The following is a 115,343-nucleotide window of genomic DNA, read 5'->3' on the forward strand; positions in this document are numbered from 1 at the left end:
TCCCTTTTGAAAGTTATCTTCTTTAAAGGAAGGAATGGTGTATGTATCGATGATTCGTTTGACAGTGACATCAGGCGGGGGTGGTAGCGGGGGCAGCTACTAAGGCGAAAGCCTAAATGGAAAAATCTTTTACCATTACAACTGTTAGACATAAACTAGAAAACCGTTAGAATCGTTGGAAAATCCTTTCCAAAACGTTTTTAACGGTAAAAGTTCACTTTTTGGACAAACTAATGAAAATTAGTTGTCCGCATGTCAAGTTCGAACCCATATTATCATTTCCGAATATTATTTGGAAAATATGTTAAAATGGCTTCCTGTTATGCGAAAAAAACTAACCCTATTCTCCTTTTTATTGATTTCCTATTCTCATTGTATTGGAATTCTTTCCGGCGGTGGCAACCAAACAGACTTTAGTCCCTTTGCTTTTCTATTTGGCCTTGTTGGCGGATCACCTGCCTCTGCCCAAAATCTAACCCCAGGAACCACCGTAGATCTGTCAGGTGATGGAAAACCAGATGGAACCCTAGTCGATTCGGATGGAGATGGTGTTTCCGATGGAATCAATCTTACCGGTGGAACCACTCCCAATCTAATCCTCATCGATACCAATGGGGATGGAACGCCGAATGACACCTCTATTGTTACCATCCTTAGTGATACCACTCCGCCAACCATCACCAGTTCCTTGTTAACCGGAACTTTCTCCACCACACAGACCACAACTCTCACATGTTCGGACAACAAAGCACCTGGATCCATTGTTTATACCTTGGATGCCTCGACTCCTAGTTTCTCACCAAAACAAGGAACCATCATTGCAAAGTCTTCCCAAGCTGTTTCTTTATCCACAGAAGGATCCCATACCCTCCAAGCCCTCTGTCGCGACTTAGCAGGAAATCTTTCAGCACCCATTAGCATTGTCTATACGATTGATACCAAAATTCCTGCGTTGACACTTGTGAGTCAATCTTCGGCAGCCATCAGTGCGAGTGCTGGTGCAATCTCCAGTTCCACAGCTACTTGGAGGTCGGACAGGTCAGGTTCTTTTACAGTCCGCGAAGGAAGCTCTTGTGATTCAGGAACCATTGCCACTACCGGATCAGTTACGGCAAATGTAGACCAAGGTTTTGTTCGTTCTCATACTCACTTTACTGGTGAAGGTACAAAGACTTACCGCATTTGTGTCACTGCTTCCAATGGACTGACTGGATTTGTTTCTGTGAGTTTACAAAGAGATGATACTGCACCAGTGGTCACAGCATCTCCTGGTGCGGGAAGTTATGGGGTAGCCACTTCGGTTTCTCTATCTTGTACGGACACTGGTGGTTCTGGATGTGATCAGATTGCCTATGCCGTCCAAGCTGGCTCAGCACCAACAAATCCAGCCATCCAAGGGACAACGGGAACCGTTAGTAGTGGAACTTTATACACGGCAGCCCTTGCCATGACCGATGGTGCCGTCACCTATACGAAGTTTGTGGCTCGTGACAAAGCAGGAAATGTTTCTAGTGTGAGTTCACAAAACTATACCGTGGACACACAAGTGGCCACCATCACTGTAAATTCCCACACGGCGGCCATCAATGGATCATCCAATGTATCATTCAGTTGGCAGAGTTCCAAAGTCGGAACTTACCAAATCCGTTTGGGTGGAAGTAGTTGTTCTACTGGAACGGCTCTTACCAATACAGGAAGTAATGCAAATGTATCTGGAAATGCAGCCTCCACAACAGACATCAGTTCGACGATAGCCAACTCACATTTTGTAGAAGGGGACAATACCATCCGCATTTGTGTGACAAACCTTGTAGGTAGTTTTGGATCCACCACTCGTACCACAAGTAAAGACACAACGGCTCCCATCGTTACAATGGCCTCTCCTTCTGGATCAGGACCATTTGCTTCCGGAACCCAACTCCAACTTAGTTGTTCTGACACTGGTGGATCTGGTTGTGATAAAATCATTTATACATTGAACGGCACAGAACCCACGTTTGATGGAAATGGTGCTGTGACCAATGGAACGGTTTATTCTTCTCCTGTGGCCCTTTCCAATGGTAGCAACCAAGTGAAATACTTGGCTCGTGACTTGGCAGGAAACTTAAGCAACGCTGGGAACCAAAGTTTCCAGGTAGGTCCACCCAATGCTCCTGCTTTTATAGAAGCACAAGCAGGCGGAACCACTGCCGTTGTGCAGTGGTGGCCGGTAACAGGCGCTACATCGTACACTGTGTACTATAGTACAAGTCCAGGGGTGACAACTTCATCGAATAGTTTTGGACCAGTAACAGATCCTTATGCAACGATTACAGGGCTTAACAGTGGGACTTTGTATTACTTTCGAGTGGTGGTGAACAATGCGTTGGGTAGTAGTGCTGTCTCGATGTTTGAAGCGATGGCTATAACAACGACTACACCTCCTGGGACGAGTATCTCAGAGACTTACTTTGATTTATCGGCCGGCCAGGCAACCAATTCAGGTTTATCCCCTTCCGCGGTAGTTGATACTCGCAATGGCAAGTTATTAGCGGTGACTCAAAATGGTGCTATTAATAATATATCTAGCCTATTCCGATGCAATCTAGATGGATCTAATTGTTCCCATACTGATATTTCAGCGGGACAAGGAACTAATTCAGGTCTTTCCCCTTCCGCAGCAGTCGATACTATCAATGGAAAGTTATTAGTAATTACTCAAAATGGCACTAATAATGGTAAACCAAGCCTATTTCGATGCAATCTAGATGGATCTAATTGTTCCTATACTGATATTTCGACGGGACAAGGGACTAATTCAGGCAATACTCCTTCTACAGCTATTGACACTATCAATGCCAAATTATTAGTAATAACTCAAAATGGCGCTAATAATGGTAAACCAAGCCTATTTCGATGCAATCTAGATGGATCCAATTGTTCCCATACTGATATTTCAGCGGGACAAGGAACTAATTCAGGTGTAAATCCTTCCGCAGTCATTGATCCACTCAATGGAAAATTATTGATTGCGACCCAGAACTCTAACAAGCTTGCTCTCTTTGTCCGATAGCCTCCCCGCGCCAGGGATCCGAAGGGCTTGGTCTCACCCACTTTGGGTGAGACGGGAGCGTGAGCGCACCCCGGAGGAGGCCCGGTCGTTTTAAAATCGAATCTTGGTCACCTAACCAATTCGAGGCGCCCGAAAGAAATATGACCCAAAGGCAATTTCAAGGATCACCTTCCAGCGTTGCAAAAACAAATATAGTATTTATCCCTACTAAAAAAACTCCCTCTTTTCCTAAACCAAACATACATTCGCCTATTCGATTTTGATACCAATTTAGAAAATGGCGATATGTACAGTTTGTTTACCGCAGGAACCAAACGACCGTTTGTCTCTATAAAACAAAATTTATCGATATTGGTCTTTTTTCTTTTGTTTAGCCCGTCCATTTGGGCCAATGAAAATGAGGCTCCTCTTACCATTCATGATAAAAAAGGACGGTGGAATATCCAATGGGGGTATAACAGAGATTATTACACCCAAAGTGATATCAATTTTCGTGGCCCTGGTTACAACTATACATTGAAAGCTGTGGATGCCAGGGACAAACCGGAATCCTTTCGAGCAGATGTTTATCTAAACCCATCTAAGTTTGAAATCCCTCAGTACAATCTAAAATTTAGTTATTTTTTTACCGACCGATTCTTCTTATCCTTTGGTGAGGACCATATGAAATATGTGGTAACACCAGGACAACCGGTCAAATATTCCGGTTACATTGATCCAGGTGTGATTGCAAAAAACCAAATGGCATTGTCTACCGAAGCCGCTCTCTTTATCTACCTCTTTCCTGAGCACGTACAAGAAATGGCCGGGTATCATGGTGGAGAACAAACCGTTACGTTAACACCCGATATACTAAAGTATGAACATACCGATGGATTAAACTATCTCTTTTTAGATTTTGGATGGATCACTCCCCTTTATACTTCATCTGATGGATTGAGTGGACTTAGTTTGGTGTCTTCCATCGGTGGTGGCCCTGTGGTTTGCCGAAGCGACGTACGCGTGTTAGGTAAGGGACAAAACAATAACTTTCATGTTTCTGGATATGGGGTTTCGGGTTACGTTGCCACTCGGTATGAATTTTCACGCACCTACTTTTTGGAATTCGGCGGTAAAGGTGGGTACATAGATCTTACAGATGTTTTGACAAGTGGTGGATCCAACCGTGCTTCTCAAAATTTTGGATTTTTAGAACTCATCGTTTCTGGTGGAATTGCGATTTAGAATTTTGCAAATAAAACTTTGGTCCTTTGTGTGGCCAAAGTGATCATTGAATCAAAAGTTTTTGATAAACTTTTTTGCCACCGCAGGAAACATTTTGATCCAGACAAAGCACGACATTTCCAGAAACAAAAGAATTTATAAAAGAGTTTGGATAGTCTGCAGAAGTGTATTTTGACGATTCTGGATGAAAACCATGATTTGGAAAATCAGCAGTCGTTTGAAAAGCCAATATACTATAGCCAACAGACTGAGAATCCAATCTACACCGGCAACCAATCGGAGTGCCTTGGGGGACAGAGGTTGTGCTTGGATCGATAAAAACATTTGTATCATAGCGATAGAAAATTGGATCTTCCGATTTTAAATAGCAAGGATATGCGTTTGCCGGATAGGCATCCGCTGCCGCCGAACAAGCACTCGACTCTGCAAGGATCGGATTGAGATACCCAGGGAATTGTTCATAAAAAGATTTTTCTTTTTCACGTTTCACACAAGAAAAGACTGTTAGGAGAAGGATGATGATGCCAAACGGATATTTCATGGGCACGCCGAAGATGGTAAAGCATTAGTGACGGCAAAAGGCCAATTGGAAAAACTAATACAAAACGTTTTCATAAAACTATACTATATTAGAAGTAAAATATATTAGAAAATTCAATGACTATTTTTTGGCAAATACCAATATAACGATCCTTTTCAAATCCAATATCTTCATTAAATTAGAATATTTGTAGTAAAATAAAAATAGAAACAATAAGCTATGTTATATGTATTAATCTTACAGATACATAATGAAACCCAATTACATAATCCTTATCCTTTTTACTTCCTTTACCGTCAGTTGTACAAAAAAAACGGACAAAACACTAGAAAATTTACTGCTTTTACAAGTAGTTTCCTCTTCCAACGAAAATTACGGCGATTCACTTCTTTGCAATGGTTATGCGGTTAATTTCCCCAAGAAAACAAATCAAAGAATTTTCTTTACAGGTAACATCTCTTATCTGACAATAAATGCTACCATAGACAAAAAAATAGTATTAACCTCTTCCACCACCCCTCTAAATAATTTTTTGGGAGTATTTCTAAATCCCATTTACTCCAACGGTCTAGAGAATTGCCAGACGCCAAGAACGGAAAATTCCTCAACAATTTTCACATCGACTGCAAACACAAATCGAATGGAGATTCAGTTTACAAGTGCCGGTTATTATGCAATTAAACTCGGTGTCATCCAATCCACCCCAAAAGACATCATGGCAAGGATCGAATGAATGGAGTAGTGAAATTGTACAATTAAATCATGATCCTAATCAAAAATAATCTAATCATCAAAATTTTCATAGATTTATTAGATTGATTCTATATCTTCCTCAATTCGAGTAGAAATATGAATCAATCCGTTATTTATGAAATCTCCGTCCAATCATTCAAAAGAGGACTTGGGAATTTAATTAAAATTTTAGAAAAAGCAGAAATCCATTCTGAAACAAAGAAGTTCCCTTTTGAAAATTTGCTAAACTCACGACTCTTTCCGGATCAATTCCAGTTAACCAAACAAATCCAAATTGCTTGCGATACCGCCAAACTTTGTGTCGCTCGTATCACAGGAAAAGAAGCTCCTGTTCATGAAGATTCAGAAAAAAATCTAAATGAACTCAAAATAAGAATCCAATCCGTGATCCAATACTTAGATACTTATAAAGAAGAAGATTTTAAATCAGTAAATGATATCAAAGTTTCGCAACCAAGATGGGAAGGAAAATATTTAACAGGGTTCGAATATTTGACTCACCATGCAATTCCCAATTTTTATTTTCATATAACAACTGCCTATGCGATTCTCAGGCATAATGGTGTGGAGATAGGGAAAAAAGATTATTTGGGTGAGATGCCATTTAAGAAATAGGAGTGAGCCCGGTCGGTTTTGGACAGGGCAACTATCACCTAACCAATTCGAGGCGCCCATAATTCTCAAAGTCCAAGCATTGTCCCTTGCTTCTACTAGCAGGAAAATACTTTACAATGAATTAAAATGAGTTTCATTGGGATTAAGTCTTATGGTGCCAACTGTTTTTGAATACAAACCTCGACTACAACTCAGTCCTTATATAGAAAGTTATCTCCTCATCCAATGTGAGGAAAGTTTTATTAAATCTATCATTCCGCACTATTCGTTTGTTTTGACCATCAAACTCAAAGGGAATCATCACTACCGAATCCATTCGGATTCTAAAAGTTTACCGATTATCTCTTTGTCGGGTTTACGTAAAACAGTAAAACATAATACACTTTCGAAAGGAGCAGAAATTTTGATTGTTAAGTTCCAACCATGGGGTGCTTTTTCTTTTTTCAATATGTCTATGAAGGAATTGAATGAGGTTGGGATTTCTGGATATGATTTATGGAATCAATCAGATTTAAATGAGATGTATTCACAATTATTGGAAACAAAGGACAATCATTCGAAGATAGATCATGTTGAGAAATTTTTATTAAAAATGATCCAAAAACAAATCATTGATAAACGTATTTTGGAAGCGATTTCGCAAATGAACCTGTCGCAAGGAAAAATCAAAATCAATGACATTGCCTCCGTTTTGAATTTAAGTATCGATACCTTTGAAAAGAAGTTTCGAGAAGTGATAGGAAGTACTCCCAAACAATTTTCTTCCATCATAAGAATGAATTCCGTAATTCAAGAAATTCGAAAATATAATTCGCTCACAAGACTTGCTTATGATTTTGGATATTTTGACCAATCACATTTCATAAGAGAATTCAAATCATTCACAGGCAAAACACCCACAGAATTTTTGACTTAAAAAAAATCACCCACCCTGATTTTTTACAATCCCTCCTTACAAAAATTCGTTATAAACATTCAATACTTATCTACCAAAGGAAGATTGTTTATGTTACAAATTTTATTCAATTTGAATTGGATTGCTATCGGATTGGCATTCCTTGTCTATTTTTTTCTAGGTTACGTTTGGTTTACTGTTCTGTTTGCAAAACCATATAGAATTTCTCTCGGAAAAGAAAACGAAACAACAGAACCTCTCACGCCAATATTTATCATTGGCCCCGGAATTTGTACTCTATTCAATCTAGTCACCACAGCAGTTTTGTTCTCCGCATTGCAAATCAACCAAATGGCCGATGCGCTCCAATGGGGATCTTTCATTGGAATTGGATATTTAGCTGCCAATACGTTTAATATCGCTATCAATCCAAACATTCCGAAACCCATTCTATATGGTATCATTTCCAGCGCCTATCACCTAGTGGGAATCAATATCGCCTCTTTTCTACTCATCCAAAACTTCTAAGGAATAAAAAAGCCGCTTCCCTTTCGGAGGAGCGGCTTTGATCCAAACCAATCTGCCAACTTAGCAAAGTAAGTTGGCGTGGTTTGTCCTTTTCTTGCTTAAAACCTTACGCTACTGGTCCGTATTGGCTGTAGTCAAATTCTTTGGAACCAGTAAGGTATTTTTTATAGTTCTCAATGAATTGTTTTGCAAGGTCAGTTGCTGTTTTGTCGTATTCTTCTTTGTTTTCCCAAGCATTACGTGGATTGAGGATATGTGCATCCACACCTTCGATGGTTTTTGGGAAAGACACTTGGAATACTGGGTGTTTTTCAAACTCGGATTTTTCAATGTTACCGTTTAGGATTTCATTGATGATTTGGCGAGTTGCAGGTAGGTTCATACGTTTTCCAACACCATACTTTCCACCAACAAGACCTGTGTTGATAAGGTATGCATTTACTTTGTGTTTTTTCATTTTTTCACCGAGTAACTTTGCATAGTATGTTGGGTGAAGAGTCATAAATGCCTGACCGAAACAAGCAGAGAAAGTTGCTTGTGGTTCTTTCACACCGCGCTCAGTTCCCGCAACCTTAGCTGTGTAACCAGAAAGGAAGTGATACATTGCTTGTTCGATCGAAAGTTTAGAAACTGCAGGAAGAACACCGTAAGCATCATAAGTAAGGAAGATCACAGTGTTTGGGTGACCTGCTTTTGATCCTGGTTGGATGTTGTCGATGTGGAAGATTGGGTAAGAAACTCGAGTGTTTTCTGTTTTCGCAGCAGAAGAGTAATCTACCTTTTTAGTTCCCGCATCAAACACTACGTTTTCAAGAAGAGCATCACGACGGATCGCAGCATAGATTTCTGGTTCTGTTTTTGGATCTAGGTTGATGGTTTTTGCATAACATCCACCTTCAATGTTGAAGATTCCGTTATCGTCCCAACCATGTTCATCATCACCGATCAGTTTGCGGTGCGGGTCAGTGGAAAGAGTTGTTTTTCCTGTTCCAGAAAGACCAAAGAAAAGAGCACTATCTCCATCCTTACCAACGTTAGCAGAACAGTGCATAGTCAGCACGTTTTTGAGTGGTAGGTAGTAGTTCATGACAGAGAAAATCCCTTTTTTCATTTCTCCACCGTATTCGGTTCCACCAATGATACAGATTTTTTTTGCTAAGTGGAAGATCACAAATACATCGGAGTTAAGGCCGTGTTCTTTGTATTTTGTGTTTTTGTAACCAGAAGCGTTGATGATGGTAAATTCTGGGTGTAGGTTTTGTAATTCTTCTTTAGTTGGGCGAAGGAACATGTTTGTGCAAAAATGGTGTTGCCAAGCTCTTTCGGTAACTACACGGAGAGAGATACGTGTGTCGTTGTTGGTTCCTGCATGACCATCAAAAACATAAAGTTTTTTGTTATCGAGGAATTTGGTTACTTCAGCGTAAAGTTCGTTAAAAATTGCTTCGGAAACCTTTGTGTTGACTGGACCCCACCAAATGTTGTTTTGGGAAGAAGGTTCATCGACAAAGTATTTGTCCTTTGGGGAACGACCCGTAAAAATCCCGGTATCCACCATCATCGTTCCGTTATCAGAAGTTACGCCTTCTTTGTTGCTCAATTCGTGCTGGTAAATTTCTTCGTAAGATAAGTTATGGAAGACTTCGGATGGTTTAAGGCCTAATTCAGCAAGGCCTTTTAGATTAGTAGATACTGACATGGATTTCTCCTCGATTTCACTTTGTGTTTTTCTAGCTTCTTATTTTGCGAGTCGGTGTCAATAACAGAAAATGAAGATTCTCCACGCATCTGCAGAATATTTTCCTTACATCAAGATGGGCGGGCTTGCCGACATGCTTGCTTCCCTCACCAAAGAACAGGCGAAGTCGGAAGAAGTTTATGTCGCATTGCCTCTCATTGGCAAATTAGGAAAGTCACCCCAATATACAGGAAAAGAGTATCCGGCCCTTCTTCCCAGAGATAGGCAAACGGACTCTCTGGTGGTTTCTGTTCTAAAGACCTCTCGGTTTTTGGAAGCAGAGGAAGGAGGAGTGAAGTTATATTTTTTCGAATCAGAATTATTCCAACCTTTGGATTCCATCTATGGACATGCCGAGGAACATTTTCGGTTTGCTATGTTTTCATACGCCTGTTATTGCTTAAGCCAAATTTTAAATGTAGATATATTCCATGCCCATGATTGGCATACGGCCCTGTCTCTTGCTTTACAAAAAGATTCCGTAAAACAAATTCCAAGCGTTTTCACCATTCATAATTTGGCTTACCAAGGAGATCATCCCTATTGGATGACTGGTTTTTTAAAAGAGGAACCATTTCGTCTGATCACAAGTCCCTTTGAACACAATGACAAATGCAATTATATGAAAGCCGGGATTTTATCTGCAGGAAAAATCACAACCGTAAGTCCTGGATACAGAGAAGAAACAATGTCGGAACCAAATGGATTTGGACTCAGTTATTGTTTGAGACAAAGAGAAAGTGACTATACTGGGATTTTGAATGGAATTGATTCGGAGGAATGGAATCCAGAAAAAGACAAAAAAATTTTCAAAACTTATTCCTCTAAAGATTGGAAGGAAGGAAAATTAAAAAACAAAGAAGGGTTATATAAAGAAATAGGAAGACCTTTTCTTCCTACAGATACCCCTTTGATTGGTCTGATTGGAAGACTCACTTATCAAAAAGGATTTCCTAACTTTTTACAAGCCTTTTTATCAAGGCGCCACCTTCCTCACCGTTATGTGGTCCTTGGTTCAGGAGACCCAGAAACAGAAAAATCTTTTTTTCATTTATCGGATACCTTTCCAGATGTATTTTATTTTTACAAAGGATACAACGAAAGTTTAGCTCATAAAATCGAAGCAGCCAGTGATTTTTTTCTAATGCCTTCTCTCTTTGAACCATGCGGTCTAAACCAAATGTACAGTCATGTTTATGGAACCATTCCCATTGTATCTCGTGTGGGTGGATTACGGGATACTGTGGAAGAATCCAACCTTTTGCCATACAAAACAGGAATTGTCTTTGAACCGAATGACGCGAGTTCGTTGGGCTATGCATTAGAACGGGCCAAAGATCTATACCAATCTACAGATCGATATATTGTAGTGGAAAATATTATGAATTTGAATTGGAGTTGGGAAAAAAGAAAAAAAGAATACCAGTCAGTCTACACAAAAGCAATTGAATTAAAAATTTAGTCAATTTCTTCTCGTCACGAGGAAGACGATTGATTTCGATTGTTATCATTATTATATGAAATTTTTCTTTTATTCTTTTTTTCTTATTTTTATACTCACTTCATCTTGCAAACTTAAGCTCAATAACCCAAGCGATCCTTCTTCCCAAGATTTTTTTCTTACCAATTTATTTAGAACTTATTTATTATCTGATCCTTGTATTGGCTTCCAAACTTGGAAAAGAACTTATGGAACAGGAACTTATAAAACGACAGGATCCGATTTAATTGTCCTTTCCAACGGGGATTATTTAGTTTCTGGAATCACAAGAGAACATATAGTTCCCGGTTCTACGACGGGAATCACAAACAATTTTGCCGGAAGTTCAGGAATCACACTTAATACTTTTTTAATGCGTGTTTCCCAGACAAATGGAGAAATCTTATGGGTAGACTACCTTGGGGAAGCTAGTAGCGAGGTAGTGTATAAACCAAAATTAAGAAAGTATTCCAATGGTGATATTTCTGTTGCATTCATTGTGAAAGGGGCCGAACAACCTGGAACCATCAACGCAAAATCAGGAATAGGAGCTGCTTCAGCACTTTTTGTAGGGAGGATCAGAGAAAATGGAACTCGTGTTTGGTTTACATATTTAGATTCTGCCAGTATCGGAGAATTTGTTGTCTCCGCTATGGATACTTCCAACCGTTTGCATGTATTTATCGAAAATTATGGCGGTACACCTGCACACTCACCTTTTGTTGATGGTCCAGCCATTAGCAATACTTCCCTTGATCCTGGATCAGACTCCGATATGATCCACTTGGTTGTAAATGAAAATGGTTCCATGATCTCCCAACGTTACTTTACCAGTGCAGGTGGTGATTTTATTTTTGGAGCAGAAGCAAACGCTTCTGGACTTTTTGTCACTGGAACGACAAGCCAAGGTGCCAATGGAACTATACACCCTAACTCTATTTACCAAATGCCATTTGTTATGAAGTTGAATGAAACCGATGGAACTACAATTTGGTATTCGTATTTAGGAACCAATGCAGAATTGAATTACGGTGCATCGCGTTTTTTTGTGAAAGACAATTTCATTTATATGATTGGCTCAGGTCGGTTCACTTATGGAAGTCCCGCAGAACCTATTGTTGCTACCGACGGTGCAGAGAAACATTATATTTTTACTAAATTGAATACCAGTGGGAATATTCTTTGGAATTCGTTTTTAGGAAGTGCGACAGATAGTGTTATGGATACAACTGAATCCGAACCTATACTTCTTTCCAATTCTCAACTTTTAGTAAGAATGCAAACCAACCCATCCAATGGCCTATTTAATTCCATTCCCGATTTCACAACAGGTACTGGCTCTGGTCCCTACACAATGGCAGATGTTTTTGTGAACCCACTTTCAGGCACATTCAATCGGTTTCATTATTCTTCCAACTTAACTTTGCCTGCAATGGAACAAACGGAAGTAATGCGAGAAGTTTGTTCCGGAAAAATGGTTCGTTTGAATTACACAAGATATACCACAACTCCACCGATTGAGGCAACACAACTCTCCATCGAAAATGTAAGTCTGCCTTAAGTTTTGTAAGTTTGGGCGCCTCGCAATTGCTAGGTGTATCTATATAAACATGATGTAAGCGACCGCGCTTTACGCTCCAATCTTTTGCATTCGCAAAAGGATTTCCGCTGCAATCGCTGGCGTATAATCTCGATTCTCTAACATATAGATAAACAAACATTAGGACTCGTCCGAATTTTATAAGACATTTTTTATTTCTACAGCCCCACAAAAGACTTGTGGAATCTTCTATTTCTGTTCCCTTATAAAACCAAAGTGGATAATTTATTTCCATTCTTCACTCTATTAACTCTTGAGTGGAATCGAAAAGGACATATGTCGATATTCAAATTCAACCAAGAAGCTCTGACAATCAAAACCTCAGTATTAATATTTATATTATCACTAACATCACTTAACAACTGTAAATTAGATTTAAACAATCCGAGCGATTCAAATTCAAAAAGTTATTTTGAAACTGCTGCAATGAATGCCTATCTTCGAACGATTTGTAGCCCTTTCGTCAGAGGAAATGTTAGAATTGGTAGTGGGAATTATTTAGTATTACCGCAATCACTCCTTTCTTTAAAAAATGGGAATTACATTATCACAGCTAGTGTTTCAGAACCAATTTTATGGTCAGGAAGAAGTGATGGAATTAATCATAGTTATACGGGAGTAATAGGAACAGACCCATTCATAGTCATCTTTCAAGTAAATGGGAGGACATTTGAAATAGATTGGTTGGATTATTTAGGGCCCGCAGCAACCACTACTGCCAATAGTTTTTTTTCCAGTCTTTCTGAATTTTCCAATGGAGAGATCGGTATATTTACCCAAGTCACTGGAACCGAACAGCCTGGAGCCATTTCAGGAAAACTAAACTCGGATTCTTTTATGGTAGCACGTTATTCCCCTTCTGGCTCGCGAGTTTGGTTCACTTATTTAGATATGTCAATAGGAACCTTTAACATAGACAAAATAGCCCATATAGTCGATTCGAAGGAGCAGATGCATCTTTTTTATACATCCATCGGCACTGCTGCCAATACACCCAACACAGTGGGTATCACTGAGTTTCCAGCTCCAACGATAGCTTCGAATGGTGTATTTGCAGGACAAAAAGAAATTGGTTGGGCCATTCTCAATGGAAATGGAAATCCACAACGACAAAGATTTTTACGTGGTGTAAGTGATTTTGAAGTTATCTCAGCGATCTATACTAAAAATGATACTATCTTGTTAGGTGGTAGTGCATTGAATCAAATCGAAAACTTCTCTGGCCATCCAGCCATCAATCAACCAAGGGGATTTTCTGCCTTTTTATCTTCCAATACGCAGGACGTAATAAAAATCAATTATCTTGGTTCCAGCGATCCAACATTTACTGTTGGAAAATTAGAAGCGATGAAATTAGGATATGACGGAATTTATGGAACAGGTGTTGCTGCTGGATCTTATGGATTTCCCATTCATGACTATCAATTTTATCCTGCTGGAAATTTCAGAAATTATTCATTCGTAAAATTTGATCTGAATGGAAACTTACTTTGGAACCAATTCTTAGGTTCTTCCACGACAAACGTGATCGATTTAGTTCCTGCATTTTCTTATATTTCCTACTTCGATGAAATTCGCGTGAAACTATTAGGAACAGAAGCTGGAACACGAATGACAGGACTCGACTCCATTAGTTATGGTTCTGGAATCAATCCTTACCAGGACGTTACTTTGCGTATCAACGGAAGAGTTGGTCGTTATGAATCTATTCGATACGAAACAAATATTTTGGTGACCAATCCTGTTTCTGGTTTGGTAGGATTAAATGTAGACATTCAGGATGCTTGTAATGGAAGAATGGTATCTTTAAAACGATTCTTATATTTTCCGGCAACAAATGGTTATTTAGAATTCTCTACCAAACCTCCGATGGAAGAACCCTAGAAGCATGGAATATTTACTACAGACCACAGGGATAAACACCAAAACCCGTTCGCATAAATTCATCTTCCATTCAATACATACAAATAATCTAATATTCTAATTTTTCAGATTAACTTCAAAACTAAAAAAATCCTGGAAATCGTTTTCAAATTGAATCTGTTTTGTTAGGGATTTCCACAAAGGACTTGAGAAAATTGTGACTTCCTCTGAAATGACTAAAAAAACAGAAAACTTTCCCAATTGACGGAAAATTTAGTTTGGCAATGAAACAATTTAGAAATTTAAAACGGAAGTTCTTTCTACTTCTGCCCTTAACTATTATCTTAATGCAGTTGAACAACTGTAAGCTGGAATTTAATAACCCAAGAGACCCACTATCTAAAAGTTATATGGAAACTTGGCTTTGGGAAGAATACCTTCGTAGTTTATGTAATCCCAACGCAAAAGCTTCTCTTCGATTGGGAACTGGAACTTATAAGACCTATCCTTATAAATTACTTAAACTCAAAAATGGGAATTTTTTAGTGACTGCTGGAGTTTTTGAAGAAGTGGTTTGGAATGGAAAAACCACTGGGAAAAATTTTTCTTTTTCTGGAACACCAGGTACAGATCTAAATGTTATCATATTTTTAGTCAACGGAAGGACCTTCCAAATCGAATGGCTGGATTATATTGGAATTGCTTTTTCTGCTTCTGATGGCAAAGAAACAGCACCTATCACCGAATTATCCAATGGTGATGTGGTAGTCGCTGCATATATCAAAAGCTCAGAACAAGGAGTCCCACTTTCACCTAAATCTAATTCCAATTCATTGGCCCTTGTTCGTTATCATACAAATGGAAGTCGTGTATGGAATACCTATTTAGATAAAACTGATAACTCGATCGTTGAAAATCGATTTGCACTAGTAACAGATGTTATGGACAACATACATTTATTTTTCAATGCGCGAGGTATTTCTTCAACGCCTGATACTTATGGATTCGGTGAGTTCCCAACGATGGAGGTAGCTTCCAATGCAGCAAATACAGGTGTAGAAGAAATTGGATGGGGGATAATTTCATCCCAAGGCCATCCCATTAGGCAAAGATATTTACCATCTTACGGTCGGGTTTTTGTCTTGAATGCTGCCTATACTCCTGATCACTCCATACTTCTTTTCGGTGCTGCTGACGACAATTTTGTTGGTTTCACTGGACATCCATTGCCATCTTATAATTACCAAAGGCCAATGGTGACAAAACTTTCCATCTCCGATTTTTCTATGACAAATAGAGCTTATCTTGGATCAATCAGTGCAAGTTATACCACTGGTGTCATCTATGGAATTGCACCAGCCCCAGATGGAGTATACACGACTGGAGTCAATGCTGGAGATTTTGGAACCTCTTTTCATTCTTATCAACTTTATCCTACATCATCTAATTTTCGAAATAATATTTTTTCCAAATTTGATTGGAACGGAAATTTGATTTGGAATCAATTTCTTGGATCAACGACAACCGATACTTTAGAAATTCCATCTATCATTGGTTATGTTTCACTAACTAATACGATAAAATCATATGGTTTTTCTTTAGAAGATGGAAGTCATTATACAGGGTTTAGTATTCCTACATCAGGAAATGGAGCCAACCCCTACCAGCAAACAACTTTAAATATTGCTGGAGACTCTGGACTGTACCAATCCATCCATTATGAAACTAGTTTTTACAATTATCCTGCAACAACAGAACCTCTGCATTATACAATTGCAGCAACGGAGGCATGTGGAGGAAGGATGGTGCGATTGAAAAATATTTTAGACCTAAATACCGAAGTGGGTGTATTGGAAGTGACAACAAGACCCATGAGTGAAGAACCATAAACATTCTCCCTTTCGTATCCTTAAAAATTATTTTGAACCGTCTGACTTTCAATGGATAAGGCAGACGGAGTTCACTTTCCTAGATAATATCTCTTTTTTTACATTTTTTTCTTCCCATTTTGTCACAAAAGGTAAGATCAATTGTCCCAATAGAAAACAGTTCTTTAGGAGAATTCGATGAAACTCACTTCCTTCATACTCACTGCATTTGTTGCGGTTGAACATGTGTTTATTTTGGTCTTGGAAATGTTCCTTTGGAAAACCGAACTAGGGATGAAAATTTTCCAGTTAACTCCAGAAACGGCAGAAATAACGGCAAAACTTGCAAAAAACCAGGGCCTTTATAATGGTTTTTTAGCAGCGGGACTTTTTTGGGCTTTGTTCTTTATCAAAGACCAAAACCAAAAATTCCAAACCATTTTGTTTTTTCTCATTTGTGTGGTAGTGGCAGGAATTTATGGTTCAGCAACTGCAAAGTTTTCTATTTTGTTTTCGCAAGGGTTGCCAGCATTCCTTGCTCTTGTGTTACACTACTTATCTAACAAAAACCAATGATAGACGATCCGCATCTTTTATTATTAGAAAATTCACTTGCTGGAAAAACAAAAGCGTTGGAAGAACTAATTCAAATCTTCCAACCAAAGTTGTTTTCTTTGGCATTGAAGTTTTTATGGAATCCAGAAGATGCGGAAGACGCCACTCAAGAAATTTTAGTCAAAGTCATTACAAACTTAAGTGGCTTTCGAAAGGAAAGTAAACTTTCCACTTGGATCTATCGAATTGCAAGCAATCATTTGATCAATCTGCAGAAATCAAAAATGGAACAAAGGAAGGTTCATTTAAGAGCCGTTCGTGAAGAATTACACCGAACACAATTCACCTACACCCCAAGTCCAGAAGAAGGGGAAAATTCTCCAAAACTTTCGGAAATGATTTTACATGTTCAAGTTGCTTGCACCTATGCTATGTTACAAGGCCTTTCAAGACCCTACAGAATGGCATATCTATTAGGAGAAGTATTCCAAACTTCTAGTGAAGAAGGGGCTTGGGTTATGGGAATTCGCTCCGAAACCTTTCGCCAAAAGTTGTCCAGATCAAGAAAACAAATGGAAACGTTTCTCGGAAAAGAATGTAGTTTAACCAAAGCAGACAACCCTTGTCACTGCAAAGATCGTGTCACTTATGCTACAAAAAGAGGTAGGATCAAATCCTATCTAAAACTTTCAGAACAAATGAAAATAGATGGAAGATGGAAAGAAACCAAACCTATGATGGCAAATACCTCCAAAATCAGAAAAGCAGCAGAAGTATTTCGCAATCATCCAGAGTTTTTACCAAAAAAAAACCAATTAGAAAATATTAAATCGTTATTAAACAACTCGTTTCCACTCACGGCTCGGTGAATTTCCATAAATTCGTTTATAAGCTTTTGAAAAAGAAAAAGCTGACGCATAACCGACATTTTGTGCAACTTCCTCCAATCCGATATTCCCTTTTTGAAATAATTCTTTTGCCTTTTCCATTCTAAGTTTTGTCAGATACTCCATTGGAGGAATACCCAAAACATCTCGAAATCGGTTGGCAAGATTTGCCCGAGAAACTCCAGTTTCTTTAGCTAAGGATTCGATTGTCCATTCTTTGCTATATCCATTGTGCAACTTTTCCAACGCATACAATACCAACGTGTCATGGAAAGCTTTGATCCATCCGACTTGTGAATTGACATGATTGTTTAACCACATTCTCAACATATAATATAACAAAATGTCGGTTAATCTTTGTACGATTAAATCAGTTCCTAAATTCAATTCTAATTCTCGAGAAAGGATTTGAATGATGTCTCCGAGTGCATGATGAGCTTGAATCGTTTCATACGGAATATGTATATACTCCGGTAGTTCCAAAAACAATGGGTGGACAGGTCCCGGTGGGACTTCGTATCTCACTGAAACAAAAGTAGTGACTGGATTTTCATTTTTTATCTGTGTTTTCTTTTCACCTAAGAAACGTTCAATGGTAACTACTTTTGCTTTCGGATCAGATAAAAGTTCGTGATTGGTTCCCCGGGTGATAAAAATCAGATCCCCTTTATGTAAAGGTATCGTCGTATTTCCCATTCTCGCATAACAACTGCCTTGTGTTACGACATGGAATCCCCCACTCTTTTCACAAGGGAAATGAAATCCAAAACTTTGGTAAATTTGGCCTTTGGAAAGTAGGTCATTTGTCCAACCGGCAGAGGAGAGAATATCCGATAGTAGATCCATTCCTCCATTTTTCTCAAATTTACCCAAAAGTCTATCATTTTATACGATTGGATATATTTTTAATATTTTACGACATAGACAGTATAAAAAATCTCCGGTATGATAGAGAAACAATAAAGGATTTAAATCCGAAATCGAGGATACGTTATGAAAGTATTTGTTTATGGTGGTTCAGGACTTGTTGGGGGCCATCTCGTTACCGAATTACAAAAACAGGGGCACGAAGTTTGGGCTGGATCCAGAAAACCCGAGTCTCAAAAAAGCAGTGCCAATTTGCATTGGGTATTTGCTGATTCATCTAACCTCACAAAAGGACTAGAAGTTTTGGAACAAGTGGATGCCGCTTATTTTTTAAGTCCTCCTGGCCAAACCAACCAATACGAAATCCTTTCTCCATGGATTGAAAAAGCAAAACAAGTTCGCCTAAAAAAATTAGTTCTTATGACCGCAATGGGTGTGGACCATGCACCACCAGAAGCTCCATTTCGCAAAACCGAGATTTTACTCGAAGGTGCAGGGATTCCATGGAATATCATTCGACCTAACTGGTTTATGCAAAACTTTCATACTTTTTGGATCGCAGGTATCAAACAAGATCAGAAAATTTATTTTCCTGGTGGGAATGCAAAAACAAGTTTTATCGATGCAAGAGATATTGCATCTGTTGCTGCCGTTCTTCTTACTACAACAAAGTATGATAACCAAGCCTTCACTTTGACTGGCCCAGAATCCATTGATCATAATGAAGTTGCCAAACACTTAACAAACGTAAGTGGAAAGAATATTGAATATGTTGATGTTGATCCAAAAGTTTTTGAATCTTCACTTGTTTCTGCTGGATTATCAAAAGATTATGCGGCATTTCTTGTGATGATCGCTGGAGCTTTGAAAGAAGGATTTTCTGCCCCAATTCTTGACACTGTCAAAACCTTAACAGGAAAAAATCCGATCTCTTTTGCAGAATACGCAAAAGATTTCGCAAGTTCTTGGAAATAAATCTGAATCAGATTTATGGAGAAACTAAGATACGGTTGGCGGCACCGCCAGCCGGGTCTTCTAAAATATTTCTCAGTAATAATTTTTGAAACGGCAAAAAAGTTGAACCACTTACATTTACATGTTTTTTATAGAATTTTTTTGTTGGGATGACTGTCTTTTGTTTTAAAGTTATGGGATCATAAATATGTAACCCAGAATTTCTTACCCAAACGAGTTCCCCATCTTTCCAAAATCCCAATTTATGACCGTGGGTACCCCATTTTGATGTTTTGATATCGGAAAGATTATCCGTATTGTACTTTCGAACTTCTCCAGTGTCAGAAGCGGCTATATACAAAAACTTTCCATCTTTTGAGAAACTAATTCCATATGGCGTGGATGGTATAGAAAGCTTCAATAAAGAGTCCGAGTTTATTTTGTATAAGTATCCCGTTGGATTTCTGTTTTGGAATGCTTCCGCATAACTTGCGATCAAAATTTGTTTTGAATCAGGATGGAATTCTGGTGTGTAGGGATAAAATTTAGATTTATATTCCTGTAATTTTGTTAAATTTTGATTTTGTATTTTATAGATAAAAGCAGTGACATCTTCTGATTCATCATCCTTTAGATCATTGTCAACGGCAAAAGTAAAATAACCAGTATTATCTTCTTGTGAATATCCAATCGCCGAACTTTGTGCAAAAGATTTTTTATCATCTTTTCCAATTTCATAAATGAATTCAACTACATCAATATTGTTAGTTGCTAAATCCCAACCCATAAAAAAATACCGTTTGGTATTTATTGATTTGTCTTTGTTTTCAATCACAAAACCTGCCCGCTTTGTTGTTTCATCATAAAACAAAAATTCATACACAGTTAAAGGTAATCTCTTACCTTTTGTTTCTATTTGGCCAAGAAATTGCGTAGGGTGATTCTGATAATAAATTTCCAGAGGAATGGGACGATAAATCCGTGTTTTAGATATTGTATCATAAAAATACAATCCTGGTTCATCAAAATCTGCAGTTTTTCCTAGATAGATCCACTTACCTGAATTGACAAAAAAAGGAGAGTTTCCCTCAACAAACGTTGGCCGTACATTAAAATCGGTAGCAAAAGAAAATTCTGATTCCACTTGTTGAGCCGATACCGAATAAACAAAAACCATCATGGAAAAATAGAATAAATACAATCGGTTCATAACCAAACTCCTTGCCGTTTTTATATGGTAGAATACACTACAAGAATGCAATTTTTTTACAACCATTGTTTACAATTTTTTTCCTAAAACCAAAACAACTACTGAAATAAATGAAAAAGTAAATCCATTTACAAAAACCAATCGTCACCTAACCCTTGCGACAATCATATGGTTATATCCTTTTTTGGTTTATCAATATGTTGCGTATCTTTTCTACTTTTACAATTTTGATTTTACTATTTTGCTGCAAATTAAACCTGAACAACCCAAATGATCCGGCTACGAATGATTTTTGGTTACGAAACCTCATCCAAACAGCTCTTTTAAACAACGGTTGTTCCAATTTTTCACAGTGGAACAGAAGTTATGGTTCAGGAGCTTATTCTACCTTTGGTTCTGACTTCCAATTTTTACCAAATGGGGACATCGTTGTAGTAGGAATTACAGAAGATCCGATCATATCGGGAGAGTCAATGGGAGTGACTGGATCTTTTGTAGGAACACCCGGTTTGACTAAAAACTTTTTTATGATGCGCCTTTCTAGAAACAATGGCGACATCCAATGGATTGATTATTTAGGGGAGGCTTATAGTTCACTGAACTTCAACCCGAGGCTACATTTATACTCTAACGGTGATTTGGCTGTCAGTTTTCTTGCCTATGGGTCTGGACATTTACTTCCATCTAATCTTTCACCAAAAGCAGACGGGGAAATGTCAGTTTATTTAGGAAGGCACAGGGGTGATGGAAGTCGGGTTTGGTATACTTATTTGGATACAGTGGCTTTAGGAATTTATTTAGTCACTACTATCGATAGTTTTGATAGGATTCATTTTTTTACGGCTGTAGAAGGATCCTTTGGCCATACGCCATTCTCAGAACTACCTCCAATACAAAATAGTTCTTTGGGTAGTTCAAGTGATACTGACATATTGTACGGAAGTGTGGATCCTTACGGGAATGGATTATTCCAAAGATACATTACAAGTTCCGGAAATGATTTTGGATTTAATGTATCTTACTCGAATGGATATATCTATTTATCAGGAACAACCGATAGAAGTGTAGAAGGAACCACTCACCCGAATCCTGGTACGCAGCTTCCGTATATAACAAAGTTTAATATCCTTAGTGGCATTAGAGAGATGTTTGTCTATACTGGTTACACAAGTGCCACTTATGGAGATACTAGACAAATTGTAGTCTCAGGTACATCAATCTTACAACTTTTAACAACAAATTTATCATGGAGTTCCGTGATAAAAGAACCAATTCAGAGTGATACTCAACATTATGCCTTTGCGCAGTACAATTTGAACGGTGGTTTGGAATGGATATCTTTTTTAGGATCTGATAGTGGTGACGTTCCTAACTTTGAGGAACCACCAACTTTACTTGATTCTAAAGGGTTTTGGCGAAACCGCTCTCGAGTCCCGAATACTTATGATCGTTATAGTTCAGGTGCCAGTGTCACAACGGGAACAGGATCTGGAACATATCAAATTGCAGATGTTTGGATACGTCCCAATGGTATCTTTGATAGAATTCGATATTCTTCTAACTTAGGTGGAACAGAATCCAAACGTACAGACCAGATGAAAGAACTATGTACTGGCAAAATTGGATTTATGGACAAAGTGTTCACTACAGCAAGTGAATCGCCATCACGATTAGGATTTCAAACTTTAGAAGAATAAAGTTTGTTCCTCTGTTTTACATAAAATGAAAATGGAGAATAATCTCCCTTCTACTATAGACAAAACTCGATTTTTTTTAATTCGGCAGATAACCAGTCTGCTGATTTGGTTTCTTTTCCATCCACAAATTTAATTTGGTAAGCAGTTCCTGAAAGAAACGATTTGGAAGCAATTTTTTCGATGAATAGTTTGGCGGTCCATTCCTTAGGGTCTGGAGCAAAAAAGGAGTTTTTCGCTTCTTTCAATTTGTAACGAAGGTGTTTCTCTGCCTCTTCCGCTGTATGTGATTCTCCATTCCGAATGAAACTCCCTTGGAGCAATCCAACTTTTTTTAAAAGTTTTTCTATTTTTTCTTCTTCAGTGAGAGGTAAACAAACATTAGATTTGCTTGTCACATTTGAAACTCCAATTACAAAAAACAAAACAATGGCCGTCAAATACCATAGGAATCCATGAAACTTCATAAACCTTCCCTCATTTGTATCACTTCAATCTTCTTTCTGACTATAAGTCAAATATAAATGACTGATGGTTGTTTTAAATTGACCTTTAGTCAATAAGACATTTTTTTCTAGCATATTTATTAGGATTCTCCTACTCTGGAGGTATGAGTCGCCTTTCGGTTGCAGAACGTTCGCCCAAAAAACGAGCCGTATTGGAAAAAGATAAACTTTCCAAACGAACATCAATTCTTCAATCAGCGGCCTTCCTTTTGCAAAAAAAAGACTGGGCTGAACTTTCAATGGATGAAGTTGCAAAACGAGCCAAAATAGCAAAAGGAACATTGTATTTATATTTCCCTACCAAAGAAGATCTCTGTCTTCGTGTCCATATCGCAGATTATGAAGCATGGTTTTTAGATATGGAATTGTTTCTTACTGAAACTAAAAACATCGATGCTGAAGGATTTTCGAAATGGTTTGTTGAATCTATGGATCGACATATTCGTTTTTTAAAACTCCTACCCATTGTTCCAACGATATTAGAAAAAAATGCAAGTGTTGAAACCATTAAGGAATTTAAACTGAGTTTAAAAGCACAAATTTTTAAAATTCTTCCATTGCTTATCAAAACTTTTCCTTTTCTCAATGAACAATCAGGTTTTTTATTTTTGATGCAATGTCATGCATTGGCAGTTGGATCTTGGTCTCACGGTTTTCCTTCCCAACAAGTTCGAGAAGCGGTAAAAGACGATGGATTGGATATATTTGTCTTAGATTTTAAAAGTTTTATTAGTACATCTATTTTGACACTTCTAAATGGAATCAAATCCCCTTAATACATTCCTGAATAAATTTGATTTTTTATTTTTTGTTTCAAACTAGAATCAGTGACAGGAACTCGTTTTTTTTCTGACCAGTCCATTTGGATTAATTGGTCTCGATCACTATGATAAATATACTTTTTATCTTTTATAACCCAAGATTTTTGAATTTCCGAATTCCAAGTTTTCAAAAATAAATTTGGTTGGTAATTGGGATGAAAAAAATCTGCTTCTAAATTGTTTTTAATTTTCCCACTATTCGTTTCTAACAAATGTAAAATGGTATCTTTAAAATCGACTGAAGTTCCGAGTTTTGGAACGTAAATTTGACCGGATTTTATAAAGTACAACAAAAACGGTACATCAGTTTCCTGATTGTACAACGAATAGTTGTGAGCATGTGCTCCTTCTTCACCAAACGATTCACCATGATCTGCCGTTAAGATCAAAACAGTTTCTCTTGATGAGTTATCTTTCCAAAACGAAATAATTGAATCGATAACTGCAAGTTCTTCTCTCAAAGATGCCTCATAACGAATCAAAGGTGAATCCCATTGACTCTGAGAATTTTCATTTGTCACAAAATATGGACTATGCGTTTGACTGAGTCCAATCAAAACAAATAAAGGTTTTTTTTCTGCCCCAAACATTTGTTTCATTGCAGAAAGGACAACTCGGTCATCCATCCCCCAACTAAATGTGGGATAAAGTTTTCCATATTTTTCTTCCAAATAAGATTTATCCCGAACTGTTTGAAAAATTTGCGGAAAAAAAAGATCCATCCCTTCAAAGTAAAGTGACTGAGTATAAATCATAAAGGTTTCATAACCGTATAAATTCTCTAATTGTTTAGGAAGATTCAATTGCAAAAGAGAATCATTAAATGTCAAACGAGTGGTTTGTAATTGTGAATCCCCAGTTAACCAAGTAAAAATACTTTTAGAAGTATGTGGCATAGGAATCCAAAAATGAGAATCTTGTAGAACCGAAAAATCAATATAATTTGATTTAGTTTTTACTAAATGTTTTCTTCCGACTCCTTCTAACATAACCAAAACAATATTGGGTCGTCCAGAGATTGACTCTAAAAAGTTTTTTCCTCTCGAAATTTGTTGGTTTGTATTTGTATTCAAATGACTCGAAGTTTTTTTCCGTTCCGAATCAAAACGAAGGACCAAAACAAAAATAAGACCAAATAACAAAATATAAGTGACTATTTTACGATTTTTGAAAAATAAAACAAAAAATCCCATCCCTAAAGTGATCCATTGCCATACTTGCCACTGGTAGAAAAAATTTTGGATATCCGAATACAAATGATTGATATGATTCAAAAAATAGAAAACAATTTCAAAGGTTAATGCAGTTTGATAAACTTCTTGGTATCCCAGAACAACCAAAAAGAGAAACCATAAGAACACTCGAATCATAATTTTTAAAAGGCGCTTATCTTTCTGATTTTGATTAAGATAAAAATCTAAACTCACAGATAAAACTGCTAATAAGGTCACACAAAGTCCGTGAAAATAAATCCAAACGCCAAAAGAAAGAATAATAGGGCCTTGGAAAAAATACAAAAGTAAGTATAAAAGGGTCATCGGTGAATTTTCACTTTGAACGAACGATTTCCAGTTTATTAATTTTTCTTTATCTAACTTCAAAATCAACTGACGCCTTTTTTTGTTCTCCATCATACAACACCAAAGATTGTTTTCCTCGTATGATTGGTAATCTTAAATCTCCATTTAAGGAAGGTTTCAATTCGGTTTTCCCATTCCAAATTAATTTTGGATCTTTTAAGGTATTAATTTCTCTTACCTTCACAGGAATACCTTGTGTTTCTTTTTCATAAGAAGGATGGTATAAATAAATCTGTCCCATCGAAGGATAAACAAATCCAACTCCGAGTACAGACACGTTTGTTTCTACCTGATGTTTATCACACAATTCCGATTGAGTAAGTTTTCTCCTTACTTTTAAGGCAATGGATGGACATTGGGACAAAGCCAATTTACCTGTTAGTCGACAGAAATTTCTTGTTTCAGTGAACTTAGATATATAATCTGTCTTTGGTCGATCTTTCATTAAATTCCTAAATATATTTTGTACAATTCTTCCAGCTCCAAATGAACCAGATACGTCCATTGTTCGTTCTCCAGAAAAATTTCCAACCCAAGCACCGACAACATAATGATCGTTAAATGCAACAGTCCAGGAGTTTCTATAGTCCTTTGAAGTGCCTGTTTTGACTGAAACAGGAAAAGGAAAATCTAAATAACTCCTGCGACCAAAGGCCCGTTGTCTAAGTTTTGGATCTTTTAAAACAAATTTAATTTCTTCAGCAGTTTCTTCAGAAAATAAACGAGTGGATGAACCAAAGTAGAGAGGTTTTTTATCAATGTTTCCTAATCGAATTTTTGGTAACATTCCTCCCAGCAGAAAAGATCCATATGCGCGCGTTAGCTGAAGGAGACTAGTTCCTCCTGCCCCAAGTGCAAGACCTGGTCCGTAGAACTGAGGAGATTCTTTTAAGTGAGTATAACCTGCTGATTGCAAAAACCGATAAAAACTGGGAACTCCCATTTGGTTGATCGCAGTCACAGCAGGTATATTTCTTGAATTTCCAAGTGCTTCCGCGAGAGTTAAATCCCCCCAATACCGAAGGTCCGCATTTCTAGGGAGATAATTTCCACCTTGCCCCAAAGAATATGAATATTTTTCATCGGAAAAAATAGAATTAACATGATAAAGGCCCTTTTCGATAGCAATTGCATATAACAGTGGTTTCAATGTACTTCCCGCATCTCTGTATGCCAAAGTACCGTTAACCATACCATTCCCGTCTTCAAAGAAATTTTTAGAACCAATCATTGCTTTTAGTTCTAATTCATCATCCTTACCTGGAACTCTTTCTAAAACGATAGCAGATGCGTTTGATACATTCCATCTTTCTAATCCTTCCAATTCAGAATTTACAATAGAGTTTAACTCAAAATTCAACTCAGACGATAAGGAAGATACAAACTCTTCCGAAGGAATCGAAATCAACGTTCGAATCCAATTGAGAAAATGTTGATTTTCACCTTTCCATTGGTCTGCATAATCCGATTTAACTTTAGAATTATAGTGAATCGTAAGTTCATTTGGGTCTTTGATGATCGGAATTTCATAGGGAATTCTTTCCCTCAAATTGAGATACCGAATTGACAGTTCTTCTAATTTAGGTTGGTTTTTTCGAATCAAAACAGTTAAATACAGTGTTTCTTCAATCGACAAAAAACGTACATGTTTACCAAATAACACAAGTGATGCGGAAGGAAATCCTACAATATTTGAGTGAATGGAAACTGAATTTAAATAAGCTTCTAAAATTTCTGATTTAGTAAGCCATAACTCATATCGAAAAGCCTCAATTAATTCAAAACCTTTTCGCAATAAAAAAGAATAATTACGAACTTCAGGATTTTGGATTCGTACGAGTTGCATCGTAAGAGTAGAAGCTCCCCCCCTTTTTCCTTTAGAAAAAAAATAAGAGTAAAGAGAATTGAATCCTGCAAAAATATCAACGCCGTGATGGGCATCAAAACGTTTGTCTTCAGCAATCTTCAATATCTCAGGTACAAAACTCGGATACTCCTTAATACTTTCCCAATCCTGTTTTGTTTGGTTTTGATTTTTTCCTCGTCCGATTAACGTTCCTTCTTTTGTTAAGATACGAACGGTTGTTTGATTTCGTAATGAATCAAAAGAAATAGGGCGCAGCAAAAAAACTGCTAGTGGAGAAATTAATCCTCCAGCTAACAGTGTATAAAGAATGAACTTTTTTTTAGAGATCAATCCACTTTCACTCGAATCGTATTGGTATTTCCGTAAAACTGCGGGTGATACATCAAAAATGTTTTTGAAGCTGGCATTATCGAATTTCCTTTAGCGACCGGTCTTAATATATAATTAAACTCAGTTTCCCCTCTTTCAATTCGGTCTTCTGAAAAAATCACGCGGTCATCACGATATTCTTTATAACCACTATAATAATTTTCAGTAACTTCAGTATCTTCTGCATCCGAATTTTTTTCTGTCAGAAAGGAGGTATTTACAATTTCTGTGTTACTAGGAATTGGATCCACGATCATTCCAAAGGCTTGGTCCGAATTACTTAACACTTTTAATTTTACAAGATAAGTAGAACCTCTTTGTAAGTTTGTTACTTCTTTTAAGATAGGATCTCCACTCGAGTCCCTTCCATCAATGCGATATAATGTCTTTCTAATTTCTAATCCATTGAACTTTTGCGTAGTAGTGTCTTTTACAGGAATGTACATCAATCGAGTTTGAAAGTATAATCTTCCCTCGGAACTTGTACGTTTGAACAGCAAAGGACGGCTGGATGGATCTTTTCCTTCAAAAAGACGATCAAAGGTAATTTCTTCTTTATAAATAGAATCTGATGAAGGAGAAAAGCTTTCATCAATCAAAGTTTTTTCACCAAAGATAGCCTGCCCTTCTGTGTCAGTTGAAGTTGCCTCAAAACGATTTCTATATTCAGAAAGTGCCAAAGCAATGGTTCCCACGCTATGACTGTCTGCCCAGAAATGGTTTTGTCGATCCATCATAATTGATTTTACTAAATCGACTATTCTAGAATTTTTCGAATCAACCCTAAGTAACAATCTCAAATAGTTACCAAGAACTGTTGGTGAACTATAGTAAGAATAGTAATAATATTCATCATTTTTTTGTTTAATCGGTTTTAGACTGAATAATTCTTTTTCGTACGAAATGTACTTGGTGTATTCAACAAACAACTTTTTAAAAACAGAATCCGATTCATAAGATTCTAGTTTGTGTGTTTCTGCATATGCTGTTAGAAAAATACCACGAGATTTTAAATTTAGTTCTTCGAAGTTATCTACCAATGTTTTCTCTAAAGAATGAACATCTTTCTTGTCTTTCGAAAGTACTGAGTATATTAAACTTAGAGTTTGATAGGAATTCGTCGATGTTTCTGTAGGATTTTTGACATAGTTTTGTAAGTATTGGATCGCAGCTTGGTATGCTTGCTGATTGGATCTTTTTCCTTTGTCTTTTGCAATCTGCATTACAGAAGCAACGTATGCGGTTAAATATGGATAACCGGTTCTTCCATGCCCTTTCCATACTTTGAAACTTCCATCAGCAGCTTGGAATTCAGACATCTCATCCAAAAACAACTTTTCGATTTGAGTAAAATCATATGAATCTTTGGTTGGTGCTTTGTATTGAAATTCTTTCAACAACTCACCAGCACTCAATGAAAGCAAATAAGCTGATGTTCTTTGTTCCATACAAAAATAAGGATTTGATTCATAAAAATCAAAAGCAGATTTTAAGGCAGTAAGGGCAGTTCCCGACAAACGGATGTCCAACGATCCTTTATTGAGTAAAATAGAATCTTTTTTTGGAAAAACAATTAAGGTTTTATGTTCCGAATCGGTATAACCCGAAAATTGAACTGAAGTTACGGGGTCAAATTCTTTGATAGGAATCGTAACTGCTAAAGCATCAGAAAGATCTGCCTTTTTCATATCGGCAAACTCGGCAGCGTTTTCCGGCTCCACTGAAATTTGATAAGACAATTGAATCTCATCTTTTGGATGATCCAGTTTTAGTTTGATGTACTGTGCTTCTGTGATTTGGAATGTTCTGAGCACTTCTTTTGTTTGACCAGCAGCAAGTTCTATCGATGACCATCCTTTCTCCTGTGAAAGGAATTTTGAATCGATTTTATATTTAAATTTTCCTTTTTTCTTCGTATTGTTTGTAATACTACCACCTAACTCCAAACTATCGCCAACACGAATGAATCTTGCAACAGTCTTTTGTAAAACTAAATTCTTTTTGACAATGAATTCTGAATTAGAAGCTCCATATTTTCCATTAGAAGAGGATGCTACCATTACTCGAAATGTTGTTAAGTTATCTGGTAAGGTAAAACTTAAATCAGCATTGCCATTACTATCTGCTGTGACAACAGGGTTCCAGTAGGCAGTGTAACGAAAATCTTTTCTTGCTCCTGATTCTGATTCAGCAGAAAATCCGCCTCCAGAATCTTCACCGTAATCTCCTCCAGGGCTATCTCCTTTGTTTTCGTATATATAATGTTTAATGATCATACTACGGAGTTCAAATGTTTTTACGATACTATACCAATATTGATAGAACATTTCTACTGGACTCTGAAAAGAATATCCAACCAAATCTAATACCCCTCGATCTGCCACTGATACTGTGAGTTCGGCACCAGGATTTGTTTGGATCGATAGTTTGACTTGTTCTCTCGGTTGGTATTCTGCTTTATCCGTTTTAATAACCACCGGTGCAGTTCGAGAGGCTAAATTTACCTTCAATGTCACATATCCTGTTTTGGCTTTTGGAGCACCTAAGTCCTGTTCATTAAATTCTTTAATATCATCCTCAGAAAGTCCTTCTGGTACAGGCAATCTTCCTGACAACATAACAACATTTACGTCTACATTGGGAAGATAAGATTCTTCAATCGGAATCTCAAGTGGAGAACTGTTTCCTTTCATTAAGAAGGATTTTTTAAAATAAACAGAATCTCTTTCTACCGTGACAATCACCCTGGCATTCTGCAAAGGAGATTTGATTAAGATTTTTGCCTTTTCTCCAATTTTATATTCATTTTTATCAGAACGTAATTCGATGGAGTCATCGCCACGAAAGTCCCAAGTGTAATAAGATTCTTTTTCATAGGCATAAAAATCTACTCGCGAAAATACTTTATCCCGATTTAAAACTAAAACAGTGTAACTTCCGGAATCTTTTGCCCTGTAATCAAATGAAACTCCTTCCGCTTTCGAAGTGAGACTTTTTACTTCTACAATTTTTTTTGTTAGTTGGTTGCTACGAAAAAAGAACTTTCCAAGACCTTTGGAAAGAACGGAAGTCCAATCATTGTAGATAATATAGGCTTTTAATTCAGCACCAGCAACTGCTTTCCCTTGTAAGTTGACAGCGATTGCACTAAATTGGAATGGTTTATCCATTGACTGGTATCGATCATTACATTTTAAACCAACATAGGTTTCAGATGGATTGTAAGGTAAACTAGAAGACTTTGTAACAGACTTCCCGTCTACATCAAAAACAGAAGATTCTACAATCAAATTATACGGATCGGCTATTTCTATGTTTTCTCCATCAGTGGCAAACTTACCTGTTAAATCACTGATGGGAATGTCCAAATTAAAAAAACCTTTTGTATCTAAAACACCTTCTGATCCAGTTACATAGTCAGAATTTCCACTCGAGTATTCGTCCTCGTAATCGTTCCAAGTATCCGAAAAATCATAATTCGGGAAAGTATCGAAAGATATATATCTTTTCCTTTTTAAAACCGAATAACTAATCTTAGCTCCTCCCATCGGAGCCCCAAACATATATTTTCCTTCGACCGAACCTTTCAAATTTTGATTTTTATTTACGGTATTGGCCAAATTTACATTCACCATAAAATTTACAGGACGGAATTCTTCTACTTGGAAGGTATCGTAGGTAACTGAGTAATCTTTTCCTGAAACATAAACCGATACAGAATAATGCCCAAGCGGAGCATCAGAAGGAATCGAGTAATTTGTAAAAACTCCACCTTGAGATGTAGAAGTTAAGTTTACATTCGAGATATCCTTTCCTCTCGAATCTCGAATTTGTACATTGACTACTTTCGAAGAATATGGAACTAAAACACCGTTTTTTCGATCAGCAAGGACTGCTTTAACCTCAACTCTATCTCCCGGTCGATATAGTTTTCGATCAAAGTATATTTTTCCTTTTACATGATTCTCAGTGTAGTAGTCACTATAACCTTCAATATGTGTTTCATTAAAATGTAAAAATGCTTTATCACCAGTAGGATCTTCTGCAATTAACACCGATTTACCGAATGCTTTATTATCACTGATTGAAGGTGTCGTACAATATCCATCTTTATCCGTTTTACAAGTTCCGCGCAGACTTCCCTTTTCATACAGACTGATATCAGTATTCGCAACTGGTTCCGCTTTAGATAAACTATGAACCCAAACATGGATTGTATTTGGATCTAACTTTGTTGTGATTCCTAAATTTGTAGATTGTAAAAAGATAGATTCTTTTTTGAACTCTTCCTTGTTATTATCACCAATGACATTGGCACCTAACTGAAATGCGACCCAAGCTTTCGTATTTGGTTTGGATCCAAAATATTGGTCAATATCCATTCCTTGATTTCCATAGGAATTTACTTTGATACCAGATTTCCAAACCGTCTTTTTCCAATTTAACTGGTTTTCAAATTCATAATACTTGTCACCCAATGTTGCCACTGCATTTACAAGAACAGGAATCGACAGTTCTGCAGAACGAATTTGGAATTCAGGTACATTCGATATTGAAATTGGAAGTACTTTGTTTAAATTGGATTCAAATATATTTTCCCTTGATAAATAGAAAGATGGTTTCCTTTGCATCACAGGAAGTTTAAAGCTAACAGGCGTTTCTAAAAAACAATCATTCTCTGCATAAAACTTTTCTATTTTGATTTCATAAACAACACCTGGATCAAAGTTCCAAGTATCAAGAGAAAACTCTCGGCTTACATAATCTGAAAATTCGGTTTTTGGATTGGAAGGTTTTGGGGAAATTTGAACTGCGGATGCAAAATCTCGTAAATTGGTATCTTCTGTTACTGTAAATCGATAGTCCCATAGATCTTCTAAATATTTTAAATCTGTTGTGTCGAGTTTTACCTCGATACGACAACTGCTTGGAAAAATACTGCGTTTGATGGAACGAAAAAAACCAGAAACGGAATGGCAAGAACTGAGAAAAAACAAAAAACCAAAAGTAAGAACCAACTTACGCATAAGGACTCCGAAATTCGAATGTTCCCTGTTCTACGACGGGTACTTCCCATTGCCAACTCTTTCCTGAATGAAATGGAATTTCTTTCTATATTTTTTTATTCAGATCGGAATTTTCGCTATGCTTTTGTCATTTTGGAATTTGATTGATGACGATGTCCCTATCTCAATTCAAAAAACAATTTTTGGAATTAAAAGCACCCAACTCCTTTCCCATCGGAAATTACCAAGCCGATTGGCTAGGCCCACGATGGTTCCAAACCGGTGCCCGCCTCAGTTTGAATTTTATGTCCTTTCGTCATTGGTGGGGCAAATCGTTCGATGGATCTGAGATTGCTTATAATCTTTTTTTACCTCCCAAAGCAACAGAGTTTCAAATGCGCCACCCCATGAAGTTGTCCATTGGAAAGTCGAAGCTTGATGGAAACCTAAGTTTGATCCTGGAATACACAAAAGAGGCACCTTTTCCTTGGCCCTATTTCGTAGATGAATTTCGGATTTTGAACGAAAAGGAGCTTTTGGGAATGAATTACAGTCGATTCACCCCTCAACTGGCCCTACCCTTTCTTATTAGAAAATCCTAATTTAGCTTGTTAAATATTTTGAAAAATTCCGTCGAATTGACGGTATGGGTCTGCCTCCACCATCTCTGGAAAAACAAATTCTCTCCGCAATGGAAGAGGTTGTTTTTTCGGCAAATTTTCCAGAATTAGAAATTCTTTATATTAACCCTTCGGCAGAAACTCTCACTGGATATCCCAGAGAATATTTTACAAATGCACGAGATAACTGGAAAAATTTAATCCTCGAGGAAGATCGTGCTATCGTTGAAACTGCTTTAACATCGCTTCATGCTGATGATAAAATTCAAGTTCGTTATCGAATCCAAACTAAAAACAAAAAAATCAAATTTATACAGTGCCAAGGTAAGCTGATTCGAAATGAAACCGGCGAAATTTTACGTTTCGACGGAATAGTTACTGATATCTCCGAGTTACTTTCCCTCCAAGATATCATCAAAAATGAATCTGGAGAAATTAAACAGTTGTTACTCGAAAATAACATTTTGTTTAATGGAAGTCAAGATTCTATGTTCCTTGTAGAAGTGATGGATGATGGAAACTTTATCATCCGTCGTATCAATTTAGCTTATGAAAGATCAACAGGTGTAACTCAATCTTCTATCCAAGGCAAAACACCGATCGAATTACTTGGAGAAGAGTTGGGGCAACCCGTCATCAGAAATTTTAAAAATGCCTTAAATGCAAAAACAACAATTACTTATGAAGAAAGTATTCCTATGCCTGCGGGAACAAAAATTTGGACAACTGCACTCACTCCCATTGAGGTAGAAGGAAAATATAAATTCATCGTTGGGGCCAGCAAAGACATTACAGAGCAAAAAAGGGCGGAAACAGCCCTAAAGGAATCTAACGAGCGCTATGCCCTAATTTTAGAAGTCAGTTCTGATGGTTGGTTTGATTGGGATCTAGTCAATGATACAGTCATCTATTCACGCAGGTGGTGGTTAGAATTCGGAAATGACGATAAGGCTGACAATGTCCCCATTGGATATTGGAAAAGTTTGATTCATCCAGATGATTTGGATTGGGTTTCAGAATTTTTAGAAAACATCATGCTCTCACAAAGAGAAACATTTGAATTCAGCTTTCAGATGAAAAAAAGAAAGGGGAATTATGCTCATGTTTTATCAAGATGTTATATCCAAAGAGATTCTTCTGGAAATAAAATTAGAATGGTTGGTTCCAATACCGATCTAACAGAAACTAAAAAAATAGAATATACACTTCGAAAAGCAAAGGAAATGGCCGAAGCAGCAAATATGGCGAAAGGAAATTTTTTGGCCAATATGAGCCACGAAATTAGAACTCCACTCAATGGAATCATTGGATTCACAGAACTTTTGTTACACTCTTCACTTACAGATGAACAAAAAGAATATTTGAGAAGTATATTTCTTTCTGGAAAAAGTTTGTTATCTTTAGTAAATCAAATTTTAGATTTTTCAAAAATTGATTCTGGGAAAATGGATCTAGAATTTATTAGTACCGATTTGATTGATCTTGTTCAGTCAACTGTTGATTTATTCCAAATTTCAGCGGCATCTAAAGCCATTCCTCTAAACCTTCAGCTGGATTCCAACTTACCAAAATTTGTTTCTTTAGATCCTTTGCGACTCAGACAAGTTCTTTCCAATCTAATTGGAAATGCAATTAAATTCACCCATGAAGGGAAGGTAGATGTTTCAGTCAAACCACTTAAACAAGTAGGTGATATCATTGATATCGAGTTTGCTGTTACTGATACGGGAATAGGAATTGATCCAAACTCACAATCAAAACTTTTTGATTCCTTTTCGCAGGCAGATACATCCATCACTCGTAAATATGGTGGAACTGGCCTTGGTCTTTCAATCACAAACCAACTCATACAAAAAATGAACTCACAACTAAAAATAGATAGTGAACTTGGAAATGGAAGTAGGTTTAGTTTTGTTTTATCCTTAGAGATGAACGCAACTGGATCTGTTTCCTCTAATCTGTTTGAAGAAAAACTAACAGCACCGGAAGAAACAGTTATTGTTGAAAATAAACAAATACGAAACGATATTTTGATAGTAGAAGACAATGATTTAAACAAAAAACTATTATCAAAAATGTTATTAAAGAGATACCCTCATATACAACTAAGATTTGCAACTGACGGAGCTGACGCCGTCAAACAGTTCCAACAAAAAACTCCTGATTTAATTTTTATGGACCTACAAATGCCGGTGATGGATGGTTATACGGCAACCATCGAAATTCGAAAACTAGAAAAAGGATCTATCAAAAAAACTCCCATCATTGCGCTGACAGCAGGAGCTTTTTTCTCTGTTAAAGATACGGCGATGGAGTCAGGAATGAATGATTTTCTCACCAAACCAATCTCCTCCGCCGATCTTTATTCTGCTCTTGAAAGATGGTTATTATCAAGCAGCGTGTAAAAGATACTCAAACGCACTAATTGCGGCTTTTGCTCCTTCACCCATTGCAATGATGATCTGTTTGTACGGAGTGTTTGTCACATCCCCACAAGCAAATATTCCATCCACATTGGTTTTACATTTTTCATCCACCAAAATTTCTCCAAAACGATTTGTTGCAACTAAATCCTTCACAAAACTACTGTTTGGTACAAGTCCTATCTGCACAAACACTCCATCTAAAGGAATGGTTTCAGATTCTTCCGAAATCCTGTTCTTATAGGTTAACCCGGTTACTTTTTCCGAATTCGTTTGGATTTCCATAGTTTGCGCTTTTACAAGGGTTTTGATATTAGGAGACTGAGCTACTTTATCTAACAAAACTTTGTCCGCATTGAGTTTATCGCCGAACTCAATCAAGGTGACTGATTTTACAATTCCACTCAAGTCTAAAGCCGCTTCTACTCCAGAATTTCCTCCGCCCACAACAGCAACATCTTTGTCTTTAAAAAATGGGCCGTCACAATGAGGGCAATATGCAACTCCTTTTCCAACGAATTCTTTTTCACCAGGGACGTTGAGTTCACGCCATTTGGCACCTGTCGAGAGTATTACAGTCTTAGTAAGAATTCGCTCGCCGGTATTCAAATGGATTGTTTTTAAATTTCCAGATTCAATCTTTAACACACGGACATTTTCTTTCTTTTTGATTTGGTTTTTATCAAGTTGTTCAGATAATACATGAGTCAACTCTGGACCAGTTGTATAAGGCAAAGATATGATGTTCTCAATGCCTAAAGTATCTTTTACTTGTCCACCTAACCTGTCTGCAATGACTAGGGTTTTTAACCCTTTCCGAGCCGAATACACTGCGGCAGTCACGCCAGAAGGGCCTCCACCAATGACAGTGACATCATAAATATCAGATGGATTCGAATGGTCTGTCGTTTCCTCTTTCGACTCAGGAACAGAATATAATTCTAATAATTTATCAAAAATAACCGATGCTTCTGCCTTGCCCGAAAGAAAACGTTTACCATTTAAAAAAACAGCAGGAACACCTTGGATATTTTTTTCTTTCACAAGTTCTGGATACATAGCTCCATCAATCATATTATGAGATATAGATGGATTGATTAGTGCAAAACTATTAAGAGTTTGAACTACTTCAGGACAGTTATGACAATCAAGTGAGATGAATGTTTCAAAATACAAATCTTCCTTTAGTTTTGATACTGCAGAAAGAATTCCTTCCTCTAATTTGATTGGATTACCACCTGATTGTAAAATCGCTAAAATCAATGAAGTAAATTCATGACCCATAGGGATACCAGAGAATTCAATTCCCGTAGGTTTATCTTCAGAAAAAATTGCAAAACGGAGACCATCATTTTTTTCCTCAGAATGTTCCAATGAAATTTTTGAAGAAAGAGAAACGATATCTTCTAAAAATGCGACTAACTCCTCTCTTTTTTCATGAGCTCCTGAATACAATCGTATCTTTACAGGATTATTGATTCTTTCAAAGTATTGTTTTACTTGTTCTTTTGTTGATTCATCTAACATAATAACCTCCCGATTTAGGCGGGCAATGCCCGCCTAATTAAGTTTAGATTTTTCCTACCAAGTCAAGACCTGGTTTCAATGTTGTGTTACCTGGTTTCCATTTTGCTGGACAAACTTCGCCATCGTTGTTTGCAACATATTGCGCAGCTTGTACTTTGCGAACGAGTTCTTCAGCAGAACGGCCAATTCCAAGATCATGGATCTCAGCAGTTTTAATCACACCTTCTGGATTCACTACAAATGTTCCTCTAAGTGCTTGGCCATCATCTTCAATCATAACTCCGAATCCTCTAGTGATCTTTCCAGAAGCATCACCTAACATGGGGAATTTGATTTTTTTAATGGTATCACTTGCTTCATGCCAAGCTTTGTGAACAAAGTGTGTGTCAGTAGAAACAGAATATACTTCGACTCCCATTTTTTGGAGTTCTTCATAATGATCTGCTACATCGCCTAGTTCAGTTGGGCAAACAAATGTAAAATCCGCAGGATAAAAAACAAAAACGGACCATTTTCCAAGTACGTCTTTTTTGCTGATTTTTTTAAAAGCTCCGTTATGGAAAGCTTCCGTAGTAAAGTCTGGAATTTGAGTGTTGATATTGGACATTGAATATCCTCCTTTGTTCTTAAGAAGAATATACTCCCAAATAAATCATTTGTAAAATAAATACTATAAATGATGAGATTTACAAAAACTATCGGATTGATTTAGTCCTGGTTGAGAGACACCCCGATGATTTTATATTTTTCTTTTGAATGGTATTCCTTTGGAATCGCATCGAGAATTAAACTGGTAAGTTTTTTCAAAATTTTAGATTTATAAAAACCTTTTTTATAAACCAAACTAATTTCACGTGCCGGTTCTGGTGATTGAAACGGAACCACTCGCTCAGATGATTTTCCGACAGCTAACTTTGGCAACAAGGTCACTCCGATTCCCATATCCACCATTCGTTTCAGAGTTTCCACACTCCCACTTTCAATTTTCGCAAGTGCATTTCGGTTACAAATTTTCAAAGACTGGTGCCTGAAACAATGCTCTTCACCCAGCACAAGCAAAGGATATTTCTCGATATGTTTCATAGAAACAGATGTAGATTTTTCTTTGGCATCTTTAGGATAATAAACAACAAACGGTTCATAATAAAGCGGATGTTCTACGATGTTCGGAATCTTAAGCGGAGTGGCAAGAATCCCCAAATCAATTTCCTCTGATTCTAATTTTTCTAAAATGGTTAGTGTGGGAAGTTCTGAAATTCGAAAATTCACCTTAGAAAATTCTTTTTGTAAACTTAGATAAATAGAAGGAATCAAATAATTACTGACAGTAGGAATGATTCCAATCGATATACTTCCCGCAGGTTCGTCCTTCCATTGGCCGGCAATTTCAAAGAGTTTGTCCGCCTCTTTTAATGTATTTTTAGCCTGATCCACCACGGCCTTACCTAATTTGGTGGTAATGACTGGATTTTTTTTTCGATCAAATAACTCAAATCCAAGTTCTTGCTCTACTTTCTGGACCTGCAAACTCAAGGTAGGTTGAGCAACTAAGCAATGTTCGGCGGCTTTTGCAAAACTCTTAAACTGATCCAAAGCAACGATGTACCGAAGTTGAGTGATTGTCATTTAGATTGGCTCCAAAAAATTAACTAAACCAAACAAGAGATTGAAAATCAACTTGCTTTCTTGTTGTACACAACTAACTTTATCCGATAGTGATGAGAATCCTCTCATTTATTTTCCCCATTGTCCTTACTGCGGTCTTTTCGCTTTCCTCGGAACCACTCAAAGTAAGTTCTAAATACCTTACGAAGATGTCGGAAGGCTGGACCTTTACGTCCCAAGGTTTAACAATCCCCATCCAAGTGGGGAAAGGGTTATCCTTACAAGGAATGAACCCACCGGTCCACGGAACCTACACAACCACCTTCTACTATGAACCAGACAACAAACCCCTTGGTATCTATTTAGACAGAATCCAAGAGGTCGACAAACTTTTTGTCAACGGTGTGTTGTTAGGAGAGACTGGTAAAATTTCAGATGAAGGTTTGTATTTACCAAACTGGTATTACAAACGTTTATATTTTATTCCAAGTTCCGTCCTCAAAGAGGACCAAACAAATCTTTTAGAAATCGAAATCCATTTTCGTAACAAAACCTTCCAAGGAGGATTGTTTAGAAAAATTCCAGTAATGGGAAATTACGAACAACTTCAAGAATTTATCATTAAGGAAGATGGACGTGATTTTTGTTTTATCATGTTATTTTTTGGAATTGGTGCTTACCAAATTTTTTCAATTGTTCTCAAAAGACAGGCAAAATCCAATTTTTACCTACTCCTATCTACTCTAATTTTTGTTATGTGGAGACTTCCTTTACTAAACATAAGTTACACATATACTGATTTTTCTTTTTTCTTTTGGTTAAAGGTATTTTTTACTGCCCAAACTTTACTTCCAGTTTCTATCTTTTTATTTAGTTATTCTTTATTTCAAACCAAACTTAAACTCAAAGAACGACTGTTAATTTTTTTCCTTCTTTGTCTTGCATTTTTGCAAACATGGGAAATTGAAATTCCAACAAGAATATTGTTACTAAGGATTTGGGAGTTCTCTTTAATCATAGTTGTGTTTTTTATTATAAGAGGAGTTGTTCGAGCAGCCAAAGCAAAAAAAGCAGAAGCTTACTTCCTTACCATCGGCTTCATTTGTATCTGCATTGGTACTACAATAGATATCATAATTGATGTAACTTCAGGAAAAAATATATACTTAACACAATATGGTTTTTTAATTCTAATGATTTTATCAGGTGTCGCAATCTCTTACCGACATGCAAAAAACGAAAAAGAACTTTCAATACTCACTAAAGATTTAGAAATTCGTGTCCGTGAAAGGACTATCGAACTAAGAGAAAAAAACCAAGATCTCGAACAAGATTTATTTTTTGCATCCCAACTCCAAAGTTATCTTTTACCAAAGGAACATCCAAACACAGTCGGAATTCGAGTTCATACAACTTACTTGCCAATGAAACAAGTGGGTGGTGATTTATATGATTGGGTGGAATTAGATGAAAACCGCTTGCTCTTGTTAATTGCAGATGTGGCCGGACATGGAGTTCCGGCAGCATTTGTTTCATCTATGGTCAAAGTTCAATTTAGAGAATCTACCAAAAACATCAATTCACCAAAAGATGTTTTAGAACATATGAACCAAGCATTGACCTCACTTGTTAGCAGATACTTTATCACAGCTTGTTGCGCATTGATTGATTCAAATAAAAAGACCATTACCTTTTCTACAGCAGGTCACCCAAATCCGCTCATATACAATCGATTCAAAGGTAAATTCGAATTTATGAATATCAAAGGTCCCATCATTGGCTGGAGGGAGTCATTTACTTACGGTGAATGGACCCATCCAATGGAAACTGGTGATCGTTACTTTTTTTTCACAGATGGTGTGACGGAAGCTCGTGCTGAAAATAAATTGTTTGGTGAAAGCAAAATACTTGATCTACTGGAAAGAGGAAAAGACAAGGATATAAAATCATTATCTCAAGAGATTATAGTACAAATTTCCAAGTTTTCGGAAGAGGAACTAAAAGATGATGTTACTTTTTTCTTTATAGATGTAACTTAAAACCATGGAATCATCCACCTATTCAGTATTAATCATTGAAGATGAATATCCGGCCAGGATGCTCATGATGGATTATATCATGAACTGTTCGGAATTAAAACTTTCCGGAATTGCAGAAAGTGGTGACAAGGCATTAAATCTACTACAAGATAAACAATTTGATTTGGTTTTTATGGATATCAACCTTCCTGCTGTCAATGGGATGGATATTCTAAGAAGGGAACATAAGAAAGGTACATTTTTTATCATTACGACTGCCTACAGCGAACATGCAGTAGAGGCTTTTGATTTGGATGCCACAGATTATTTGTTAAAACCATTTTCATTTGAAAGATTTCGGAAATCTGTAGATAAAGCTTTGCGTTTTTTACAAGAATCAAAACAATCGAAAATCCAACCTACAAACAATAACACAAATCTAAAAATCCAATCTGATTCTGCCGTATTTCTTTTGCCGTATCAAGACATTCAGTTTATTTCTGCAAATAACAAAAGTTGTGTGATTCATACCTCTCAGAAGGATTACGAAACTGCAAAATTACTCAAAGAAATCGAGGAAAAACTGCCATCAAAACACTTTATCCGCATTCACAAAGGTTTTTTGGTTAATTTGGATTATGTGGCAAGCCTACGATATGATAAGGGCGGATCCTATACGATCCAACTAAAAAATGAGGATGAAACTACCTTACCGGTTGGCCGTTCCTTTGCTCAAAATCTAAAAGAAGCTCTCAAATTATAACAATTTTTTATTTCACTCCGGAATATGTAGCGTTCATTCCGAGTTAAGTAGTTAATCATCGTTAGTGCAAATATTCCGTTGACCAATCTCATAAAAATGGGATTTGGACAGAGACGGAGTCTTTTATGAAACAAATTATAACCATAACCGGAATCTTTTTTTTATCCTTTATTATCAATAATTGTGCGTCCTCATCAGTTGGGCTTGCTACTAGCAATAAACCAATCCCTAACACTCCTTACGAAACTGTTAAAACTGTAGAGAAAACCTTTACGTGGTATGCATTGGATTTCATCATCTTTGGTTTACCTTTTACTGAACCACCCGTCACCGATTTGTATGAAAAAGTTATGGAAGAAGATTCTGGCGATGCGCTCGTTAACATTCGTTACTGGAACGATAAATCAATTTTCGGACCTTTAACTCGTTATCGATTTACCATCAAAGGCGATCTGGTGCGTTTTCCATCACAAACAAGTACCAAAAACAAAAAATAGTAACACAAATGAAAACCTCCATTTTCAAATTTTTTATTAGTTTTCTATCTGCTTCCATCATGGTCATGGGATGCATTGGATCTCATGTTTCAAAAGAGATCACTTTATTTGATTCTGCAACTGTTGTTCGTTCCACAGATTACAAGATTCTTGGTAAAGGAAAAGGACAGGACTCTGCTTTTTATCTGTTGGGAATGTTTCCTGTAACAAAAGCACCTAACGTAGAACTTGCAATGAGTCAAATCCTAGAGAAATACCCTACAGGAAAAACTCTTATCAATATCAAAATCCAAAGAGAAGATAAAGCATACTTTCCATTAGGTCTTGTAACAGTAGTTAATGTAACAGCAGATGTCGTTGGCCAACAAGAAGAAACGGAAAATCCAAACGCAAAAGGTAACAAATGAAAACGCTAATTGGTTTTTTAATTGTTATCGCAGCACTCATTACAAACTGCGGACCTGGTGTTGATCGTGTAGACACCAATGATGCACAGAGCCAAGTGTATGCTGCAGCAAAATTTGCTTCAGAAAAATGCGGAAATCCAATTCCCAATCCACCACTAGTCATTCTGAATAAACCAATCCAAAGAAATTTGGATTTATGTACCATTGCAATCACCCGTACGGAATGTCCGTTTCTTGGGTATCCATTGCCTTGCACGCTCATTTACCTCGAACAAGAAACGGGAGATATCCCTTGGTATTTAAACTTCAATGAAATCAGCAAAATTCAAATTAAATAATCGTATTTTATTCGGGATTTTCCTCTTTTGTTTTGGATCCCCAATATTCGCTGTGAGTATTCGTGCGAAACTCATCAATCCAAAAAAGGAAATTGCAGAAAAGAATTTATCTGTTTTAATTTTCGAAACAAAGAAATTTGCACAAACAGATGCAGAGGGGAATGTCACTCTTGATTTTCCATCTTCCGGTGAATACACCTTGCGTTTGTTACGTGATACAGGAATCCAAGAAATAAAAATTTCTGTGGGATCCGAAGATGAATCTAGAACCATTTACACTGAAAAAAAAGCAAGTGCCCCGAAAACAGGAATTGTTGTGGAAGGAGAACGAGAAAAGACTATTGCCTCTCGTACTAAAGTTCGTTACGAAGAAATCAAAAGGATGCCTGGAACCTTTGGTGAAGCTCTTCGTGCTTTGGAAACCCTTCCTGGAGTCATTCCCAATATTGGATTTGGCGGGGGTGCGAATGGAATTATTGTACGCGGTGCCAACCCAAATGCAAACACCTATCTTTATGATGACCTTCCTATTTTATACCCCTTCCATTTAGATGGATTAACATCTGTCATTCATAATGACTTAATTAAATCTATTGATTTATATTCAGGTGCTTATCCAGCAAACTTTAATAATGCGACAGGTGGTATCATTGAAATCGAAACTGTTGACTCTGTGCAAAAAACAAAAGGTGCTTTTCAAGTTTCCTTATGGAACACAACTGCTTATGCGGCGACACCCACTTCAGGCGGCAAAGGATATTTGGCGATTGCTGGTAAACTTGGATATTTGGATAAATCGTTAGGTGCAACAGGTTTATTGCCTGAAGGGATTCGACTTCCTCGATATAACGATTCTCAAATCAAATATGTGCATAACTTTACACCGGAACACCAAATATCTTTTTATAATTTAACTGCACAGGATAACTTTGCAATTAACGTTCCAAACAAACCTGCAAATGATCCAACAGCTTCAGCATTTGCACTTCTTAGTGGAGCCAAAGCAAGTTTTGGACAAAGTTTCCGTACGACTGCACTTAGATATACCTGGATTCCTGGTGATAAATTCCAAAACCGTATTACACTAATTAACTTTGATCCAATTGGAGAATACAACGTTGGATTTGGAACCATCCAAGGAAAACAATACCAAAGGGGAAGTTATGTCGGTGTTCGTCAAGATGCGTATTGGACAGCGACAAAGTTTCTAAAAGTGGATTTTGGAACTGAAGTTAGAAAGTTTTCCTTTAGAGATTATGGAACAGAAGTGGCACTCCGTGATCCAACAAATCCTTCACCTAACCCATACAATTCGGCAAATCCTGATTTTGTGGGTAGGCCAATTAGCATTCAAGGAAATTCACCATATTACAATGCATACACGACCCTTCACTTTAAATTTGGAAATTTTGTATTTGAGCCAGGTGCTCGTTACGACTATGTCCAAGTCACTGGCAACGGTGCACTAACACCAAGGGCAACAGCTTCTTACACATTCCCCGAAGTAGGAAAAGGGATGACGATTTATGGAAGTGGTGGTGATGTTTCCAGATTTCCATTAACCACAAATTTCAATTCAGAAACAGGAAACCCTGATTTACGTTTCGAAAGAGCACGAAAAGTAAGTGCCGGGATTGATCAAAAAATCGATCAAGTTTGGCAAGTGAAGATGGAAGTGTTCAAAAACCAATTCACTGATACGATCATTGACGATCCTTATGTATCCACTCCTGTTGGGTTGAATCCAGACAAAGGACAATGGTTAACACAACCGATTGTCGCCAATCGTCCGTTAAATTATTCCAACAGGGCGTCTGGTTGGTCCCATGGATATGAACTCTTAATCCGTAAAAATGCACGTCCAGGAACAAGAGATTGGTTTGGTTGGATTTCCTATACTTGGTCTCAGTCATTCCAAAATACAAACTTATACCAAGTTTACGAAGGTGACAATTCACAAGTAGGTGGGATTGAAAGAAAAATTCTTGCTGCATACTTTCCAAACTCAGTCGAACAATTAGCACCTTGGGATAGGACTCATGTTGCCAATTTTATTTATGGTTGGAGAATGAATGAAAAATTCCAAATAGGAGGAAGATGGAGTTACTTAACTGCAATTCCGACTCGTCCCGTTGTTGGAGATGACGGTGGTCAGTTTTCAAATCCACTCAACGGACTTACTTATTGGAATCCGCAATATTCAAATAACCCTTACTCATCGCAATATGGTTATGTGAAACGTGGAACCGACTTTCATAGATTCGACATTCGTTTTGATGTCTTTGAAAATTATTCATGGGGATACCTAAACTGGTATTTAGAAATCGTAAACGTTTATATGAGAAAAAATAAAAACGGATATGACTTCGACAACTCCCGACCATTTTCAGCAACAAACCCAAAAGAAAATGACACCTTCGGAACCTTAGAACTTCCAGGTGGAACAGTGATTCCATTCTTTAACGTTGGTATGGAGGTACATTTCTAATGAAATATTCGATCCTATTTTTGGGAATTGTGATGGTGTTCTCTTGTGCCGAATCAAAAAAATTTGAAGATTCTTATAAAGAAACAGTTTTATTACAATACCTAACCACACCGAACGCTCCACAAGAAACATGTGAATCCATGATAACCAATAAAGATTTATGTTTCAAAGCATATGCTACAGCAGTCGGTGGAAGTTTCACAGATACTCCATCGGCAGCAAAAACAACAACTTGCCAAGGATTGATCACCACAACATATAAAAATATGTCTGGGATAGCACAAACCTGCTCTTTCAATTGCCAAGTCACTGATTGGAAATCAAAAACTTCCTCTGGTTTTTGTGCACAGTCAACGATCCCCACATTGATTGAATCAAGTCTAACTTCAAGTTCAGTAATATCTTGTTTAAGATCTTGTTTTGCATCCACAAACAATCAAATTAGTAACGATCAAATACCATTATATTTATTATTTAATAACATTCAAAACGGAGGATAATATGCAAGAGTATGTAGAATTAGGGGAAGAATTAGTCTTTATAGCAATGGCGGTGGCGAGTGTGATCGCTTTGGCAGTATTTGCAGAAAGGTTGATTTATTTTAAAAAATCTCTAGGTAAAAAAAACGAAGACTACTTAACAGAAGTTAGAACTTCATTACAAGAAGAACCAGAAATTCATTGGAAAACGGATGCTGGTGAAGAATCAATTTATACTCGATTCATTCAATTTGCTCTAAACCAATTGAAATTAGGCCGCAAAGGATTAGATGAAAGTTTAGATGGTCAAATTTTATCTGAAAAATTAGAATTGGAGAAACGTTTACCAATCCTAAATACTTTGGGAAATAATGCTCCTTTCATTGGTCTACTCGGAACAGTTCTAGGTGTCATCAAAGCATTTTATGGTTTGGGAACCTTAGGAAGTTCCGGTGCAGAAGTTGTCATGCGGTCTATTTCAACTGCCCTCCTTGCAACAGCTGCCGGTCTTGCCGTGGCAATTCCTGTGGTAATGGCTAACAATTATTTTTCTCGTAAATCCAAAGTCATCCTACAGAATTTGGAAATTCTGAAAAAAGAACTACTCTCTTATCAAATGAATAAGACAAAGGTATAATTATGGCTGGTGCATCAGGTTCACAAGACGAAGAAATTGGAAGTATCAACATCACACCTATGGTGGATGTGATTTTAGTACTTCTTGTAATTTTTATGGTAACAGCAAACTTCCTAAAAAAAGAAAGTTTGAATATCAATTTGCCGAAAGTACAAGCGGCTGATCCAAACGTTGCGGAATCGGTCCAAGTAGCGTTAACTAAAACTGGCGCAATTCTTTTGGAAGGAAAAGACACAGACATTTCAGGTTTGGTAAGAAATCTGGAAAGAGAAGCAAAAATTAGACCTAACATGCGTTTAACTCTCTCTGCCGATGAAAGCCTTCCTTATGGAAAAATTACGGAGCTGATGGGAATCATCCGAAAAGCGGGTGTGACTAAAATTGCCCTCAGTGTAAAAAAATGAATCGCTTCGCGGAATTATTGGATAAATTCAAACATTCCATCAAACAAAATAGAGAACGTATATTCCATCTTTGTTTGATTGGCAGTTTGTTTCTCCATACCGCAACTTACGCTGGTTACAAGATTAGCCAATTACGTGGCGATGAAGTGGTTGAAGATTCAAACTTTGAAGATGTAGACGTTAGTTTCGAAGAAATTCCACCTGAACTCATTGGAGGCACTTCCTCTCCAGCACCCATCGAAAAACAAGAATGGGTAGAAGGAAGTAACAAAGACAAAGCCGACGAACCAGATAACTCTGACATCAATCCAAACCAACTTTCTGGGAATGGAACTGATAAAGATGGATACTTGTTTTCCTTTAACGGAGACAAAATGCCGACGGCCATCATTGACTTCGATTTAAAGGAATACTTTCCTCCGCAAGCCAAAGCAGCAAACATTGTCGAGAAACAAGTTGTACTTCTTGTCCAGGTAAATGAAGATGGAAGTCTTCAGTCTGCTAAAATTGTTTCTGGTCGTGCTGGATACGGATTTGAAGAAGCTGCTATGAAACTCATCAAACGAGTTCGTTTTAGTCCAGGTTATGTGCAGGGACAACCTAAAAAAATGGCACATAGACTTCCTATTTTATTTTCCCTAGAAGACTAATACTAGTTATATGGGAAATTTTTGGAGCAGATTTTTAGAAAAACCAACTCTATCAATCTGTCTCCTTTCTCTCGTCATCACTGTTGCAGTTACTTCTTATGGTTATTCTGTATTAAAACCAACAGATAGTTCTTTAGCTGAATATTACCTGGCAGAAAATACTGAATACTTTGTTGGTGATATACCAGCGGATGATAATGGAACCATTGACTTTCAGAAAATGCATAAAGTGTATTGGGAATCCATCTTCGGTTGGATCAATGATTCTGAACTCCAACGAATTACAGATTCCGAATTTATTTGGTTACGTTCCAAAGCATTTCCAAATCACAAAGAGACGGAGAATCTTTATTTATTATTAGAACATGGCGGATTGAATATAGAGATTTTTAATGAGTACGGAGATTCCATTTTTAAGTATGGAAATTTTTCAGAACAAGAAAGACTGCCCAATATTTTCCAATCAAAATTTGATTGGGTCAAGGTTCCAAACGATGATTCAAAATACTACTACCTAAGGTTGTACCATAAAAAAGGAATTCTTTTTCTAATCTCTATTGTTGAAAACTTAGTAGGTAAACAAACCGCCCTCTATAGAGAAATTGCTTTAAAAAATTTAACACCTATCTTCTTTCATTCATTTTTTTTGATGATCGGAATTATCTGTGCTCTCGTTTATTTCATTGAATACAAAAAGCAATACAACATTCTCCTTGATTTTTCTGCATTTTCCTTATGTTTCGGATTACTTGGACTCACATCCAATGTACTAATCCGATATTTATTTACAAATTCAGAAACATTATTCATTCTCACGACTATAGCTTCCAATTTTGTTTTTATACCTATGTTGTCAGGTGTGCGTCGTCTTTTCGGCAGCGGAAGTTTTCGAATTCTGGATGTTTTAATTTATATAGATGTATTTATTTGTTCTTTGACTACCATACTGGTTTTTTCTCTTCCTTTCTTTGATTTATCACATACATTGCTTATTAGCAGTAGAACTTTTTTTATCTTATTCAATCTTTTAAATATTCTAGGACCAATTTTCATTACCTTTGAATCGTGGAAAAAAGGGAATCAGGAAGCCTTTGGTCATTTTATCGGATTCAGTGTTACACTTCTCCTTGTAATCCTAGAGTTGTTTATTGCAATCAAATCCAATGATAACTCTACAAACAAAGTAGTTCTTTGGGGTGTCCTCTTTGGCGTGATCTCCCAAGGTTTTGCCTTAGAACGCACCATTTTTGCCAACAGGCAAAAAGCACAAGTATACAAAGAAGATTTACTTAAAGCAGAAAAGTCTCTAAAAGAAAGCCAACTCAAAACTCTACAAACAAAAATGAGTCCACATTATTTATTCAATTCTTTGAATACAATTCACGCTCTTCATAAAATTAAACCAGAGTTAATTGGAGATGCCATTCTAAGTTTAGCGAATAATTATCGATTCATTTCTGATCGCACGGATAGAGATTGGATCCCGTTTGAAGAAGAGTGGAACTTTTTAGAAGACTACCTGCACCTTCAAAAATTAAGATTTTATGATACAGTACAAATTGATTTCAAAAAATCTGGAGACTTTTCTTCAGTAGTACTTCCTCCATTATTACTCCAACCTATCATTGAAAATTCTTTTAAACACGGATTTCGCGGCTCAGCCGATGAACAATTTCAATTATTCATTCATGCAAAAATGATAAGAGATTCTGTTTTTAGTTTTGTTGTTTATGACAATGGAATAGGAATTCCTGAAGATTTACTTGCTGATAAAACAAAACTTCTAGCCAGATCTCTTGGAAATATCAAAGAACGTTTAGGAAATATTTATTCGGAATTTAACTTTGAAGTAACCAGAAATTTTCCAGAAGGTGCTCGAACAGAAATAGAAATTATACTTAATTCTCGGGTCCAACAAGCTCTCTAAGTTTTGTCGCAAGAGCATTTGCAGAAACTCCACCAGGAAAATTGGCAAGTGTATTTAAATCTTCATCTAACACATAAATAAAATTGGAATGATCGATTCTGTAATTTTTTCCTTCGCCTACTTTTTCACGAACAATTCCAAATAAATCGGTAAGTTTAGTTAATGATTCCGCATTGGGAGAAAGTGCCGTCAAATTTTTTCCAGGGAAATTTTGAATGTAATTTTTGAGAGTTGTTGGAGAATCTCTGTCGGGATCAAGAGTTACAAAAATAAACCGAAAACGATTGGATTTTTCACCTAATATGAGTGATGCCCTTCCAAAGTTTGTCAGAGCCAATGGACACATATCTGGGCAATGCGAAAACCCAAAATACAGAACTGACTTTTTTTCAGTCCAAAACTTTGGCTCCAATAAACTTCCATCAGGTTTAACAAAAGATAGGTGTTTCCACTCTTCTTTGATATGATCTTCTTTAGATTTACAAAAAAAACTAAAGGTAAGAACAAATAAAATAAATACTATTTTTATACGGCAACGATCCAACCCATTCCTCCATTTTCTGCCATATGTGTTTGGTGTGGATGAAACATATATCTCCCTTTTTTCTTAAGGACAAATTCAATCACAACTCGTTCTGTTTGTCCCAAAGAAACTACATCAGAATGACCATCTGGAACAACTGAACCTAAATTACGAATGATATCAAAAGTTTGTGCGTGTAAATGGAAAGTAATGATTGGTTCTCTTTCCATCATATTTTGAATGTAAAAGCGCACTCGTTCACCCACAGGAACCTTCATAGGATATCTGTCATAAATGCCAGCAATTCCATTCCAAGTATAATAATCGTTCCCACCTTTACCTTTGGTATCCCAACCAGAAAATGTTAAAACAAATTCATGAGCGGGTTTACGTTTGACAGGTGGATCCACAAGCAATGCACCATACAAACCTTTGGCGGTATGTAACATAAGTGGAGGAACATGGCAATGATATGGATGAAGTCCGATAGGACCTGCTTCAATTTGGTAAGTCCTTTCTCCGAAAGCAGCAATGGGTTCCCATCCATCTTCTAAGGGATCATGTGTTCCATGAAAATGTAAGGAATGGGGATCAGGACTTGAATTTTTAACATGGATTCGAAGTGTATCACCCAAATTTGCTCTAAGAACTGGCCCTGGGACAAGTCCATCAAAAGTCCAAGCGGGATAATTGATATTATGAGCAATATTCATACTCAATGGAAAAAGATTTAAACTAAAATCTTTAACCTTATTTTTCGTATTGGAATAGTTAGGTGGATAGTAAAACCGCTCAGTATATTCTTCTTTGATAAAAAAAGGTGGATGAGCCATACTTCCATATGTATTCGTGGCTCTTAGGCTTCCGCCTGCCCCAATGGAATTTTGGTAATTATCACTGACAGTTGGTGTTGTGACAATTCCAAAGTTTGCGGCAGTGGAAGAAAGATTCGGATCAGAAGGTCCACAAATTTCCTCAGAATTTCGAGTGTTATTTCTCATGGAACCAAACAAAGATCCCACAAAACCCATCGCTCCAAACCCTAGTGTTGTTAAAAAACTCTTCCGATCCATAAATAAACTCTCTTTTTCTTTTGTCCTAAATGTGAGAAATTAAACTCAAAACCCAAACTAGAACCAAAACTCCTAACCCACCACCTACAGCGATTTGTTTGAATTTTTTTTCATATTCCTTGTCAGCTAACAAAAGATAAATTGCTGGACCAAGAACTGGGATTACCAAAATCACAAGTGACCAAATAATCTGTTTTGTTGTGTCCATATCTTTTTGTTTAGATAATCCAAACAATGCCAAAGGCGCCCATACCATCGTTAAAACGAAAGGAAGGTAATACGCATAGGATCCGATAAAATAAGTCCAAAAACCTGGGTTTGCAAAAGTTGTTTCCATAAATAATCTCCTAAATGATTATACAGACGGTTCCGTTACCGCTGTCATCGCATAACCGGCATAAGCCAGAATTGTAAAGAAAAGTAAAATACCACCAAATACAACGGTATTCCGAACGACTCGTGAAACTTTAGATTCTTTTGAATACAAATAAACCAAAGAACCGATAAAAGGAACGAGTAAAATTAACCAAAAGTAAAAATCTAGTTTTGCACCTTTTATAGAGAATCGATCAAGGATAGACAACCCTGTCCAAGCGGCAAAAATAGCAAATGGCAATAAATACCCCATCAAATGGAAATACCAAGTTTTTAAAGTACCTGGAAAATGAACTCTCCATCCAGAAGTATACATTTTGTTTGTGACAGTATCAAATTCATTTTGGCTAAGTTTTGGTAACTCCGCTGTATCAATCAAACCTTTGTTTGTTTCAAAAACATCGTGCGCAGGAATCACATTCGCCAAACTATCTTTCGGCATGTTCATTTGTGCCTCAGGGATTGGTTGGTTTTTATAGGAACCTAACACAAATTCACGAAGGTTAGCTTGCACAAATAAAGCCAGTAAACCGATACTAGAAGACATATCTCCTGTATGTGGGTATCGAAGTCCTGAACATGATTGTAAAGATTCCAAAAATGGCGGACTTGAAACACCGTATGAGTTTCCTTCAAAACAGTTTCCAACATTGACCGGACCACTTAGAGCGATGTCTCCTCGACCGGAATGATACACTTGATTGTTGCGAATGACGTTATTATTGGAGATCCAAATATTTTCGTCAATATTCATGGTCACTAAAATTCCATAGTTGTTATGGTTAAAAACTAAATTGCCTTCTACTAAGTTTTCGAGCGCACCAAGAAGAGCGATTCCATTTCCAATGGATGGGTATTCCAACTTTTTGGAAGGAGCGTTGGTATTGTTATTGTCATACACAATGTTTTTCTTCACCACAATTTGTTTTTGTGGAGGAAGTAATTCACGATCCAATGTATTAGGTCCAATTCCCAATTGGTTTTTTCTCCAAATGGAAGACAAAAGATATAAGTTTCCACTCGAATTAGTTCCAGAATAACCAAGAGCATTGTTTTCAGAAATTACGTCATTGATGATCGCATTACATGGATTACACTGACCAATATAGAATCCAGAATCAGGAGATCCGGATGCATAAGAATGTTCCATAAGTCCGTCTACTGAATCAAATGCGTAAATTCCATAATCACCGTTGTTGTAAGCAGTTAGATAAGAACCACGGTATCCTTTTACACCAGTCCAATACACTCCATTGAGAGTCGCATTACGAGTGGTTAGATTTTCAACAGCAACACCGTCAGCGCCAACAACCATAATTCCGTTTCCACGTAAAAACTCTCCATCAATGATGGTTTCATTACGATCTTCACCGCGAATCACGATGGAAGGAGTGGTGACGGTTACTTCTTCTTTATAGATACCTTTTGCAACAAGAACTAAGTCTCCTGGGGATGCGGCATCCACAGCATTCTGAATGGTTTTGTATTGGGTAGGGACTTTGCGAGTCACACCTGTCCATTTTTTAGATATTTTCGACTTTGCAATGTTAGTCTGTGGATTGTAAGTGGCATCACCGATGACGGCAACTCCAGTCATACCAATTTTACCATCAGGGGAAGCATGGAAGGAACAGAAATAAGGGAACACACCTTCTTCTGGGAAGAACACATCGGTATGTGCACCACGAAACATTGCCAAATTGCCAAATGTTTTCTCTGTGGACCAATCTTTGGTGATCGAGATGGCATTGTGAGGGTTGTTTCCTTCATTCACAAATCGAATTTTACCGCCTTTGAATGTCCGAATGACTGGCGGGTGGAAGGCATTGTCCATCATCGTAACATGGACGAAGGCCGAATTGGCAGGGTCTTCCGAACTACAATGATTCATACCGAACGTTATGAATACTGCAATGAAGATTCCCAATAAATATTTTTTGGTCTGTTTCATAGTTCTTTCCCAGAACATGAGGATTCCCTCACATTTGGAGAATTTTACATCTGTGTTAAAACTTTGTCAATGTTAAATCAAAGGAAGGAGGAAAAATATACAAATAAGAGATTTTGTAGTTCAGAAAGGACTGCCTTTTTTTCAGCCGGTTTTCCCTTTCTTTGTGCAATTTTTACGACTGAATCGACAGTTTCCACAATCATTAGAGAACTGTAGTAGGCCCTTTTTTTATCAACCTTGGGAAACAAATAAAGAATTACTTTTTCCGCTAAGGATTTTGCAAACCGTTCGTTACTTTCGATATCAAGTTTTAACAATGCTTGGTTTGTATAAAGAATCGAGTTGATCAAACGGTATCCTTTTACTTCATTTAACGCCCGTTCGAAGGAATGTAGAGTAAAATCAATAAATTCTGGCGTAAATTTTTTTCTTTTTTTGAGTTCTTCATCCAGAAGTTTGAAAAAAAAGTCATGGAGAATGATATAACAAGATTCTGCATGAGAATATATAATGGATTCTTTGTTTGGAAAAAATTGATAAATAGAACCGACTGGTATCCCACTTCTCTCTGCAATCAAATCCGTGGTTAAATCGTCATACCCAACTTCACCTAACAACTCTATTGTTGTTTCGACAATTTTTTGATACCTTTCCTTGGAACGTTTTTGTTGGGGAATTTTCCTTGGATTTAATTTTATATTCATTCTGATCTTAATGCGACTATGGGACTCAATTTTGCAGCATATTCAGAAGGCCACCAACCAAAAAGAATTCCGATCGTTATGGAAAATAAGAAAGCAAATCCAATGGAAGGAAAGGATAAAACAATACTCCATCCAAAGTATTCTTGTAAAAACAAAACAGATAAAATTCCAAAAACAAGCCCAACAATTCCTCCCGTCAAACTTGTCAAAGTGGATTCGATTAAAAATTGCATACGAATGTCTGATTCTCTCGCACCGAGAGCTTTCCGTAGGCCAATTTCTTTGGTTCGTTCCTTCACAGAAACCAACATAATATTCATAATTCCAATCCCACCGACAACAAGAGAAACAGTTGCCAGTGCAATGAGTAAGGTTGTCATTGTTTGGTTTGTTTCAGAGACTGCTGATTGGATGTCAGCCATATTCATTACTTGGTAAATATTCCCCATTGATTCGCTTGTTCCATGTCTTTCGTGTAAAAAACGTTTTAAGGAAGTTGTGAATTCATCTGAAGATTCTGTTTTTTCTAATTCCATTTCTAAACTGTCAACAGCATCTTTGTTTAATAACCTTCGCATGGCAGTATTCAAAGGCATAAGAATCACATCGTCTTGGTCGCGAAATCCAGCACTCCCTTTTTCAGGTAAAAGGCCAATCACTCGAAATAGAATTCGATTTACTTTTAAATAAGTTCCTACAGGATTTTTTCCTTCATACAATTCTTTAACCACAGTATTTCCCACAAGACAAACCAAGGCTCTTTTTTGGTTTTCCTCTTCTGTAAAAAACCTACCTTCTACAGGTTCCAAATTTCTTAACGCTTCGTAATTCGGACTGGCACCCGTAATGTAACTATTCCAATTTCGATTTCCAAAAACAAGTTGTCCTCTTCCGTTCACAACGGCGGAGATTTGTTTTACCTCAGGAAATTTTTTAGACACAGCTCCTACATCAAAAACATCCAGGCGGTTGACCGTACCTGCCTCCAGCGAAATTCCCCCGCTACGCATTCCACCGGTTCTTACAATGACTAAATTAGCACCTAACGAAGAAAATTGTTCCTCTACTGATTTTTTTGCTCCCTCGCCTAATGCCATCACTGAGATCACACAAACCACACCAAAGAGAATTCCAAGAGCTGATAAAAAAGTTCGCAAACGATTTGATGATAAAGAAAACAGGGATTGTAAAAAAATTCCTTGGAATAGAGGCCAACCCGTTTTCCGTTTCAAATTTGTTTTAGGAAAGGTAACTAAATCTTTTTTTTTCTTTTTTCCTTCATCCGAAACAATCTTTCCATCACTCACATGAATGATTCGATCACAAAACTCTGCCATTTCTGGTTCATGAGTGACCATCACAATGGTTTTTCCTTCCCTATGAAGGCGTTGTAATTCCAACATGATTTCAATTTTACTTTTGGAATCTAAGTTTCCAGTGGGTTCGTCAGCAAAAATAATGGGTGGATCGACAAGCAGTGCTCGCGCGATGGCAACCCTTTGTTGTTGGCCACCAGAAAGTTCATTGGGAGTATGAAACATTCTACTTTCCAAACCCACTTTTCGAAGTTGTTCTTCGGCTTTTTTTTCAGTGTGATCCACATTTGTATACAAAGAAGGTAAACTGACGTTTTGCGATGCATTCGATTTTGCCAACAAATGGAATTGTTGGAATACAAATCCAATCATACTGCCTCGGACATCTGACAATACATCAGAAGATTCTCCACTGACCGTTCGACCAAACAAACGATAGGTGCCAGAATCCACATGGTCAAGTAGTCCCATCACTTGCAAAAGTGTGGATTTACCGGAACCGGAAGGGCCCATGATTGCTACAAATTCACCTTGGGAAATTTCTAAATTAATTCCAGAAAGAACTGGAAACTTTGTATTCCCGATTTTATAGGATTTATTTAAATTTTGAATTTCAATTGCTAACAAAAGTTATCTCTTCGGCATTTTAGGTGACGAAAATGGACCGCCACCACCAGACTTTTTTTCTTCCTGAATTTTTTTCTTTCGATATACCAATTCGTTTTCTTCTAGTCCAGATAGGATCACAGTATTTTGATCATCACTCTTTCCAATGTTAACAGACGTTTCCACTAGCTCTCCCTCTATCTTTTTTAAAACAATTCCTTTCCCCGAATTCCTTTTTACAAATTCATTGGCAAGAAGCAAAACATCTCTTTCTTCAAAAACAATAAAGTCAATCGTTATCGACATCCCACTCCTTAGATATTCAGGAATGGTTTTTAATTCTAAGTCTACATTGTACATAGTCACATTATTTTCTGTGACGGCTTCATATCCAATATGTGTCACCTTTGCTTGGATGGCGGCATCTGAATATGAATCAACAGTGACATTTGTCATCTGGCCAATTTTTATTTTGGAAAGATCCGTTTCGTCAACTTTTGCCTGGATCATCAAATTATCCGAAAGAACATAGAGGATATCTTGTTGGGTCACTGTTTGTCCTGGACTGATGTTGGATGCAATCACCAAACCACGTAAAGGTGAAATGACTGGCGTTGGTTTATAAAAATCTTCCCATTTTTTAAGTTCTTCTTCCCCTTTGGCCCTAGCAGCATCTAACAAAGCAGCTCTTTCCGTTGAACTCATCCATGCAATGATTTTGCCTCGTGCTACATGGTTTCCTTCATTAACTAAAATGGACTCAACACGCCCTGCAATTGGTGGTTTGATCTCCAATCGATTTTTAGGAATGGCAGAACCTGTGGCGCGCACAGTAACAATCAAATCCCCACGAAACACTTTAGAAGATTCTAGTTTCGTATTTGGTTTTGATTTCCCAAATCCAAAAAAATAAATGGAAAGTGAGATGATCACCAACACAACTGCTATCAAAACAAATTTAATCTTCATCAAAACACTTTCCTAAATTTCTCAAATATGTAGCTTCTGCCAAACCTAAATCCCGTTTGCCTATCAAAAGATTTTTTTCTCGGTTGATCAAATCGTTTTCGATGATATCCCAATTTTCAAAACTGATCAGTCCATTCGAATACTGTGATCTGGCTATCATGGCACGAATCTCTGAAGCTTTATAAAATTCTGTCAATACAACCAACTGTTCCGATGCATTTTTGAAATTGAGATGTGACTGTTCTAAGGAAAATGTCAGAGAGTTTTTTTTGGCGTCTCTTGTATGAATTGATTTTTCATATTCAGTTTTTGCAATTTTTACATTATAATAATCTCTTCCACCATTGAACAATGGATAGGTTAAGTTCAAACCAAAACTATAATTCCTTGGTTTCGGTAACCATACATCATCTTGTCTGGTGACGGTAGCACTTAAATTCAAATCAGGATAAAACCCAGCTTCTGCCACACCAATATTTGCCTGAGCAGCTCGCACTTTGGATTGTTCCGCCATTATAGAAGGATGTGACTCTAACAAGTTTTCCTTTTCTTTTTCCGAAAACTTTTTTTCCAAAACTGGCTCATATACAAATTCTGAATTGATATTGATATCCAAACGATTGGAGATCACTCTCTCCACTTCATTTACATTACTTTCAAACAATCGAAAGGCAGAAGACACTTCAAATTCGGCTTGTTTTACAAAAGATTCACTGAGTAAAAAACTTCCCTTATGTTCCCTACCCACTTCATACCGTAATCTTACCAAATCACGATTTTTTGTACGACGTTCTTTGATTTTTTCTGAAAGTTGGTGTAATTCTTTGGCATACAACATCTGTGCATAACCTGACTTGAGTTCAAAACAAACTTTCAACCTAGAATCATTTAATGTCTGTTTTGCTGCCTGCAACAAAGCTTCTGTTTTATCTATTCCACTTTTATCCTTAAACCCAGCAAAAAGGTTTTGGTTAGTGCTAAGGCCAACCGAATAACGATTGATTGCCGTTGGTCTTGATTCCCCTGAACTGGTTTGTTGGTTTGTCGAAGATCCTGTTCCAGTCGATCCATTGATCAAAGGGTCATTCACAGTTCCCGATCCACTAAAATTAGCAGAAGATTGTCTTGCGGAAGCCAAAACATTTACGGTGGGTAAATAAGAAGCATAACTTTTTTCGTTTTCGAAAAAGGCTTTGTCGTAATCTGCCTTTGCGGATAAAAATTCAGGATTGGATTGTAAGGCTGTTTGCCAAAGTTCTTTAATGAGAATAGGTTTTGCCGAAAGGGTTACAACTGACCCTGTTGTTACCAAAACAAACAATAGAATACGATGAAACTTCACTATATACTAAACCTAAGTTTGATTACAAAAGTTCCCAAAAGTTTGATTTTAAAAAAAATTACCAACTCCCGGAACTCCCTCCTCCTCCAAAACTTCCACCGCCACCGCTAAATCCACCCGAACGAAATCCGCCACCACCACTCGACCAACCACTGCTTCCTGAACTCCGAGAGGATCCACCAAATACACCTTTTTTCATTCTTTTCCGTCCATGTGGTGTCAACAAATGGTAGAGTTTATATAGTCCAATTCCAATCGCATAAGTCAAAAATACAGAAGCACCTACATTGGCACCATGAATTGCTGTTGGAAATAAACTCCAAAAAGGAAACAAAAAGAAGTAGATAAACCAACCAATATACGGTGCGTTAGCCGCTACATAAGTAAAAATCCCAAGAATAAACAAAACAAAAATGGAAACAAATACCTTTACTCCAAAAGGAATTTCTTCTTGTCCATGTGATAACTCTCCCAAAAAAGACAATGGTCCTAAATGGGAAAAATCTTCAGGAGGAGGAGCCGTATAAGCACCTTGGATCGCATCAATAATGGCGTTGATACCATTTTGAATTCCAGATTGGATATCTCCTTTTTTAAAATAAGGTTTTATTTCTTTTTCTATGATATGGTGACAAAGAACATCCGTTAGATTCCCTTCCAATCCATATCCCACTTCGATTCGTAATTTTCGATCGTTTATGGCAATTAACAATAAAACCCCGTTATCCTTTTTCTTTTGGCCTAATTTCCATGCCTCCACAACTTTCATGGAATAGTCTTCTATTCCTTCACCTTCTAACGACGGAACCACTAATACCACAATTTGGTTGCTGGTTTTACTTTCATGGTCTTTCAGTTGTCTTTCTAAAGCGGAAACAAAACCAGAATCCAAAGTCCAGGTTTCGTCCACGACTCTACCAGTCAAATTGGGAACGTCTTTTGCTTGGATGAAAATGGGAAAAAAGAAAAGAAGAGAAAAAACCAATACTCTCTGCATACAGGAATATTGGTTTTGAAACTAGAAGTTACAAGAATTTTTTGTTACTTACTTATGGATTCGTGTGGCTCCATAATAAGTCGAGATTGGTTTTAAATCTTCAAAACCGATTAGATTTACTTGCCCACCTCTTAATTCATAATCTCGTTTGAAACTTTGCAAAAACTCAATGGCTGAAAATCCAATCATCTTTACGTTTTTATCAAACTTTAAATCCACTCTTTCACCGGGAGTCACTTTTCTGAGTAACAATTTCAATGAAATCATATTCGAAAAAAGCAATGCATGTTTTACATACAACTCATGAACTTTATTTTCAGATTTTATAGTAATATCGGCGACAAAAATATAACGAAGAGGAACTCCGAAATAAATCTGGATTAAAATTGCCGTAACAATTCCGCAGAAAACACCAACTAACAAATCTTCCACAATCGTTAGAACTACAGTGACTGTAAAAATAACAATTTGGTCCCAACCTTTGTCGTATGTTTCTTTAAAAACATGAGGAGATGCCAATCGAATCCCGACCATAATCAAAATACCTGCAAGTGATGCGAGGGGGATTCTGTGGATGAGGCCGGGCAAAAGTAAAATAAAAAATAACAAAAACAAACCATGAAAAAAGTTCGACCAACGAGTTTTGGCGCCATTTTCCATATTGGCCGAAGACCTTACCACTTCTGCGATGATCGGCAATCCACCAATCCAACCTAAAAGAAAGTTTCCTGCACCCTTCGCCACAAGTTCGCGATCCATATTGGATTTACGTCGATACGGATCTGTATTATCAACAGCCGTTGCAGTTAACAAAGATTCAATGCTTGCGATGAGTGCAATGGTAATCACCATGACCCAAAAGATCCCATCTTTCCATCTTGAAAAGTCTGGAAAAGTAATCCCATCATAAATATGATCTGGTAGATTTACTAATTTTTCCGGTCCAATTTTATAAGTTTGATCGAGTAATGTATAAGAATGTTCATCTGCTAAATCAAAAACCAATCCTAGGACAATCCCAACTAACACTGCGACTAGTGGTGCTGGCAATTTTTTGACTAACGGATTTTTGATTTTTGCAAGGATCGCAATGATCACAATGGCAGAAATTCCAATAATGGCGACTTCGGGATTTACAAAAGGAAAACTTGAAGGTATTTCTAAAAGTAATCCACCGATGGTTTTTGCTTTCGGAGTTATTCCAAGAGCTACATAAAACTGTTTTGAGATAATGATAATTCCAATGGCAGCCATCATTCCGTGCACAACAGAGATCGGAAAATAAACCGTTAAATTTCCTGCTTTCACAAGACCTAAAACCACTTGGATGGCACCTGCAATCACGATGGCTGCTAATGTTAACTCAAATCCAAGTTTTGCATCTCCACCACCAAGAACCATAATCGAATTCAAAACCACAGCAATGAGTCCAGCTGCTGGACCATTGATTGTTAGGTGGGAACCGCTCAACAAGGAAGCGATGATTCCACCGACAATGCCAGAAAAAATTCCAGCCATCGGTGGTGCTCCCGAAGCAAGTGAGATGCCCAAACAAAGGGGCAGTGCAATCAGAAACACAATGAAACCGGAGACAATATCAGATCTCCAGTTTTCCTTTAACCCGGGTAACCAATCTTTTGGTTTATTTTGATTGTTCATAGTGAACATCCTCTCTATCTATTTAACTATCTTTATTTGTATGGCCTTTTGTTTTTCGAAATTGGTTCGGGTTCACACCTGATTGTTTTTTAAACTCCAAATAAAATGCAGATCTAGATCCAAATCCAGAAAGTTTACCAACTTCCGCAATATTGAGTTCTGGTTTTTCATTTAATAAAATCATCGCTTCTTTGATTCGATATTGGTTTAAAAGCGTTGGAAAGTTGAAGTTGTATTCTGAGTTGATGAGTTCACTTAACTGGTGGTAGGAAAGACCCATTTTGGATGCGATCAGTTCTTCATTACATTCTGGATCCAAATAAATTTTATCTGCACCGAGTAAGGATTCTAGTTTATTGCGAAATTCTGTTTTATCTAATTTTGTTGTTAACGATCGGTATCTTGTTTTTGATTTATCTTTTTTTTCATAGTTGCGCAAAAACAAAAAAGATCCCGCAGTTAAGAAAGGAAGATAGAACACAGACGCATAAATAAAAAACGGCTGATATGGATAAAAATCGAAATGGAACAACGTCTTTAAGAAGACGGAAAAAAGAAAAAAGAACCAACCAAGAACATAGGATCGATTTTCACTTTCCTCTTTCGATAACAAAAGTGAATGAGTTTTGTATAAATGGTAAGCGGCAGTTCCAAAGATTGATAAAACTAGAAAAATTCTAAATTCGTAGACACGAGGAAAGAGAGGCACAAGGATATATAAAAATCCTGCAAAACCTGAAATCCAAAACAAAATCTTTTTAGATACACGAGAGCCTACAAACTGATCAAAAGAAGCCAAATAGACAAAGAAGATAAAATGGTTAATTGATAAAAAGATATAATAGGAATGCCTGATTAAATTATTAGTATTTCCCAAAATTGATGCAAACTCTTTCCCATGCACCGAATACACGAGAAGAAAGAACATAAGAAAATGAACTAAAATGGAGAGATAAACTTTTTCTTTTGATTTTAAATACTCAGAAATTGCCCAAACAAAAGACACAATCCCTACCATAGAAAAAAACAAAAAGGTTAGAAACCGAAACAAAACAACAGAACGATAACCGGATTGAGAAATGGTCCGGATGGGAAAATTTAAGTCTTCGTTTGAAATAAGATAAATATAAAAATAACGACTCTCTTTAGGCCGGAGTGTGACATTAAAATGGGGAAATGGAGAAAGAATCGCCAACCAATCCTCCCAAACATAACCACTATAGGAATCGATCACGTTCCCTTCCGAACTCTCCGAACAAAGTTCCACAAAAGGAATGTTAATCCATTGTATCAAAACACTGAATTGAGAGTCCATTTCCAGTTCATTCAGTAACTGAAACCTGACCCATTGGCCACCTTCCTCCCGTTTTCCCCTCATGGCATCGGGACTCCGGTTGTCGATCCAGACCAAATGACGCAGAGATTGGATCGATTCGTGGCTACAATTCTTGGGAACTTCTGTCTTTTGGGGTACCAAAAATTGGACATCATGGCTGATGTTCCGTCCGTAGAAACTTTCTGGTTTCCAGAGACACCCCTCCAATCCGGCTAGGATTGCCAAAAGGAACAGGATTCCAGCCATTTGTTTCATCTGAATCACCAGTCTTTGGGCAATCTATACGCAAGAAAGCGATTTCAAGGTTTGGAAAAAAACGAATTGGATTATTTTTTGTCCAATTTTATGATTTTGGACAAAATGCATGTCTAAAATGATGACAACGAGAGGGAAGAAATTATGGATTTCCATGCAGCACTCAACAACATATTAAACCCACCGGTACTCTTTTTCTTTTTAGGAATGGGTGTCGTATTTTTCAAATCAGATCTAAGGATTACGGAAGGTGTCTCCAAATTCCTATCTTTGTATCTTTTGTTCTCCATCGGCTTCAAAGGCGGCCATGAACTTTTCAAATCCCCTTTTGCGGAAGAACATTTGTTAACACTCATCGCCTGTATGTTTATGGCATGTTTTGTTCCCATTTATTCTTACTTTATCTTCAAAGCAAAACTGGATCATGCGAACTCTGCAGCCCTTGCAGGAAGTTTTGGTTCGATCAGTGCCGTTACCTTTGTGACCGCTGGTGCTTTTTTACACAGTTATGGATATGAATACCAAGGTTTCATCGTTGCAGGAATGGCCCTTATGGAATCACCTGCGATTGTTCTCGCAGTGATTTTAGATCGTTTGGGTAAAAAGAAAAACCATGAAAACATAAACGAAAAAATTCAATGGAAACAATTACTCCACGAAGCTTTCTTTAGTTCTTCAGTTTATATTTTGATCGGAGCACTCATCGTTGGTTATCTTTCTGGCGAATCTGGTTGGAATACCACAAAACCTTTTACGGAAGATATTTTTAAAGGACTTCTCACTTTCTTTCTTTTGGACAAAGGAATTGATGCCGCAAAACAAATGCGTGAACTAAAGAAAGTCGGATTTTTTTTGGTTGGATCAGCACTTGCCATCATGGTGATCAACGTGGTCATCGCGATTCTACTCACAAAGATCATCCAAATGCCAATCGGTGATGCATTGATGTTTGTCGTACTCTGTGCCTCTGCATCCTATATTGCAGTACCAGCTGCCATGAAAGAATCCATTCCGGAAGCAAACCCAAGTATTTACCTAACCGTTGCCTTATCGATTGTATTCCCCATCAATATCATCATTGGAATCCCTTTATACTTTTACATACTAAAAGTGATAAGCGGAGTTGCTTAATTCGAGAGAACATCACTGAAGGAAAAGGAGATATCAGATGTATATTTCAAAAGGTTATTTCTATTTTCTATTGTTAGCGGTTTTTTTGCCGCTAACAGTGCCAAAAGCAGAACCAATAGATACACAAAATTCCGAAGGAACGGTTCAGACTCCCAAACCTTATGTTTCAACAATGAAAGAAAAAGGGATCGATCCTGAATTCAATCGGCATATGTTTGTGGAACCAGAGTTGTCCAAACATTCAGCTAACTCGCAACAATTTTGGTTAAATGATGTATTACGATTTGGATTGTATTTAAGGCCCAGACAAGAATCCAGATACAATTTGGATTTTAATGCTTCTGACAAAGGTTATATTGATAGAACCATCCAAACATCTTCCATTTATTTTATTTTTGACCCAAGTCCTTATGTTCAAGCAAAGGTAACACTCCAAGATGCTCGAGTTTGGGGTGGAGAATCACCGGCATCTTCTGGAGACATACGAGCTAATTTTTTTAATAATACTGCAGATCTTTATTCAAAGAACCAAACAAATGCAGTTTCTTTAAACCAAACAGGAGTTAGAGAAGCATTTGTGACTCTCAACCAACTCCCCCTCCATTCTAAATTACAAGTAGGAAGGCAAATTTGGGCTTATGGAGACCAACGGATGATTGGTGGAGGAAACTGGACAGTGAACGGCCTTTCTTTCGATGGCGCAAGACTCATGTTCAATTATGAGAATTTTAAAATCCACTTTTTAATGGCAAGGCCCTACTGGACACAAAGCGGAACTAACGGTGTCGTTTCAGCAAACGATCCTAAACTCAACTCGGCAGCAACAGGAACAGATACAACACTTCTCGGAACCTATAATAGTTTTACCATTCCTGATTGGGTGACTTTGGATCTTTATAGTTTGGGAGTGGTTCGCAAATGGAAAAAAAATCCAATCAATCCTGTGACTGGTTTGCCTGAATCTTCGAATGATGATCCGCAAGCAATGAATCGAAGTAAACAAAACCAAAACCTGATCACAACAGGATTTCGTCTGACCAACAGAACCAAAGGAAATTTCCTTCCAGACGGAAAATCATGGGACTTCACTTGGGAATCTGCTTTCCAAACAGGAACCAGTGGCAGACGCATCCAAGACCCGTATTTAAAAGAATACCTACCCAATGAATATGACAACTCGAGGACCGAAAGAGAAAAATACACAGGTCAAATGCATGTGTTTCAAACCGGGTATACTTTTTTCAAAAAACTACGGTTAGGTGGACAAGTTTTATACGCATCTGGTGACAAAAATAGAGCAGATGCTTCTGTATCTACTTTCCAAACACTTGCCAATCCGAGATTTGGAGTGATTCCCTATTTTAATAGTGTGGCCGGGATTTCAGAAAACATCAACGCACAGAATCTTTATTCAAAGTCAGTAAGTATCAGTTATAAAACCGATTCCTTTGGAGAATTCCAGGTCACCTACTTCCAGAATGATAAAGCAGAAAAACAAGATGCTTGGTATGCCATCAGCGGTGCTGCCAATTCCACAAGTTCTCTGGGAGAAAAAAATCCTTATCCCGTTTCCTCCGACAAAGGCAGTACAGAGAATTATTCTAATAATTCATACTCTTCTCCTTATGCCCTGGGAAAACGAATTTATACGGAAGTGGATTTGACTTGGCACGGACAAATTAATGATTTTGTTTCATTATGGATGGGATTTGGGTATTTGAATGCGGGGGATTCGGTTCGTAATTATCGAAATAGCAAAATCCAATACAATACGACCACACAATCCTTTGAATGGAACCAAAACTACTTACAAGGCAAAAACCAACTGGCACGTGACGCCTATATGGCCTATGCCCAAATCAACGCTGCTTTTTAAGAAAAACGTTCGATTTTTAGATGGATTTGAATACCATGGAGGTCAGATTGATTCAAGTCCATGTTGGAAGCTTCAAACAAACAAAGACGGATTCGCAATAGCCTTTCTCGAGAGGAAATTAGAAACGTTTCTCTCCTGATTTTAAAGGAAGAAGGATTGGAAGGTCTTTCCATGCGAAAGATTGCCAACCGACTTGGTTGCAGTGTTGCCAGTCCTTATTCCTATTATGAAAGCCAAATTGACCTTGTCCAAGACTTAATCAAATCAGGTGAGGATGAGCTCCTCTCCATGCTAAAAAAGGCAAGTGCGGAAGTAGACACTAAGTCCGCCTTCCAACAATTAGCTGCCATTGCACGTGCCTATTTTAATTTCGCAAGTAACAACCGAGAGTTACACAAAGTAATGTTTGTGACTGACTACGGCGGAGTCCATAGAAAAGCATTCCCTCAATTACCAAAAAGTTATCGTTTCTTTTTAGAAACAGTTCGCATTGGATTTGAATCCGGTGAAATTCCCTATCCAAAAAATGAATATCCTGCCATTGCACGATTGATGTGGAGTTGGATGTATGGAGTGATTGTTTTGGATATGACTGGAATGCTTCGAAAAAGAAAAGGTTCAGGAAACCCCATTGAAGAAGGGATTTCCTATTTCCAAAAACTTTTGAGTAAAAAAGAAATCTAACCTACTGGTGAGATTTCCAAACCTTCGTTTTCATCATCTAACATTTCTTTGGTTGTATCAGATATCGTAACAGAAGTTCCTTTATCTTTCAAACGAATGAGTTCACTTCGAATGTAACTAATGGTTTCGGGTGCATCAGTTACTTCCCAAATTGGATTTCCAACAGACAATCGAATGGGTTTATTCAAATTATAAGCATCAAGAAACAATGGAATGATTGGTAAATTGTATCGTTTACTCAAAACAACCATACCCGGATATAATTTTCTACCTTTACGAAATCCTCGGTACCAAGTACCTTCGGGAAAAATACCAATTCCTAAATTGCCACGTCCAATCCTTCGTTTAAAGTCTTTGATTGTTGTTGGATCAGACTCACTTCGGTTGAGTGGAATCAAATCAATGGACTTTACAATTCCTTTCACCAGTTGTTCTTTTCGGTGAACCCATTTTCTCTTTTTTCCTTTGTTGGAAACTCCAGAATCGTAACTAGTAAGTGCAGTTGTATAAATTCCATATCGTTTGAGAACCCCTCGAATCACGAAGGCATCATAAGGCATTGTAATTGCTTTTAAAAACTTATTTCTTGGTTTGATGTGGTTTGAAATCAAAATGGCAGATTTTCCATTTAACTTGCGTAAGATATGGTCATTTTGAATTTCAACTTTTTTGTGTCCGTACTTCAAACGCATTGGTTTCACCACAATCCACATCAGCACAAATCCAATTGATCTTCCTACATAATAGAACATAACTTTTCCTCTTATACTGTCAGTGCCCCAAAATCCAAATTGGTTGCAAAAGTTTACTCAAGATTTTAGCTACAATTCCAAGTCATTTCTGTTTCAAATGATCCTTACTCGCCTGAACATGTGGGCTTTAAAAATTTGACAATTCCTCCTTTGGCAAAAATCTGGGAAATACCTTCAGGGAGGAAACAGGTGAAAGTCCTGTGCTGACCCGCAACTGTAATCCAAATTAACATTTGGTGAGCCAGATCTTCCCCGTAAAGTTTACCTCGCGGTCATGGGGCTTTACACACTGATTCCAAATGCCTTCCATTTGGATAAGGGGCCCCGAAGGAATCGGGGCACCCGAAACAATCGCAAACAATATTTGTATTTTAAGTTCCCATACTTAAAAGTTAACTACAGTTTGTTTATCATTGGCCGGAGTTCCCCAAATCTTAAACAATTAGGAGACTTCTATGAAAAGAACTTTTAAAACCACTGCCCTATCCTTGATCCTTCTTGCACAACTTGTTGCATGCCAAACAGAAAAACAAGTTTCCGAAACAGATGCAAATAATAAACTTTTAGTTGGACTACTGGCAGGTAGTGCCGTCTCTACATCATTTTTATTGGAATACAATGGACAGTGGAACGCTGGTTATACGTATGATGCAAGTGGACAAATGACAGGAACTCCGAACGGACGACTCATCATTGCCACAAACCCAGATGGATCGGGAAGTATCATTTCTGGATTCAATTCCAATGCAAATTACTTTGGTGGTGGAGATACAACCTACCGAATTCTTTATTTTGATAAGGCTACTCGTAGACTTTATTACCAAAACACACCTGGTGGAAATAATTTTGCAAACTCTACTTTTGGAAGAATTGATTATACTCCTGTCACTACTTCAGGTTGCGAACTTGGTGCTTCCAAATGTTTTTATTTTTGTGAGGCTGTTTCTGGAAAAGCAACCCTTGCAGAAGTACAAGCAAGTACGGTCACAAGTAATTCAACGAATTATGCCACCAACGGTTGTGGTGGGTTTACATTCAGCAGGGCTCTTGCAAGAACTGAAAACTCAACTTGGACTGGACTTTAAAAAATAGTTTCTAAAACTAGGAGAAGTGATGCAAAAACATTTAAACACAAAAACGTTATGTCTAATGTTCTTAGTGATTTTTGTATCCTCCTCCTTTTGCAAACCATCCTCTTCCGCATCGGGGGAAGAAAACCTGGCTGCCCTATTGCCTTTGCTCAATGCGGCAAGTAGTTCTAGTTTTTGTCCCAAATCCCCTCTTCCCTCAGATATTTATCTTGCCACAACAGTTGTTAGTGCAAGTGCCAATGTTTCCGGATTTTCTGATCCAAACAAAGCAATCAATGGAGTCTGCGGAGCCGGCGAACTTGTAGGATCCTTAGATGTTTATGCTTTAGACATCACAGGTCCAGGTGCCTCCATCGTTCTCAGTTGGGGTGGAAAAACAGTAAAGAATGTATTCGGTGACGACTTTATTGTTTATGACAATAGTTTTCGTATTTCCGATGATACCAATACTTATGCAATGGATCCCTCAGTGATTCAAGTTTCGATTGATGGAACGAATTATTGTGGATTTAACCCCAGTTATTCGGGTGCAAATGTCAACTTAATGGACAGTTGGACAAAATTTGGTGGACTCCGACCAGTTTATTACAATATGACAACAAAACCATATACCAATGAAGACTTATTCATTAATACAGGTGGATTGTTTTTGTTAGGTGGTGGAGACGGTTTCGATTTAGACCAAATAGACGAAAACGATCCTAACGACTCAGGTTGTAATGGAACACTTGTCACCAATATCAAAACGATTGGGTTTAAATTTATCAAAATTACATCTGCCAGTAACGTGAATAATCCCGGGAATCCAGGGAACAAATTCCCTTGGCCCCCCGGCAGTTACAATGGAAGTGATATTGATGGTGTGGTCGCCCGCGAGATTCAGTAATTCACTGATCACTTTCTAAGGTCCATAGCACCTTCGAAGTTCCCCTAAAAAAAACAGAAAAAAACAATCCGTATTTCAGTTGACCGATCTTTAAAAAAAGGTTCTTTTTTTTAAAACCACTTCGGGCGTTTATCCATTTTTGAACGAAAACCAATACACAGAGAAAACATATCCATCCAAGATGAAAGGGAGGCAAAATTGAATCAAAAGGCATCCATCATTATGGGGGATTACCACAGCATTCCAGAAAATTTGCCTGCCGATGGCCAACTTCGATTGATCTTCCAACCAATTGATATGACATCTTATTGGAGAAGGTGCGGACTTACTGCAAACTTTGTTGCCGGATTTTATTCCTATTGTTACGAAGCAAGTGAGACCAAAGCCAACTCCCTCTCTACCATCATTAACGAACTTTTGGAGAATGCTTCTAAATTCTCAAAATCGAAGAATGGTGAAGTCAATGTAGAACTGAAACAATATGGAAATCTTTTAAGGATTGATGTTTTAAATGTAGCGTCAAAAACCTTACGAGATAGTTTTGAGCTTTTTGTGAAAAAACTCATATCAGAAAACGTGGAGGAGATGTATTTTTCTACACTCGAAACCAAAGAAGATGGTGATACCAATTCAGGACTAGGACTTCTCATGATGTTAAAAGACTATCGTGTCCGATTTGGTTATAGTTTCACTGAGATCGATGCCGATACTCATGAAATCATAGTAAGAGCAATTATCAACGTAGAAGAGATATAATAGGCGAAGCTTCATGGAAATCAAAGACTTAGATTACAATATACAATACGACGAAGCCACTAAGACTGTCAGATTCACAGGTTCCATCCGCTTGCAGAACTTACCAGCTTATGAACCCTTAAAAATATTTTTAAGGGATGCGGCCAAACTTTGCCAAGGCTCATTATTAACCTTGGACTTTCGAGATTTACAATTTGTAAACAGTTCGGGAATCACAACCCTATCCATGTTCATTATCGATTCCAGAAAAAGTGCAGCATGCCAAATTAAGATCCAAGGATCTCTTAACGTTTCTTGGCAGTCAAAATCTCTATCCAATTTCAAAAAACTTTGGGACCAAGTGGTTTTGGAAATTTCCTAAACCACAAATTCTCACACCCTATATCTACTCCCCATTCTTCTCGAACTACTTTCTATATTCGAGAATGTGGCGGGACTTTTCATCCAACCTCTCTATTAAGCTCTCACATTCATATTACTACATTAATTAAATGTTAAAATAAATCCCAACTTTATCATATCATCAATTTCATTAACATCAAAAACAACATCCATGTTATCTTCTCTTTAAAATATAAAAAATCATTTGCAATTTTAACAAAATAAATAAAGTTAATAGTGATTCTCCTCATTTTCCCAAACGAAATATAAAGAAAGAAACTTTTACTCTATGCAGCAATCTCCTTCCAACGAAAATCGATTCGTCCTTACTAACTATTACAAAAAACAACTCAATGAGATTGCCTACCAAGGTGAATTTAGGGCTGAAATATTCGCAACGAAGTTTCGATTCTTCTTCCTTGGAATGATATTTATCTTTTCCACTTTGGGACTACTTTCTGGCCGTCCTGTAGTAGAATTCTATTATCAAATATCCTCCATCTTAATTCTTCTTTGTTATAACTTTATTGTTCTTTATTCATTAAATAAATCTGGAAAATACCTCAATATCTTTAAATTTCTCTCTTCCTTTTTAGAGATATCTTTACTAACTTTCGTTATAGGTTATACCGCACAGGCCCAAAAAAATCCGAGCCTTGTTTATGCGGCTCCTATGGTTTATGTTTTCTTTATTCTCATTGCTCTTGCTTCCATACGCAATAATACGAAGGCGATTATCTCAGCAGTGGTGGTCTTGATTGTAGAGTATGCATTCTTAACCATATACTTTTATTCAGATATGTCCGATTTGAATACAAAACTCATCGAGTTGTCTTCCTATCTAAAACCAAACTTTTTAGAAGAGAATAGCACATTCTTTTTAGTGAGCGGTGTACCGATGGGAATCTTTCTCATCCTTCTCTACATGATCGTTACTGGTGGATTGATACTATATGCAATCCAAAATACTTCTCGTACGACCCACGAACAAGCAGACTTAATTTTTAATGCGGAAAGACAGGCCATCCTAGAAGAGAATATGCATCTCGGAATGGAATTGGAAGTAGCGAGGCAAATCCAAGCAATGGTACTTCCTCGGAATGAAGAATTAAAAGAGATTCAAGAATTAGAAATTTCTGCCAGAATGGATGCGGCGAAGGAAGTGGGTGGAGACTATTATGATGTAATCCACCATGAAGATGGAACAGTATACGTGGGGATCGGAGATGTTACTGGCCATGGTCTTGCATCTGGAGTTGTGATGCTAATGACTCAATCCGCATTCATCACAACTTTACGTTCTAAAGTTATCTCTTTGAGAGAATCTCTTCGCTCGATTAATTCCATTTTGTTTTCCAATATCCATGTAAGGATGAATGATGTCCGTAACCTAACACTCTCGCTCTTTTCTTATAAAAATGGAGTGTTTACAACGGCAGGACAACATGAAACCATTATGGTTTACCGCCACGCTTCTAAAAAAACAGAAATCATCGACACTGCCGACAACGGTATGTTAGTTGGTCTTACTGAATCCATTGATGAATTTATTCACGAAAAACAAATCCCACTCCATCCAAAAGACATCATCCTGTTGTATACAGACGGTGCAACAGAAGCAGAAAATCCCAAAAATGAACAATTTGGTTCTAATCGTTTGATCCAGTCTCTGGAAAAACATGCAGAACTTGGAACCACTGATGCAATTTTAGAAGCAATCTTTAAAGACATTTACGTCTTCATTAACGGAATGGATGTTTACGATGACATTACCATCATGATCATGCGTAAACGGGGATAAAAAAACCTAAAGGTAAAATTGGTGTCAATTGTGTCCGCAAACCCATTGAATCCTTGGCACTTCGATAAATTGCGCACAAACCCCGAAGAACGTCCATTAATGCAACAAACGATAGAAAAAGCGCTTGCGGCTTTTACATAAATAGTCTAGATTCCATAGTTGAACTAGGACTATGCGAAAATACGGCAATTTTAAGTTTGCAAATCAAATCAACAACCAAGATCCCGATTCCAAATTTCAAATCCATTTAAAACCCTTGGATTTGATGCGTTATTGGCGGCGCATCGGAATTCTTTCCGATTTTATCGGATATTTTTACGGATTTTCTTTTTTACCCAATGTTCCTACCGAATCCATAGACATGAAAAATTCAGAGATCGTAAATTCTATCTCTACCGTATTCAATGAATTATTGGAAAATGCTGCAAAATATTCTTATGATAAAAAAGCAGATATTGAAATTTCCCTTATCCATAGAGGCAAAACTTTTGAAATGTATGTTCGTAACAAAACAAACGAATCAAATGTTTTTGCTTATGAAGAAAGTTTAAAAGAAATTTTTTCAGCAAATGACTTAGAACCTTTGTATCTGGAAAAATTGGAAACAAATGAAAAAGATCTCCAACGTTCTGGGATAGGTCTCATTTTGGTTTTAAAAGATTATCCAGTAGAGATGGAAGTAACTTTCGAATCGGAAGACAAAGACACAGTCATCACAAGTCGGGTCATCTACTTTATAGACGGGTTCCCTCAATCATAATCTCTAAAATTTGATTTACCTCTTTGCGAAAGGACTCTTCTTCCTCTTTGGATTTGATTTGTTTCCACTTACGTTCATTCAGCACTGCAAATCCATGGACCCCACTCCAAAAACTCATCATCAAAGTATCAGTAGGTACTGAGTTTTTTAACTTCAAAGACTTTTGGCCATACTCCACAATTTTGAACATTCCGAGATAAGCAAGTTTCCCACATTCTCTCAATTCATCAGAAAGAGGATCTCCTGAAACATAAATCTCACCACCAAACATCAGTTCTGTCCTTCTTGGATTTTTAAGCAGTAGAAAAATATATTCCACACCCGCCATTTTGACTTTTTCCAACGGATCCTCTGAATGGTTCCAGGCTCTTTCCATTGCTTCCGTTAATTCCCGAAAACCTTCCGTGACAAGTGCCTGGAGGAGATCCATTTTTTTCGGAAAATGGCGATAGGGGGCTGTATGACTGACTCCTAAATCATTCGCAATATCTCGCAAACTCAAAGAAGAGACTCCAGTGGTTTCTAAAACTTTTTTGGAATGTTCCAAAACCTTTTCTCTGAGATTTCCATGGTGGTATCCAGTCGCTTTAGCAGAACTGGAAGGACTTGGTTTAGGGAGAGTTTGTTTTTTTTTGGCAGGTTTCATATAAAAAATGTTTACGGCGTATACATTTAATGTTGACAGAGTCTACATCTATATATACATTGTCTACATTATGGAATTCGATGACTACAGAAAACAACCACTTTTTTGGAATGGGATCGCTATGGCAGTACTCACTGTTGCCATCCTTCCTCTCCTATTTTTAGACACAAGAACCCTTTTGGGAACAAATGTCTGGATCAAACCTTTAAAATTTTCCCTCTCACTGGGATTGTACTCTTTTACCACAATTTGGGTTTTAGTTAAATTTCTAAAAGATTGGAAATTCAATGGCCGGATTCAAATGGTCTTAACCATCACTGCTCTGATCGAAATTGTTCTCATCACCTTACAAGCATCACGTGGAGAGATGAGTCACTTCAATGTTACAAATACTTGGAATCAAATTGTTTATTCCGTTATGGGTACGAGTATTTCTATCTTTTGGTTTTTTCATCTTTGGATGAGTTACCAAATTTTTCGAAAACAATCTATACCTAAATCCGTGAAAGAAAGTTTAGTTTGGGGACTAACCATTGCTGGGTTTGGAATGATCATTGGATTTTTTATGACTTCTCCTCGCCCTGACCAACTAGAAGCAATGAAACAAGGAATTTTTCAAACGAGTGGTTCCCATAACTTCGGAACAGGAAACCCAGGTGGTTCCTTATTTTTCCTAGGTTGGGACAAAAAACTAGGTGATATGAGAGTTCCACATTTTTTTGGAATGCATGTGATGCAAATCTTTGTATTTCTTTCTGCGTATTTACTTGGTAAAACAAATTCCAATCAAAATCTAGTATTCGTTCGGCTCACAGGTATTTCATTCTTAATCATGAATGTAGTGATGGTCATCCAAACTTTAAATGGAGAATCAGTATTTTATTTGAATCCTTTGTTTACTAGTATTTATGGACTTTGTATTTTGATGATTTCTATTTGCCTTTTCAAATTAAGTTCACAACAAAAAGAATTTCACAAGGAAGTAATTGTATGAACCCTTCGATTATTTTTAAAATTGCAAATGGAATCACAGTTCTATCATGGTTTGTTTTGATACTTTCACCAAACCAAACAAAGGTGATTCGCCTCTTAAGAGTTTTTGTGTCCGGACTTGTTTTGGGTGGGGTTTATATATTTTCAATCCTCATTGGAAGTGGAGAAGCAGAAGGGAATTTTTCTAGTTTAGAATCGGTCAGATCCTTATTTGCCAATGATTACTTTTTACTGGCAGGTTGGATCCACTACCTTGCCTTTGATCTGTTTTTAGGAACCTGGGAAGTGGAGGACGGATTAAAAGTAGGAATCAACCGATGGGTTCTTGTTCCCGTTTTGGCCTTAACTTTTTACTTTGGGCCGGCTGGATTTGTTTTGTATTTGATTCTACGAACGGTTAGTCGTTCGTTCATTAAAAATAAAAAAACAACCTAACCGCCGTAAACATCCAAGAGAGAAAGAACTCGTTGGCATCTGTTCTTTTTCTCTTCGTCTCCTTCCAATTCAGCAATTTCCAAATTTTCAAAAGCTAAATCCCTTCCCGTTTTTTCATCCAAGGTTTTGGCATTGGATTTGGCTCCGGATTCTAATAATAAAGCCAGAACAGCAGAATTGCCGAATTTACAAGCTTCATGAAGAGCCGTACTACCACTGTTATCTGCCGTATGAATATCGATGCCTGCATTGATTAATCTTTTTGCCAAACTTGGTTCTCCAAAAACAGAACACCAATGCAAAGGAGTCATTCCATTGACTGATTGAAGATTCACTTTTGCTCCCCTTCGAATGAGTTCATCCATAAGAGCAGTTTTTTCTTGCAATCGAAGTGTACTATCTTGGCACAATTTAAAAATTGCAGTTTCGCCATTGGCATCAAATTGGTTGGGATCTGCCCCTCTCTCCAAAAGTCGCATACAAGATTTGTATTTTGCTCGGACAAAAGACTCTTGTAAAAGAGAAAAACCCAAAGGATTTCGAATCGGATCATTTATGACATAGTCAAGAGAACCCACTGTACGAACAAAGGAATCCAAAAGATAAATATCATCTGAATCTAACCAATCCAAAGTTTTATCATCATTTTTCGATTCTAAACTAGAACCTAAATTGATTTCATAACCGTCCGGAAACTTATGTTTGAGAAGTGGTATAAACAATGGTTCTCCATCAGAATGACAAACAACATCATGAATGAGCCGCCAATGTTTTGGGGTTGGCACAACTTGGTTGGAAAGAAGAAAAATCAAAGTTTCATTTAGTTTTTTCTGTGTTAGTTGAAACACAACTTGTAAGTTCCCTTCTTTAAAATGAACTTCAGAAATTGTGGATTGGTTTTCTGGCCAATGGTAAATAACCAAAGTCAAAAGTTCATCTCTCTCATGTTGTTCCAAATGAGAAAACGATTCTTGCAGTGACAAAATATTTCCTGATAATGCATGGATTTTTGCAGCCAGTTCATTGGAAATAAAATCTGGAAGTTTTTTATCTGAATCTCCGTGTTCATCAAATTGAATTTTGTAGATATGTGTTGCGGTAAAACTTCCGTGTAACAAGGTATTCCACTCATCTGCAATGGCTAAATACAATTTTCCTGAGACGGAATGGTCCTCTAAAACATCTACAGTAATCGAAAGCCTTAGTGGTGAGACATTAACATTCTGATTGATAATTATATTTAATGTTTTTGATGGTGATTCGGCTGTTATATCAAAAATAAAATTCTTTAATCGGATGATTTCAGGTAATCCGGAAATTGAAATGCGTAAATCGTTTTCATTTCCATCCTCATCTTTTAGAAAAACAAGTTCCTCGTTTGACCAGTCCGAGATAAAATCAGTTGTGTATCTGCCAAAAATTTGGCCTTGGAGTTTATGATTTGGAATAAAATCCTTAAAATTTAAATCATATAACACGAGTGAGTCGGAAGATTGCGAAGAAAAGTCTGCACGGTAATCAAAATGATTCCAGGCAGAACATTTTTTGCAGCGATACTTTCCTTTTTTACCTTCCAATTTGGAAGTTGAAACAGAATGACCGCTAAAACAATTAGAACAGGATAAGATCGTTTTCATATTTCGCTTGTTCCGATTAATAAAACAGGAGAGTTTTGACGGATCAATCGAAAATTCAAAACTTCTAACCATTCAGGCAGGAATTCATGAGACAAAATCAATATTTAGTCATTGGAGGATCGGGAGAGGCGGGCCAAAGTGCCATCACTTGCCTAAAAGAGAAGGATCCATCTGCCTATATCATAACATCAACTACAACAAATGAACCTGTGTCGAATGCCGATCTTACATTTTTCGATAAATCAGCTACGCCAGGACTTTCCAAAAAAATCCAAGAGGATCTACAAAATCATAAGGTTCTGTCCAATTTTAAAGCCATCATTTATACTCCAGCTCTCGGTGAGGTAGGGTTTCCCATCATTGAAAGTACCCCCAAACAAATCGAAGATACTTTAGGAATCAGTTTTTATCCTCTTTTGGAGTTGGAAGAAACTTTCAATCCAGAACTTTCAGTTGCTTATTCCGCATTTTATTGGTTGAGTCATACTTTGTCTTTTTATGGTTCGATGGGAATCGCTAAATACAAAGGTGACCTTTGGGCATTGGCAAATCCCCAAAAAAGAAAAATTGTTAGGGCAGGAACTTTTTTTTCAAAGAGTGTTCGAGGGATATCGATTGTCCTCCAACGGACAATGAAAAAAACAAATAATCCCGACCTTCTAACATTAAAAAGTCGGTATGAAAACTCAGACCAAAAATTTTTGGACTTTTTTCTTTCTTATGCTTGGGAACATGAAAAGGAAAGTTTTCAAAAAAAATTTGAAACACCATATCGTCCAACAAAACGGGAAGATTTAGGTCGCGGCCTAGGCCTCGCTTTAGATTCTACAGAACCCATTGTTACAGTTCTCGGAGATTGGACTTGGAAAGAAACTGAACTCCCCCAAGTTCCTAGTTGGTTCCAACAATTCTAGTTGTAAGTTTTAATCTTCTTTTTCTAAATAGACCAATCGGTATACACGAGGTGTTTTATGCGTCGATTGATGTTTCGTAAAAAAGGTATCTTAGAATGGGAAGAGACCCAACCACTCACAATCACTGGTGAAAACCAAGTCATTGTAGAACCCATTGCCATTGCCCGTTGCGATCTGGATTTACCCATCCTTCGGGGAGAAACTTTATTTCGTGCACCGTTTCCTGTGGGTCATGAGTTTATAGGCAAAATCAAATTTGCCTCAGAAGACCTAACCAATTTATATTCGAAGGGAATGAATGTAGCGAGTTCCTTTCAAATTTTTTGTGGAACCTGCCCTGCTTGCCTGAACCATCATTCTAATTCCTGCGAATCTGTTCCTTATACTTCAGGATTTGGAATGCCACCGGGTGCTCATTCCTTTGGCGGTGCCATTGCTGATGAAATCAAAATTCCATTCGCCAAACAAATGCTACTTGAGGTTGATCAAAAAATCAATCCCGTAGGAATTGCAAGTCTAAGTGATAATATTGCCGAAGTTTGGAAACTTGCAGGTAGATTTTTAAACCAAAAAAAAGACCCAAACGTTTTGGTTGTCGGCGGACATGCCGGAAGTATTGGACTTTATACAGCTTTATTTCTCCACCAAACAAAGAAAGCTGAAGTGATGTATGTTGATACAAATCCCACGCGGATTCAATTGGCCGAATCCTTAGGAATCCCAGTAGAACATTTTGCCCAATTTCCCAAACCAATAAAAAAGTATGATTTGGTTTGTGATGCATCAGCTGATAAATCAGGTTGGGATTTTGCTGTCCGCTCTTTGGGACGAAATGCTATTTTTAGTTCGGCTTCTATCTTTTGGACCAACCAATGGGAAATTCCTTATCTTGAAATGTACAACCAAGGTGTACAAATCCATTTGGGACGAGTGGAGTCCAAAGATTCCATGGAGGCCTTGTATCCTTACATTCGTTCTGGTGAATTTACCCCAGAAAAAATTGTTACAAACCAAGTTTCCTTTGATGAGGCGAAGGATGCTTGGTTAGAAGAATCAATCAAACTTGTGATTACAAAATGAAGTTAGTCCAATCTATATGAAAAATTTTGCTTTTTATTTTATGAAAAATCAAATTCCAAATCGTAATCTTTCGGTTTGGTTTTTTTTTATCCTGATCCTTTTTCTGATCCAAAATTTATATGCCGATTCCATTCAAGAACGTTTTCCTCCTCCCAAGGAATTCAAAAGAGTCAATTACCCAAATCATAGTTTTGCGAGTTTTTTACAAAATTATCCTTTAAAACCGAAAGGAAGTCCAGTCCACCTCTTTGATGGAAGGACAAAAACCAACGAGGTCCATGTTGCTGTTTTGGATTTTCCTCTCCTCAATGCCGACTTAATCCAATGTGCCGATGCAGTGATGAAACTACGCGCCGAGTATTTTTATTCCTTAAAACAATACGAAGAGATCCATTTTAAAATCAGCAATGGGATGGATGTTGGATTTCCCAGGTTTGTAAAAGGAGAAAGAGTCCATGTAAATGGAAACAAAACCAATTGGAAAACAGGCAAATTCAAAAAGGGAGTTGGAAGAGATGTATTTGAAGAGTATTTAAGATTTATATATAGTTATGCGGGAACCATTTCTTTAAAATCTGAATTAAAGAAAAAACAAATTAGTGAATTAAAACCAGGAGATGTTTGGATTGAAGCTGGTTCTCCTGGACATGTGGTTCTCGTAGTAGACCAAGTCACTGGAAAAGATGGGCAAACTTTATTTCTTCTGGCACAAAGTTATATGCCTTCCCAAGAAATGCATATTCTAAAGTCAGAAAGTAAATATTCCCCTTGGTTTGAAATTCCTAAAAACCAAACCTTCTCTACTCCTGAATGGGAATTTCCAACAAAAGAAATTTATGAATTTACAAATTGAAAAATCAATTATCTTTTGATAACCAAATTACGAAATGAATCAAATTAAAAATATTGCCGTCTACTGTGGTTCCGCACCCGGATTTGATCCCAAATTTATGACCGCAGCATACGAATTAGGCGAATCACTAGCAACTCAAAATATTGGTCTGGTATATGGCGGAGCCAGTGTCGGCCTGATGGGAGCTGTAGCCAACGGTTGTTTGTCAAAAAATGGATCGGTAACGGGTGTACTTCCTACATTCTTAAAGAAAAAAGAAATCGAACATGGTGGGCTCGGCAAACTAATCCTTGTCGATACCATGCATGAAAGAAAACGAGTTATGTTTGACTTATCTGATGCATTCATTGTTTTACCGGGTGGATTCGGAACGATGGAAGAGTTTTTTGAAATTATCACCTGGTCTCAATTAGGTTTACATCGCAAACCAGTTGTTTTATTGAATTGGAATGGATTTTATAACCCACTGGTCCAAATGTTTCAAACCATGGTGGAATCTGGTTTTTTAAAAAAAGAAAATATGAATCTCGTGCTAATCCTAGATAAAACGAAAGACTTACTTTCTCACTTACAAAACTATTCCCCGTCTACGACAGAGAAATGGTTGTCGGAAGATGCCATCTAATGGAGATTCACTGGCAAGGGTCACAGAAGACAATGCTTTCAAGTTTGCATACAAAACAGTTTCTAAAATTACTCTCACTCATCATCGGTCTTTCCCTCTCGATCGGATTGTTCCCATCCCTTTTAGCCAATCCCGACCAATTTGACGGGGACATCTACTATGCCGACACGGTCAGCCAAAACCGCAACCGTACGCCACAAAGACCACATCCAGACCTCCACGTTCCTACCGTTCCCGCCAAACAAGATATAACAGTATTCTCCAATGCGCCCACAGACAAAACCGCTTATCCTTATATCCAAACAACGATTAACTTTGTCGAAGGCCATTTGTCTTTGAAGGCATTTTTATCTGATGGAACGGAAGTCGCATATTCCACAAGAGGGGAACACCTTCGTTACTCCAAATGTTACGGTGACTTGTGTATCATTGTCTCCCAAAAAAACCTGTTAGGTGTGAGTAATACAAGCACTGAATGGGAAAAGGGACATATCTTTGGCGAAGAACGATACGAAGTGGCAATGGGTCACAAAGCGGCACTTGTTGCAAGCGATCGAAAACTTTACATATACAACAGTTATACGAACCATTGGGAAACCATTAGCCTTGAACAAGAAACCTTAAGTGCCTTTGCCAACCTATATGACAAAGTGGCTATCATCACATCACGCCGTATCCTTGTGATGGATCTCACGACCGAGATGCAATACGAACAAAATTTACTCCTCCGACGGATTTATCAATTTGAAATGCGAGATGGGTTTATTAATTTTTATTCTGGTAGTAAACTATGGATGTTTCGCCACCAAACAGAGGCATTCGAAGAAGTGGATTTGACCGATTAAGTTACGAACACAGTTGCCTAAATTTTATTTATTTGTAAGCATATAAAACCATAAAATCAATTCATGAGATTTACCTTACCAATAATCATAGTATCGCAATTTTTATGTACTTCACTTTGGTTTGCAGGAAACTCGATTATTTCGGACTTAGCCAATGATTTACACCTCGAACATCACTTTTTGGCTAACCTAACAAGTTCAATACAGCTTGGATTCATCATCGGAACATTAGTATTCGCAATTTTTAATATTTCCGATCGTCTTTCTCCATCATTAGTATTTTTCATTTGTTCACTTTTGGCTGGACTTTTTAATCTCGGAATGACATTAAAATCAATCCAACCTATAGAAATTCTTTCATTTCGACTTTTAACTGGTTTCTTTCTTGCTGGAATCTATCCCGTTGGTATGAAAATAGCATCTGACTACTTCCAAGTTGGCCTCGGAAAATCTTTAGGTTTCTTGGTTGGTGCATTAGTATTTGGAACTGCCTTTCCTCATTTATTAAAAATTTTTACAATCGGATTCCCTTGGAAGTATGTTTTGTATGTAACCACAACTTTGTCGTTATGCGGTGGATTGAGTATTTTGTTTTTTGTTCCCGATGGACCATATCGAAAATTTGGTCAAAAATTAAAATTTGCTGCATTTACAAATGCATTCAGGAATAAAAATTTTCGAGCAGCTTCCTTTGGTTATTTCGGACATATGTGGGAATTATATACTTTATGGGCTTCTATCCCAATAATACTGATTTCTTATAATAGTCACCATCCAAATTTAAATTTGAACGTACCATTACTTTCGTTTCTGATCATTGGATCTGGGGCCATAGCCTGTGTTTTCAGTGGATTGTTTTCCACGCGATTTGGTGCAAGAAAGATTGCTACTATATCACTTTTTTTATCTTGTTTATGTTGTTTGACTTCTCCATTTTTTTTGTCATCTGGATCAGTTGTTTTATTAATCCTGTTTTTATTTTTTTGGGGGCTCGTAGTCATCGCAGATTCACCAATGTTCTCAACACTTGTGGCTGAGAATGCTCCGGAAGATTCAAGAGGATCTGCATTGACAATAGTAAATTGTATTGGATTTTCAATCACGATTGTAAGCATCCAACTGATAAGTTTTTTCGCAGAAAAAATCAATTTTCAGTATCTTTACTTACTACTTGCGATAGGCCCCATCTTCGGCCTCTATGCTTTATTGAAAAAAAATAATAAGGGCGCCTCACTTTGATTTGGTGTTTAAATATCCCTCTATGGCGTGACCGCGCTTTCCGCTCCAATCTTTCCGATTTGATTTGTTACAAATATCTTTTCTCTCCGGAAAGGATTTCCGCTCCAATCGCTGGCGCGGGATTTTTTACAGACATAGATGAAAGATAGTCTAAACCAATCGAGCAGACTTAAAACAATTTCTCTATCATCTTTATCCATTAACGTCTTTTAACACCTGTAAAATATCGACCTTCTCTTCTTTGGATTGGATCACAAAAGAAGAAATTCCATTCTGAGACAATGTATTTTGGATTTTGACTTTAATCCCGTTCGATTCAAAAACAAAAGAAACATCCTCTTGTTTAAAACCTAAACGTAAAAAACCATTTCGTATTTCCTCTGGGTTTGCGGTCTCTAAAACAAAGGATTCCATTTCCCAAAGCGAAGTTTTAGATTGTTCTTCGAATTTTTTTCGCAAATTATCAGTTTTATATTCAATAAAGAAAGTTTGGAAATCTCCCAAAAAACGATTCAACATTACAATTTCCGAGATGACTACCTCTTCCCTCTTTGCATTAAAAACTTTTTGCTCCATAACATGAGAAACAGTAAATTCTAAATTTTCTAATTCACGTTTGGTTTTAGTTAAATCTAAATCGGATTGTAATGCAAAACCTACAAATTGATTGATGAGAAAATTCGTTTCCTCTTTCTCTCTTTTATTTTCATACCATAGATTTCCAAAATTCCATTTTGGAAGGCAAACATTCCACTCTGGAAGGGTCCATAATTTGTTAGGGGTATCAGAGTGGTTAACTGAAATCGGTTTTTAAAAAACTGGAATGTTTTTTCAGGTTCCGAAGCATAGAGAAGGAAATGATCGAAATTGGAAATCATGACAGCCCTATGTTTGATATATCCCTATGAAACAACAATTCTAGTTTTGGTTCCATGCTATTACTTTTACGCCTGGAGAATAATGGAATAAAGAAGGTTGATTGAAGTCTAGGTAGTCATTAAACTTCTGATACTTTATTTCTAAATTTTTTAACTCGCAATGATATAATTCCCAAGGTTTATGATGAATCTCTAATGGATTTTGATTTTTAGAATTATCTTTGTATAAACAATATCTTTCCGTTAACCATAAATCAATACCTTTCAAATTTTCATTTTTATTTCCAACCGTAAAATCAATTTTTATTTGACTTCTTTTTCCATTCAAATAATAAAAGTTAGACGATCTTGCTATTTTAGAATGTTCATAAGGCAAACCAGATAAAAGCTTTGCCATAACTGCAGGAATCAATTTTTCCGCTTCAATACTTAAAAAATAGACACCTGGTTTGTTTTTATTTTTTACATATGTTCTTAAATTCACTTCATGAAAATTTGAAAAATACGGAACGGGAAATGTATTTCTAATTTGAATTTGATTCATTGTGAATGCTACAACGGATACAAAGTAAGATCCTTCAAAAGAATCCAATTCTAAAAAATCGGGAACCAATTTCATCAAATCTTTCTCTTGAATTTGGTAATGTAAAAATAGAACATCATTCCATTCCTGATACCAAAACCAATTCTTATTTGGCATTTCCCAAGACCTGTGTTTTTTGTATGATATGATATCTTTGATTTCTTCTTTCATTCATTTATCCACAAAGTTCGATCGAGCTACATGATATTTTTTTTCATCAATATTTTGGCAATAAGAGAAAGCACAAAAATTCACTCTCCTCCCGTCTAACCTCCAATGTTTCCCGAAAGACCTGTTTGGATTTGGAAGGGTGATCCACAATTTGCTTTGTTGCAACTTGTCCTTCTCATTCTTTTCTTTTATCTAAGCTTTCGGGCCAGTGCTTACCTCACACATAGAATGGAACTTGTCCGAATGCATAGCAAACGACTGGACCGGTTGGCATTTCGAGCAGGTTGCAACAGGGAGGAAAGAAACCTCCTCCAATCCTTCTACTCCCAACTAGATCGCCGCCATCGTGTTTTACTGGCACACAACCACGCCAAAGAATACCTCCGCCAACATTTGCTTCAGTATATATCTTCTTTGGAAACAAATGATTTTCCCAGTTTCCTTTCTTTGGTCGCAAAATTCCTAGGAACGGCAAACGACCCAAGACCAATTTTTGGCCTTCGTGAATTTGCCATCGTACAATCTGGGCAAAGGACTTATTTCGCACAAGTGGTTGATCCAGGCCTCGGAGAAGTCCGACTGAAATTGGGAATCCAGGGAGCAAACTTACCCAAGGTGGCAAACGTGAAGGTCACTGTTTTTCGAAACCCAAAAGGACTCCAAACCATTCAGGGAGAGGCCCGATGGGAGGCACCGGCCTCACTTTATTTCCTCCCGACCCACTCGCTTTGAAAAATTGACCAAAATCGATTCGCGCTTGAAAGATTCTTTCGAATAAAATTAATGTGACATAAGTCCATGAAGTGGAATCGCATCAACCAAAATGACGAATTGTTTTCCCTACTCTTCGTATTCCTGTTTTCCTTTACTTCCCTAATTTGGAACGGCAACTTCATGGTAAGAGGGATTGCCAGCTTTCAGGGTGTAGGCGACTTTTTTTCTGGGTCCTTTGATTCCTTTGGATCCTTAATCAAAAGTAGTTATAACAAACTCGAGTCCTTCGAACGTGTCCGAGAAGAGCGCGATTCTTGTTTGAACGTCATGGAAGAATACCGCCAACTTTCCAAAGATGTAGAAAGATTGAAGGCAGAAAATGCCATCCTCAGACAAGAGTTAAACTTTCCTCTTCATTTAGATTACCCTTCCGTAAGAGCAGAAGTACTTAGTGTTCGTTTGAATGCAATTTACAGAACCATCATCATCAACAAAGGATCGGAAGAAGGAATCAAACCGTATATGCCAGTTGTGGCTCGTTCCCTCGACGAAAAAGGGAAATTCACAGAAGCCCTCGTTGGTAAAATCATAGCCGTTTCCAAAGGATCTGCGGTCATCCAACCCATCATCAATTCCAATTTTTCTATGGGAGTTGCCATTCCAGGAACCAACCTTTGGGCATCACTTAACGGTAACAGTGGTCGCGGAACAGATGTTTTGTTAGACTATATTGATTCCGGAATTGTGATCGATCCAAAAGCCATCGGCAATTTTCCAATGGGTCCTAACCCTCCACCTACTTCAGCAGGTACAATGTTTACGGAAGGATTTAGTAAAATTGGTAAGGCTGTGTTTAGTTCCGGCGGATCGGGAGTTTTCCCACCAGGAATTCCAGTAGGAACCATCATCGAAGAAGGACCAAGGAATGGATCCTTTAAAACTGCCATCTTACGTCCGTTTGTTGAGTTTGATAAACTTTTACATGTGATTGTTTTGAAAAAACAACCTGAAAAATGGAGAGAAGAGTGGCCGGCAGAAAAAACAATTCAAATCGACGGTCCTTATTTCGGTGAAATCGATTTTCCAAAAGAAAAAGATTATAATAAAAAAGGAAAAGAACCTGAAAAAAGACAAGGTAACTTTCCTTCTACTTTCGGAACTCCCCAATACACAAAACCATCTGTGAATACAACTGTACCTGATTCAACTCCTTCTACCCCATCTGCTCCTTCCACGCAAGAAGGCCCTAAGGAGGTGGCACCATGATTTTAGATAAACTATTTATCATCATAGGATTATTACTCTCCCACTTCCTCAACGGATCGAATGTGTTTGAATTAGGAAATGCCATTCGACCAGACTTTATGGTCATCTTCGTTGTCTTTTTTGCATTAAGGAAAGGACCATTGTATGGACTATGGTTAGGATTTTTTGGAGGGCTTCTCACCGATACGGCGCTAGGTGGTGAAATCGGAGGAGACAATATTGTTTATTACAAAATTGGACTCCATTCTTTTTCTTATGCCATCATTGGGTACATTGTTGGAAAAGTAATGAGAAGTTCCTATACAGAGAACTATATTTCGATTACGATTTATATTCTTGGATTTACCTTGGTTTCAAGACTCATTACATATCTTTTGTTTTTGATGTTCTTTCACTCGAACCAAAGTTATTCCTTTTTGTATGTTTCATTATACAATGCATTCATTGGACCAGCATTGTTCTTTTTATTTTCTTGGGCTTTCCGATTGGATGCGGACGAGGTTAGGCAATGAGCCAATCGGCATCTGAATTTAGGTTAGAAACAAGTTTCCGCAAACGGCTGTATTTTTTTACGGGGATGGTTGTGTTCACTCTCACAGCTTACATCCTTCAATTGTTTAATTTACAAATTGTCCAAGGAAGCGAAAACTCATTAAAAGCTGAACGTTTTGTTCGTAGAAGTGAGTCCATTCCCGCAGACCGTGGGAATATTTTTGATAGAAACTTTCTCACTCCCGAAACAAGCCAACCATTGGTTTCCAATTCTGCATCTCTAGACGTAATTCTTAACACAAGTTTACTCAAAAACGATCCTAGAAAAGTAAAAGATTTTATTTATAAATTCTGTGAAGCCCTTTCGATCCCCATTGTTTATTACGAAAAAGAACTCCAAGACTCACGGATGATCAAAAAAATTCGTTCACGCGAACCTTTTGTACTCTTAGAGGGAATTTCACGGGAACAACAAGAACGAATCCTTGTCCTCGACAACATAAACAAATATGTGTATTTGGTTTCTTCACCAGCACGTGTGTATCATATGGGTCCTGCACTTTCCCATGTGACAGGTTATGTGGGAAAACCAACAACCAGTGATTTACAAGAAAAAGAAATCAAAACCTACCAACTCATTGGAAAAGGTGGGATCGAATCCCTATACGATACAACCTTACGTGGTCAAGATGGATTCAGAATCCAAAAAAGAAACACAGAAGGAAATATTGAAGAAGAACGTGTCATCGAACATTCCGTTCCTGGTAACAACTTAATTTTAACAATTGATCGTGATATGCAAATTGCCGCCTATCGTGCGCTAAAAGGTGTTAGGGGAACGGTTCTTGCCATCAAAGCCACCACAGGTGAAGTGTTGGCAATGGCATCCAATCCATCGTATGATCCCAATATCCTTTCCGGAAAAAATAAATTGGATCGTTCCAACCATTTCACTCGTGTGACGAACAATGGTGGTTTTTTAAATTTAGCCATTCAATCTAGGTTCCCACCGGCCTCCACTTTCAAAACGTTAGTGGGTCTTGCGGCTATGGAAAGTGAACATAAAATCAATTATGATCCAAAACAAACATTTTCCTGCCCCGCAAGTTTTACTCTTAAGTCAACCTTCAAAGGTGTTCCTGACCAAGTGTTTTACAACTGGGATAAAAAGAATCACGGCGAACTCAATTTAGCACAAGCATTAGAAAAATCTAACTCAGTATACTTTTACCAGTTGGGTTATAAATTAGGGGCAGAACCGATTCTCGCCTATTCACGGTTATTTGGTCTAGATAAAAAATCAGGTATTGACCTTCCAGGAGAAGCCACAGGATTTATTCCAAGTTCTGATTGGAAAAAAAGAACTTATGGAAACAAGTGGTTCGATGGAGATACGGTCAACCTCTCTATTGGGCAGGGATTTATTTCTGTAACTCCGATTGAGATGGCACTTTTTTATATGGCTGTTGTTAACAACGGAAAGATCTATAAACCTTATGTTGTTTCAGAGATTAGAAGCCCTCTCGATAATTCTCTCATCCAAAAAACGGAACCAACCATACTCAGAGACATTCCTCTCAAAAAATCCACAGTGGAAGCACTGAAAGAAGGATTGTATTTGGTTGGTTATTCGGGTACTGCATCTGGGGTTCTCAACTCACCAACACTTCCAGAAATTGCAGGGAAAACGGGAACGGCCCAAACAAGAAGAAGAGGAGCTTCCTCATCTAACCATGCTTGGTTCATTGGATATGCTCCAGTGAATGCACCACCCGAAAAACAAATATTAGTTGCTGCCTTCGTAGAATATGGTGTGGGTGGGGCGGCCTCTGCGGCTCCAGCAGCTCGTGAAGTATTCAAAGCGGCTTTCCCACCAGGTTCTTTCCCAAGAACAGATAGGTCCCGTGCCAAAACAATGGAAGAAGAAGCACCGGTAGAACAAGAGGCATTTTAATGGCAGATCGTAATACAGAAAAACTAGATTTTTTTCTTATCTTCTCAGTTGTCCTTGTGGCAATGGCAGGAGTTCTTACCCTATACACTCAAGAAGCAAACACTGCGGATGGTCTTGGACGCTGGTACAAACAGTTTACCTTTGTGTTTGTGGGACTCATCTCCATGTGGTTTATGTCGAGGATCAATTACCAGTTGATTGGTTCTTATGCACTTTTTATCTATATCTTCTCCATTGTATTACTTGTACTCACACTGATTCCTGGAATTGGATACCTTCCTTCTGGTCGCGGTGCTCGTTCTTGGTTAAAACTAGGACCCATCACTCTCCAGGCATCCGAGTTTTCTAAACTAGCAACCGTAATCCTTCTTGGTCAATATTTGGTTTTAAAAGAAAAAGAAATGCACAAAATCACGGTGCTCATCATTCCATTTATCATTTGTTTGGTGCCGATGCTTTTTATCATTTTACAGCCAGACTTTGGAACAGCAGTTTCATTTTTACCAATGTTATTTACAATGTTATACTTGGGTGGGGCCGACATTTTACACGTTGGGTCTCTCCTTACCTTTGGTGGAATTTCACTAATGGTTCCCATGTACCTTGCTTACTCACAACTAACGCTCATCCAACCACTCATTGATTTACTTCGTAAAGATAACAAAGTGGAACTTGTCTCCATCGTAAACCAACTCCAAGGTAAAATTTGGTTAATTTTAGATGGGAAAAAAGTATCTGGACTCACGTTGCCTGGAATTGAGAACCCAAAAAATTTACAGATGATCCGGGAAGCCGCAGAAATTGTCAAAGATGAATATGCGAGTGTCGGATATAAGATTTTATCAAACGAAGCATTTATGTTTGGCCTGGGTGGAACACTGGCTCTCATCAGTTTGGTGATGATTTTTATCAGGATTGCTCGTGGTTCCAAACACTTAAGAAACTACTACATCACCATTGGAATTTTAGGACTTTCCATCCTATCTGCTATTGCCGTTCACAAATCCATTCCTTTCCGAGAAAACCAAGTCATCCGTCTTACTGCCTTTCTCAATCCTGACCAGTTCAAACAAGGTGCGGGTTACCAACTCCGAGCCTCCAAACCCGCCGTTGGCTCAGGAAAGGTTTTTGGAAAAGGTTTATTTCATGGAGAGATGACCGAAGGGCGCGTTCCCCATGTTCCTGAATCGGGAACAGATTTTATCTTTGCATCTTGGGCAGAACAAACTGGTTTTTTTGGAAGTGTTCTTCTTTTATTTTTCCTTATGTCCATCCCACTCAGAGGACTCCAAATTAGTTTTGAAAGTAAAGACAGGTTCGGATCCCTTCTTGCCGCCGGGATTGTGGCCATGATCTTTTTTCATATTGCCATTAACGTTGGAATTGTGATTGGACTTCTCCCAGTAACAGGTGTTCCACTAACATTTATGAGTTACGGTGGATCGCATTTGGTGATGGCAATGACGGCCGTTGGAATTATTTTATCCATTAAAAAACGTAAGTTTGCAAACTAAGATCCACTATGAAACCAACCAAAAAAGTATTGGGGGCAGAAGAGTTCTTTCAGACCAAAATCAAATTAGAAAATGAATTGATTCGTCTGGAAGAACTGGAGAGAGAATCAAAAACTCACATTACTTCCATGATGGAACTGTCGGAAAAATTGATCCAACTTTCAGAATCCAACGAATCACCATACTTTTTACAAAGAAGCAAACGCCTAAACACTGAAATTCATAAGTTCAAAATCAAAAATGAATACAAACAAAAAGAATTTGATTCACTTTTCCATATCTTAGAAAAAATCAAATCAGAAGATAAAATTGAATTTTTGGATTCAGCTCTAAAAAATCGAATCAACCGCATTGCGACAAACCTTACTGAAAAAAAACAGAATCCACCTTCACAACAAAAACTCAGTGGGAAATTAGTTTTTATTTGTTATGTGTTAGAAGGCGTGAATTTTTTAATTCCTAAAAAAACGTATCGAATCCTCCGTGATATTCCTGCTTTCAAAAAACAATTACGCATCAGAGAAAAATTGATACCGCTCTTTCCTGGACCTGGATTTGTTCTAATGGAAGAAGGTGAAAAAAAACAAAAGAACGTACTTTTGATAAAGGACTCTTCAAAAAAGGAACTTGGTTTTTATTTTGATGAACTAAAAGAAGATTGGGCGGTCTCAAAAACTTCTTTGGAAGGATTGTTGGAAAAGGATTCTACCAACGGACAAATTTTAGGAAAAATCAAACGAAAAGGAAAATTATACCACTTAGTTAAAATCTAAGATACGAATACTATCTTCTTTATCTTTTGTTAGTTGGTTTTTTAATTCTTCCAAACCGCCAAACTTTTTTTCATCTCTAATTTTATGAACAATTTCTAATTCTACTTCTTTTCCGTACAAATTGCCGTCAAAATCGAAAACATTCACTTCCACATGAAGACCTAACCCATCGAAAGTGGGATTGTGGCCAATGTTGACCATACCTTTGTGGTCATGGCCATCAAACTTAGCAAAACAAGCATAAACGCCGATGGCAGGTAACAACTTATCTTCCGGAACTTTGATATTGGCTGTGGGAAATCCAATTGTCCTTCCTCGTTTGGCACCTTCAAACACCACACCTGTTATGTGATAATTTCTTCCGAGAAGAATTTTTGCCTCTTCCATTTCCCCTTTTTCCAAAAACCCTCGGATCAGCGAAGATGAAATTTTACTTTCCTTTTTTAGAACCGCTTCCTTTAATTCGACCGCATAACCGTATTTAGTTTTATTTGAATCGAGAAGTGTAAAATCACCACGGCGTTCTGCTCCAAAAAAATGATTATAACCAATCACGATATGTTTTGCATTCAAAGTTTGGATCATGATCTTTTCCAAAAAAACTTCTGCAGACATTTTTGAAAGTTCCAAAGTGAAATCCAAAACAACCAAATAGTCGATTCCAAACCCACGGATGAGTTCTTCTTTTTCTGATTCGGAAGAGAGATATTTGAAATTTGGTTTTTTCCCAAGAACCACAGAAGGATTGGGAAAGTAAGTAACCACCACAGAAGGTAGGCCTAAGTCCTTTGCTTTCTCCACAGTTCGCAAAAGTAATGTCTGGTGGCCCACATGGATTCCATCAAAGTTGCCGAGTGTCAGGGAAGAGCCGTTTTGAAACTCGTTTTGGATCGATTCTAAAGAGCGAATAATTTTCAAGGGGGGACTTGTCTCGTAATCCGATACTTGTACTAGGTGCTTCCATTGAAACTACGAATCCTTCTCCTTACGGCAATCTTTTTATCAACCTTGGTTTCGTTGTTCGCAAAAGACTTCCAAATTCCCAAACAAGAATTTGGTTTGGAAGAGGGTTTACTCCCAGAAGACATTTCCACCTACCCCGAACTCAAAACATGGGCCATTTACCAATCCTATGAATTGGAACCAGATGCGCCCTACTTAGGACTCCAGGATTATATTTGCCGGATGGTACCAGAAACTGGCCTCCAGTTCCTTCTAGAAAAAACGATCCAATCCAAATCTACGGTTTATCTTTATTTGGACATAACTCGTTACAGACCTTTAAAAGGTTCCAAATTCAAACCCAAAAAATTAAACATTCTTGTGAATGGAAGGCCCAAACTTTCCATCTATGCGGACAAAAACCAAAGTTTTGTGAACCCTGTGGAAATTCCCCTCGAACCATCCGAATATCCAGAGGGAAAGATTTATGTCGACCTTGTGCCCAGTCACAATTCCTTGGGACGGTTTTGGGGAGTTTGGGATGCGTTTGTTTTGGAAAACCGATTGGATGCGAAAGACTAAAGAAAATGCCTAAACGGCATATTTTTCGCGGTATTCGTCTTCACCAATGGTTTGGAAGTAACTGGTAAGGCCAGCCACTTTAAAAACCTTCTCAATGGCCGGTTTCATATTGGCAATGGAGAACTTTCCTTTGAGTTCTTGGACATAATTCAGCTGTTTGATGAGCATTCCAATTCCAGAAGAGTCAATGTAATTGAGTTTCTCTAAATTGATGATTACGTGCAGATTTTCAGTGGGTTGGCTCGGAACATTGGTTTCCAGGAAGTTTTTAAAATCCAGGGAAGTGTAAATGTCCAAACTTCCAGAAATGCTGATCACATAAGCGTCGGCATTTTTTTTTAGATTTATTTCCATGGGAGACCTACCGCAAGACTCGGGTTTTTGCGTTTTTTATCAACCTTATTTTTAACAAATTAATGATTTCATTTCAAAAGTCGAAAATATATATAGAGTCTACTATCTGGGAGTTCGTATGCGTATCTCGTTTGTCCTAATTTTATCCTTCCTACTCACCGTTGGCCTTTTTGCTGCGGATGAAAAAAATGAACCTGTTAGCCAAGCAGATTCCCAAAAGTTAAATCAGGATGGTAGTATTGCTCTCATTCCTTATAATGCGAAGCAACAACAGAAGATTGAACGAATTGGTAAAGAAGTGGATGATTACCATGCCATGATCAATGAAAAGGTAAAGTTCCTGAGTTTCGAAAAGAAAATCAAGGACAGCCGATATGGCCAAGTCACAAACGCAAGGGAAATCCACCTTCCATTTGAACCTCGTTATGTCATGCATAGTCGCTTTGTCATGAAATTGAAAGGTGGTGGTGGAGCCGAAGGTGGTGGATTCTCTTTAGATGAATTGTCCTTTTGGTCAAGAAAATCGCTCACCGAAAAAGGCAAAGACCCAGTCACAACTTATCGTGAATTAAAAAATAACACAAGCGGTGGAGTGAAAGGACTAACACTTTCAGTTCGCACTGTAACAAACGCAGATGACAATACTCTAAGCTTTGAGTTAGAAAAAATCCAAAGCCCTTGGGAAAGATTACGTTTAGCAACAGCCTATCGTGATAGGCTCCGTGAAGTAGCAAGAACCATTGACAGATACATCCAAGCAAAAGGTGGTTTGGAAACCAGAATGGTTTCTGAATCCGTTATGGAAATTTCTGTCAGTGGGGATTTCCAAGAACCATAGTCCAATGAGGGTGGAATGAGTTTTTCCATACCACCACAATCTTCCAACCTTTACGAAGTCCTAGAAATTCCCTTTGGTGCCACGACGGAAGAGATTAAAACCTCTTTCCGTCATCTAGTAAAACAATTTCATCCCGACAATCCCTTCACAGGCTCCTATTCTAAATTTCAAAGTATCTATTTTGCCTACCAAACACTAACAGGTGATGGTCGGAAACGTTATGATGAAGAATTTAAAAAAAACTACGCTCGCGAATTCTTAAAACGCAAACTAGAAGAACATCCTGTTGTACTCCCTGTCTCTCGTGTTCGGTTCACAACAGGGATATTGGAGCTCGCCAAACGTGGATTAATGAGGAAGGGTTTTCGCAACAAAGATAGACGTAAGGTCACGGGAATCGATTATGATTTGATTATAGACTTAAAAGAATCGGAAATCATTCGTCCTGTGATTGCCGTCATCCCACTGACTGTCAGAATTGTTTGTAGGGATTGTATGGGTGGCGACCCCCATTGCCCCGCATGTAATGGACGGGGTAGTTACAAAGGTTACAGAAATCTAAAGGTAGAATTTCCAAAATCGGCCCTTGTAAATGGCAGGGTATTTGAATTTGATCTTTCCAAATTCCGACCAGATTCCTTTACCCATTTTAAGAAAAAATTCCTACGTGTGAAACTCTTAGTACATAAAAATATCCCTTTACGAGCAAAGAGTACTGTCTAAAAAGGAAATCGATGGAAAAGATTCCCAAGGTTCTATTTGTAACCCCCCTATATAAAGAAAAAATCTGGGGAGGAAGAAAACTCGAAACATCTCTCGGCCGTAAAATTCCTGAAGGATCCATTGGGGAATCTTGGGAAGTTTCTGTTTATGGATCAGACGTTTCCCCTATCAAAAATATAGAGTTTCAAAATATTCCACTAACAGACCTTATCCGAAAAGCACCAGAATCTGTCCTTGGAAAACCATTTACAAAATCGGGATTACCTCTACTTGTCAAAGTCATTGATGCCAAAGAAAAACTTTCCGTCCAAGTCCATCCCGATGACGATTACGCACTCAAATATGACCCCAAATCTAATGGGAAAAAAGAATGTTGGTATGTTTTATCTGCTGAACCTGGAGCCGAACTTGTAGTCGGTTTTGATACCAATACGAGTAAAGAAGAGTATGAAACCCTAGTGAAACAGAATTTAGGCGAAAATGTTCTCAGGAAATGGAAAGTAAAACCAGGTGATGTATTCCTTTTAAACCCGGGAACCATCCATGCCATCGGTGGTGGCGTTTTACTTTTAGAAGTGCAACAATCTTCTGATTCTACTTACAGAGTTTACGATTATGGACGATTGGGTGATGATGGAAATCCAAGAGAACTTCATTTAGAAAAAGCACTCGCTGTTCTCAATTTTCAAAAATCTGACGGTTCTGAAAAACAAACAAAACAACTCATCACATACCATCCTTTTCCAAGATATCTTTTTACCTCTAATGACAAATTTAGATTGGAATCTTGGGAGTTCAACCAAGCCCAAAATTTCACCTTTTCAAAATTAGGTGATCCTGTGACTTTCGGAATTTTTTATACTGTCTCTGGATCAATTTATTTTCCTGAATTCCAAAAACTTGTAGGACCGAACGAAACGTTCATGATCACAGCCGCTGGGTTTACAGAAACCATCTCCGCCTTTGCGGAAACCGGTACGAAGCTAGCCTTTATGTCTGCCGGTTCCGATTCTGTAAAATATCAATAGCCAACCCTATTGACATTTTAATAGAATCGGTATAATGGATGCCAGAGAGGTATCTATGAAAAAAATAATTTCCCTATTACTCGTGTTAGCATCTACTTCTGTATTTGCTTTGTCTGACTTGGAAAACCTGATGATTAAAGAGGCAAATTCTCCGGAAAGTAAACAAGCTGCACGTTCTTATCTCAATGCGATGGCAAAAGAGAAAGAAGCAAGTGCAAAGAGACACGAAAAAATGGCGGGCAACAAAGGTGGAAAAGCAATCAGTGAAGCAAAGTTTAAAGAACATTGCCTAGCACTTGCAAAAGAATTTCGTACAGAAGCAGAAGAATACAAAAAAGCTGCAGATGATTTGAAATAAATTTCTATCTTTTACTTTTAAGTGGGCAAAGGAATTCGATCTGTTTCTTTAGGGACTTTCGGAAATTCATCTTTTGCCCATCTTTCCTTTGCTCTTTCGATGGTTTCTTGTTTAGTCGAAACAAAGTTCCAAAATAAATGTCTTTTTTCTGTAAGTGGTTCTCCACCCAGTAAAATCAAACGGCTATTTTGTTTGGCCTTAAAGGATACAGCAGTTCCTTTTTCGAATAAAACCATAGATCCTACTGTATAAGATTCCCCGTTAGATTCGATCGCACCACGAGACACATAAAGTCCCGCTTCTTCTTTATCAGAAAGAACCCAATGGACACCATCTGCACTTTGTTTGATTTCAATATCAGCATAAATCAAAGGGGAATGGACAGTGGCTGGGGAATGCAATCCTAAAAAACTACCACCTAACAAACGAAAGACCAATCCATCTTTTGTTAAAACAGGAATTTCTTGTTCTGAAAAATGTTCAAAACTAGGATCTATTTCTTCTTTATCTTTCGGCAATGCAATCCATGTTTGGATGCCTTCTAATATTTCGTATTTAGGATCAAATTTTGAACGTTCACTGTGAACGATTCCAGATCCGGCTACCATCCAATTGGTTTCATGAGGACGAATGTCCATTTCCACTTTCAAACTATCACGATGAGTGATAACCCCATCATATAAAAAAGTAATAGTAGCAAGACCAATATGTGGATGTGCTCGGACAACGAGTTCTTCTCCAGTCACCACAGGTACAGGACCGAAGTGATCAAAAAAAACAAAGGGTCCTACCGAACGTTTCTCCATTGCCGGAAGAACACGACGGATCACAAAATTATCACCTAAGTCTTTTGAGTGTCCAACAAGAGATTTTGTCATTAGCGTTTAGACTTCTTTCCCTTCGGTTTTGGTTTGGATATTTTCTTTTTCGCAGTGGGTTTTTGTTTTTTGATTTGTTTGGTGGATTTGGTCCCTGAAGTTTTGGATTCTTCTACCTTACCTACAAAAAGACCAATGGCTTCTTTGCCTTGGGTCCAATGTGCTTTGTTTCTAGCATTAAAATAGAGGATGAAGATTTTTTCTGTTTCTGAATACTTCACATCACAAGCATATACATGGCTTGCTTTCCAACCTCTTCCTGTTGGTCCAAGAATGGGTGTTTGGTTGATACGTTCAAAATGAATCCCATCTTCACTTTGTAAAAAGAGAATGGCCGAACAGGATTCTTTCCTAACAGGATTCCAAAAAATCCCATTTTGAAATCCTAAGTAACGTCCTTTCCATTCTATCACTTTGATAGAACCTGCACCCAAGTTACAAAATGGATCCATCTCATTGGGAGAAAGAATGGGATCAGAAAAATAAGAAAAAGGTCCTAGTGGGGAGTTTGCTTCGGCAACGGTAATATGTTTTGGTTCACAAAATCCACAATCAGGGATAAAAACAAGAGAGGAAGAAAAGTACATTCTGTACTTTTTTCCAAACTTCACCAAACAAGGATTACTAACTGAATCCCCATATTTTGGGTCTTTGTGAAAAGGAAATTTTGGAGTAATAACCGTTTTGGAAGAAGACCAAGATTTTAAATCTTTACTGGTTCGAACTTCGATATGAGACTTCCACTTCCGATAAGGAAACCAAGACATAAGGACATGAAGGAATTTATACTTTTCGTAGTATAAATAATAAGTTCCATCTTCTAAAAAGATAAAAGGACGCATGGCATTCCAAACCACGGTTTTTCTTTTTTTCCAATGGATTCCATCTTCCGAGAGGAATTCTTGAACCCCAAAAATATTGTGAGCAAAAAGATGCCAAAGTCCATCAGGGCAATTTTCGGGGAATAAAAAACTCGGATCCGCCAAAACAGGGGATGGGAATCCGGGTTTTAAAATTGGATCATCTTGGTAAAGTTGCCAATAGATATTTTGTTTGTTCAATCGAAATGAGTTTCCTTACTTTTCTAAAACAACTTTCAGGTTAGATAGTCCCTCTTCAAAGTCTTTTCCGATCATTTCTTCAAAATTCATAAAAAGTAACATCAAATTAGAAGGGTAAGGCATCGAACCATCAAACCCCCAAATGATTTTGGATTTTTTTTGGTCCAAAGAAGAAACCTTCATATAACTGCGTTCTGTACCTTCAAAAGGTTCAAAAAATCTTAGTTCTGTTTCCATCTCTAAGGCATCCGCATTGATCATTTTAATTTCTTGTTCTCCAGTTCCGACTTCTTTGTCTAAACTTTCCCAACGAGAAATAAAACCAACGGTTCCATCTAAACCCGTATAAATTTTCTTCATACTAGGATCTTTTTTTGCCCATACACTATACTGGTCTTGGTTTTTCAACATTCGAATGTACGCAAATACATCAGATGCTGGTTTGTTAATGTCGATGGAACGTTCTACCTGGTAACCAGTAGGTAAGAAAATAGCAACAACTAACGGGATGGCTATGATCCCGATGATTCCTATGGAAATTTTTCTGCCGAGTGTCATAAGTTCAGTATCTTATCTATTTTATTCATTTAGTCAATTTATTTACCCACGCGGACGTAAATTCCAACTGAAAACAAGAAGGAAGATGGCAATCAAAGTGGAAACAAGGATCGCATATAATGCTACGTCCCAAGAGTAGTTTGTGGCAAGGATGGCAAGACCCTTCCCTTGTGCCGTTCTTCCCAAAGAACCAAATAACCCGATAAAACCTGCGGCTGTCCCCACAGCTTTTTTCGAGGTAAAATCCATACCAGCCACACCTAACAACATCACAGGTGGATAGATAAAAAGTCCAATGAGTCCAAAAAGTATATAATCAATCCAAATGGATCCGGGAGGGTTCAACAAAATACCTAAAAAAGCGAAGAAAATAGGGATAATACAAAGTAAACTGACCATCCCCCTTCTCCCATCAAACCGGTCCGATACCCAACCCATGAGAATCGTCGAACCAATCCCTCCAAATTCCAAAATGAGTGTGGAATACCCACCACCCAGTAAGTCTGCTCCTTTGGTTTCTTTTAGGTATGTAGGACCCCAATCAATCAAACTATAACGAATGATATAAACAAAAAAATTGATAATCGCAAATAACCAAATGTATTGATTCGTTAAAACTTGTTCAACAATCAATTGTTTGGTGGTAAGTTCTTTTTCATGGTCTTCTTTTTCTTCCGGTGGATAGTCATTTCGATAAACTTCAATAGGAGGAAGCCCTTCGGATTGGGGAGTGTCTACAAGTCGAATGTATAAATATACAGATCCAATTAGAGCAATGACTCCTGGTACAAAGAAAGCATATTGCCATCCAAACTGAGCTGCTGAATGAGAAGCGATCACTCCAACGATCCCGCCTCCAATATTATGTGCAATATTCCAAAATGCAAACGTAGTACCTCGTTCTCCAACCGAATACCAATGACCAAGAGAACGCCCACATGGTGGCCAACCCATTCCTTGCACAAGACCGTTAGCACCCCATAAAAAAAGATGAATCCAATAATGATTCGCAAATCCAAATGAAAAATTCAAAATGGCAGTCAGAAACAAACCAACAGCCATAAACTTTTTTGGATTGGACCTATCGGAGAGTGCTCCCATTAAAAATTTTCCAATCCCATAAGTGATGGCAGTGACTGCGAGGATATCACCTATCTCTGTCTTCGAATAAGATAACGCTTCACCTATTTCTTTTGAAACTGGAGAGAAGTTATTTCGAGTTAGGTAATAGGTCGTATAACCAAGAAAAGTCGATTCCAAGACACGAAACCGAAATTTCGGATATAGGGTTTGGATTTCTTTTTCAGATTTTTTGGGTATGGCCGGAGCAGGAGCGAACCATAGGCGAATGGTTTGTAACATAGACTAGGAAGATGAAAGCCTAAAGAGAAGGAGTCAAGTCGATTCTCATGAAAACAAATATACGAAACGGTTTTATTGATACTGTGGGAAACACCCCACTCATCCGCATCCATTCCCTAAGTGAAGAAACCGGATGTGAAATTTTAGGCAAGGCAGAGTTTTTAAATCCTGGTGGGTCTGTCAAAGATAGAGCTGCCTTATACATCATCGAAGACGCAGAGAGGAAGGGACTCTTAAAACCTGGTGGCACCGTTGTGGAAGGGACCGCGGGTAATACCGGAATAGGCCTCACTCATATTTGTAATGCAAAAGGTTACAAATCTGTCATCGTCATTCCGGAAACACAATCCAAAGAAAAAATTGAAATGCTACGCACGTTAGGTGCTGATGTGACACTAGTCCCTGCGGTCCCTTATTCGGATCCAGGAAATTATGTACGAGTCTCAGAACGGATTGCCAATGAGACTCCCAATTCCGTTTGGGCCAACCAGTTTGATAACTTAGCCAACAGGAATGCTCACTTCGAAACAACTGGCCCCGAAATTTGGGAAGAGACCCAAGGGAAAATTGATGTTTGGACCACTTCCCTCGGAACCGGTGGGACCTATGCGGGGACAGGACTTTTTTTCAAATCCAAAAATCCGAACATCAAATGCATTGTGGCTGACCCGTACGGTTCGGGAATTTATTCCTTTGTCAAAACTGGACAGATCAGCATCGAAGGATCTTCCATCACAGAAGGGATTGGCCAAGGTCGGATCACCAAAAATATGGAAGGGATGCCAGCCGATGACGCAATCAGAATCCACGACAAAGAAGCCCTAAGAATTTTGAATTTGGTTTTAAAAAAAGATGGGTTGTTTATGGGAGGCAGTGTGGGGATCAATTTGGCCGCAGCCTACCAAATTGCCAAAAACCTAGGCCCGGGACACACCATTGTCACCGTGTTATGTGACAGTGGTGCCAAATACCAATCCAAAATTTACAATGAAGAGTTTTTAGCTTCAAAAGGACTACTTTAAACCAAACAGAAGTTCGCTTTTAGAACCGATTTAAATGAAACTCCTTCTCAAAAGATTTCGGTCTGGAGGAGTTTTCAAAAGATTTCATCTAACCCAAGGTACTTTGGAAAGAAATTATCTCGACTTTATAGATTCCAACATTTAACTTTTCGATAATAAAAAAAGTTGTTAAGGAAATGCGGAACCTATTTCAGATCGGTGTTATTTTATGAATTTTCTCCAAAAAGTCTTTGTCTACTCAATCGCATTGCCTCTGTTTGCTTGTCAATTTCCAAGCATCAACCGTTCCATTTTGGAGACCTTTACTACCTTTCGATTTTTACAAGCGAACACATTAACTTACTCCGTTTCTTTTCGTGTAACAGGGCTTTTGGGGTCAGGACTACAGGTTGAAAACAATGGAGATCTAGTAAATGTAACAGCCAACGAAACCTATACATTCTCAAAAAAGATTTCTTCTGGTTCCTTTTACAATGTAACTGTAAAAACCCCGCCCACTTCTCCGATCCAAAAATGCATTGTATCTTCCGGTTCAGGGACTGTACTCAACGGCAATATCGAAGGCATTCAAATTGTTTGCGGGGATGCGCTCTATCTCATCAGCGGAACGGTAACAGGACTTTTGGGAAATGGGTTACAACTCCAAAACATAACAGGTGCAGGAACTGATACGATCAATGTCAATGCTGCAAACTTTTCTTTTCCGCCACTTCCTGCTGGCGAAACTTACAATTTTAGCATTGTCAGCCAACCCACGAATCCAAGCCAAACTTGTTCGATCACAACACCGGCTATGACTACAGGGACTATGACGGCCACCCATATAACATCCACCATCAATTGTTCAACCAATTCCTTTGTTGTAAATGCACAAGTAACGGGGATCTTAGGTACTCTCGGTGTCGGAAATGAACTCAAACTAACATTAGATGGTTCTAATACAATTAACGTAACGACAGATGGAACCTTTGCCTTTCCTGGAACCTATCTAAGTGGAGGAACCTTTTCCATCGCCATTGATAATCCTGGAGGAATCATTCCCACAGGTGTTTGTTCTTTGAGTTCTGGAACCATCACAGTTGCCAATGGGATTTATACCATACCTGTCAATTGTAGCAATGCCTTTCTCATCAGTGGAACCGTCTCGAGCCCTGGTGGAACCACAACCAGTATCCTCAGTGGTTCAGTTACTTTGGATTTGGTGAATACTGGTGGGACAGCATTTACGACCCAACAAGTTACAGTCGCATCTGGTGTGACAAACTTTACTTTCCCATCTACCATTCCCGGTGGTTCCGATTATGAAATTGTTGTCTCCTTGTCTTCACCTAACCAAGTATGTACGATGACAGCAGGGGCTACCCATTCAGGAACCAATTCTGATCAGGGAGGAGCCGTCGTAAATTGTAGTTTGCCCACAGCTAATTTTTCTCCTGTGAGTGGATCTGTATTTAATGATGATGGAACAGTCACACTTTCCACTCTGATTCCTGGATCCGAATACCGTTATACGTTAGGAAATGGAGGACAAGTGAATCCCACTTGTTCCACAGGTACCATGACAACCAGCACCGTAACCATCACCGATACAAACCAAGCAGTTATCAAAGCCATCCATTGCAAAACAGGATGGGTTGAGTCAACAGTTCAAACCTCAACTTACACTTTGAAGGTGACAACGCCAACTCCAAGTTTGGCGACAGGTTCGTTACTGAATTCAGGAGATACAGTCAGTTTTTCAACTACAACAACAGGTACTACCTGGGTTTGTAAAGAGAGCGCTGCAGGAACCCCTGCCGATCCAGTTTGCGGCTTGACGGCAAACACTTGTTCTTCGGGAACAGTCGGCAATTATACCTTCCCTACACCTGGTTCTTCTCAAAATGTAAAAGTTCGGATGTGTAAGGTAAACTATTTGGGAAGCGACATTCTTAGTTTAAATTACCAACCGAATGTTTACACAGTGGGAGGGACAATCAGTTCACTCACCATTCCTTTTGGAGTGAACACCTTTGTTTTACAAAACAACGCAGGAGATGATTTGATCGTTGCGGGAAATGGTACTTTTACCTTTAATACTGCCATTCCCACTGGGTCCAATTATGCCGTCACAGTATTTTCCAACCCACAAAATCCTTGGCAAACTTGCAGTATCACCAGTGGATCAGGTACTGTAGCATCAACAGCAATCACAAATATCGCGATTGGATGTTCGGTAAATAACTATTCCATGAGTGGAAACATCACAAGTACAGTTCCTTTACCTTCTGGACTGACCGTCACCAATGGAATCGACTCCATCAATGTTCCCGGTGGTGCCACAACCACTCCTATTTCATTTACAACACCCATTGCCAGTGGAACTGGTTATGATATCTCCATCACCGCCGAACCACCAGGTTATGTCTGCGCCATCCAATCAAATTATACTGGAACTGTACTTGGAACAAACATTACGAATGTAGCTGTAAACTGCGTTGTTGGATATCGGTATGGAAATACCATCACGGCTAAAAAACCGGCCCCTTTACAAATTCATTATTATCGAGGTCAGGTGAGCACTGCAGCAGGACAAACCACAAGCGGATCTGCGGATGCCACGGGAACCTCAGCCACGTTTACAAATATTGGAGGGATTACTTTTGATGGAACCAAAGGTTTTATAGTCGATTCTGGAAATCATAAAATTCGAATCTTCGACCCAACAACAAGTGGAGTGTCATCCCTTGTAGGAAATGGAAGTTCTGGAAATACAGCAGGGTCAGGCGCTGTCAGTGCTTTCAATTTGCCAAGAGGAATCACAACCGATGGAACTTATCTTTATGTGACTGAGTTCAATGGAAATCGAATCAAAAGAATTCTGATTAGCTCGGGTTATGCGGAAACATTTGCCGGAGATGATTCAACATTATCACCTAGCAATGCAAATGTGGATTCGACAGATCCATTACTTGCAAGGTTTGCCTCTCCTACAGGAATTGTATTCGATGATGAAAAGTTATATATTGCCGATCGAAACAATTCAGCCATCAGAGTGATCAAACTTCGTACGAGAGAAGTATCCACACTGACCAGTGGAGGAGATATCAACCAACCTGAAGGAATCACTATTTCAGGGGATTATATTTATGTATCCAACCTAGGAACTTTTAACATTACCAAAACTCATAAAGTGACTGGTGCCACCACAATCCTTGCTGGAAGTTCCACGGGAGGATTTGTAGATGGAATGGGAGGGAATGCAAGTTTTTTTATGCCACATGGAATCACACATGATGGTATCTTTTTATATGTAGCTGATTATGGAAATCATCGAATCAGGCGAATCCACATGACAACTGGTGAAGTCATCACCATTGCAGGTTCTGGTGGCACTGGTCTTATCAATGGAGAAGGAGTGAATGCCTCCCTCAATGCACCAATGTACATTTCTAATATTGGAAATGTTTTGGTATTCGGAACGACTCATGCACTTAGGTCTCTCAATCCTTCTGGACTGTTAGCTTACTATCCTCTAAACGGATCCGTCCAAAACTATTTGAATAACCAAACAATCACGGCTGTGGGAAGCCCTGGATTTGGACTCGGTCGGTTTGGAGAATCATCTGGTGCAGCGGCAACATCCAGTGGCAACGCAGGAATAGCACCTTCGCCTTCGGGGTCAACAAACAACATCACTATGTCTGCTTGGTTCAACTGGGATGGATCCATTCCTCTCACCGCCAAAATGATCTTCTATAATGGAACGACAAGTTCTGATGGACATGGAATTTTTATTTCCTCTCAAAGCCAACTGGGGATCTTACGGGGAAGTTTTCCAACCGATGTAGTACCCATTAATGTTTTACCTGGACAATGGACACATGTGGCTATGTCAGTCGACACCAATAATGTGTATCGAGTGTATATGAATGGGAATTGTGTTTACCAAAAACAATTCGTTACAAACCCACCCACAGGAGATTTTTCGATTGGAGTTGCGGCAATGGCCAACTACTTTCCAGGAAGGATCGCCGATGTTCGTTATTATGCAAACGTGTTGAATGAAGCAGAAATCAATGACCTTGCTCGCAATGCAGACCCAGGTCTTGTTGGAAATTCTTATGCCTCGCGTCCGATTGAACTTCTGATGCAGTATGAATTGAATGGGAATTTAAACCCAACTGGACCAATCGGAATTCCCTTAGCACAGTATGGAAGTTTGACTAACTTTGCGCCAGGGAGAGACAGAAGTACAAACTCTAGCATTAGATTTTATGCAGATAATTCAGGTTATGCGAATGGATCGGAGACAGGTTTGCCAATGGGGCAACACCCTCGTAGTGTTTGCGTTTGGGTACATCCCGAACGATATCCAGTCAATGCAAACGAAAACTCACCTATTTTTTCTTACGGCACTACTGGTGGCAATACGGAATTTATCCTTGCCTTATTTAAAAATGCCGGAGGGACCAATCAGATTCGATTTGGAGGTTTGGGAGGTGGTGAAGTATTTACAAATTATTCCTTTCCTATCAACCAATGGTCGCATATCTGCGGAACCTTTGACGGTTCTGTTGGAACCATTTATCACAATGGAACGGTGATCGCAGGCCCATCCATCATTGGAAGTTCCGTCACAACTACCCCAGGAACGGGTGTCTATGTTGGAAAAATCATGACATTTCCTACTCAGCATTTTGCTGGTAAAATGGCAGATTTAAGAATTTATTCCAAAGCCCTAGACCCAAAGGAAGTTCGGTTGATTTCTGCACAAATCCCTGTGGGCCTTGTCGCTCGTTTTGATTTTAATAATGGTTTCCAAGATGTAAGTGGAATGGGGAACCAAGTCACCAATATGGGAGTTGGTCTTTCGACAGATCGTTTCGGAAATGCCTCAAGTGCCATCAGTACCAACGGAACCAATTATCTCTCTGTGTCGACCACTGGTACCCAATTACCAGATGCCAAAAAACCAAGGACTGTTTGTGTGCACCACAAATCCCAACTGGCAAATCCCGGAACCATTGTTAGTTACGGAATGGCAAGTGTAGATCGACTAACTTCATTGGGCACGGGAGCCTCAGGAAGTAAATATTTATTTGCTGGATATGGAAATGATGTAGAAGGCCTATATTACAATCATGAAAACGTATGGCACCAACTTTGTGGAGTTTTTTACGGTGCAACTAACGGCGACCTTGCGATGTTATACGATAATGGAGTTTTACTCCAAACGAATATCAAAAACACTTGGGACACTCTGCCCATAGCTTTTACCATAGGGACAAGAACTGATCTCGCTACTAGTTACACCGGATCCATTGATGAAGTTTTAATTTATAACCGGCCTTTGAGTGCTAATGAAATCCAAGCGCTTTCTGGATATGATCCAAGACAGGTTGCTACCTGGTCACCGACATTAGGTGTTAGCAGTTTGGTTCTTCACCTAAGTGCTGAAAGTTTGTCAAACCAAACAAATGGAACAAACGTAACTACTTGGCATGACCAAAGTGGAAATGCTGCTTCATTTTTTAACGGTGCCTCTGCACCGACTTATAACAATACTGGATTCAATGGAAAACCTTCGGTTAATTTTGATGCAGCAAGTTCACAATATCTTTTTAGAGGTTCTGCATCGGACATTCCATCCAATAGTTCGACCTTCTTTTTGGCCTTTAGTCGAACCAATGCTTTAGATGGCCCATTATTAGAATCTGCATCAGGAGGAGTTTCTTATAATCTCCAAAGCAATCGAATTCATATGACAAAACCAAGCAATGGAGATATAGGATATACGAATCCAAGTTTTGGTGGGCTTCTTACACCTTACTTGGTGGGACTCGAACATTTGGGTGCAACTTCCTTTGGATTTTATTCTAACGTTTTATTTGGCGGAATCACTATCAATACCGCACAAACCTTTTCACAAAATAATATTTATTTAGGAACCAATGAAACTACTTCCAGTTTTTTCACTGGCCATATCAGTGAAGTTCTGTATTACAAAACAAGTTTGGCAGCTGCAGGTAGAAACATTGTATTTTGTTACTTATCTCAAAAGTATAATGTTGATTTGGTGAATTTAGGAACCTATTGTGATTGATTTTGATGAATTCTAATGAATCTATATTCTAAAATAAAAACATTTTGTTCCTACTTTATCTAAAATGAAGATTCGTTTATCACTGCTATGTTTAATTCTTCTTTCTTTTTTAGCAGACTGTTCTTCGGAAAACGAAACCCCGAAAAAAGAGCCACCTCCTCCACCAGCGGTGACTGTTCCCTTTCCTGAAGCTATGTATGTACAAAATGGATGTGTATCTTGTCATGGCACTTTGGGGAATGGACGAGGAACAAGAACTCAGTTATTGGGAAACTCTCGAATTCCAAATTTCCAAGATAAATCAACTTATATTTATGGATCTTCCAAAGAAGCCATAGCCAAAACTATCAAAAACGGAGTTCCCGGAACTTATATGAAAGCATATTCTCATATGCGGAAAACAGAAATAGATGCCGTGGCCGAATACATTCAAAAAATGCAGAAATAACCTAACGTTTGCTATCTGCCTAAATTCATAAATAAAGTAAACATCTCACAAGCAGATGCTGAACCCAACTCACAAGAATCACTCAATTCTTCTAGAGCCATTGTTATTTCTTCCGATTTTTTGGTTTTTAATCGGTCGAGAGCACTAAGTTCCAATTCTTTTGCTTTAGAAATTTGTTCTTCTGGTAGTTGCAACTTCCAAGGCATAGGTCTTGTACTCCAGGACAAACTGTCCAGAAATTGAGCAATGTCTTTTTCTATTTGCGGATAAACGGACTCATAACAAGTGATTAAAATAGTAAAGCCGAATTTATCTTCGGTAGCTGTGATATAGTGTTGCACAACTGTATCTTCTTTATCTTTAAAACTCCCGAACATTCCTAAAAATTTATAAACATTATCAGAATTAGGAATTTTCTGTAAGGTAAAACTTTTACGAATATTGGTAACCATACTAAACCGTCTAGACTCAGCATGAAAGAGAATCGGATGGAGTGGCATTTTGTTTTCGGATTCTTTAAAAAGGATCACAAGAGCTGGAATGATTTCTCTGCCCGATTCTTCTTTTAACGGCAAAGTTTTGAAATGGTCAAACTTTGTTGTGATTCCATTGGACCTACGTTCTGTGAGAAACCATTTCGAAGGAAGATCAAACGAAATACAATTGGTTTGGAAACAAGAGTGCCAATGAGTTAGATTGGTTTCTGCAAAAAGATTTGTTGTCATTAACAAACCAATTGCTACTAATCCAAAAATCCTAAGATTTGGAATCATACTTGTAACTCCTTTCTGTCTTTAAAAAAGTTCAATGAATTTGGATTAGCAAGTGCGTTTTTATTTTTCACCTCAAGTCCAGCTACCGTTTGTTTTACGGCAATTTCTACTTTTTTTCCATTCACTGTATAAGGAATTTCAGGAACTGAAAGTACTAACGAAGGAACATGCCTAGGAGAAGTTTCCAGTTTGATACGATCTTTAATTTTTTTGATTAAACTTTCATCCAAAAGAACACCATCAGCTGTTACTACAAATAAAATCACACGTACATCATCTTTATAATCTTGTCCAATGATGACGCTATCTTTCACTTCAGGAATAGTAGAAACTACAGAGTAAATATCAGCAGTTCCAATCCGCACACCACCTGGATTCAAAGTGGCATCGGACCTACCATAAATCACCAAACCATTTTCAGGTGTGATGGATGCAAAATCTCCATGACACCAAATATTATCATAGGTTTCAAAATACGCCGATTTATACTTTGCACCCGATTCATCATTCCAAAAGAATAGAGGCATGGAAGGAAATGGAGTTGGGCATACCAATTCCCCTTTTTGATTCGAAACTGATTTACCCATATCATCAAATACCTGCACATCCATTCCCAATCCCTTACACTGAATTTCCCCCTCAAACACAGGTAAGTTGGGATTTCCCAAAGCAAAACATCCATTTAAGTCTGTTCCACCGGATATAGAAGACAATTGTAAATCTTTTTTGATATTCTGATACACGTAACGAAATCCAGAATTTGGAAGTGGTGAACCAGTTGATAAAATTACTTTTAATTCAGGCAAAGGATATTTGGATTTTACGTTTATATTTTCCTCTTCCAATACAGAAAGATACTTGGCACTAGTTCCAAAGACCTTGATCGATTCTTTTTCAGCCATCGACCATAGAGTTTCCCAAGATGGATGGAAAGGATTTCCATCAAATTGATAAAGTGTTGCACCTAACGCTAATACAGACTGAGACCAATTCCACATCATCCAACCGCAAGTTGTATAATAAAAAAAACGATCATGTTTGGATACATTACAATGAAGAGAAAGTTCTTTGGTATGGTTGAGTAAAACTCCCCCGCCCTGAACAATACATTTCGGAAGACCGGTTGTTCCAGAAGAAAACATAATGTATACCGGATCGGAAAAGGAAATGGAGGCGTAAGACAATTGATCAGAAGGTTTTGGTGGAGAAATTTCATTGTATCGAAATGGATTTTGTATATTCCCAAAATCTTTGATGGGCTCCACAAAATCATAAACCAAAGTTTGTTTGAATTCAGAGTTTGTTGATTTGGCCAATTGAATGGACACTTCTTCCAATTTATCAACAATTGGAATTTGTTTTCCCTTGAATAAATAAGACTCAACAGAGATTAAAACCTTAGGATTGATTTGTTCAAAACGGTCAAGAATTCCCCTAACCCCAAAATCTGGTGAAGCACTAGACCATATAGCACCTAACGAAGTAGTTGCCAACATTCCAATGGTAGATATAGGAGCATTGGGTACAAGGCCCACAACACGGTCTCCTTTTTTAACACCCAGGCCAAACAAATGTTTTTGCAATTTTAGAACTTCTTGTTTTAGTTCTGAATATTTTAATTTTTGGATCTTTCCATCTTCCGAATAAAAAACTAATGCGAAGGATTCGGGATCTCCCACTTCGAGTAAATTTTCTGCAAAATTATAAAGTGCACCAGGGAACCATTCTGAGTTTGCAAAATGAACTCCTCGTTCAATCGTCTTTTGGGGTTCTTTATGTAACTTTAAACCCGAATAAGACAACCACTCCTTCCAAAATAACTCAAATTCATCCACCGAAAATTTGTGGAAAGAAACATAATCTGAAAATGATTTCGCAAACTTGGTTTCTAAATGCCCTAGGAAACGGGATAAATTGGTTTCTTTTGAACTCGGTGTCCACAGTATATTTTGAGTCGCCATGGAGACTGATCTTCTTGGATTTGATTTTTGACGCAAGTATGATTGTGTAAAATGACTGGTAGAAAAAAATATCGCAGAAATTCTAGGGAAAATGCTGTTCAATTCCATTGATTATTTTTTCTTTTTTATCGCCTGTTATATTATCTATTGGATTTTACCTTCTCGTTTTCGAAAATATATTCTCATAATTTTTTCGCTTATCTTCTACGCGTATTGGAGCGGTTCATTTTTAATCCATTTCGTAGCATTTATCATCCTCACTCATCTCTGTGTTCTCGGTATCCTCAAAACCAAAAGCAGGATTTTTCTAATTTTGGGTGTAGGAATCAATTTGATCAATTTATGTTTTTTCAAATATTTCCTAACGTATATAAAATATTTAATGTTAGAGGGTGATTTAACCATTCCCTTTTTCCAATCCTTATCAGAAATTATCTTACCTTTAGCGATTAGTTTTTATACATTTCAAATGATAGCATACTTGGTAGATGCGTGGAGAGGAAAATTTACAGAATCTCCATTCGTTAACTTTTTATTATTCATTTTATTTTTCCCACAACTCATTGCTGGTCCCATTATGAGGCACGATGATTTTTATGATCAAATCGATCATTCTAAACTTACTTTGGATTTTGTACAAAGGGGAATACTACATATCATTTCTGGTCTGGTTAAAAAAATACTCATCGCCGACCAACTTGCAAAAATCATCAATCCTGTTTATTTGAGTCCAGGGGAATATGATGGAATTTCAATATTACTAACAGCCGTTGCATTTTCTTTTCAAGTATATGGAGACTTTTCCGGATATACAGACCTTGCGAGAGGTTCTGCTTTTCTTCTTGGATACGAAATTCCAGAAAACTTTCGTTCTCCATTTTTATCGGTCAGCTTCTCCGAATTATGGAGCCGATGGCACTACACACTTTCTTCCTGGATCAGAGATTATTTATACATTCCGTTAGGTGGAAACCGAGTTTCGGAACTAAGGTATAATATCAATACCATCATCGTCATGTCTTTATCTGGACTTTGGCATGGAAACACCTATACATTTTTTCTTTGGGGATTTTTCCATGGAGTTTTTCTCTCCATCGAACGATTTGCATTTGGAAAACCAGATCGGAAGTCAATGTCCTTCACAAAACAAGTATTTGCCGTTATATGGATATTCATAATTTTCTCTATCCTAGCTACTTTTTTTCGTATCGATACTTTAGCAAGGATCTCAGCATTCTGGTCTGCTAGTATAAACCTTACTGGCAAAATTATTTATCGCCCAGATTTCTGGGGATTAATCCTTGCGAGTTGTATTTTGCATATCATTGAATACAAAAACTATTTTAAAGACAAACTTCAAAAATATCTAAACTACTTGATTCCAATTTTCGCCCTACTTGTTTTCTTTGCTTTAGTCAAAATAGAAAGTCCTGTAGAAACATTTATTTATTTCCAATTTTGAGACAAAATATGAACCAAAAACGAATTTATCTTTATCCATTTTTTATTCTACTTTCGATTTTCATAATCGATAAATTGGTTTGTATCCCGCAATTCAGAGAAGCAGGAAGAAGAGCCTACAAGTCCGGGCAAAACGTACTCATCGGATTGCCAAAAGTTTGGGAAGAAGACAAAAAAAAACAATCAGAGAACACAAAGGTTATTGTAGTTGCAGGCACTTCTCGATCAGACATTTTTCATGAGTGGGAAAATATACCGGTAAACAAAAACACCTACCCTTTCCCGACTTACTTCGAAACCAGATCATCTATTAAAGCTTCAGAATATTTTTTATTCTATTTAATGACAAAGTCTATGATAGATTCAGACTTTAAACCAGATGTGTTATTTTTAGAATTTTCCGAAGAGATGCTAAACGAAAATAATATTTTTTCGTACAAATCTAAATGGCAAGAACTAATGTTGCACGAAGACGAACTGATTGACATCTTTCCAGCTTTTAACTTTAAATTCCAGAGAGAAATTTTAATGCGATTAGCATTTGTTTCTTATAACTATCACTTTAGTCCCATCCAAGGAATATCCAATCTAATTAAAGGCAAAACAGCAAACGATGATACGTATTTTATTGCTCTTGCTTCCTATCTAAACAAAAAGCGACCTTTCGACCCCAAATTTGTCGGTATAGAAATAGATAATTTTACACCACAAGAATACAAAGATCGAATTATTGATTATAGTGAATCCCAAAGAGAACGTTTATTACCTAATTATGCTTTTTCAGAAACAGAATATATTTTCTTAAAAAAAATCATTCAGCTTGCGGAAGAACATAATATTCCCATGGTAATCTGGGAACCTCAAGTCCACCCTTACTATAACCAACTAAGAAAATCGATTACCGGCGGTAATTTATTCGAATCTTTAGGCCCAAATTTGGTCAGCGTTAATTCAAAAAATATTCGTCTCATTTCTTTAAACAAAGGGAACACCAATTGCAAAACTTTTTTGGACAGTAGCCATGTTTCGCCAATCTGTGTGCCAGAAATTGCAGATAAGTTATTGCAAACCGCAAAGGAGATTCCAAACTATAAGTAACCGTATGAAGGCAAATTTGGAAAAACTTAAAATTTGGAGGCAATTTTCCCTATTTAGTTTTATCCTATTATTTTCTGCCAATTTTATGTACCAACGCATCGTTGACAACGAGGTCAATTGTGGTCTGATTGGCTCTCCCGAAAGTGGTTGCCCTTACGCTTTTTTAGATCATGCATTAGGTGTTAATCCAGGGCACGATTTAAACGAAGAAGGGGAACATACTGACCATGTGTGTTTTTCTTGTCCATGCAACTTCATTGTTTCTTGTTCTTGGGATTTATATCTTTCCCATATACTCATCCAACTACATAAAGTTTATATCCACCAACCTGAACTACAGATTCCTAACCTCGTAACAGTAAACAGTTTCTTCCGCCCTCCCAAACAAAACCTAACTTAGTTTATTCGCATTTTTTTGCGTGAACTCTTGGGAGGTTCCATGATTTTTAATTTTTTCCCCAAACTACAAAGAATCCCTCTTCGCTGTTTGGTTTTTATCTGTATATTCAATTTACCAATAAATCCAGAATCAAACGATTCTAATGGATATAATTGCGATAAATACAATTCTATATTCGACCTGAGTCAATGTATTGTAAGGAAACATCCTGATTATCGCATTGAAGAAATTAAACTAAAGGAAATTTCAGGAAGAAAAAAAATAGCATCCTATTACTTTCCATCGAATCCCGTTTTTACAAGTTATGCGGCCACAAGGAAAGGAGAATCTACTGGCCCCACGCTTTTGTCTGGACCAAATTCGGCAAATAACTTTCAGGTTATGGTCAACCAAGAAATTTTTACAAACGGCAAACGAGAGATAGCTGTTCAAATTGCAGATGAAGAATTCAAAGCCCAAGTCTTTCGTTTAGAATCTGTGAAGAGAATCCTAGAATTTGATGCATTAAAAAAGATGACTCGATTTCGATATCTACATTTAGAGGAAGAAAATAGTTTAAACAGCCTAAATCTTGTTAAAGAATTAAAAAAAATATCGAAAGCAAGGGTAAACGAAGGTTTATCTCCTGGGATTGATGAATCTTTATCAGAATCAGAAGAAATCCGAATTTTCAAAATTTGGAACCAAACTCATAGACTCTCAGAAAACTCGAAATCCGAATTAGAAGTATTACTTGGAATGCCGGTGGAGTTGGATTCAATTAAAATGCAATACTGGATGATGCCGAGTGATTTACCAAAAGAAAAAGTAGATTTAATTCAAATGGCCATGCAAATGCGCCCCGAACTTTCCCTTTCCGAAAAAGAAATCGAACTTGCAGTTCTTCGGCAAAATGAAGTTAGGCGCCAAAAAATCCCCAATGTTTCTCTCGGTGCTTTTGCTCAAAACGATGGATTTAACGAAAGAGTGGTCGGTGGGATGTTAACGTTTCCAATGATCATTTGGAGAGATTACGAAGGAGAAAAAATCATAGCTTCATCGAAAATAGATAATTCAAAGGAATTAAAAGAATCTGTTTCTCGCAATATAAAACAAGAAGTTTTGTTTGCTCTAACAAATTACATACACTTTTCCGAAGAAATCAAACTTTATGATGAATCAAAAATGGAACGAGCTGAATCAGATTTAAAAAATCTTCAAGAAGCCATCCGATTTGGAAAAATTAAAATCATCGATGCCATTAACCAACAACGTATTCTCTTACAAACAAAACTAAACTACTTAAATACCAAGTCGGAATTTGAATTATCTCAAATTGAATTGGTTCGTGTTTTAGGTTTACCCATCCATTCATTAGGAATGAACCCATGAAAAAACAAACAATCTTACTCCTTATCTCTTCTCTTTTCATTTTCATTTTGATTTCTATAACCATCTGGAAATTACGAGACACAAATACAAATCCTGAGACAATAGAAGAATCCAAAAATACTGTTAAGTTGCTGGAAGAAAATCGCAAAAATCTTTCCATTGAAACAGAAATTCTCAGTAACCAACCCATCCAAACGAAAATCGAACTGATTGGAGAAACAGAAGCTGTTCCTGATGCCATCATTGATGTTCCTGCAAGAATTTCTGGACGTATTACTTCGGTTTCCTTTGTAGAAGGTGATTCCATCAAAAAAGGAGAAAAATTGGCAACGATTGATTCTCCTGAACTAGCAAAACTTAGATCTGCTTATTTGGTAGCAAAATCAAAATTTACGGCTGCCGAACAAAACCTAAACAGAATCAATTCATTAGTCAAAATGAATTTGGCAGCAAAACAAGAGTTAATTGACGCAGAATCAAACTTAAAAGTGATTGAATCCGAAAAGATAGCTGCCGAAGAAAATTTACGGGCCAACGGACTTCCCATTGATAATGCTGCATCGGGAGTTTACACGGTATTTGCACCAAGATCAGGATTAGCACTTTCTAGAAATGCAATCCCTGGTTCCATCGTCTTAGGAAATCAAATTCTAACAACCATTGCAGAACTTTCGCAATTATGGTTTCAAGCAAAGATATTTGAAAATGATTTAAAATATCTTTCGGAGGGCATTTCAGGTAAAATTATTTTAAATGCTTATCCTGATTTCGAATTTGATGGAGTTTTAGAACATATCGGGGAAAAAGTAGATCCAGAATCAAGAACTGTTCATGCCCGACTTGTTTTTAAAAATAAAAATCACAAAGCCAAGATAGGATTGTTTGGAAAAGCAGTTTTAAGTGTAAACGGTAGATCTGGAATTCAGATTAGGAATGTCGCAATCCAATCTTACCAAAATCGAAAATTTGTATTTGTAGAATCACAAACAAATTTCTTTCAGTGGGTGGAAATTGAAACAGGAAGCACAAATGATGGAAAAACAGAAATTCTTTCTGGAGTGTCTGAAGGAGATAAGATTGTAACCAAAGGTGCTTTTGAATTAAAAGCAATTCTCTTCAAATCAACGTTTGGTGGGGAATAAACATGGAATTTTTAACAAAAATTGTTCAAGTTTCCTTACAAAACAGATTGTTAGTCATCGTATTCACAACCTTACTTGTATTTGGTGGAATTTATTCACTAAATCAATTAAAAGTAGATGCAGTTCCCGACATTACCAATGTTCAAGTACAAGTGATTACTACATCACCCGCCCTCTCAACCCTTGAAATAGAACAGTACATCACTTTGCCAGTGGAACGAGCCATCACAGGGATTCCAAACCTAATTGAAGTAAGGTCTGTTTCTCGATATGGATTTTCATTAATCACAGCTGTTTTTGCAGATGGAACCGATCTATGGAAAAGTAGACAATTGGTCAGCGAAAAATTAACAGAAGCATCTGAAAACATTCCTGCGATTTTTGGAAAACCCGTTATTGGGCCTATCACCACTGGTCTTGGCGAAGTATTCCAATTTACCTTAGAAAGTGAATTGCATAGCCAAATGGAACTCACCACTTATTTGAATTGGTACATCAACCCAACACTCAAAACTGTTCCAGGAATTGTTGAAGTCAATAGTTTCGGTGGAAAAACGAAACAATACCAAGTCATCGTAGATCCATTTAAAGCAGCCTCACTTGGTGTTTCATTGAACCAAATTGTGAATGCAGTACAAAGTAACAATCTTTCTACCGGCAGCGGATATATCGAAAGATCCGGCGAACAGTTGATTGTTGGTAGTGATGGTTTATTAAAATCAAAAAATGACTTTGAAAAAATTCAAGTAGGAAAAATGGGAGATGGGTTTCCTATATATTTAGATAACATTGCAAATATCATAGAA

General features: G+C 37.7%; 99 protein-coding genes and 1 pseudogene (1 of these 100 running past the window's edge). 65 read left to right on the forward strand and 35 right to left on the reverse strand.

All coding sequences use genetic code 11. From position 1 onward, the window contains the following. Nucleotides 1-301 precede the first annotated feature (301 nt). Nucleotides 302-3,052 (forward strand): chitobiase/beta-hexosaminidase C-terminal domain-containing protein, encoded by a 2,751-nt coding sequence (locus EHQ47_RS17220; RefSeq protein WP_425269589.1) that lies wholly within the window; start codon nucleotides 302-304, stop codon nucleotides 3,050-3,052. A gap of 285 nt (nucleotides 3,053-3,337) precedes the next feature. Beyond that, nucleotides 3,338-4,276, forward strand: a complete 939-nt coding sequence (locus EHQ47_RS17225) for a hypothetical protein (protein WP_135777706.1) — start codon at nucleotides 3,338-3,340, stop codon at nucleotides 4,274-4,276. 43 nt (nucleotides 4,277-4,319) lie between these two features. Here EHQ47_RS17225 and EHQ47_RS17230 read toward each other — a convergent pair whose 3' ends face one another. Continuing rightward, a complete protein-coding gene (locus EHQ47_RS17230) occupies nucleotides 4,320-4,817 on the reverse strand; it encodes a hypothetical protein (RefSeq protein WP_135777707.1) in 498 nt (165 codons plus the stop codon). Nucleotides 4,818-5,067: 250 nt separating this feature from the next. Here EHQ47_RS17230 and EHQ47_RS17235 point away from each other — a divergent pair, with 250 nt between their 5' ends. The 4 genes from EHQ47_RS17235 (at nucleotide 5,068) to EHQ47_RS17250 (ending at nucleotide 7,608) form a co-directional block, all read left to right on the forward strand. Then, on the forward strand, nucleotides 5,068-5,550 hold the full coding sequence (locus EHQ47_RS17235; protein ID WP_135748648.1) for a hypothetical protein: 483 nt from the start codon (nucleotides 5,068-5,070) through the stop codon (nucleotides 5,548-5,550). 116 nt (nucleotides 5,551-5,666) lie between these two features. Next, a complete protein-coding gene (locus EHQ47_RS17240) occupies nucleotides 5,667-6,185 on the forward strand; it encodes a DUF1993 domain-containing protein (protein WP_135748647.1) in 519 nt (172 codons plus the stop codon). A 151-nt stretch (nucleotides 6,186-6,336) separates the two neighbouring features. Beyond that, entirely contained in the window at nucleotides 6,337-7,101 is a 765-nt protein-coding gene (locus EHQ47_RS17245) for a helix-turn-helix transcriptional regulator (protein ID WP_135777708.1), read from the forward strand. 90 nt (nucleotides 7,102-7,191) lie between these two features. After that, complete coding sequence (locus tag EHQ47_RS17250) at nucleotides 7,192-7,608, forward strand: DUF1761 domain-containing protein (RefSeq protein WP_135745583.1); 417 nt, start codon at nucleotides 7,192-7,194, stop codon at nucleotides 7,606-7,608. A gap of 106 nt (nucleotides 7,609-7,714) precedes the next feature. On the opposite strand, the gene pckA is transcribed toward EHQ47_RS17250, so the two are convergent. Continuing rightward, nucleotides 7,715-9,307 carry a phosphoenolpyruvate carboxykinase (ATP) gene (pckA, locus tag EHQ47_RS17255; RefSeq protein WP_135748645.1) on the reverse strand — a complete coding sequence of 531 codons (1,593 nt, stop codon included), beginning with the start codon at nucleotides 9,305-9,307 and terminating at the stop codon, nucleotides 7,715-7,717. Nucleotides 9,308-9,377: 70 nt separating this feature from the next. On the opposite strand from pckA, the gene EHQ47_RS17260 reads away from it, so the two are divergent. From EHQ47_RS17260 to EHQ47_RS17285, 6 genes are all read left to right on the forward strand, one after another. Next, nucleotides 9,378-10,808 (forward strand): glycogen/starch synthase, encoded by a 1,431-nt coding sequence (locus tag EHQ47_RS17260; RefSeq protein WP_135777709.1) that lies wholly within the window; start codon nucleotides 9,378-9,380, stop codon nucleotides 10,806-10,808. A gap of 55 nt (nucleotides 10,809-10,863) precedes the next feature. After that, nucleotides 10,864-12,387: a hypothetical protein gene (locus EHQ47_RS17265; RefSeq protein WP_135777710.1), complete on the forward strand. Its 1,524-nt coding sequence runs from the start codon at nucleotides 10,864-10,866 to the stop codon at nucleotides 12,385-12,387. Between the two features lie 315 nt (nucleotides 12,388-12,702). Further along, on the forward strand, nucleotides 12,703-14,310 hold the full coding sequence (locus EHQ47_RS17270) for a hypothetical protein (protein ID WP_135777711.1): 1,608 nt from the start codon (nucleotides 12,703-12,705) through the stop codon (nucleotides 14,308-14,310). A 263-nt stretch (nucleotides 14,311-14,573) separates the two neighbouring features. Beyond that, the gene (locus tag EHQ47_RS17275; RefSeq protein ID WP_244290392.1) at nucleotides 14,574-16,178 is read left to right on the forward strand and encodes a hypothetical protein; all 1,605 of its coding nucleotides are present in this window, start codon (nucleotides 14,574-14,576) and stop codon (nucleotides 16,176-16,178) included. Nucleotides 16,179-16,355: 177 nt separating this feature from the next. Further along, entirely contained in the window at nucleotides 16,356-16,733 is a 378-nt protein-coding gene (locus EHQ47_RS17280) for a DUF1304 domain-containing protein (RefSeq protein ID WP_135748641.1), read from the forward strand. Continuing rightward, nucleotides 16,730-17,581 carry an RNA polymerase sigma factor gene (locus EHQ47_RS17285; protein WP_135777712.1) on the forward strand — a complete coding sequence of 284 codons (852 nt, stop codon included), beginning with the start codon at nucleotides 16,730-16,732 and terminating at the stop codon, nucleotides 17,579-17,581. Before EHQ47_RS17280 ends, EHQ47_RS17285 begins: the two co-directional genes overlap by 4 nt. Here EHQ47_RS17285 and EHQ47_RS17290 read toward each other — a convergent pair. After that, nucleotides 17,549-18,445 carry an AraC family transcriptional regulator gene (locus tag EHQ47_RS17290; RefSeq protein WP_135748639.1) on the reverse strand — a complete coding sequence of 299 codons (897 nt, stop codon included), beginning with the start codon at nucleotides 18,443-18,445 and terminating at the stop codon, nucleotides 17,549-17,551. The two genes, EHQ47_RS17285 and EHQ47_RS17290, sit on opposite strands and share 33 nt — an antisense overlap. A 147-nt stretch (nucleotides 18,446-18,592) precedes the next feature. On the opposite strand from EHQ47_RS17290, the gene EHQ47_RS17295 reads away from it, so the two are divergent. Continuing rightward, nucleotides 18,593-19,441, forward strand: a complete 849-nt coding sequence (locus EHQ47_RS17295; RefSeq protein WP_135748638.1) for an NAD(P)H-binding protein — start codon at nucleotides 18,593-18,595, stop codon at nucleotides 19,439-19,441. A 13-nt stretch (nucleotides 19,442-19,454) separates the two neighbouring features. Here EHQ47_RS17295 and EHQ47_RS17300 read toward each other — a convergent pair whose 3' ends face one another. Then, entirely contained in the window at nucleotides 19,455-20,630 is a 1,176-nt protein-coding gene (locus tag EHQ47_RS17300; RefSeq protein WP_135777713.1) for a YncE family protein, read from the reverse strand. A 197-nt stretch (nucleotides 20,631-20,827) separates the two neighbouring features. Here EHQ47_RS17300 and EHQ47_RS17305 point away from each other — a divergent pair, with 197 nt between their 5' ends. Next, nucleotides 20,828-22,327 carry a hypothetical protein gene (locus EHQ47_RS17305; RefSeq protein ID WP_135777714.1) on the forward strand — a complete coding sequence of 500 codons (1,500 nt, stop codon included), beginning with the start codon at nucleotides 20,828-20,830 and terminating at the stop codon, nucleotides 22,325-22,327. Between the two features lie 53 nt (nucleotides 22,328-22,380). Here the strand turns inward: EHQ47_RS17305 and EHQ47_RS17310 are convergent, their stop codons facing one another. Next, nucleotides 22,381-22,791, reverse strand: a complete 411-nt coding sequence (locus EHQ47_RS17310; protein WP_135748209.1) for a DUF5329 family protein — start codon at nucleotides 22,789-22,791, stop codon at nucleotides 22,381-22,383. A gap of 143 nt (nucleotides 22,792-22,934) precedes the next feature. Between EHQ47_RS17310 and EHQ47_RS17315 the strand changes: the two genes are divergently transcribed. After that, nucleotides 22,935-23,606 carry a TetR/AcrR family transcriptional regulator gene (locus EHQ47_RS17315; protein ID WP_135748210.1) on the forward strand — a complete coding sequence of 224 codons (672 nt, stop codon included), beginning with the start codon at nucleotides 22,935-22,937 and terminating at the stop codon, nucleotides 23,604-23,606. Here EHQ47_RS17315 and EHQ47_RS17320 read toward each other — a convergent pair. Genes EHQ47_RS17320 through EHQ47_RS17330 form a run of 3 tightly spaced genes read right to left on the reverse strand, consistent with a single transcriptional unit; the run spans nucleotide 23,603 to nucleotide 32,494 of the window. Beyond that, nucleotides 23,603-25,189, reverse strand: a complete 1,587-nt coding sequence (locus EHQ47_RS17320; protein ID WP_135749929.1) for a sulfatase-like hydrolase/transferase — start codon at nucleotides 25,187-25,189, stop codon at nucleotides 23,603-23,605. The genes EHQ47_RS17315 and EHQ47_RS17320 overlap by 4 nt on opposite strands. Before the next feature lie 49 nt (nucleotides 25,190-25,238). After that, nucleotides 25,239-27,428 (reverse strand): transglycosylase domain-containing protein, encoded by a 2,190-nt coding sequence (locus EHQ47_RS17325; RefSeq protein ID WP_167483315.1) that lies wholly within the window; start codon nucleotides 27,426-27,428, stop codon nucleotides 25,239-25,241. Continuing rightward, entirely contained in the window at nucleotides 27,425-32,494 is a 5,070-nt protein-coding gene (locus EHQ47_RS17330) for an alpha-2-macroglobulin family protein (protein ID WP_135748722.1), read from the reverse strand. The genes EHQ47_RS17325 and EHQ47_RS17330 overlap by 4 nt, the downstream gene beginning before the upstream one ends. Nucleotides 32,495-32,640: 146 nt before the next feature. Between EHQ47_RS17330 and EHQ47_RS17335 the strand changes: the two genes are divergently transcribed. Further along, entirely contained in the window at nucleotides 32,641-33,075 is a 435-nt protein-coding gene (locus tag EHQ47_RS17335) for a hypothetical protein (protein WP_135748723.1), read from the forward strand. Nucleotides 33,076-33,119: 44 nt separating this feature from the next. Beyond that, complete coding sequence (locus tag EHQ47_RS17340) at nucleotides 33,120-35,498, forward strand: PAS domain-containing protein (protein WP_208727456.1); 2,379 nt, start codon at nucleotides 33,120-33,122, stop codon at nucleotides 35,496-35,498. Here the strand turns inward: EHQ47_RS17340 and ahpF are convergent. The 3 genes from ahpF to EHQ47_RS17355 all read right to left on the reverse strand — a co-directional run bounded on the left by ahpF (nucleotide 35,484) and on the right by EHQ47_RS17355 (nucleotide 38,669). After that, nucleotides 35,484-37,043, reverse strand: coding sequence for an alkyl hydroperoxide reductase subunit F (gene ahpF / locus EHQ47_RS17345; RefSeq protein ID WP_135748724.1), 1,560 nt, complete (start codon nucleotides 37,041-37,043; stop codon nucleotides 35,484-35,486). The two genes, EHQ47_RS17340 and ahpF, sit on opposite strands and share 15 nt — an antisense overlap. Before the next feature lie 43 nt (nucleotides 37,044-37,086). After that, nucleotides 37,087-37,650 (reverse strand): alkyl hydroperoxide reductase subunit C, encoded by a 564-nt coding sequence (gene ahpC / locus EHQ47_RS17350; RefSeq protein ID WP_012389934.1) that lies wholly within the window; start codon nucleotides 37,648-37,650, stop codon nucleotides 37,087-37,089. 101 nt (nucleotides 37,651-37,751) lie between these two features. Next, entirely contained in the window at nucleotides 37,752-38,669 is a 918-nt protein-coding gene (locus tag EHQ47_RS17355; RefSeq protein WP_135748725.1) for a hydrogen peroxide-inducible genes activator, read from the reverse strand. A gap of 92 nt (nucleotides 38,670-38,761) precedes the next feature. Here EHQ47_RS17355 and EHQ47_RS17360 point away from each other — a divergent pair, with 92 nt between their 5' ends. From EHQ47_RS17360 to EHQ47_RS17410, 11 genes and pseudogenes are all read left to right on the forward strand, one after another. Then, nucleotides 38,762-40,687, forward strand: a complete 1,926-nt coding sequence (locus EHQ47_RS17360; RefSeq protein ID WP_135748726.1) for a PP2C family protein-serine/threonine phosphatase — start codon at nucleotides 38,762-38,764, stop codon at nucleotides 40,685-40,687. A gap of 4 nt (nucleotides 40,688-40,691) precedes the next feature. Then, nucleotides 40,692-41,429: a LytR/AlgR family response regulator transcription factor gene (locus tag EHQ47_RS17365; protein WP_135748727.1), complete on the forward strand. Its 738-nt coding sequence runs from the start codon at nucleotides 40,692-40,694 to the stop codon at nucleotides 41,427-41,429. Nucleotides 41,430-41,554: 125 nt separating this feature from the next. Beyond that, complete coding sequence (locus EHQ47_RS17370; RefSeq protein ID WP_135695108.1) at nucleotides 41,555-41,926, forward strand: LIC20211 family lipoprotein; 372 nt, start codon at nucleotides 41,555-41,557, stop codon at nucleotides 41,924-41,926. Nucleotides 41,927-41,934: 8 nt separating this feature from the next. Then, on the forward strand, nucleotides 41,935-42,333 hold the full coding sequence (locus EHQ47_RS17375; protein ID WP_238837715.1) for a hypothetical protein: 399 nt from the start codon (nucleotides 41,935-41,937) through the stop codon (nucleotides 42,331-42,333). Beyond that, nucleotides 42,330-42,671, forward strand: coding sequence for a hypothetical protein (locus EHQ47_RS17380; RefSeq protein WP_135748728.1), 342 nt, complete (start codon nucleotides 42,330-42,332; stop codon nucleotides 42,669-42,671). Before EHQ47_RS17375 ends, EHQ47_RS17380 begins: the two co-directional genes overlap by 4 nt. Continuing rightward, nucleotides 42,643-45,159, forward strand: coding sequence for a TonB-dependent receptor plug domain-containing protein (locus tag EHQ47_RS17385; RefSeq protein WP_135748729.1), 2,517 nt, complete (start codon nucleotides 42,643-42,645; stop codon nucleotides 45,157-45,159). The genes EHQ47_RS17380 and EHQ47_RS17385 overlap by 29 nt, the downstream gene beginning before the upstream one ends. Beyond that, nucleotides 45,159-45,659, forward strand: coding sequence for a hypothetical protein (locus EHQ47_RS17390; RefSeq protein ID WP_135748730.1), 501 nt, complete (start codon nucleotides 45,159-45,161; stop codon nucleotides 45,657-45,659). Before EHQ47_RS17385 ends, EHQ47_RS17390 begins: the two co-directional genes overlap by 1 nt. 1 nt (nucleotide 45,660) lies before the next feature. Continuing rightward, nucleotides 45,661-46,275 carry a MotA/TolQ/ExbB proton channel family protein gene (locus EHQ47_RS17395; protein ID WP_135748731.1) on the forward strand — a complete coding sequence of 205 codons (615 nt, stop codon included), beginning with the start codon at nucleotides 45,661-45,663 and terminating at the stop codon, nucleotides 46,273-46,275. A 2-nt stretch (nucleotides 46,276-46,277) separates the two neighbouring features. Continuing rightward, complete coding sequence (locus EHQ47_RS17400; RefSeq protein WP_002973390.1) at nucleotides 46,278-46,679, forward strand: ExbD/TolR family protein; 402 nt, start codon at nucleotides 46,278-46,280, stop codon at nucleotides 46,677-46,679. A 179-nt stretch (nucleotides 46,680-46,858) separates the two neighbouring features. Continuing rightward, a pseudogene (locus EHQ47_RS17405) lies at nucleotides 46,859-47,329 on the forward strand (energy transducer TonB); the annotation flags it as partial. A gap of 10 nt (nucleotides 47,330-47,339) precedes the next feature. Next, nucleotides 47,340-49,256 (forward strand): sensor histidine kinase, encoded by a 1,917-nt coding sequence (locus tag EHQ47_RS17410; RefSeq protein ID WP_135749930.1) that lies wholly within the window; start codon nucleotides 47,340-47,342, stop codon nucleotides 49,254-49,256. On the opposite strand, the gene EHQ47_RS17415 is transcribed toward EHQ47_RS17410, so the two are convergent. The 11 genes from EHQ47_RS17415 to EHQ47_RS17465 all read right to left on the reverse strand — a co-directional run bounded on the left by EHQ47_RS17415 (nucleotide 49,228) and on the right by EHQ47_RS17465 (nucleotide 62,362). Next, a complete protein-coding gene (locus EHQ47_RS17415; RefSeq protein ID WP_135746879.1) occupies nucleotides 49,228-49,800 on the reverse strand; it encodes an SCO family protein in 573 nt (190 codons plus the stop codon). The genes EHQ47_RS17410 and EHQ47_RS17415 overlap by 29 nt on opposite strands. Further along, complete coding sequence (locus EHQ47_RS17420; RefSeq protein ID WP_135746878.1) at nucleotides 49,782-50,852, reverse strand: multicopper oxidase domain-containing protein; 1,071 nt, start codon at nucleotides 50,850-50,852, stop codon at nucleotides 49,782-49,784. The genes EHQ47_RS17415 and EHQ47_RS17420 overlap by 19 nt, the downstream gene beginning before the upstream one ends. A gap of 25 nt (nucleotides 50,853-50,877) precedes the next feature. Further along, nucleotides 50,878-51,189 (reverse strand): PLDc N-terminal domain-containing protein, encoded by a 312-nt coding sequence (locus EHQ47_RS17425; RefSeq protein WP_135746877.1) that lies wholly within the window; start codon nucleotides 51,187-51,189, stop codon nucleotides 50,878-50,880. Between the two features lie 18 nt (nucleotides 51,190-51,207). Beyond that, complete coding sequence (locus EHQ47_RS17430; RefSeq protein WP_135746876.1) at nucleotides 51,208-53,178, reverse strand: right-handed parallel beta-helix repeat-containing protein; 1,971 nt, start codon at nucleotides 53,176-53,178, stop codon at nucleotides 51,208-51,210. Between the two features lie 77 nt (nucleotides 53,179-53,255). Continuing rightward, on the reverse strand, nucleotides 53,256-53,882 hold the full coding sequence (locus EHQ47_RS17435; protein WP_135746875.1) for a TetR/AcrR family transcriptional regulator: 627 nt from the start codon (nucleotides 53,880-53,882) through the stop codon (nucleotides 53,256-53,258). Beyond that, nucleotides 53,879-55,825, reverse strand: a complete 1,947-nt coding sequence (locus tag EHQ47_RS17440) for an ABC transporter permease (RefSeq protein WP_135777715.1) — start codon at nucleotides 55,823-55,825, stop codon at nucleotides 53,879-53,881. Before EHQ47_RS17440 ends, EHQ47_RS17435 begins: the two co-directional genes overlap by 4 nt. A 3-nt stretch (nucleotides 55,826-55,828) precedes the next feature. Next, on the reverse strand, nucleotides 55,829-56,773 hold the full coding sequence (locus tag EHQ47_RS17445; protein ID WP_135777716.1) for an efflux RND transporter periplasmic adaptor subunit: 945 nt from the start codon (nucleotides 56,771-56,773) through the stop codon (nucleotides 55,829-55,831). Further along, nucleotides 56,763-58,115 (reverse strand): TolC family protein, encoded by a 1,353-nt coding sequence (locus EHQ47_RS17450; RefSeq protein WP_135746872.1) that lies wholly within the window; start codon nucleotides 58,113-58,115, stop codon nucleotides 56,763-56,765. Before EHQ47_RS17450 ends, EHQ47_RS17445 begins: the two co-directional genes overlap by 11 nt. A gap of 58 nt (nucleotides 58,116-58,173) precedes the next feature. Next, on the reverse strand, nucleotides 58,174-59,112 hold the full coding sequence (locus EHQ47_RS17455) for a TPM domain-containing protein (RefSeq protein ID WP_135777717.1): 939 nt from the start codon (nucleotides 59,110-59,112) through the stop codon (nucleotides 58,174-58,176). 48 nt (nucleotides 59,113-59,160) lie between these two features. Continuing rightward, nucleotides 59,161-60,771 (reverse strand): SulP family inorganic anion transporter, encoded by a 1,611-nt coding sequence (locus EHQ47_RS17460; RefSeq protein ID WP_135746870.1) that lies wholly within the window; start codon nucleotides 60,769-60,771, stop codon nucleotides 59,161-59,163. Between the two features lie 22 nt (nucleotides 60,772-60,793). Further along, complete coding sequence (locus EHQ47_RS17465) at nucleotides 60,794-62,362, reverse strand: AraC family transcriptional regulator (RefSeq protein WP_135746869.1); 1,569 nt, start codon at nucleotides 62,360-62,362, stop codon at nucleotides 60,794-60,796. A gap of 144 nt (nucleotides 62,363-62,506) precedes the next feature. Between EHQ47_RS17465 and EHQ47_RS17470 the strand changes: the two genes are divergently transcribed. The 3 genes from EHQ47_RS17470 to EHQ47_RS17480 are packed head-to-tail and all read left to right on the forward strand — an operon-like array spanning nucleotide 62,507 to nucleotide 66,053. Next, a complete protein-coding gene (locus tag EHQ47_RS17470) occupies nucleotides 62,507-63,493 on the forward strand; it encodes a sodium-dependent bicarbonate transport family permease (RefSeq protein WP_135746868.1) in 987 nt (328 codons plus the stop codon). Nucleotides 63,494-63,530: 37 nt separating this feature from the next. Then, nucleotides 63,531-65,369 (forward strand): alginate export family protein, encoded by a 1,839-nt coding sequence (locus EHQ47_RS17475; RefSeq protein ID WP_135777718.1) that lies wholly within the window; start codon nucleotides 63,531-63,533, stop codon nucleotides 65,367-65,369. A 60-nt stretch (nucleotides 65,370-65,429) separates the two neighbouring features. Then, nucleotides 65,430-66,053 carry a TetR/AcrR family transcriptional regulator gene (locus EHQ47_RS17480; protein ID WP_135746866.1) on the forward strand — a complete coding sequence of 208 codons (624 nt, stop codon included), beginning with the start codon at nucleotides 65,430-65,432 and terminating at the stop codon, nucleotides 66,051-66,053. Here EHQ47_RS17480 and EHQ47_RS17485 read toward each other — a convergent pair. Then, on the reverse strand, nucleotides 66,050-66,805 hold the full coding sequence (locus EHQ47_RS17485; protein ID WP_135746865.1) for a lysophospholipid acyltransferase family protein: 756 nt from the start codon (nucleotides 66,803-66,805) through the stop codon (nucleotides 66,050-66,052). The genes EHQ47_RS17480 and EHQ47_RS17485 overlap by 4 nt on opposite strands. A 455-nt stretch (nucleotides 66,806-67,260) precedes the next feature. On the opposite strand from EHQ47_RS17485, the gene EHQ47_RS17490 reads away from it, so the two are divergent. From EHQ47_RS17490 to EHQ47_RS17515, 6 genes are all read left to right on the forward strand, one after another. Next, the gene (locus tag EHQ47_RS17490) at nucleotides 67,261-67,890 is read left to right on the forward strand and encodes a hypothetical protein (protein ID WP_135746864.1); all 630 of its coding nucleotides are present in this window, start codon (nucleotides 67,261-67,263) and stop codon (nucleotides 67,888-67,890) included. 28 nt (nucleotides 67,891-67,918) lie between these two features. Next, the gene (locus EHQ47_RS17495; RefSeq protein ID WP_135746863.1) at nucleotides 67,919-68,782 is read left to right on the forward strand and encodes an LIC_13355 family lipoprotein; all 864 of its coding nucleotides are present in this window, start codon (nucleotides 67,919-67,921) and stop codon (nucleotides 68,780-68,782) included. Between the two features lie 198 nt (nucleotides 68,783-68,980). Further along, nucleotides 68,981-69,538 carry a slr1658 superfamily regulator gene (locus EHQ47_RS17500; RefSeq protein ID WP_135746862.1) on the forward strand — a complete coding sequence of 186 codons (558 nt, stop codon included), beginning with the start codon at nucleotides 68,981-68,983 and terminating at the stop codon, nucleotides 69,536-69,538. Between the two features lie 13 nt (nucleotides 69,539-69,551). After that, the gene (locus EHQ47_RS17505) at nucleotides 69,552-69,899 is read left to right on the forward strand and encodes a slr1659 superfamily regulator (RefSeq protein ID WP_135746861.1); all 348 of its coding nucleotides are present in this window, start codon (nucleotides 69,552-69,554) and stop codon (nucleotides 69,897-69,899) included. Nucleotides 69,900-70,208: 309 nt separating this feature from the next. After that, the gene (locus EHQ47_RS17510) at nucleotides 70,209-71,720 is read left to right on the forward strand and encodes a PP2C family protein-serine/threonine phosphatase (RefSeq protein WP_135747142.1); all 1,512 of its coding nucleotides are present in this window, start codon (nucleotides 70,209-70,211) and stop codon (nucleotides 71,718-71,720) included. 172 nt (nucleotides 71,721-71,892) lie between these two features. After that, the gene (locus EHQ47_RS17515) at nucleotides 71,893-72,480 is read left to right on the forward strand and encodes a DUF6272 family protein (protein WP_135747143.1); all 588 of its coding nucleotides are present in this window, start codon (nucleotides 71,893-71,895) and stop codon (nucleotides 72,478-72,480) included. Here EHQ47_RS17515 and EHQ47_RS17520 read toward each other — a convergent pair. Further along, nucleotides 72,455-73,126, reverse strand: a complete 672-nt coding sequence (locus EHQ47_RS17520) for a TetR/AcrR family transcriptional regulator (protein ID WP_135747144.1) — start codon at nucleotides 73,124-73,126, stop codon at nucleotides 72,455-72,457. The two genes, EHQ47_RS17515 and EHQ47_RS17520, sit on opposite strands and share 26 nt — an antisense overlap. Nucleotides 73,127-73,196: 70 nt before the next feature. Here EHQ47_RS17520 and EHQ47_RS17525 point away from each other — a divergent pair, with 70 nt between their 5' ends. Both EHQ47_RS17525 and EHQ47_RS17530 read left to right on the forward strand, forming a co-directional pair. Continuing rightward, complete coding sequence (locus EHQ47_RS17525; protein ID WP_135777719.1) at nucleotides 73,197-74,120, forward strand: hypothetical protein; 924 nt, start codon at nucleotides 73,197-73,199, stop codon at nucleotides 74,118-74,120. Then, nucleotides 74,117-74,554, forward strand: a complete 438-nt coding sequence (locus tag EHQ47_RS17530) for an ABA4-like family protein (RefSeq protein WP_135777720.1) — start codon at nucleotides 74,117-74,119, stop codon at nucleotides 74,552-74,554. Before EHQ47_RS17525 ends, EHQ47_RS17530 begins: the two co-directional genes overlap by 4 nt. Here the strand turns inward: EHQ47_RS17530 and EHQ47_RS17535 are convergent. Next, complete coding sequence (locus tag EHQ47_RS17535) at nucleotides 74,551-76,191, reverse strand: ankyrin repeat domain-containing protein (protein WP_135777721.1); 1,641 nt, start codon at nucleotides 76,189-76,191, stop codon at nucleotides 74,551-74,553. The genes EHQ47_RS17530 and EHQ47_RS17535 overlap by 4 nt on opposite strands. Before the next feature lie 86 nt (nucleotides 76,192-76,277). On the opposite strand from EHQ47_RS17535, the gene EHQ47_RS17540 reads away from it, so the two are divergent. The 6 genes from EHQ47_RS17540 (at nucleotide 76,278) to EHQ47_RS17565 (ending at nucleotide 81,747) form a co-directional block, all read left to right on the forward strand. Further along, a complete protein-coding gene (locus EHQ47_RS17540; RefSeq protein ID WP_135777722.1) occupies nucleotides 76,278-77,105 on the forward strand; it encodes a hypothetical protein in 828 nt (275 codons plus the stop codon). Between the two features lie 57 nt (nucleotides 77,106-77,162). Further along, nucleotides 77,163-78,185: a zinc-dependent alcohol dehydrogenase gene (locus EHQ47_RS17545; protein WP_135777723.1), complete on the forward strand. Its 1,023-nt coding sequence runs from the start codon at nucleotides 77,163-77,165 to the stop codon at nucleotides 78,183-78,185. Between the two features lie 16 nt (nucleotides 78,186-78,201). Then, nucleotides 78,202-79,038 carry a DUF4846 domain-containing protein gene (locus EHQ47_RS17550; protein WP_135777724.1) on the forward strand — a complete coding sequence of 279 codons (837 nt, stop codon included), beginning with the start codon at nucleotides 78,202-78,204 and terminating at the stop codon, nucleotides 79,036-79,038. 34 nt (nucleotides 79,039-79,072) lie between these two features. Beyond that, on the forward strand, nucleotides 79,073-79,663 hold the full coding sequence (locus EHQ47_RS17555) for an LOG family protein (RefSeq protein ID WP_135777725.1): 591 nt from the start codon (nucleotides 79,073-79,075) through the stop codon (nucleotides 79,661-79,663). Between the two features lie 32 nt (nucleotides 79,664-79,695). After that, nucleotides 79,696-80,508 carry a hypothetical protein gene (locus tag EHQ47_RS17560; RefSeq protein WP_135777726.1) on the forward strand — a complete coding sequence of 271 codons (813 nt, stop codon included), beginning with the start codon at nucleotides 79,696-79,698 and terminating at the stop codon, nucleotides 80,506-80,508. A 63-nt stretch (nucleotides 80,509-80,571) separates the two neighbouring features. Beyond that, nucleotides 80,572-81,747 carry an MFS transporter gene (locus tag EHQ47_RS17565; protein WP_135777727.1) on the forward strand — a complete coding sequence of 392 codons (1,176 nt, stop codon included), beginning with the start codon at nucleotides 80,572-80,574 and terminating at the stop codon, nucleotides 81,745-81,747. 192 nt (nucleotides 81,748-81,939) lie between these two features. On the opposite strand, the gene EHQ47_RS19875 is transcribed toward EHQ47_RS17565, so the two are convergent. Further along, complete coding sequence (locus EHQ47_RS19875) at nucleotides 81,940-82,266, reverse strand: hypothetical protein (protein ID WP_244290395.1); 327 nt, start codon at nucleotides 82,264-82,266, stop codon at nucleotides 81,940-81,942. 399 nt (nucleotides 82,267-82,665) lie between these two features. After that, a complete protein-coding gene (locus EHQ47_RS17575; protein WP_135777728.1) occupies nucleotides 82,666-83,379 on the reverse strand; it encodes a YqjF family protein in 714 nt (237 codons plus the stop codon). A gap of 105 nt (nucleotides 83,380-83,484) precedes the next feature. On the opposite strand from EHQ47_RS17575, the gene EHQ47_RS17580 reads away from it, so the two are divergent. The 6 genes from EHQ47_RS17580 (at nucleotide 83,485) to EHQ47_RS17605 (ending at nucleotide 90,092) form a co-directional block, all read left to right on the forward strand. After that, the gene (locus tag EHQ47_RS17580; RefSeq protein WP_135777729.1) at nucleotides 83,485-84,111 is read left to right on the forward strand and encodes a hypothetical protein; all 627 of its coding nucleotides are present in this window, start codon (nucleotides 83,485-83,487) and stop codon (nucleotides 84,109-84,111) included. Nucleotides 84,112-84,177: 66 nt separating this feature from the next. Further along, entirely contained in the window at nucleotides 84,178-85,359 is a 1,182-nt protein-coding gene (gene mreC, locus EHQ47_RS17585) for a rod shape-determining protein MreC (RefSeq protein WP_135777730.1), read from the forward strand. After that, complete coding sequence (mreD, locus tag EHQ47_RS17590) at nucleotides 85,356-85,871, forward strand: rod shape-determining protein MreD (protein WP_135747696.1); 516 nt, start codon at nucleotides 85,356-85,358, stop codon at nucleotides 85,869-85,871. The genes mreC and mreD overlap by 4 nt, the downstream gene beginning before the upstream one ends. Then, complete coding sequence (gene mrdA, locus EHQ47_RS17595; protein ID WP_135747697.1) at nucleotides 85,868-87,805, forward strand: penicillin-binding protein 2; 1,938 nt, start codon at nucleotides 85,868-85,870, stop codon at nucleotides 87,803-87,805. The genes mreD and mrdA overlap by 4 nt, the downstream gene beginning before the upstream one ends. Beyond that, nucleotides 87,805-89,319, forward strand: a complete 1,515-nt coding sequence (gene rodA, locus EHQ47_RS17600) for a rod shape-determining protein RodA (protein ID WP_135695150.1) — start codon at nucleotides 87,805-87,807, stop codon at nucleotides 89,317-89,319. Before mrdA ends, rodA begins: the two co-directional genes overlap by 1 nt. Before the next feature lie 8 nt (nucleotides 89,320-89,327). Then, entirely contained in the window at nucleotides 89,328-90,092 is a 765-nt protein-coding gene (locus tag EHQ47_RS17605) for a hypothetical protein (protein ID WP_135747698.1), read from the forward strand. Here the strand turns inward: EHQ47_RS17605 and EHQ47_RS17610 are convergent. Continuing rightward, entirely contained in the window at nucleotides 90,078-91,010 is a 933-nt protein-coding gene (locus tag EHQ47_RS17610) for a bifunctional riboflavin kinase/FAD synthetase (protein ID WP_135747699.1), read from the reverse strand. The genes EHQ47_RS17605 and EHQ47_RS17610 overlap by 15 nt on opposite strands. Before the next feature lie 45 nt (nucleotides 91,011-91,055). Here EHQ47_RS17610 and EHQ47_RS17615 point away from each other — a divergent pair, with 45 nt between their 5' ends. After that, nucleotides 91,056-91,616 (forward strand): LIC10729 family protein, encoded by a 561-nt coding sequence (locus tag EHQ47_RS17615; protein WP_135747700.1) that lies wholly within the window; start codon nucleotides 91,056-91,058, stop codon nucleotides 91,614-91,616. A gap of 9 nt (nucleotides 91,617-91,625) precedes the next feature. On the opposite strand, the gene EHQ47_RS17620 is transcribed toward EHQ47_RS17615, so the two are convergent. Then, nucleotides 91,626-91,970, reverse strand: coding sequence for an STAS domain-containing protein (locus tag EHQ47_RS17620; RefSeq protein ID WP_002973307.1), 345 nt, complete (start codon nucleotides 91,968-91,970; stop codon nucleotides 91,626-91,628). 118 nt (nucleotides 91,971-92,088) lie between these two features. On the opposite strand from EHQ47_RS17620, the gene EHQ47_RS17625 reads away from it, so the two are divergent. From EHQ47_RS17625 to EHQ47_RS17640, 4 genes are read left to right on the forward strand one after another with little or no spacing between them, the layout of a single operon-like run. Beyond that, the gene (locus tag EHQ47_RS17625) at nucleotides 92,089-92,808 is read left to right on the forward strand and encodes an LIC_12936 family protein (protein ID WP_135747701.1); all 720 of its coding nucleotides are present in this window, start codon (nucleotides 92,089-92,091) and stop codon (nucleotides 92,806-92,808) included. Between the two features lie 15 nt (nucleotides 92,809-92,823). After that, nucleotides 92,824-93,531: a DnaJ domain-containing protein gene (locus EHQ47_RS17630; RefSeq protein WP_135747702.1), complete on the forward strand. Its 708-nt coding sequence runs from the start codon at nucleotides 92,824-92,826 to the stop codon at nucleotides 93,529-93,531. An 11-nt stretch (nucleotides 93,532-93,542) separates the two neighbouring features. Next, the gene (locus tag EHQ47_RS17635) at nucleotides 93,543-94,559 is read left to right on the forward strand and encodes a type I phosphomannose isomerase catalytic subunit (protein ID WP_135747703.1); all 1,017 of its coding nucleotides are present in this window, start codon (nucleotides 93,543-93,545) and stop codon (nucleotides 94,557-94,559) included. Nucleotides 94,560-94,614: 55 nt separating this feature from the next. Then, nucleotides 94,615-94,917 carry an LIC_10421 family protein gene (locus tag EHQ47_RS17640; RefSeq protein WP_244290397.1) on the forward strand — a complete coding sequence of 101 codons (303 nt, stop codon included), beginning with the start codon at nucleotides 94,615-94,617 and terminating at the stop codon, nucleotides 94,915-94,917. Nucleotides 94,918-94,934: 17 nt separating this feature from the next. Here the strand turns inward: EHQ47_RS17640 and EHQ47_RS17645 are convergent, their stop codons facing one another. Genes EHQ47_RS17645 through EHQ47_RS17660 form a run of 4 tightly spaced genes read right to left on the reverse strand, consistent with a single transcriptional unit; the run spans nucleotide 94,935 to nucleotide 98,776 of the window. Continuing rightward, the gene (locus tag EHQ47_RS17645; RefSeq protein WP_135747704.1) at nucleotides 94,935-95,795 is read right to left on the reverse strand and encodes a pirin family protein; all 861 of its coding nucleotides are present in this window, start codon (nucleotides 95,793-95,795) and stop codon (nucleotides 94,935-94,937) included. Continuing rightward, complete coding sequence (locus tag EHQ47_RS17650) at nucleotides 95,795-96,856, reverse strand: glycoside hydrolase family protein (RefSeq protein WP_135777731.1); 1,062 nt, start codon at nucleotides 96,854-96,856, stop codon at nucleotides 95,795-95,797. The genes EHQ47_RS17645 and EHQ47_RS17650 overlap by 1 nt, the downstream gene beginning before the upstream one ends. Nucleotides 96,857-96,871: 15 nt before the next feature. Beyond that, entirely contained in the window at nucleotides 96,872-97,414 is a 543-nt protein-coding gene (locus EHQ47_RS17655; RefSeq protein ID WP_135747706.1) for an SRPBCC family protein, read from the reverse strand. A 42-nt stretch (nucleotides 97,415-97,456) separates the two neighbouring features. Beyond that, the gene (locus EHQ47_RS17660) at nucleotides 97,457-98,776 is read right to left on the reverse strand and encodes an MFS transporter (protein ID WP_135747707.1); all 1,320 of its coding nucleotides are present in this window, start codon (nucleotides 98,774-98,776) and stop codon (nucleotides 97,457-97,459) included. A 47-nt stretch (nucleotides 98,777-98,823) separates the two neighbouring features. Here EHQ47_RS17660 and EHQ47_RS17665 point away from each other — a divergent pair, with 47 nt between their 5' ends. The 3 genes from EHQ47_RS17665 (at nucleotide 98,824) to EHQ47_RS17675 (ending at nucleotide 106,331) form a co-directional block, all read left to right on the forward strand. Further along, entirely contained in the window at nucleotides 98,824-99,798 is a 975-nt protein-coding gene (locus EHQ47_RS17665) for a cysteine synthase A (RefSeq protein ID WP_135747708.1), read from the forward strand. A 208-nt stretch (nucleotides 99,799-100,006) separates the two neighbouring features. Continuing rightward, nucleotides 100,007-105,883, forward strand: coding sequence for a LamG-like jellyroll fold domain-containing protein (locus EHQ47_RS17670; protein WP_135747709.1), 5,877 nt, complete (start codon nucleotides 100,007-100,009; stop codon nucleotides 105,881-105,883). A gap of 64 nt (nucleotides 105,884-105,947) precedes the next feature. Further along, the gene (locus EHQ47_RS17675; protein ID WP_135777732.1) at nucleotides 105,948-106,331 is read left to right on the forward strand and encodes a c-type cytochrome; all 384 of its coding nucleotides are present in this window, start codon (nucleotides 105,948-105,950) and stop codon (nucleotides 106,329-106,331) included. Between the two features lie 11 nt (nucleotides 106,332-106,342). Here the strand turns inward: EHQ47_RS17675 and EHQ47_RS17680 are convergent, their stop codons facing one another. Together EHQ47_RS17680 and EHQ47_RS17685 are read right to left on the reverse strand one after the other, a co-directional pair. After that, nucleotides 106,343-107,104, reverse strand: coding sequence for a hypothetical protein (locus EHQ47_RS17680; RefSeq protein WP_135777733.1), 762 nt, complete (start codon nucleotides 107,102-107,104; stop codon nucleotides 106,343-106,345). Further along, a complete protein-coding gene (locus EHQ47_RS17685; protein WP_135777734.1) occupies nucleotides 107,101-109,065 on the reverse strand; it encodes an acetoacetate--CoA ligase in 1,965 nt (654 codons plus the stop codon). The genes EHQ47_RS17680 and EHQ47_RS17685 overlap by 4 nt, the downstream gene beginning before the upstream one ends. Before the next feature lie 91 nt (nucleotides 109,066-109,156). On the opposite strand from EHQ47_RS17685, the gene EHQ47_RS17690 reads away from it, so the two are divergent. The 6 genes in view from EHQ47_RS17690 to EHQ47_RS17715 are tightly spaced (at most 39 nt apart) and all read left to right on the forward strand, a layout consistent with a single transcriptional unit that may run on beyond the window. Continuing rightward, complete coding sequence (locus EHQ47_RS17690) at nucleotides 109,157-110,527, forward strand: MBOAT family O-acyltransferase (protein ID WP_135777735.1); 1,371 nt, start codon at nucleotides 109,157-109,159, stop codon at nucleotides 110,525-110,527. Between the two features lie 8 nt (nucleotides 110,528-110,535). Further along, nucleotides 110,536-111,624: a DUF1574 family protein gene (locus EHQ47_RS17695; protein WP_135749933.1), complete on the forward strand. Its 1,089-nt coding sequence runs from the start codon at nucleotides 110,536-110,538 to the stop codon at nucleotides 111,622-111,624. A 4-nt stretch (nucleotides 111,625-111,628) separates the two neighbouring features. Then, the gene (locus EHQ47_RS17700) at nucleotides 111,629-112,024 is read left to right on the forward strand and encodes a hypothetical protein (RefSeq protein WP_135747164.1); all 396 of its coding nucleotides are present in this window, start codon (nucleotides 111,629-111,631) and stop codon (nucleotides 112,022-112,024) included. Between the two features lie 39 nt (nucleotides 112,025-112,063). After that, complete coding sequence (locus EHQ47_RS17705) at nucleotides 112,064-113,395, forward strand: TolC family protein (RefSeq protein ID WP_135747165.1); 1,332 nt, start codon at nucleotides 112,064-112,066, stop codon at nucleotides 113,393-113,395. Further along, complete coding sequence (locus EHQ47_RS17710) at nucleotides 113,392-114,537, forward strand: efflux RND transporter periplasmic adaptor subunit (RefSeq protein WP_135777736.1); 1,146 nt, start codon at nucleotides 113,392-113,394, stop codon at nucleotides 114,535-114,537. The genes EHQ47_RS17705 and EHQ47_RS17710 overlap by 4 nt, the downstream gene beginning before the upstream one ends. Before the next feature lie 2 nt (nucleotides 114,538-114,539). Next, nucleotides 114,540-115,343, forward strand: partial view of an efflux RND transporter permease subunit gene (locus EHQ47_RS17715; RefSeq protein ID WP_135777737.1) — the beginning only. The gene runs 2,307 nt beyond the window's last position; 804 of the gene's 3,111 nt are visible here — the first part of the coding sequence; it begins with the start codon at nucleotides 114,540-114,542; the stop codon falls past the right edge of the window.

The sequence above is a fragment of the Leptospira bourretii genome, from assembly GCF_004770145.1.
GTDB classification, from domain to species: Bacteria; Spirochaetota; Leptospiria; order Leptospirales; family Leptospiraceae; genus Leptospira_A; species Leptospira_A bourretii.

Bases quoted from the DNA above. Each gene is read 5' to 3' on its own strand.
- mreD (WP_135747696.1), top strand. From the start codon at position 85,356: ATGATTTTAGATAAACTATTTATCATCATAGGATTATTACTCTCCCAC.
- EHQ47_RS17395 (WP_135748731.1), top strand. From the start codon at position 45,661: ATGCAAGAGTATGTAGAATTAGGGGAAGAATTAGTCTTTATAGCAATG.
- EHQ47_RS17560 (WP_135777726.1), top strand. From the start codon at position 79,696: ATGCTTTCAAGTTTGCATACAAAACAGTTTCTAAAATTACTCTCACTC.
- EHQ47_RS17470 (WP_135746868.1), top strand. From the start codon at position 62,507: ATGGATTTCCATGCAGCACTCAACAACATATTAAACCCACCGGTACTC.
- EHQ47_RS17540 (WP_135777722.1), top strand. From the start codon at position 76,278: ATGAGACAAAATCAATATTTAGTCATTGGAGGATCGGGAGAGGCGGGC.
- EHQ47_RS17700 (WP_135747164.1), top strand. From the start codon at position 111,629: ATGAAGGCAAATTTGGAAAAACTTAAAATTTGGAGGCAATTTTCCCTA.
- EHQ47_RS17455 (WP_135777717.1), bottom strand. From the start codon at position 59,112: ATGCAGAGAGTATTGGTTTTTTCTCTTCTTTTCTTTTTTCCCATTTTC.
- EHQ47_RS17710 (WP_135777736.1), top strand. From the start codon at position 113,392: ATGAAAAAACAAACAATCTTACTCCTTATCTCTTCTCTTTTCATTTTC.
- EHQ47_RS17240 (WP_135748647.1), top strand. From the start codon at position 5,667: ATGAATCAATCCGTTATTTATGAAATCTCCGTCCAATCATTCAAAAGA.
- rodA (WP_135695150.1), top strand. From the start codon at position 87,805: ATGGCAGATCGTAATACAGAAAAACTAGATTTTTTTCTTATCTTCTCA.
- EHQ47_RS17530 (WP_135777720.1), top strand. From the start codon at position 74,117: ATGAACCCTTCGATTATTTTTAAAATTGCAAATGGAATCACAGTTCTA.
- EHQ47_RS17225 (WP_135777706.1), top strand. From the start codon at position 3,338: ATGTACAGTTTGTTTACCGCAGGAACCAAACGACCGTTTGTCTCTATA.
- EHQ47_RS17335 (WP_135748723.1), top strand. From the start codon at position 32,641: ATGACGATGTCCCTATCTCAATTCAAAAAACAATTTTTGGAATTAAAA.
- EHQ47_RS17370 (WP_135695108.1), top strand. From the start codon at position 41,555: ATGAAACAAATTATAACCATAACCGGAATCTTTTTTTTATCCTTTATT.
- EHQ47_RS17245 (WP_135777708.1), top strand. From the start codon at position 6,337: ATGGTGCCAACTGTTTTTGAATACAAACCTCGACTACAACTCAGTCCT.
- EHQ47_RS17480 (WP_135746866.1), top strand. From the start codon at position 65,430: ATGTTGGAAGCTTCAAACAAACAAAGACGGATTCGCAATAGCCTTTCT.
- EHQ47_RS17330 (WP_135748722.1), bottom strand. From the start codon at position 32,494: ATGCGTAAGTTGGTTCTTACTTTTGGTTTTTTGTTTTTTCTCAGTTCT.
- mreC (WP_135777730.1), top strand. From the start codon at position 84,178: ATGAAGTGGAATCGCATCAACCAAAATGACGAATTGTTTTCCCTACTC.
- EHQ47_RS17460 (WP_135746870.1), bottom strand. From the start codon at position 60,771: ATGAACAATCAAAATAAACCAAAAGATTGGTTACCCGGGTTAAAGGAA.
- EHQ47_RS17465 (WP_135746869.1), bottom strand. From the start codon at position 62,362: ATGAAACAAATGGCTGGAATCCTGTTCCTTTTGGCAATCCTAGCCGGA.
- EHQ47_RS17360 (WP_135748726.1), top strand. From the start codon at position 38,762: ATGAGAATCCTCTCATTTATTTTCCCCATTGTCCTTACTGCGGTCTTT.
- EHQ47_RS17535 (WP_135777721.1), bottom strand. From the start codon at position 76,191: ATGAAAACGATCTTATCCTGTTCTAATTGTTTTAGCGGTCATTCTGTT.
- EHQ47_RS17290 (WP_135748639.1), bottom strand. From the start codon at position 18,445: ATGGATCTACTATCGGATATTCTCTCCTCTGCCGGTTGGACAAATGAC.
- pckA (WP_135748645.1), bottom strand. From the start codon at position 9,307: ATGTCAGTATCTACTAATCTAAAAGGCCTTGCTGAATTAGGCCTTAAA.
- EHQ47_RS17310 (WP_135748209.1), bottom strand. From the start codon at position 22,791: ATGAAGTTTCATGGATTCCTATGGTATTTGACGGCCATTGTTTTGTTT.
- EHQ47_RS17550 (WP_135777724.1), top strand. From the start codon at position 78,202: ATGAAAAATTTTGCTTTTTATTTTATGAAAAATCAAATTCCAAATCGT.
- EHQ47_RS17280 (WP_135748641.1), top strand. From the start codon at position 16,356: ATGAAACTCACTTCCTTCATACTCACTGCATTTGTTGCGGTTGAACAT.
- EHQ47_RS19875 (WP_244290395.1), bottom strand. From the start codon at position 82,266: ATGTTGAATCGTTTTTTGGGAGATTTCCAAACTTTCTTTATTGAATAT.
- EHQ47_RS17220 (WP_425269589.1), top strand. From the start codon at position 302: ATGTTAAAATGGCTTCCTGTTATGCGAAAAAAACTAACCCTATTCTCC.
- EHQ47_RS17565 (WP_135777727.1), top strand. From the start codon at position 80,572: ATGAGATTTACCTTACCAATAATCATAGTATCGCAATTTTTATGTACT.
- EHQ47_RS17625 (WP_135747701.1), top strand. From the start codon at position 92,089: ATGCGTATCTCGTTTGTCCTAATTTTATCCTTCCTACTCACCGTTGGC.
- EHQ47_RS17430 (WP_135746876.1), bottom strand. From the start codon at position 53,178: ATGAAACAGACCAAAAAATATTTATTGGGAATCTTCATTGCAGTATTC.
- EHQ47_RS17475 (WP_135777718.1), top strand. From the start codon at position 63,531: ATGTATATTTCAAAAGGTTATTTCTATTTTCTATTGTTAGCGGTTTTT.
- EHQ47_RS17435 (WP_135746875.1), bottom strand. From the start codon at position 53,882: ATGAATATAAAATTAAATCCAAGGAAAATTCCCCAACAAAAACGTTCC.
- EHQ47_RS17390 (WP_135748730.1), top strand. From the start codon at position 45,159: ATGAAATATTCGATCCTATTTTTGGGAATTGTGATGGTGTTCTCTTGT.
- EHQ47_RS17515 (WP_135747143.1), top strand. From the start codon at position 71,893: ATGCGAAAATACGGCAATTTTAAGTTTGCAAATCAAATCAACAACCAA.
- EHQ47_RS17295 (WP_135748638.1), top strand. From the start codon at position 18,593: ATGAAAGTATTTGTTTATGGTGGTTCAGGACTTGTTGGGGGCCATCTC.
- EHQ47_RS17305 (WP_135777714.1), top strand. From the start codon at position 20,828: ATGTTGCGTATCTTTTCTACTTTTACAATTTTGATTTTACTATTTTGC.
- EHQ47_RS17400 (WP_002973390.1), top strand. From the start codon at position 46,278: ATGGCTGGTGCATCAGGTTCACAAGACGAAGAAATTGGAAGTATCAAC.
- EHQ47_RS17555 (WP_135777725.1), top strand. From the start codon at position 79,073: ATGAATCAAATTAAAAATATTGCCGTCTACTGTGGTTCCGCACCCGGA.
- EHQ47_RS17520 (WP_135747144.1), bottom strand. From the start codon at position 73,126: ATGAAACCTGCCAAAAAAAAACAAACTCTCCCTAAACCAAGTCCTTCC.
- EHQ47_RS17410 (WP_135749930.1), top strand. From the start codon at position 47,340: ATGGGAAATTTTTGGAGCAGATTTTTAGAAAAACCAACTCTATCAATC.
- ahpF (WP_135748724.1), bottom strand. From the start codon at position 37,043: ATGTTAGATGAATCAACAAAAGAACAAGTAAAACAATACTTTGAAAGA.
- ahpC (WP_012389934.1), bottom strand. From the start codon at position 37,650: ATGTCCAATATCAACACTCAAATTCCAGACTTTACTACGGAAGCTTTC.
- EHQ47_RS17340 (WP_208727456.1), top strand. From the start codon at position 33,120: ATGGGTCTGCCTCCACCATCTCTGGAAAAACAAATTCTCTCCGCAATG.
- EHQ47_RS17275 (WP_244290392.1), top strand. From the start codon at position 14,574: ATGAAACAATTTAGAAATTTAAAACGGAAGTTCTTTCTACTTCTGCCC.
- EHQ47_RS17620 (WP_002973307.1), bottom strand. From the start codon at position 91,970: ATGGAAATAAATCTAAAAAAAAATGCCGACGCTTATGTGATCAGCATT.
- EHQ47_RS17575 (WP_135777728.1), bottom strand. From the start codon at position 83,379: ATGAAAGAAGAAATCAAAGATATCATATCATACAAAAAACACAGGTCT.
- EHQ47_RS17420 (WP_135746878.1), bottom strand. From the start codon at position 50,852: ATGGATCGGAAGAGTTTTTTAACAACACTAGGGTTTGGAGCGATGGGT.
- EHQ47_RS17680 (WP_135777733.1), bottom strand. From the start codon at position 107,104: ATGATTCCAAATCTTAGGATTTTTGGATTAGTAGCAATTGGTTTGTTA.
- EHQ47_RS17640 (WP_244290397.1), top strand. From the start codon at position 94,615: ATGAAAAAAATAATTTCCCTATTACTCGTGTTAGCATCTACTTCTGTA.
- EHQ47_RS17645 (WP_135747704.1), bottom strand. From the start codon at position 95,795: ATGACAAAATCTCTTGTTGGACACTCAAAAGACTTAGGTGATAATTTT.
- EHQ47_RS17495 (WP_135746863.1), top strand. From the start codon at position 67,919: ATGCAAAAACATTTAAACACAAAAACGTTATGTCTAATGTTCTTAGTG.
- mrdA (WP_135747697.1), top strand. From the start codon at position 85,868: ATGAGCCAATCGGCATCTGAATTTAGGTTAGAAACAAGTTTCCGCAAA.
- EHQ47_RS17510 (WP_135747142.1), top strand. From the start codon at position 70,209: ATGCAGCAATCTCCTTCCAACGAAAATCGATTCGTCCTTACTAACTAT.
- EHQ47_RS17230 (WP_135777707.1), bottom strand. From the start codon at position 4,817: ATGAAATATCCGTTTGGCATCATCATCCTTCTCCTAACAGTCTTTTCT.
- EHQ47_RS17630 (WP_135747702.1), top strand. From the start codon at position 92,824: ATGAGTTTTTCCATACCACCACAATCTTCCAACCTTTACGAAGTCCTA.
- EHQ47_RS17545 (WP_135777723.1), top strand. From the start codon at position 77,163: ATGCGTCGATTGATGTTTCGTAAAAAAGGTATCTTAGAATGGGAAGAG.
- EHQ47_RS17270 (WP_135777711.1), top strand. From the start codon at position 12,703: ATGTCGATATTCAAATTCAACCAAGAAGCTCTGACAATCAAAACCTCA.
- EHQ47_RS17380 (WP_135748728.1), top strand. From the start codon at position 42,330: ATGAAAACGCTAATTGGTTTTTTAATTGTTATCGCAGCACTCATTACA.
- EHQ47_RS17445 (WP_135777716.1), bottom strand. From the start codon at position 56,773: ATGAAGATTAAATTTGTTTTGATAGCAGTTGTGTTGGTGATCATCTCA.
- EHQ47_RS17675 (WP_135777732.1), top strand. From the start codon at position 105,948: ATGAAGATTCGTTTATCACTGCTATGTTTAATTCTTCTTTCTTTTTTA.
- EHQ47_RS17705 (WP_135747165.1), top strand. From the start codon at position 112,064: ATGATTTTTAATTTTTTCCCCAAACTACAAAGAATCCCTCTTCGCTGT.
- EHQ47_RS17490 (WP_135746864.1), top strand. From the start codon at position 67,261: ATGAAAAGAACTTTTAAAACCACTGCCCTATCCTTGATCCTTCTTGCA.
- EHQ47_RS17375 (WP_238837715.1), top strand. From the start codon at position 41,935: ATGAAAACCTCCATTTTCAAATTTTTTATTAGTTTTCTATCTGCTTCC.
- EHQ47_RS17315 (WP_135748210.1), top strand. From the start codon at position 22,935: ATGAGTCGCCTTTCGGTTGCAGAACGTTCGCCCAAAAAACGAGCCGTA.
- EHQ47_RS17355 (WP_135748725.1), bottom strand. From the start codon at position 38,669: ATGACAATCACTCAACTTCGGTACATCGTTGCTTTGGATCAGTTTAAG.
- EHQ47_RS17525 (WP_135777719.1), top strand. From the start codon at position 73,197: ATGGAATTCGATGACTACAGAAAACAACCACTTTTTTGGAATGGGATC.
- EHQ47_RS17425 (WP_135746877.1), bottom strand. From the start codon at position 51,189: ATGGAAACAACTTTTGCAAACCCAGGTTTTTGGACTTATTTTATCGGA.
- EHQ47_RS17690 (WP_135777735.1), top strand. From the start codon at position 109,157: ATGCTGTTCAATTCCATTGATTATTTTTTCTTTTTTATCGCCTGTTAT.
- EHQ47_RS17665 (WP_135747708.1), top strand. From the start codon at position 98,824: ATGAAAACAAATATACGAAACGGTTTTATTGATACTGTGGGAAACACC.
- EHQ47_RS17485 (WP_135746865.1), bottom strand. From the start codon at position 66,805: ATGTTCTATTATGTAGGAAGATCAATTGGATTTGTGCTGATGTGGATT.
- EHQ47_RS17320 (WP_135749929.1), bottom strand. From the start codon at position 25,189: ATGACCCTTTTATACTTACTTTTGTATTTTTTCCAAGGCCCTATTATT.
- EHQ47_RS17300 (WP_135777713.1), bottom strand. From the start codon at position 20,630: ATGAACCGATTGTATTTATTCTATTTTTCCATGATGGTTTTTGTTTAT.
- EHQ47_RS17250 (WP_135745583.1), top strand. From the start codon at position 7,192: ATGTTACAAATTTTATTCAATTTGAATTGGATTGCTATCGGATTGGCA.
- EHQ47_RS17505 (WP_135746861.1), top strand. From the start codon at position 69,552: ATGGAAATCAAAGACTTAGATTACAATATACAATACGACGAAGCCACT.
- EHQ47_RS17655 (WP_135747706.1), bottom strand. From the start codon at position 97,414: ATGACACTCGGCAGAAAAATTTCCATAGGAATCATCGGGATCATAGCC.
- EHQ47_RS17635 (WP_135747703.1), top strand. From the start codon at position 93,543: ATGGAAAAGATTCCCAAGGTTCTATTTGTAACCCCCCTATATAAAGAA.
- EHQ47_RS17660 (WP_135747707.1), bottom strand. From the start codon at position 98,776: ATGTTACAAACCATTCGCCTATGGTTCGCTCCTGCTCCGGCCATACCC.
- EHQ47_RS17695 (WP_135749933.1), top strand. From the start codon at position 110,536: ATGAACCAAAAACGAATTTATCTTTATCCATTTTTTATTCTACTTTCG.
- EHQ47_RS17385 (WP_135748729.1), top strand. From the start codon at position 42,643: ATGAAATCAGCAAAATTCAAATTAAATAATCGTATTTTATTCGGGATT.
- EHQ47_RS17235 (WP_135748648.1), top strand. From the start codon at position 5,068: ATGAAACCCAATTACATAATCCTTATCCTTTTTACTTCCTTTACCGTC.
- EHQ47_RS17670 (WP_135747709.1), top strand. From the start codon at position 100,007: ATGAATTTTCTCCAAAAAGTCTTTGTCTACTCAATCGCATTGCCTCTG.
- EHQ47_RS17605 (WP_135747698.1), top strand. From the start codon at position 89,328: ATGAAACCAACCAAAAAAGTATTGGGGGCAGAAGAGTTCTTTCAGACC.
- EHQ47_RS17365 (WP_135748727.1), top strand. From the start codon at position 40,692: ATGGAATCATCCACCTATTCAGTATTAATCATTGAAGATGAATATCCG.
- EHQ47_RS17265 (WP_135777710.1), top strand. From the start codon at position 10,864: ATGAAATTTTTCTTTTATTCTTTTTTTCTTATTTTTATACTCACTTCA.
- EHQ47_RS17285 (WP_135777712.1), top strand. From the start codon at position 16,730: ATGATAGACGATCCGCATCTTTTATTATTAGAAAATTCACTTGCTGGA.
- EHQ47_RS17580 (WP_135777729.1), top strand. From the start codon at position 83,485: ATGTTTCCCGAAAGACCTGTTTGGATTTGGAAGGGTGATCCACAATTT.
- EHQ47_RS17685 (WP_135777734.1), bottom strand. From the start codon at position 109,065: ATGGCGACTCAAAATATACTGTGGACACCGAGTTCAAAAGAAACCAAT.
- EHQ47_RS17260 (WP_135777709.1), top strand. From the start codon at position 9,378: ATGAAGATTCTCCACGCATCTGCAGAATATTTTCCTTACATCAAGATG.